This is a genomic window from Sphingopyxis sp. (assembly GCF_036261875.1).
In the GTDB taxonomy this organism is placed as follows: domain Bacteria; phylum Pseudomonadota; class Alphaproteobacteria; order Sphingomonadales; family Sphingomonadaceae; genus Sphingopyxis.
The window spans coordinates 1-105,379 of the sequence record NZ_DATAJZ010000028.1 but is presented as its reverse complement, the minus strand read 5'-3'; the positions used below and the strand labels follow the sequence as shown (position 1 = coordinate 105,379).

90 protein-coding genes and 2 tRNA genes are annotated in these 105,379 nt (G+C 64.5%); 51 read left to right on the top strand and 41 right to left on the bottom strand.

What is annotated here, in order from left to right:
* Window positions 1-332: 332 nt before the first annotated feature.
* From VHO04_RS13670 to VHO04_RS13630, 9 genes are all read right to left on the bottom strand, one after another.
* Window positions 333-1,259: a nucleotidyltransferase gene (locus VHO04_RS13670; protein WP_329628793.1), complete on the bottom strand. Its 927-nt coding sequence runs from the start codon at window positions 1,257-1,259 to the stop codon at window positions 333-335.
* 62 nt (window positions 1,260-1,321) lie between these two features.
* Window positions 1,322-2,263: a DUF2493 domain-containing protein gene (locus tag VHO04_RS13665; RefSeq protein ID WP_329628792.1), complete on the bottom strand. Its 942-nt coding sequence runs from the start codon at window positions 2,261-2,263 to the stop codon at window positions 1,322-1,324.
* Between the two features lie 439 nt (window positions 2,264-2,702).
* The gene (locus VHO04_RS13660) at window positions 2,703-3,749 is read right to left on the bottom strand and encodes a DUF7146 domain-containing protein (protein WP_329628791.1); all 1,047 of its coding nucleotides are present in this window, start codon (window positions 3,747-3,749) and stop codon (window positions 2,703-2,705) included.
* 12 nt (window positions 3,750-3,761) lie between these two features.
* Window positions 3,762-8,111, bottom strand: a complete 4,350-nt coding sequence (locus VHO04_RS13655; protein ID WP_414713117.1) for a strawberry notch-like NTP hydrolase domain-containing protein — start codon at window positions 8,109-8,111, stop codon at window positions 3,762-3,764.
* 94 nt (window positions 8,112-8,205) lie between these two features.
* Window positions 8,206-8,850: an antitoxin of toxin-antitoxin stability system gene (locus VHO04_RS13650; protein ID WP_329628790.1), complete on the bottom strand. Its 645-nt coding sequence runs from the start codon at window positions 8,848-8,850 to the stop codon at window positions 8,206-8,208.
* A 93-nt stretch (window positions 8,851-8,943) separates the two neighbouring features.
* On the bottom strand, window positions 8,944-9,444 hold the full coding sequence (locus tag VHO04_RS13645; RefSeq protein ID WP_329628789.1) for a hypothetical protein: 501 nt from the start codon (window positions 9,442-9,444) through the stop codon (window positions 8,944-8,946).
* Window positions 9,437-9,943, bottom strand: coding sequence for a hypothetical protein (locus VHO04_RS13640; protein ID WP_329628788.1), 507 nt, complete (start codon window positions 9,941-9,943; stop codon window positions 9,437-9,439). The genes VHO04_RS13645 and VHO04_RS13640 overlap by 8 nt, the downstream gene beginning before the upstream one ends.
* A gap of 125 nt (window positions 9,944-10,068) precedes the next feature.
* The gene (locus VHO04_RS13635) at window positions 10,069-12,195 is read right to left on the bottom strand and encodes a ParB/RepB/Spo0J family partition protein (protein ID WP_329628787.1); all 2,127 of its coding nucleotides are present in this window, start codon (window positions 12,193-12,195) and stop codon (window positions 10,069-10,071) included.
* A 123-nt stretch (window positions 12,196-12,318) separates the two neighbouring features.
* Window positions 12,319-12,720, bottom strand: coding sequence for a DUF2958 domain-containing protein (locus VHO04_RS13630; protein ID WP_329628786.1), 402 nt, complete (start codon window positions 12,718-12,720; stop codon window positions 12,319-12,321).
* A gap of 235 nt (window positions 12,721-12,955) precedes the next feature.
* Between VHO04_RS13630 and VHO04_RS13625 the strand changes: the two genes are divergently transcribed.
* From VHO04_RS13625 to VHO04_RS13610, 4 genes are read left to right on the top strand one after another with little or no spacing between them, the layout of a single operon-like run.
* Complete coding sequence (locus VHO04_RS13625; protein WP_329628785.1) at window positions 12,956-13,147, top strand: DUF6771 family protein; 192 nt, start codon at window positions 12,956-12,958, stop codon at window positions 13,145-13,147.
* 1 nt (window position 13,148) lies between these two features.
* A complete protein-coding gene (locus VHO04_RS13620; protein WP_037556209.1) occupies window positions 13,149-13,478 on the top strand; it encodes a hypothetical protein in 330 nt (109 codons plus the stop codon).
* Window positions 13,479-13,489: 11 nt separating this feature from the next.
* The gene (locus VHO04_RS13615; protein WP_329628784.1) at window positions 13,490-14,002 is read left to right on the top strand and encodes a hypothetical protein; all 513 of its coding nucleotides are present in this window, start codon (window positions 13,490-13,492) and stop codon (window positions 14,000-14,002) included.
* Between the two features lie 28 nt (window positions 14,003-14,030).
* Window positions 14,031-14,678 carry an SOS response-associated peptidase gene (locus VHO04_RS13610; RefSeq protein WP_329628783.1) on the top strand — a complete coding sequence of 216 codons (648 nt, stop codon included), beginning with the start codon at window positions 14,031-14,033 and terminating at the stop codon, window positions 14,676-14,678.
* A 22-nt stretch (window positions 14,679-14,700) separates the two neighbouring features.
* On the opposite strand, the gene VHO04_RS13605 is transcribed toward VHO04_RS13610, so the two are convergent.
* A complete protein-coding gene (locus VHO04_RS13605) occupies window positions 14,701-14,826 on the bottom strand; it encodes a hypothetical protein (RefSeq protein WP_257545241.1) in 126 nt (41 codons plus the stop codon).
* Between the two features lie 129 nt (window positions 14,827-14,955).
* On the opposite strand from VHO04_RS13605, the gene VHO04_RS13600 reads away from it, so the two are divergent.
* From VHO04_RS13600 to VHO04_RS13555, 10 genes are all read left to right on the top strand, one after another.
* Entirely contained in the window at window positions 14,956-15,573 is a 618-nt protein-coding gene (locus tag VHO04_RS13600; protein WP_329628782.1) for a type IV toxin-antitoxin system AbiEi family antitoxin domain-containing protein, read from the top strand.
* Window positions 15,491-16,471 carry a nucleotidyl transferase AbiEii/AbiGii toxin family protein gene (locus VHO04_RS13595; RefSeq protein WP_329628781.1) on the top strand — a complete coding sequence of 327 codons (981 nt, stop codon included), beginning with the start codon at window positions 15,491-15,493 and terminating at the stop codon, window positions 16,469-16,471. Before VHO04_RS13600 ends, VHO04_RS13595 begins: the two co-directional genes overlap by 83 nt.
* A 278-nt stretch (window positions 16,472-16,749) precedes the next feature.
* The gene (locus VHO04_RS13590; RefSeq protein WP_329628780.1) at window positions 16,750-17,505 is read left to right on the top strand and encodes a LuxR family transcriptional regulator; all 756 of its coding nucleotides are present in this window, start codon (window positions 16,750-16,752) and stop codon (window positions 17,503-17,505) included.
* 98 nt (window positions 17,506-17,603) lie between these two features.
* Window positions 17,604-18,230 carry an acyl-homoserine-lactone synthase gene (locus tag VHO04_RS13585; protein WP_329628779.1) on the top strand — a complete coding sequence of 209 codons (627 nt, stop codon included), beginning with the start codon at window positions 17,604-17,606 and terminating at the stop codon, window positions 18,228-18,230.
* On the top strand, window positions 18,227-19,105 hold the full coding sequence (locus VHO04_RS13580) for a phytanoyl-CoA dioxygenase family protein (RefSeq protein WP_329628778.1): 879 nt from the start codon (window positions 18,227-18,229) through the stop codon (window positions 19,103-19,105). The genes VHO04_RS13585 and VHO04_RS13580 overlap by 4 nt, the downstream gene beginning before the upstream one ends.
* On the top strand, window positions 19,102-19,713 hold the full coding sequence (locus VHO04_RS13575) for a GntR family transcriptional regulator (protein ID WP_329628777.1): 612 nt from the start codon (window positions 19,102-19,104) through the stop codon (window positions 19,711-19,713). The genes VHO04_RS13580 and VHO04_RS13575 overlap by 4 nt, the downstream gene beginning before the upstream one ends.
* A 234-nt stretch (window positions 19,714-19,947) precedes the next feature.
* The gene (locus tag VHO04_RS13570; RefSeq protein WP_329628776.1) at window positions 19,948-20,577 is read left to right on the top strand and encodes an RNA polymerase sigma factor; all 630 of its coding nucleotides are present in this window, start codon (window positions 19,948-19,950) and stop codon (window positions 20,575-20,577) included.
* Window positions 20,574-21,563 (top strand): FecR family protein, encoded by a 990-nt coding sequence (locus tag VHO04_RS13565; protein ID WP_329628775.1) that lies wholly within the window; start codon window positions 20,574-20,576, stop codon window positions 21,561-21,563. Before VHO04_RS13570 ends, VHO04_RS13565 begins: the two co-directional genes overlap by 4 nt.
* A gap of 94 nt (window positions 21,564-21,657) precedes the next feature.
* Window positions 21,658-24,192: a TonB-dependent receptor gene (locus VHO04_RS13560; RefSeq protein WP_329628774.1), complete on the top strand. Its 2,535-nt coding sequence runs from the start codon at window positions 21,658-21,660 to the stop codon at window positions 24,190-24,192.
* A gap of 11 nt (window positions 24,193-24,203) precedes the next feature.
* Window positions 24,204-26,429 (top strand): prolyl oligopeptidase family serine peptidase, encoded by a 2,226-nt coding sequence (locus tag VHO04_RS13555; RefSeq protein ID WP_329628773.1) that lies wholly within the window; start codon window positions 24,204-24,206, stop codon window positions 26,427-26,429.
* Here the strand turns inward: VHO04_RS13555 and VHO04_RS13550 are convergent.
* The 5 genes from VHO04_RS13550 to VHO04_RS13530 form a co-directional block, all read right to left on the bottom strand.
* Entirely contained in the window at window positions 26,393-26,536 is a 144-nt protein-coding gene (locus VHO04_RS13550; protein ID WP_329628772.1) for a hypothetical protein, read from the bottom strand. The two genes, VHO04_RS13555 and VHO04_RS13550, sit on opposite strands and share 37 nt — an antisense overlap.
* A 75-nt stretch (window positions 26,537-26,611) precedes the next feature.
* Window positions 26,612-28,321 carry an asparagine synthase C-terminal domain-containing protein gene (locus VHO04_RS13545; protein WP_329628771.1) on the bottom strand — a complete coding sequence of 570 codons (1,710 nt, stop codon included), beginning with the start codon at window positions 28,319-28,321 and terminating at the stop codon, window positions 26,612-26,614.
* Window positions 28,321-28,962, bottom strand: coding sequence for a lasso peptide biosynthesis B2 protein (locus tag VHO04_RS13540; RefSeq protein ID WP_329628770.1), 642 nt, complete (start codon window positions 28,960-28,962; stop codon window positions 28,321-28,323). Before VHO04_RS13540 ends, VHO04_RS13545 begins: the two co-directional genes overlap by 1 nt.
* Before the next feature lie 60 nt (window positions 28,963-29,022).
* Window positions 29,023-29,160: a benenodin family lasso peptide gene (locus VHO04_RS13535; protein ID WP_329628769.1), complete on the bottom strand. Its 138-nt coding sequence runs from the start codon at window positions 29,158-29,160 to the stop codon at window positions 29,023-29,025.
* A 576-nt stretch (window positions 29,161-29,736) separates the two neighbouring features.
* Window positions 29,737-29,811, bottom strand: a tRNA-Gly gene (locus VHO04_RS13530).
* 202 nt (window positions 29,812-30,013) lie between these two features.
* Here VHO04_RS13530 and VHO04_RS13525 point away from each other — a divergent pair.
* The gene (locus VHO04_RS13525; RefSeq protein ID WP_329628768.1) at window positions 30,014-30,925 is read left to right on the top strand and encodes a tetratricopeptide repeat protein; all 912 of its coding nucleotides are present in this window, start codon (window positions 30,014-30,016) and stop codon (window positions 30,923-30,925) included.
* Between the two features lie 6 nt (window positions 30,926-30,931).
* Window positions 30,932-31,582: an LON peptidase substrate-binding domain-containing protein gene (locus VHO04_RS13520; protein WP_329628767.1), complete on the top strand. Its 651-nt coding sequence runs from the start codon at window positions 30,932-30,934 to the stop codon at window positions 31,580-31,582.
* A gap of 14 nt (window positions 31,583-31,596) precedes the next feature.
* On the opposite strand, the gene VHO04_RS13515 is transcribed toward VHO04_RS13520, so the two are convergent.
* Both VHO04_RS13515 and VHO04_RS13510 read right to left on the bottom strand, forming a co-directional pair.
* Window positions 31,597-32,304 carry a sigma factor gene (locus VHO04_RS13515; RefSeq protein ID WP_329628766.1) on the bottom strand — a complete coding sequence of 236 codons (708 nt, stop codon included), beginning with the start codon at window positions 32,302-32,304 and terminating at the stop codon, window positions 31,597-31,599.
* 135 nt (window positions 32,305-32,439) lie between these two features.
* The gene (locus VHO04_RS13510) at window positions 32,440-33,684 is read right to left on the bottom strand and encodes a UbiH/UbiF/VisC/COQ6 family ubiquinone biosynthesis hydroxylase (protein WP_329628765.1); all 1,245 of its coding nucleotides are present in this window, start codon (window positions 33,682-33,684) and stop codon (window positions 32,440-32,442) included.
* Between the two features lie 434 nt (window positions 33,685-34,118).
* Between VHO04_RS13510 and VHO04_RS13505 the strand changes: the two genes are divergently transcribed.
* From VHO04_RS13505 to ribA, 4 genes are all read left to right on the top strand, one after another.
* Window positions 34,119-36,431, top strand: a complete 2,313-nt coding sequence (locus VHO04_RS13505; RefSeq protein WP_329628764.1) for an FtsK/SpoIIIE family DNA translocase — start codon at window positions 34,119-34,121, stop codon at window positions 36,429-36,431.
* Between the two features lie 146 nt (window positions 36,432-36,577).
* On the top strand, window positions 36,578-37,180 hold the full coding sequence (locus VHO04_RS13500) for a LolA family protein (protein WP_414713116.1): 603 nt from the start codon (window positions 36,578-36,580) through the stop codon (window positions 37,178-37,180).
* Window positions 37,181-37,467: 287 nt separating this feature from the next.
* Window positions 37,468-38,256: an exodeoxyribonuclease III gene (locus VHO04_RS13495; RefSeq protein WP_329628762.1), complete on the top strand. Its 789-nt coding sequence runs from the start codon at window positions 37,468-37,470 to the stop codon at window positions 38,254-38,256.
* Between the two features lie 17 nt (window positions 38,257-38,273).
* Entirely contained in the window at window positions 38,274-39,320 is a 1,047-nt protein-coding gene (ribA, locus tag VHO04_RS13490; protein WP_329628798.1) for a GTP cyclohydrolase II, read from the top strand.
* A gap of 171 nt (window positions 39,321-39,491) precedes the next feature.
* On the opposite strand, the gene VHO04_RS13485 is transcribed toward ribA, so the two are convergent.
* The 3 genes from VHO04_RS13485 to VHO04_RS13475 are packed head-to-tail and all read right to left on the bottom strand — an operon-like array spanning window position 39,492 to window position 42,011.
* Window positions 39,492-40,298 (bottom strand): LytTR family DNA-binding domain-containing protein, encoded by an 807-nt coding sequence (locus VHO04_RS13485; RefSeq protein ID WP_329628761.1) that lies wholly within the window; start codon window positions 40,296-40,298, stop codon window positions 39,492-39,494.
* Window positions 40,295-41,452, bottom strand: a complete 1,158-nt coding sequence (locus VHO04_RS13480; RefSeq protein WP_414713115.1) for a sensor histidine kinase — start codon at window positions 41,450-41,452, stop codon at window positions 40,295-40,297. Before VHO04_RS13480 ends, VHO04_RS13485 begins: the two co-directional genes overlap by 4 nt.
* A 49-nt stretch (window positions 41,453-41,501) precedes the next feature.
* Complete coding sequence (locus VHO04_RS13475; protein WP_297661479.1) at window positions 41,502-42,011, bottom strand: winged helix-turn-helix transcriptional regulator; 510 nt, start codon at window positions 42,009-42,011, stop codon at window positions 41,502-41,504.
* Window positions 42,012-42,139: 128 nt separating this feature from the next.
* Between VHO04_RS13475 and VHO04_RS13470 the strand changes: the two genes are divergently transcribed.
* The 8 genes from VHO04_RS13470 (at window position 42,140) to VHO04_RS13435 (ending at window position 53,538) form a co-directional block, all read left to right on the top strand.
* Complete coding sequence (locus VHO04_RS13470) at window positions 42,140-42,448, top strand: CC_3452 family protein (protein ID WP_329628760.1); 309 nt, start codon at window positions 42,140-42,142, stop codon at window positions 42,446-42,448.
* A gap of 212 nt (window positions 42,449-42,660) precedes the next feature.
* Window positions 42,661-44,754 (top strand): bifunctional (p)ppGpp synthetase/guanosine-3',5'-bis(diphosphate) 3'-pyrophosphohydrolase, encoded by a 2,094-nt coding sequence (locus VHO04_RS13465; RefSeq protein ID WP_329628759.1) that lies wholly within the window; start codon window positions 42,661-42,663, stop codon window positions 44,752-44,754.
* 581 nt (window positions 44,755-45,335) lie between these two features.
* A complete protein-coding gene (locus VHO04_RS13460; protein ID WP_329628758.1) occupies window positions 45,336-45,878 on the top strand; it encodes an acyl-CoA dehydrogenase family protein in 543 nt (180 codons plus the stop codon).
* Window positions 45,879-46,048: 170 nt separating this feature from the next.
* Window positions 46,049-46,930, top strand: coding sequence for an SDR family NAD(P)-dependent oxidoreductase (locus VHO04_RS13455; RefSeq protein WP_329628757.1), 882 nt, complete (start codon window positions 46,049-46,051; stop codon window positions 46,928-46,930).
* A 21-nt stretch (window positions 46,931-46,951) separates the two neighbouring features.
* Window positions 46,952-48,181 (top strand): cytochrome P450, encoded by a 1,230-nt coding sequence (locus tag VHO04_RS13450; protein WP_329628756.1) that lies wholly within the window; start codon window positions 46,952-46,954, stop codon window positions 48,179-48,181.
* A 29-nt stretch (window positions 48,182-48,210) separates the two neighbouring features.
* Entirely contained in the window at window positions 48,211-50,013 is a 1,803-nt protein-coding gene (locus tag VHO04_RS13445) for an NAD(P)/FAD-dependent oxidoreductase (protein WP_329628755.1), read from the top strand.
* A 79-nt stretch (window positions 50,014-50,092) separates the two neighbouring features.
* Window positions 50,093-50,764, top strand: coding sequence for a helix-turn-helix domain-containing protein (locus tag VHO04_RS13440; protein ID WP_329628754.1), 672 nt, complete (start codon window positions 50,093-50,095; stop codon window positions 50,762-50,764).
* A 407-nt stretch (window positions 50,765-51,171) separates the two neighbouring features.
* Window positions 51,172-53,538, top strand: coding sequence for a TonB-dependent receptor (locus tag VHO04_RS13435; protein ID WP_329628753.1), 2,367 nt, complete (start codon window positions 51,172-51,174; stop codon window positions 53,536-53,538).
* A gap of 110 nt (window positions 53,539-53,648) precedes the next feature.
* Here the strand turns inward: VHO04_RS13435 and VHO04_RS13430 are convergent, their stop codons facing one another.
* Together VHO04_RS13430 and VHO04_RS13425 are read right to left on the bottom strand one after the other, a co-directional pair.
* A complete protein-coding gene (locus VHO04_RS13430) occupies window positions 53,649-54,833 on the bottom strand; it encodes an oxygenase MpaB family protein (RefSeq protein WP_329628752.1) in 1,185 nt (394 codons plus the stop codon).
* Between the two features lie 53 nt (window positions 54,834-54,886).
* Window positions 54,887-55,468, bottom strand: a complete 582-nt coding sequence (locus tag VHO04_RS13425) for a TetR/AcrR family transcriptional regulator (RefSeq protein WP_329628751.1) — start codon at window positions 55,466-55,468, stop codon at window positions 54,887-54,889.
* A gap of 148 nt (window positions 55,469-55,616) precedes the next feature.
* On the opposite strand from VHO04_RS13425, the gene VHO04_RS13420 reads away from it, so the two are divergent.
* The gene (locus tag VHO04_RS13420; RefSeq protein WP_329628750.1) at window positions 55,617-55,835 is read left to right on the top strand and encodes a hypothetical protein; all 219 of its coding nucleotides are present in this window, start codon (window positions 55,617-55,619) and stop codon (window positions 55,833-55,835) included.
* A 757-nt stretch (window positions 55,836-56,592) separates the two neighbouring features.
* Here VHO04_RS13420 and VHO04_RS13415 read toward each other — a convergent pair.
* On the bottom strand, window positions 56,593-56,895 hold the full coding sequence (locus tag VHO04_RS13415) for a hypothetical protein (RefSeq protein WP_329628749.1): 303 nt from the start codon (window positions 56,893-56,895) through the stop codon (window positions 56,593-56,595).
* Between the two features lie 880 nt (window positions 56,896-57,775).
* On the opposite strand from VHO04_RS13415, the gene VHO04_RS13410 reads away from it, so the two are divergent.
* The 3 genes from VHO04_RS13410 (at window position 57,776) to VHO04_RS13400 (ending at window position 60,743) form a co-directional block, all read left to right on the top strand.
* Entirely contained in the window at window positions 57,776-58,342 is a 567-nt protein-coding gene (locus VHO04_RS13410; protein WP_329628748.1) for a hypothetical protein, read from the top strand.
* Window positions 58,343-58,769: 427 nt separating this feature from the next.
* Window positions 58,770-59,030: a hypothetical protein gene (locus VHO04_RS13405; RefSeq protein WP_329628747.1), complete on the top strand. Its 261-nt coding sequence runs from the start codon at window positions 58,770-58,772 to the stop codon at window positions 59,028-59,030.
* Between the two features lie 120 nt (window positions 59,031-59,150).
* Window positions 59,151-60,743 (top strand): FMN-binding glutamate synthase family protein, encoded by a 1,593-nt coding sequence (locus VHO04_RS13400; protein ID WP_329628796.1) that lies wholly within the window; start codon window positions 59,151-59,153, stop codon window positions 60,741-60,743.
* 114 nt (window positions 60,744-60,857) lie between these two features.
* Here VHO04_RS13400 and VHO04_RS13395 read toward each other — a convergent pair whose 3' ends face one another.
* Genes VHO04_RS13395 through VHO04_RS13380 form a run of 4 tightly spaced genes read right to left on the bottom strand, consistent with a single transcriptional unit; the run spans window position 60,858 to window position 64,372 of the window.
* The gene (locus VHO04_RS13395) at window positions 60,858-61,478 is read right to left on the bottom strand and encodes a GNAT family N-acetyltransferase (RefSeq protein WP_329628746.1); all 621 of its coding nucleotides are present in this window, start codon (window positions 61,476-61,478) and stop codon (window positions 60,858-60,860) included.
* A complete protein-coding gene (locus VHO04_RS13390; RefSeq protein WP_329628795.1) occupies window positions 61,475-62,338 on the bottom strand; it encodes a thioesterase family protein in 864 nt (287 codons plus the stop codon). Before VHO04_RS13390 ends, VHO04_RS13395 begins: the two co-directional genes overlap by 4 nt.
* The gene (locus VHO04_RS13385; RefSeq protein WP_329628745.1) at window positions 62,328-63,209 is read right to left on the bottom strand and encodes an alpha/beta hydrolase; all 882 of its coding nucleotides are present in this window, start codon (window positions 63,207-63,209) and stop codon (window positions 62,328-62,330) included. The genes VHO04_RS13390 and VHO04_RS13385 overlap by 11 nt, the downstream gene beginning before the upstream one ends.
* A complete protein-coding gene (locus VHO04_RS13380; RefSeq protein ID WP_329628744.1) occupies window positions 63,206-64,372 on the bottom strand; it encodes an aromatic ring-hydroxylating oxygenase subunit alpha in 1,167 nt (388 codons plus the stop codon). The genes VHO04_RS13385 and VHO04_RS13380 overlap by 4 nt, the downstream gene beginning before the upstream one ends.
* A 65-nt stretch (window positions 64,373-64,437) precedes the next feature.
* On the opposite strand from VHO04_RS13380, the gene VHO04_RS13375 reads away from it, so the two are divergent.
* The 4 genes from VHO04_RS13375 to VHO04_RS13360 all read left to right on the top strand — a co-directional run bounded on the left by VHO04_RS13375 (window position 64,438) and on the right by VHO04_RS13360 (window position 68,307).
* The gene (locus VHO04_RS13375; RefSeq protein WP_329628743.1) at window positions 64,438-65,058 is read left to right on the top strand and encodes a TetR/AcrR family transcriptional regulator; all 621 of its coding nucleotides are present in this window, start codon (window positions 64,438-64,440) and stop codon (window positions 65,056-65,058) included.
* A gap of 680 nt (window positions 65,059-65,738) precedes the next feature.
* Window positions 65,739-66,428 carry a hypothetical protein gene (locus VHO04_RS13370; protein WP_329628742.1) on the top strand — a complete coding sequence of 230 codons (690 nt, stop codon included), beginning with the start codon at window positions 65,739-65,741 and terminating at the stop codon, window positions 66,426-66,428.
* A 29-nt stretch (window positions 66,429-66,457) separates the two neighbouring features.
* Window positions 66,458-67,420 (top strand): TPM domain-containing protein, encoded by a 963-nt coding sequence (locus tag VHO04_RS13365; protein ID WP_329628741.1) that lies wholly within the window; start codon window positions 66,458-66,460, stop codon window positions 67,418-67,420.
* Window positions 67,420-68,307 carry a hypothetical protein gene (locus tag VHO04_RS13360; protein ID WP_329628740.1) on the top strand — a complete coding sequence of 296 codons (888 nt, stop codon included), beginning with the start codon at window positions 67,420-67,422 and terminating at the stop codon, window positions 68,305-68,307. The genes VHO04_RS13365 and VHO04_RS13360 overlap by 1 nt, the downstream gene beginning before the upstream one ends.
* Here VHO04_RS13360 and VHO04_RS13355 read toward each other — a convergent pair.
* Window positions 68,304-69,236, bottom strand: coding sequence for an AraC family transcriptional regulator (locus VHO04_RS13355; RefSeq protein ID WP_329628739.1), 933 nt, complete (start codon window positions 69,234-69,236; stop codon window positions 68,304-68,306). The two genes, VHO04_RS13360 and VHO04_RS13355, sit on opposite strands and share 4 nt — an antisense overlap.
* A gap of 278 nt (window positions 69,237-69,514) precedes the next feature.
* Between VHO04_RS13355 and VHO04_RS13350 the strand changes: the two genes are divergently transcribed.
* Genes VHO04_RS13350 through VHO04_RS13340 form a run of 3 tightly spaced genes read left to right on the top strand, consistent with a single transcriptional unit; the run spans window position 69,515 to window position 71,927 of the window.
* A complete protein-coding gene (locus tag VHO04_RS13350; RefSeq protein WP_329628738.1) occupies window positions 69,515-69,961 on the top strand; it encodes a hypothetical protein in 447 nt (148 codons plus the stop codon).
* Complete coding sequence (locus VHO04_RS13345; RefSeq protein WP_329628737.1) at window positions 69,954-71,243, top strand: lysozyme inhibitor LprI family protein; 1,290 nt, start codon at window positions 69,954-69,956, stop codon at window positions 71,241-71,243. The genes VHO04_RS13350 and VHO04_RS13345 overlap by 8 nt, the downstream gene beginning before the upstream one ends.
* Window positions 71,244-71,246: 3 nt before the next feature.
* Entirely contained in the window at window positions 71,247-71,927 is a 681-nt protein-coding gene (locus VHO04_RS13340) for an SHOCT domain-containing protein (RefSeq protein ID WP_329628736.1), read from the top strand.
* 209 nt (window positions 71,928-72,136) lie between these two features.
* Here the strand turns inward: VHO04_RS13340 and VHO04_RS13335 are convergent, their stop codons facing one another.
* The 5 genes from VHO04_RS13335 to gdhA are packed head-to-tail and all read right to left on the bottom strand — an operon-like array spanning window position 72,137 to window position 83,223.
* Window positions 72,137-76,441, bottom strand: coding sequence for a hypothetical protein (locus VHO04_RS13335; RefSeq protein WP_414713114.1), 4,305 nt, complete (start codon window positions 76,439-76,441; stop codon window positions 72,137-72,139).
* A gap of 3 nt (window positions 76,442-76,444) precedes the next feature.
* Entirely contained in the window at window positions 76,445-78,385 is a 1,941-nt protein-coding gene (locus tag VHO04_RS13330) for a hypothetical protein (RefSeq protein ID WP_329628735.1), read from the bottom strand.
* Window positions 78,386-80,377, bottom strand: a complete 1,992-nt coding sequence (locus VHO04_RS13325) for a heme-binding protein (RefSeq protein WP_329628734.1) — start codon at window positions 80,375-80,377, stop codon at window positions 78,386-78,388.
* A 6-nt stretch (window positions 80,378-80,383) separates the two neighbouring features.
* Window positions 80,384-81,820, bottom strand: coding sequence for a multiheme c-type cytochrome (locus VHO04_RS13320; protein WP_329628733.1), 1,437 nt, complete (start codon window positions 81,818-81,820; stop codon window positions 80,384-80,386).
* Window positions 81,821-81,867: 47 nt separating this feature from the next.
* On the bottom strand, window positions 81,868-83,223 hold the full coding sequence (gene gdhA, locus VHO04_RS13315; protein WP_329628732.1) for an NADP-specific glutamate dehydrogenase: 1,356 nt from the start codon (window positions 83,221-83,223) through the stop codon (window positions 81,868-81,870).
* 170 nt (window positions 83,224-83,393) lie between these two features.
* Here gdhA and VHO04_RS13310 point away from each other — a divergent pair, with 170 nt between their 5' ends.
* The gene (locus VHO04_RS13310) at window positions 83,394-84,332 is read left to right on the top strand and encodes a tetratricopeptide repeat protein (RefSeq protein WP_329628731.1); all 939 of its coding nucleotides are present in this window, start codon (window positions 83,394-83,396) and stop codon (window positions 84,330-84,332) included.
* 181 nt (window positions 84,333-84,513) lie between these two features.
* Here the strand turns inward: VHO04_RS13310 and putA are convergent, their stop codons facing one another.
* Window positions 84,514-87,606, bottom strand: coding sequence for a bifunctional proline dehydrogenase/L-glutamate gamma-semialdehyde dehydrogenase PutA (gene putA / locus VHO04_RS13305; RefSeq protein ID WP_329628730.1), 3,093 nt, complete (start codon window positions 87,604-87,606; stop codon window positions 84,514-84,516).
* Between the two features lie 98 nt (window positions 87,607-87,704).
* On the opposite strand from putA, the gene VHO04_RS13300 reads away from it, so the two are divergent.
* Window positions 87,705-88,175 (top strand): Lrp/AsnC family transcriptional regulator, encoded by a 471-nt coding sequence (locus tag VHO04_RS13300; protein WP_329628729.1) that lies wholly within the window; start codon window positions 87,705-87,707, stop codon window positions 88,173-88,175.
* Window positions 88,176-88,228: 53 nt separating this feature from the next.
* On the opposite strand, the gene VHO04_RS13295 is transcribed toward VHO04_RS13300, so the two are convergent.
* On the bottom strand, window positions 88,229-89,188 hold the full coding sequence (locus tag VHO04_RS13295; RefSeq protein WP_329628728.1) for an acyl-CoA dehydrogenase: 960 nt from the start codon (window positions 89,186-89,188) through the stop codon (window positions 88,229-88,231).
* Entirely contained in the window at window positions 89,188-90,342 is a 1,155-nt protein-coding gene (locus tag VHO04_RS13290; RefSeq protein WP_329628727.1) for an acyl-CoA dehydrogenase family protein, read from the bottom strand. Before VHO04_RS13290 ends, VHO04_RS13295 begins: the two co-directional genes overlap by 1 nt.
* A 134-nt stretch (window positions 90,343-90,476) precedes the next feature.
* On the opposite strand from VHO04_RS13290, the gene VHO04_RS13285 reads away from it, so the two are divergent.
* The 8 genes from VHO04_RS13285 (at window position 90,477) to VHO04_RS13250 (ending at window position 99,289) form a co-directional block, all read left to right on the top strand.
* Window positions 90,477-90,550, top strand: a tRNA-Gly gene (locus VHO04_RS13285).
* A gap of 198 nt (window positions 90,551-90,748) precedes the next feature.
* Window positions 90,749-91,960, top strand: a complete 1,212-nt coding sequence (locus VHO04_RS13280; protein WP_184101204.1) for a tyrosine-type recombinase/integrase — start codon at window positions 90,749-90,751, stop codon at window positions 91,958-91,960.
* 124 nt (window positions 91,961-92,084) lie between these two features.
* A complete protein-coding gene (locus tag VHO04_RS13275; RefSeq protein ID WP_329628726.1) occupies window positions 92,085-92,669 on the top strand; it encodes a sigma-70 family RNA polymerase sigma factor in 585 nt (194 codons plus the stop codon).
* The gene (locus VHO04_RS13270) at window positions 92,662-93,621 is read left to right on the top strand and encodes a FecR family protein (protein WP_329628725.1); all 960 of its coding nucleotides are present in this window, start codon (window positions 92,662-92,664) and stop codon (window positions 93,619-93,621) included. The genes VHO04_RS13275 and VHO04_RS13270 overlap by 8 nt, the downstream gene beginning before the upstream one ends.
* 88 nt (window positions 93,622-93,709) lie before the next feature.
* Window positions 93,710-97,033, top strand: coding sequence for a TonB-dependent receptor domain-containing protein (locus VHO04_RS13265; RefSeq protein ID WP_246427340.1), 3,324 nt, complete (start codon window positions 93,710-93,712; stop codon window positions 97,031-97,033).
* A gap of 194 nt (window positions 97,034-97,227) precedes the next feature.
* Window positions 97,228-98,085, top strand: a complete 858-nt coding sequence (locus VHO04_RS13260) for a metal-dependent hydrolase (RefSeq protein ID WP_184101210.1) — start codon at window positions 97,228-97,230, stop codon at window positions 98,083-98,085.
* 8 nt (window positions 98,086-98,093) lie between these two features.
* Window positions 98,094-98,531, top strand: coding sequence for a DUF2147 domain-containing protein (locus VHO04_RS13255; protein ID WP_184101212.1), 438 nt, complete (start codon window positions 98,094-98,096; stop codon window positions 98,529-98,531).
* The gene (locus VHO04_RS13250; RefSeq protein ID WP_184101213.1) at window positions 98,480-99,289 is read left to right on the top strand and encodes a helix-turn-helix transcriptional regulator; all 810 of its coding nucleotides are present in this window, start codon (window positions 98,480-98,482) and stop codon (window positions 99,287-99,289) included. The genes VHO04_RS13255 and VHO04_RS13250 overlap by 52 nt, the downstream gene beginning before the upstream one ends.
* Window positions 99,290-99,407: 118 nt before the next feature.
* Here the strand turns inward: VHO04_RS13250 and VHO04_RS13245 are convergent, their stop codons facing one another.
* The gene (locus tag VHO04_RS13245; RefSeq protein ID WP_184101215.1) at window positions 99,408-99,647 is read right to left on the bottom strand and encodes a helix-turn-helix domain-containing protein; all 240 of its coding nucleotides are present in this window, start codon (window positions 99,645-99,647) and stop codon (window positions 99,408-99,410) included.
* An 89-nt stretch (window positions 99,648-99,736) separates the two neighbouring features.
* Here VHO04_RS13245 and VHO04_RS13240 point away from each other — a divergent pair, with 89 nt between their 5' ends.
* Window positions 99,737-100,033, top strand: a complete 297-nt coding sequence (locus tag VHO04_RS13240; RefSeq protein WP_184101217.1) for a DUF2285 domain-containing protein — start codon at window positions 99,737-99,739, stop codon at window positions 100,031-100,033.
* Between the two features lie 483 nt (window positions 100,034-100,516).
* Here VHO04_RS13240 and VHO04_RS13235 read toward each other — a convergent pair whose 3' ends face one another.
* The 4 genes from VHO04_RS13235 to VHO04_RS13220 all read right to left on the bottom strand — a co-directional run bounded on the left by VHO04_RS13235 (window position 100,517) and on the right by VHO04_RS13220 (window position 104,280).
* Window positions 100,517-101,878: a deoxyguanosinetriphosphate triphosphohydrolase family protein gene (locus tag VHO04_RS13235; protein ID WP_184101221.1), complete on the bottom strand. Its 1,362-nt coding sequence runs from the start codon at window positions 101,876-101,878 to the stop codon at window positions 100,517-100,519.
* Window positions 101,879-101,898: 20 nt separating this feature from the next.
* A complete protein-coding gene (locus VHO04_RS13230; protein WP_184101223.1) occupies window positions 101,899-102,114 on the bottom strand; it encodes a hypothetical protein in 216 nt (71 codons plus the stop codon).
* A gap of 400 nt (window positions 102,115-102,514) precedes the next feature.
* On the bottom strand, window positions 102,515-103,726 hold the full coding sequence (locus VHO04_RS13225; protein ID WP_246427341.1) for a helix-turn-helix domain-containing protein: 1,212 nt from the start codon (window positions 103,724-103,726) through the stop codon (window positions 102,515-102,517).
* Window positions 103,727-103,803: 77 nt separating this feature from the next.
* On the bottom strand, window positions 103,804-104,280 hold the full coding sequence (locus tag VHO04_RS13220) for a hypothetical protein (protein WP_329628724.1): 477 nt from the start codon (window positions 104,278-104,280) through the stop codon (window positions 103,804-103,806).
* Between the two features lie 27 nt (window positions 104,281-104,307).
* Here VHO04_RS13220 and VHO04_RS13215 point away from each other — a divergent pair, with 27 nt between their 5' ends.
* Window positions 104,308-104,595: a hypothetical protein gene (locus VHO04_RS13215; RefSeq protein ID WP_329628723.1), complete on the top strand. Its 288-nt coding sequence runs from the start codon at window positions 104,308-104,310 to the stop codon at window positions 104,593-104,595.
* Window positions 104,596-105,379 lie beyond the last annotated feature (784 nt).

The following is a 105,379-nucleotide window of genomic DNA, read 5'->3' as shown; positions in this document are numbered from 1 at the left end:
TCAGCTCCGAGCTTTGCCTCCGGCTTCCTCCCCACCTCGCCTCGCGACGACGCAGTTGCCATTGGCTAGCGGTTCCGTTCAGCCGGCCCGCAAAGGACTTGCACCTCCAACATCAACGCCATGCCTGGCACACCAAAAAAGGCGGCCTAAAAGGCCGCCAAAGTTGAATGGAGGAGCCCTCCATTTGGGTCGCGTCGCTCCCAATAAAGGAGTTGATTGCAATAGCCATTGGATTCAGGTTGCCGTAACGGAAAGTCGGGCAGTGATGCCACGAGGCAACACATTGTATCCTCGGAAACTATGTCCAGAAGAAGTGCGCGGCTATTTGGTAATCAATCTGGACGACGATCTGCTTCCAACGCCGCGATCCGTTCAGAGCAAATCGCATGCACGGCCCGACCGAGCTCCTCAACGCGGCACGCGAGCCACATCAAGTCTTCCTCGCTAATCCGATAATGCTTCGAGTAGCGGGCCTTAACATAGGCTTCCTTCAACTTCTCGAAGCGAGACCTATCTGCTTTTATGTCACGGGGCCACGCATCGACCAGACGCATGTCAAGGCGCTCGGCTTGCGTCCGCAAGAAGCCGAGGTTGTGAACATGCGGCGTATAAAAGGTGCAGACCAGAAGCGCGCAGTGGTATAGCGTTTCAGTGGTCTGATGCAGGAGAAATGCGGCTTCCTTGGGAAATGACTGCTCTATCGCATCTCTCGAAAGCTTGGACTTTCGCATGGCCGCCGGAAACCACTCGTCGAAATATTCCCGCGCCATCGCCAACGCCTGCTCGGGCGTCTTCGGCTTCGGCTTGTGCAATTCCTTGTCGTCATATTCGTACAGCGCGGTGCCGTCCTTCGCGACGTCCATGAAGAAATAGCGGCCGTGCGCGAGCCCGTCGTTCACTTCCTGCAGCGTGTGGACGATGAAGTTGACCGGCGTGTGCAGCGTCTTGTCGATCGCAAGCTCGCGGGTCAGCCGATCGTCGAGCTTCGACCAGAAGTCGATCTTGTCGGTAAGGCGCTTGTCGTTGACGATGATCAGGAGATCGAAGTCCGAACGATAGCCCTTGGCGGTGTGCGGCTCATCGACCCAGTCGCCGCGGGCGTAGCTGCCGTAGAGGATGATCTTGTCGATCCGGCCCTTTTTCTTCCAACCCATGGTGCCGAGCGCGATCGCATCCTCGAATTCTTCGAAGATGATCGCCTTCACACGTTCGAGTTCGCGCTGCTTGTTCGCCGGGAGATGATCGAGATCGGTTTTCATTGATTTTCATCCTGTAATCCTGCTCGCCGGATGGCAAGCGCCGTCAGATCCAAATCGGCATCTCAGCCGCCTTCCTTGATGCGGAAATCCCAGACCGGAATGCCGAACGCCCGCGCCTTGTCGACGAGATTGTCCTGGATGCCGGTGCCCGAGAAGACGACCAGACCCGCGGGCATGGCATCGATCAGCCGCTCATTGCGCTTGAACGGCGCCGCTTTCTTGTGGCGATTCCAGTCCGGGCGGAAAGCGACCTGCGGCACCCCGCGCTTGTCGGCCCAGCAGGCCGCAGCGCGCTCAGCACCTGTCGGCGTCGCACCATGCATCAACACCATGTCGGCATGACGGGCATGAACCTTGTCGAGCGCCGACCAGATATGCCGGTGATCGTTGCAGGTCGGTCCGCCGCTGAAGGCGATGCGGGTTCCCTCGGGGATCAGGGCCTTGGCCTTTTCGCGGAGACGCTTGTCCATGAAGTCGCGGCTGTCGATCATCGCCGCGGTCATCGTCTTGTGACGGACGCGCGATCCGGTGCGCGGGGTCCAGGCTTTGCGGGCATGGATGCGGAACTGCTCGGCGGCGCATTCGCGGAAAAATTCCATCGTGTCGCGGCGCTCGATCATCGTGATGCCCTCGGCGATCGCGCGTTCGAGTTCGACCGAACGGATTTCGCTGCCATCCTGCTCGCGCTGGAGTTCGCGCTGCGCCTGTTCGTTGCGGTCGAGTTCGCGCTCGACGCGCTCGCCGGCGCGGTGGAAGATATTGACCATGCCCCAGAGCAGATCTTCGAGATCGGGCTCGATGCGGGTATCGACGAGACAGCCCGCCAATGCGTCGAAGATGTCGGCGACCGCACCGCCAGCGAGCCGGTCGCAAGGGAGCGGCCGTGCGTCGGGTTCGTCCTCATAGGGCCGATGGCCGTAAAGCTGCATTTCCTGGAGCAGGTAAGCGCTGGCGCCGGGCTCATAGGGTTCGCCGCGTTCGGGAAGGTCGGACAGGTCGATCATGTCATTTCTCTTATCTGGGGCCGCGCCTCTCGCGGCCTTCGCGGCGACGCCTCGGCGGCGGCGGGTGCGGGTTCGCACCGCGCGGCACCCCGCGCGGCCGAAGCGCCAGCGAAGGATGGCGGGTTCGCGGCTATTTTGTTTCGCGATGCAAAGGGGCGCCAGCCCCGGCGGAAAAGAGCCGCGAGCAGAGCCATTGCGCGGCCCGCGCACGCTGCCGCAGTCGCCCTCCAGCGAAGGCCGAGGCGCGGCCTCCCGAGAACAGGCTGATCGGGCTTCCCCTTCCCGGACCGGCTTGATCCGATCCCCCGCGGAGAGGCGACACACCGCTGTCCGAAACGGCTATGGGTTTTCGGGCATCTTGAGGACGGTGCGCGCGACTGCGACGTCGCAATTCGCGGCCGCGATGCGGGAGAGGTTGCGCCGCTCGCGCCAGGCACGATCAGGGCGCATCCAGCACCCGCTCGGCATCGAGGACGTGCATCTGCGGGGCGATCAAAGCGGCAAGCTGCGAGTGGCCCATCTGCATCAGATCGCTGTTCAGATCGTCCAGCGCCGGATCGAGCGGCAGGATATCGATCCCCAGCGGGGCGGCACGCTCGGCAAGGGCGGCGAATGCAGCGCGTCCGGCTGCATCCCGTTCGCGGGCAACATAGAGGCGGCGAAGCGGCGCAGGAAATTCGAGCGCCGCGAGATGGGCCGCCGACAGCCCTGCGACGAGTGGAAGTGCCGGGGCGATTTCGCGCAGCGAGAGCATGGTTTCGATGCCCTCGCCAAATGCCATGACCTCACCCGATAGCCCGAAGCGGACGCCATGACCCAATAAATGTCCCATCGCGCGCCGCGGATATTCCACGGGCGCCTTGGTCGATCGGTGCGGATCGAGCCATGTGCGATGAACGCCCGTGAGCGAGCCGCCGAGGTCGGTCACCGCGGCGATCATCGCCGGATAGGCCGGTTTGACCGACGGGCCATCCTCCTCGGACCGGCGATAGTAGCAATGCGGGTGGCATCGCAGCGCGGGCACATCGCCGACGTGCCGAAGCGCACGGCCCGCCAGATAGGTGCGCACGGGTGTCCCAGCGATGGGCTTCGAAGCCGCCCAAAGCCGCGCTGCCGCCTCCGGGCTGCCAGCGGGCGCCCGGCGCGGACGCGGACGCGGCCCCTGCTTGCCCGCGTCGGATGGAGGCAAGCTCAGAAATCGCCGCGCCTCGGCGAGCGTTTCAGCGAGGTTCCTATGCGCGCAGTTGGCGGCGATGATGTCGAGCAGGTCGCCCCGTTCGCCTGTTGCGGCATCGGTCCATTTGCCCGCCGTGCGGCGACCATCGCCGTCGACCAGACGCAGATAAAGACTGCGCCCAGGCGCATTGCCCTTATCGCCGACCATCCAATAATGGCCTTCGCGGCGACCGTTCGAGAGATAGTGGCGGCACACCGCCTCGGCATTTTCACCGAGACGACGCGCAAGTTCACGGACCGGACTTTCCATGGCGGGGCTCCTTCAGGCGGCCTTGCGATCCGCGATCCGCTGGATCGGAAATCGATCCACCAGCCGCGCGAACACGTCGGCGCCAGCAGCCCCTGCCGGCACGTAGAGCTTCAGTTGCCACGAGACGATTTCGGAAATCAAGCCAAATGCCTTCAGCCGGTCAACACCAAGATCGTTGAAGCCGGAAAGCTCGATCCGCCAGTCGTTCATGGCGCGAACGCGGCGCAGCATCTGGCCGTCCGCAAGGTGAAAGACAGCCTCGCCCCTCTGCAGAAGTTGCCACGCTTCGTCTTTTGGGAGGTCGCACGGCGTGTCGCGGATCACCGATGCGACCCAGCCCGGCGAGACCTTGCGCCCGATGATGCGTTCGCCCTCGTCGGTCTGGAGCCGGTAGACGCGTGACGATTCCTTGGGAAGCTGGCGCCAGATCGGCAGCAGCAAGCCCGACACCATGTGCAGGGTCGACGTCTCGTAATCGGGAATGTCCGCCAGTTCGGCCTTCCAGACATCGGCGAACTGATCGCGGTCGGCAGGCTGCCAATGGCTCATGACAAAATCGGCGAGCAGCATGTGGCTGGCCTCGAGGGGCCGATGGAGCCGCACGCGCCGGTGGACTGCGCCGTCGTCATCGATCACGCTGCGCGCCCCGAGCTTCACCGCAGCACGCTGCGAGCGCTGGTTCACAAGAAGTTCGCCGCCGCGCTCGCGGACGAGCGCCAGCGCATCGTCAAGGTCGAGCGGCAGCACCCGCTCCTTGCGCTCGATCGTCAGAAGCTGCGTTGCCGCCCCGGTACCCGGATGGGTGTAGATCGTCTGCCGCGCGTTCACCGCGAAGCTCTCGGCGCACAGGGTTTCGAGGCCGATCTCATAGGTTCCCGCGGCGACCGCCGCCTCGATGCGATGCACGAGCAGACCCTCGAAGGCCTCGAACAGGATGTTCTGGAGGTCGATCGTGAGTGCGAGCATGCGATTGAGGAAGGTGGTGATCGGTGGCAGTTCCTCGCGCAGGCAGCCATCGATATCGAGCAACGACAGCCCCGTCGCGCTTTCGAACGTCAGCAGCGAACAGCCCTCGACCTTGGCATTCACAATCAACAGATAGAGCTGGCGCAGCGCATCGCGGGCATAGAAGGATTCCAGATTATCCTCGGGTCGAAACATATTCTGCCCGCCCGTCTGGCGCTGGCCGCGCGTGATCGCTCCCATCGAATCGAGCCGCCGCGCGATCGTCGAGATGAAGCGCTTCTGCGCCTTGACGTCGGTCGACACCGGACGAAACATCGGCGGCTGCTTCTGGTTCGTCCGATTTGTGCGCCCAAAGCCCTGGATCGCGGCATCGGCCTTCCACCCCGCCTCGAGCAGATAGTGGATGCGCCGCCGCTGGTTCTTCGCGCCGAGATCGGCATGATAGGAGCGGCCCGTTCCCCCGGCGTCCGAGAAGATGAGGATGCGCTTCTCGTCGTCCATGAAGGCGTGGGTCTCGCCGATGTTCGCGCTGCCGGGCCGGTTCTCGACCGCGAAACGCACGTCCCCGCCTTCGCCCGTCCGCGGGACGATGCGGCGCGAGCGCCCCGTCACCTCGGCGACCGTCTCGGTCCCGAAATGCTGGACGATCTGATCGAGCGCACCGGGCACCGGCGGCAACGCGGCGAGCTTCTCGATCATAGCATCGCGGCGCCGGCACGCCTCGCGACTGACGATCATGTTGCCGGTCTCGTCATAGGCGGGCCGCGATGCAAGATTGCCCTCGCCGTCGGTGCAGGGCTCGAACAATTGCACCGGGAAACCGTGCGCGAGATAGTCGAGCACATATTCGCGCGGGGTGATGTCGATCGAGACATCGCCCCAGTCTTCCGCCGGGATCTCGGCGAGCCGTCGCTCCTGCAGCGCCTCGCCAGTCGAGACGATCTGGACGACGGCCGCATGCCCCGCCTCGATATCGCGCGCGATGCTCGCAATGGCGCTCGGGGTCTGCATCGCGGTGATGAGATGGTTGAAGAAGCGCTGCTTGGTGCTCTCGAACGCCGACCGCGCCGCCGATTTTGCCTGCGCATTGAGCGTGCCATGCTCGGCGCTCGTGACCCCCGCCGCCTCCATCGCCGCGGCGAGATTGTTGTGGATGACCTGGAAGGCCGCGGCGTAGCTATCGTAGATACGGCGCTGCTCGTCGGTCAGCTTATGTTCGAGCAGTTCATATTCGACCCCGTCGAACGATAGCGACCGTGACGCGTAGAGGCCGAGCGCCTTGAGGTCGCGCGCAAGCACCTCCATCGCCGCGACACCGCCCTCCTCGATCGCGGCGACGAACTCGCTGCGCGATGCGAACGGAAAATCGCTTCCGCCCCAGAGCCCGAGCCGCTGCGCATAAGCGAGGTTCTGCACCGTCGTCGCGCCGGTCGCGGAGACATAAACAACCCGCGCTTGCGGCAAAGCGTGCTGCAGCCGGAGGCCGGCACGGCCCTGCTGCGACGGCTTCTGGTCGCCGCGCCCGCCCTTGCCACCCGCGGCATTGGCCATCGCGTGCGCCTCGTCGAAGATGATCGCACCGTCGAAGTCGGACCCGAGCCATTCGACGATCTGCTCGATGCGGCTGGCCTTGCCTTCGCGGCCCTGCGAGCGAAGCGTCGCATAAGTGGTAAAGAGAATGCCCTCGGCGAGCCGGACCGGCATGCCCTGGCGGAAGCGCGAGAGCGGCGTGACCAGCAGGCGCTCCTGACCCAGCGCCGACCAGTCGCGCTGCGCATCCTCAAGCAGCTTGTCCGACTTCGAGATCCAAAGCGCCCGGCGGCGGCCTTTCAGCCAGTTGTCGAGGATGATCCCCGCGACCTGGCGGCCCTTGCCCGCGCCGGTGCCGTCGCCGAGGAACCAGCCGCGCCGGAAGCGGACCGCCGCCTCATTGTCGTCGCTCGCTGCGCACACCACGTCCGCGGTTTCATCGACCGTCCAGGCACCCGACAAATGCCCGCTATGCGCCTCGCCGGCGTAAATGACGGACTCCAGCTGGGCATCGGACAATAGACCGTCGGACACGAGATTTTCTGGAAGATGCGGGCGATAGGATGGCCGCGGCGGCGCGACCGACGCCATCGCCGCCGACTGGACCAGCGCGGTCGGATGGGGTGACGCCCCCGCAATGCGCAAGGACTGAAGCCCATAGGGCTCGTAGATCGCCTCGCCGAGCTGGCCGATGGGCGGCGACCACGCGATCGTCTCATAGACCAGCTCGCCCGCCGCGACGCACGCGGATTTCTCTGGTCGCACGGATCCCTTGGCAAGGGGACTGAGAGCAGTCGATGCGCCGCGGAAGAACGGAGTTGCCGCTGGCGCAGGGGCCGGCGGGGCAGGTCGCGGCGGCACATGGCTGGTCACCCAAGCCAGCAGCGTCGCCAGGTCGGGTGCTTCCCCATGGCTCGCTGGCAGCAGGGATGGATCGGCTGCAGGCACCTTGTCGATAACAAGCAGGCGCGTCGCCGTCGTCGTCCCATGCTTGGCATAGACTTTCCCGGCGATCGCGGCCGAAAACAGGATCGTCGCCTGCTCCTGTAATCGGACAAAACCGGCGCGGAAGGCGGCCGCCTCGGGTGCGCAATTCGCCCCGACGATCGCGACCAGCCGACCGCCGTCGCGGAGCCGCGCGAGCGCGGAGGCGATATGGCGAAGTGCGGTGCCTCGCATCGGGCGGTCGACGTGCGCCGTGGCGGAGAAGGGCGGGTTCATGAGGACGACGTCGGGGACGAAAGCGGCGTCGAGACGGTCGTCGATCGACGCGCCGTCATGGCGCGTGATCGGCACGACGGGAAACAGCAGCTCGAGAAGCTCGGCGCGGCCGTCGGCCAACTCGTTGAGCGCGAGCGCGGCCCCGGCAAGTTCGGCATGGATCGCGAGCATGCCGGTCCCGGCCGAGGGTTCGAGCACGCGGTCGCCGGCATGGATCGAGGCCGCGAGCGCCGCGACAAAGGCGAGCGGCAAAGGCGTCGAGAATTGCTGAAGGGACTGGCCTTTCTCCGAGCGGCGCGTCTGGGTGGGAATGCGGGCGGCAAGCCGCTCCCACATCGCAAGCACGCGTTGCGGCGAGCGGTTTTGCGCCGCAAGCGCGCCGCCGTAGCGGCGAAGCAGCAGGATCTGCGCCGCCTCGCACACGTCGTAAGCCGCCTTCCAGTCCCACGCACCGGCAGCATCGCTCGCGCCGAAGGCGCGTGCCATCGCCTCGCGAATCTGGGCCGTGGAAAAGGGGTGGCCCGCCTCGAGCAGGGGCTGAAGCGCCTGAGCGGCATCGAGCAGGCGCCGGGAACCTGGCGCGACCGAGCTGGAACGAGCGGTCGCCGCGGCGCCGCGCGCCGCATCGGGGAAGGTCATATGCATGGCTGAAATCCTTGAGAGAGCGGGGCAGGAATGAACCGCCCGCTGCTCTCTCCAGGATCCGGGGGTTCCCCCTTCCCGGCCCCGCCTCTCCCTCTCAACCGAAGCGAACCCCGTCCTCGGTGAAGCCATATTCGTTGAGACGGATCATCTCGTCGACGGCCTCGTCCGACGTCAGATGCTCATATTCGTTCTCGAGCCGCCCGTAGAGCCAGCGGGCCAGGTCGCGCAGCGCCTCGCTTACATCCTCTTCGGCGTGAGCCGTCATATCGTGGACGACCGGGCTGTCGCGCTCGACCGCAATGTCCATGCTATATTCGTGATAATAGCGACCGCGATGGCCAATGCGCGCCCGGAGCTGATAGAAATTGCGGCGCTGAATCGAGCCAAGGGCATCGGCGATGCGATGAAGTTCGACATCCTTAGGCGCGTAGCGGCGGATCGCCGCCGATGCGCCCTTGGCGTAACTGTAATCGCCTTCGAAACAGGCCCCGTCGCCCTGGCTCCAGAAACCGGAAAACCAGATGCAGGGCTTCCGGCGCGTCCCGCCGCCGAAGAGGCGCAACGAGGTCGTGTCGAGACAGACCCCCAATATGTCGCAGACGCGCTCAAAATCCTCATAGACAAATTCGAACCAGTCATAGTCGAAACCGCCTTCGCGATACCAGGCGCGCGCCTTCTCCTTTGCGGCCTCCGGCAGTTCATTAAGGCAATAAACGGTCGTTTCGATAATCGAGGGCATGGCATCTTCCTCTCGCGTCAAGAGCCAGAAAAGGCGAAAGCCCGGCGCGCGGGGCGGGCTTTCGCAGTCGGTGAACGATGGTCTGGACAGGCGTCAGTCGGGGGCATCGCCCGACAAGCGGGCGATTGCGTCCTCAAGCCATCCGGCCGTCGAGACCGCTTCGATATCGTCCGCCGTGATCAGTGTCGCGGCGCCGCCGAAACCGTCGGGCCGCATTTTCGAGCAGGTCCATGCGGCCTCGACCTCGACATGGTCGAGCGCCGAACGGCGGATGATGTCCTGAAAAATGCCCTCGAAACCGATCACCGACATATCGAGTTCGAGCTCGGCCGCGTCAGGATCGCATGTGCCGATTTCCTTTCGGACGAGATCGGCGACGCTGCTCGCGATGCCATCGCTTTCCTCAAGGAGCCGCCGGACTTCCGCGATCTCGAGGAAAACGAAGTCATTGGGGCCATGGCTGGCGAAGAAATAGATATCCTCGCCAACCTCCTCATGTTCGAACATGTCGCGAAGAACCCGCCATTCTAGTTCGGTCATCGCGGTCCGGGGGATGTCGGGCCGGATCACGGTCTGGGAAAAATAATCAGCCATGGCTCGCCTCCCCCGGTGCGACCGCGCTTTCCGCCGCAGCCGGCACCGGCGGCGGATCGCCCTCCACGACCAGCGGCGGTATCTCGAACTCCGCAGCGTCGAAATAGGCCATCGCGGCTTCGATCGAGCCCAGATCGCTAAGCAGGTTGCGATCGAGCAGCACCCGGTCGCTTTCATCGATCATATAGCTGTCGACCGTACCCGAGCCGCGGTAGACGAGCCGCTCGGGCGACCATTCGCCCGGGTAACTGCCCGACCAGCGAACAAATGGCAGCGCATGCTCAACGCAGAACGCCTCTAGATTGTCGATCTTGCCCCAGGCGCAGCTCTCGTCGAACAGCGCGAGTGGCTCGCCGACGATGCGTTTGGCCGGATCGAACGGCTCGCCGCCCCATTCGGGGGACAGGCCCTCGAAGGCGATGATGTGGAGCAGCTCTGCGAAAACTGCGGCAGAGATTTCGCCGCCGATCTGGATCGATGCGGGAACGCGATCAGCCATGACAGCCTCCGTCGCTCGAACGGCTAATGGGATTTGAATTATTCATGTCAGGTCTCCGGAGAAGGGCTCGGCCCGGCATCGCTGCCGGGTCGGAGCTTCGATTGTCAGTGATGGGCGGAAGCCGATTATTCGGCCGCGACAGGCAGTTCGGCGTCGTTCGCGTCGTCGGGTCCGTCAGCATCTTCGGCAAGGAAGGCAGGCAATTCGGCTCCGGCGGGATCGCCCTCCACGTCACCGGGCTCAGCCTCGTCGAGCCCCGGCGTGCGCATCGGCTCCGGGAGCCATGCCGCGTCTTCGAGAAGCCGCTCCGCCTCGCGCGCCATGTCGGCCTTCTTGAGATGGTCGATCATCTCGGCAAATTGCGGTCCCCGCGCCTCGGCAACATCGGCAAGGATCCGCGGTTTCGTCACCGAGCGGAAATAGCCCTCGACCGTCGGCCGCCAGCCCGCTGCAACGAGATCAAGCCCAACCGCCCGCGCCAGCACATCGCTGTGCGCGATCCGGCGCGCCACGCCGTGCGCCGAGATACGACCATTGTCATATTTGGGAACGATCTCGGCCTGGGCGTTGACGCAGAGCGAGGTGCAATGCGCGAGGAGTTTCGCCTGCTCCTCGCCGTCGAGGGTCAGCAGAAAGTCCCAAAGCTCCTTGTCCGACTGCGGGAGCCGCTCTTTCCAAGCAGACGCGCGCGCGTCGATCGCCTGCGCCGGCGCGCAATCGCGCAGGTTCGTCGGCGCGTTGCTGAAATAGACGCGGTTCGCCGCGATCTCGACGCAACTTTCGCGGGTAGCGGAATAGAAACAGCCGAGAACGAGAGCGTGGAGCACTGCGGCGAAGGCAATCGCCGGATCCTCCGCAAACGCGTTTTGGAGCGCGAGCGTGCGCCATGCGGTGAGATCCGACACGAGGCGATCGGGAAGCGGACGCAGCGCATCGGATTCGTCTTCGCCATCGCTGTCCACAGGCGGTATGACGTGATCGCCATCCCCGCCGCCACGCAGGACGGACCCATCGCCCCCTGCTTCCGTTTCCGGAGCAGCCTCGCCATCGGCCAGTTCCCGCTCCGGCTCGTCCTCAGCCCGCACGAACCCGCGCTCGATCCGCACCGACCCGTCGCGGTCGATCGAGACGAAGGCGCCAGCGCGTCCCATCTCGGCGGGATCGAAGACGAGCGGGCGGTCGACGAGCGCGCCGAGTTCGGCGTCGATCGCATCGATCCGTGCATGCACTTCGGCGGGCACGTCCGGCACCTCGGACCATTGCTCGCAAAGCGCCTCGCTTTCAGCCTCAAGTGCGGCGACGCAGGCTTGATCGCCTTCGGTCATCGGAACCTCTTCGCGGTCGATCGCGCGCAGGCCGCGCGTCGCGTCCCACGGCAGGTCGATCGAGGTGGTCACCCATTTCCAGCCCTCCGCAAGAATGCGTGTCCCTTCGGCCTTCAATCGTTCGTCGACCAACCGGTCGAGCAGCGCCGGATCGGTGAGCCAGCCGCCGCCGTCGGCCTCGAACAGGTCGCGCACCACGCTGCCGCCTGCGGCGACATAGGCGTCGACGCCGACGAACGCCGCGCGCTTGTCGGTGACCCTTACGCTGTCTTCGGTCAGCTTCTGGCGGATGAAGCCGGGGCTCTTGTTGAAGCTGTGATCGAGTTGCGCCCAGACTTCCTCCTGGCGCTGATGATCGTCGGCGACGGTGAAGGCCATCAGCTGGTCGAGCGTCATGCCGTCGTCGGCGTAGATGTCATGGAGCTTCGGTGACACCGCGGCGAGCTTGAGCCGCTGGCGCACGACCGCGGGGGTGGTGAAATGATGCGCCGCGATCGTCTCGACATCGTCGCCCTTGTCGACCATCGCCTGCATCGCGCGAAACTGGTCGAGCGGATGCAGCGCCTCGCGCATGGCATTTTCAGCGTAGCTGTCGTCCTCGGCGAGAATATCGCTGTCCGCCGCGCGCACGACGCAGGGGATCGGCGCATCCTTCGCGAGACGCCTGCGCTTAACCAGCAGTTCGAGCGCGCGATAGCGCCGCCCCCCGGCCGGTATTTCATAGCGGCCGGTTTCCTCTCCCGAGGCGTCGCGTTCGGGCCGGACGTTGAGGCTCTGGAGCAGGGTTCGCCGATCGATATCGTCGGCGAGCGCCTCGACCGACACGCCGGCTTTCACCCGCCGGACATTGGACTGGGAGAGAAACAGCCGGTCGAACGGGATGTCGCGCGACGGGCTGAGGATGAGTTTCGGGGCCTGTTTGGCCATGGGCTTTCTCCATGACGGGCCGCCGCGAGACACTCTCCCGGCTCCTGGACCCGTCACGAAGGCGCCAGCCCCCCTCTTCCTCCCGGGGCGCCGCGTGGCGGTCCCGGCAGGCGGCGAGGCGCGTCAGCCGCGCCCCGAAAGTCGCTCGGCCGCGCGCCGGAGCCTTTGCTCCCCCAACACGATCGATCCCGCACGCCGTGCCGCTTCGGCATAAGCCGATAGCGGGTGGCTTGCCGTGAAATGGAGGTCGCGTTCGATGGTGAGGCCGAAAGGCAGGCGGACGGACTCGAGTTCGGACAGCGCGAAGCTGCCGAGTTCGGGGCAGCCGAAGCCGAGATCGGCGAGGCCGAAGAAAATACCGTCCGCATCGATCTCGGTCGCGAGCCAGGTCGCCGCTCCGATGGGGCTGAACAGGCGGACAACGGGCTCGGGGTCCGGCTCGCGTTCGCCGCGCGAAAGCGCGTCGATCCGGGCGGCCAGATTGGCGCGAAGCTGCGCCTCGAGTTCGGGGGTCAAGAGTTTCATAGCATGCGTCTCCTGGGGCGGCCGGCAGCGAGCCTCTCTCGCCGCGCGCGGTCCGCCGCCCGGGGGGCGGGCCATCTCTTCCTCGGCGGTTTCTGGCGCTGCGGGGGCGGCCGCAGGCCCCGGACCGGGCGGCAATGGGCGGTAGCGCCGGCAGGCGCCCACCGGCCACGCGGGTCGCCCGCGCTGTCCCGGTCACCCACTTGCCAAATTGTTCTCTCTATGTTCTCATTAGGGCATGGACAATATCGATACTGCCCGAGTCGCAGAAACCATCCTTTCCGCTCCCGGCTGGGCGCGCGTCGGCATCACCGCGCCGACCAGCCATATCCGGGTCGAGGCCGCGTTCGAGCTCGCGCGCGCGATCATTGAGAGCGTCCGTGCCGGCGCGGAGCCCGCAAGCCCCGACCAGCTTGGACTCTCCCTGTGACGTGGGCGGCTGGACAAAGGACGGACAGCATCGCGCTACGCATGTCTTCGAGGCCGCGGCCTGGTTTCGGGCGATCAAGCCCGTTTGCCGCTGCGGACATAGCGCGACCTTCAATCCCTATGGGATCTGGTGGCGCTTCGAGTGCAGGATGTGGGACGGCAATCTCGTCAAGGCGTGCCAGAAATTCTGGTGCGTCCGCTGCGGCGCGCGAACGGGCAAGCGCGTCCGCCCGGTGCGGATCGAGCTCGTCGACCCGAGCCCCGATGACATCGCTCTGCCGATGCCCGAAGAACGCGAATGGAAGCGCGCGCTCAGCCGTTTCCGCGCCTGAGGACTGAGTTCATGGATATCGAGACGGACGACGCGCTGGTCGGCATCGGCAAGGTCCACCGCGTGATGCTATGGGACGGCCAGCGCGAACGCGAGAAGGAGATGCTGTGGGGGCTGCCCTCGCGCGATGCTGATATATTCCAGATCCCGCTCCTGAAGTCCGAGACCGCGATCATCGATCGGCCCTGTCTGTTGCTCGCCAATGAGTTCGGCCTCGTGAAGCGCGGCAAGACGATCTACGCCGCGAGCCTCATCAGCGACGAACCTTTCTTCTGCATCGCAGCGGTCTGGCGCCCGGCCCACCGCCTGTGGCCCGAGAGTTTCGCGGCGCTCACCGTCCCGGCCTATGACGATCTGGCGCCGCACAAGGATCGCCACGTCGGCGTGGTCCGCCCCGAGGACTGGTTCGACTGGTTGATGGGGGCGCGGCCGCCGCTGGACATGTTGCGGCCTTTCCCCAAGAATAGCTTCAGCATCATGCCGCCGATCCAGCAGAATTTCGACGAAATGCTCGGCGTGGCCTGACCGAAACCGCCCAAGGGGACTCGCCGCCATGTGCAATCTCGTGACCCTCAAGGCTTCGGTTGCCGAAGTGGCCTCGGCGTTCGGCGCTCGGCGCCCGCTCACCAATGCGCAGCCCGGCGAGGTTTATCCCGGCGGACAAGGATTTGTGGTCCGCGACGATGCGGGCACGCGCGCGCTCCAGCCGATGACCTGGGGTTTTCCGGTGCGGCTCAAGCATATGAAACCGACGAGCAAGCCCAAGCCCGTCAACAATGCCCGCGACGACAAGCTGATGACCTTCTGGCGAACCTGGTTCACCAATCCCGCCCAGCGCTGTCTGATCCCGATCACGGCCTTCGCCGAGGCCGAAGGCGAGAAGGGCAAGATGACGCGAACGTGGCTAAGCGTCGTCGATCAGCCGCTCGCCGCCTGCGCCGGCCTCTGGCGTCCGACCGACGAGTGGGGCGATTGCTATACGATGGTGATGGTCGATGCGACCGAAGAGCTGTTCGACATTCACGACCGGATGCCGGTCATTCTTCACGCCGCCGATCACGACGTCTGGCTGCAAGCATCGGCTGAGGAGGCAATGAAGCTCGTTACCCAATATCCGGCAAGCCGGTTGGAGGTCGAGCGGACCGACGTCCCGTGGTTCAGCCGCAAGCCCCCGAGCGCGGATGCCCCGACGCTCCTTTGAGAAGCTGGGTAGCGGGGCGACGTCACCCGCCGAACAGCGACCGGATCGCGCCGATGAGGCCGGCAATGAAGGAGCCGCCGACGAGAACAGCGGCGAACCAGAATTCGATCGCCAGCGCGCGCGATTTCCATTTCGGTTCCTGATCCATCTGACCGGCATGCCATGACCGGTGAATGTAGGAAATAGTGGAATCGGACCCATCTCCGAACGCCGTAATCATTGCATGACATGTGACAAAACCTATGATACATCGCATTTAAGTTAGAGGTTTTGTCACATGCACACATCGATAACGCAAGGCGAGACGCTTCGAGCGCTCTTTGGCGCGCATCCGATCCTGCGCGCGCGCGAGCTACGCGCCGCAGGCGTGGCACCCGAAACCATCGCTCGCGCGGTCGAGAGTGGCGACATCGACCGTATCGCGCGAGGACTCTATCAGCTTCACGGCGCGCCGATCGACACCGACCAAGGCCTCGCCGAAATTGCCAAGCGCATCCCGAACGGGGTGATCGCCATGGTATCGGCGCTCGCTTTCCACGGGCTCACCGACCAGATGCCGCGGCGGATCTGGGTGGCAATCGGACCCAGCGACTGGGCGCCGGCCATCGCTTATCCGCCCGTCCGGATCGTCCGCCTCGCCGACAAATATCGACGCCAAGGGATCGAGCATCACAAGGTCGCCGGGGTCGATGTTCCCGTCTATTCGATTCCCAAAACGCTGGCCGACCTGTTCCGTAATCCGCGCCTCGTCGATCGCTCGGTTGCGGTCGAGGGTCTGCGCGCAGCGCTCGACCAGCGAAAGACGAGTCCCGGTGAAATCGCCGAGGCCGCGGCAGCGGGCGGAGTATGGAAGCGAATGCAGCCTTATCTCGAGGCGCTCAGCTTCAATGGCTAAGGCGCCCGTCAATCTGGCAGCCTCGGTCAAGGACCGGCTGCTCCAACTGGCGCGCAAGGAGCGTCAGCCCTTCGACGTCCTGCTCGTTCGCTTCGCGCTCGAGCGCCTGCTTTACCGACTGTCACTCTCGCCGCTGCGTGACCAGTTCATTCTCAAAGGCGGTCTTCTCGTCACGCTCTGGCTCGAAGACGATAATCGGGTCACCCGCGACGCCGACTTTCTCGCCTTCGGCGACGCAAGCGCTGCACGGCTGATAGCGGATTTCGGCGCGATCATGAAAATCGAGGCGGCTGACGGGCTGACTTTCGATGTCGACGCACTCACCGCGCGGCCGATCCGCGAGGGAGCCGAATATGGCGGTATGCGACTAGCGACCACCGCCTTTCTCGAGCGAACGCGTATCCCCATCACGATCGACCTCGGCTTCGGCGACGCGCTTTCGGAACCGGCGACACCAACTTCCTTCCCGACGCTGCTGGACTTTCCCGATCCGGAGATCCGCACCTATTCGCCGACAAGCGTCATCGCAGAGAAATTCCAGGCCATGGTAGCGCTCGGGATCGCCAACGGTCGCATGAAAGATTTCTACGACCTCTGGGCGATTCCGCAGGCCTGCACCATCGATCCTAAGGCGCTCGACGCAGCACTTGCGGCGACATTCGATCGGCGCGGCACGCCGATCCCGGCTGGCCGTCCCCCGGGGCTCTCGGCTGCCATGTTCGAAGACAGAGACAAGCGGCGGCAGTGGGACGCCTATGCCGCGAGCCTTGAACTCGAAGGCGTGACATTCGCCGCCGTGATCGACGCGGTCTGGGGTCTTGTCGCGCCGAGCTGCGAACGACTGCTTGCCCATGACGTTTCGATCGCCACCTCGACTCCGGATGCCGCCGGTGCGTGACGCCGGCTCCGCGGCGGTCGGCGTACCAAGGCATTAGGTGTCAATCTGGGTCCGATTGATACACCAAGCCGCTTTATACGGCGATTTCCTGTCGTTACACCGAAGAGGCGATCGGCATTGCGTATAGAGGCTGAGGTATCACCCGCCCGCCGCAGTGCGAGGACCATCGCGCAGCTTGTCCAACTTTATTGTCTCCCGGATAGGAAACGGGAGCGATGAGCCATGGAGCGGACCGCAGGCGGACGGGTCGGGAACGTGCCGGCGGCCGATGAATCGACGTGAAGCATTTTAATCTGACGGAGGAACTCGCACACGACATATCAGGCGCCGACAAGGAAGAGCGGCTCTTTGCCGCCCTGTCGAACGCCGCCGACCGCATGGGATTTGATCTTTTCGCGCTCGCCTTCGATCGCCGCGGCGGCGGCGGCGAGGGTGCATCGATGCTCGTGCATAATTATCCCGACGCCTGGGCGAATGTCTATGTCGGCTTCGATCTCAGCGGCACCGACCCGATCCGGCGCGCCGGCGAAAAATCCATGACGGGTTTCCAATGGCGCAATGTCGATCACTACATCCCGCTTTCACGCGGCGACCGGCAGTTGCTGAAGGTCGCCCGCGAGAGTGGAATCGGCGACGGCTTCACGGTGCCGCGGCACTTGCCTGGCGAAGCGACCGGAAGCTGCTCCTTTGCCGTCGCTCCCAATGCCAGGATCCCGCTCGAGATGCTCCACGCCGCCGAGATCGTCGGTGCCGTGGCGCTCGCCGCGGCGCGGCAGCTCATCGGGAAAAGCACTTATACGCGGCGGGCGGCGCTGACCGAGCGGCAGCGCGAATGCGTGCTCTGGTCGGCCCGCGGCAAGACCGCCGGCGAGACCGCCGGCATCCTCGGCATCAGCGAAGAGACCGTGGTCCGTCATCTCAAGATTGCGCGCGAGCGTTATGCGGTGCCTTGCCGGCAAATGCTGATCCTCTGCGCCCTGTTCGACGGGGTCATCGGCTTTTCGGATGTCTATGATTGGTGGCGCCCGCTCTGACGAGGGGCAGAAAAGCGCACAAAGCTTGCCCAGAAATGGGCATAGCCGCTCTGCGGGATTGATGGTCTGACTCTGGCTCCACAAGCCAAGGATTTTTCATGATCACTCAATCCACGCGGGCGCATGACGCGCCCGGGAACGCAGCGCTGCGCGCCATGTTCGCCGCCCGCAAACAGGTCTTCATCGACAAGCTGCAATGGGATTTGCCCGCCCTCGACGGCCGCTTCGAGCTCGACCAGTTCGATACGCCTGACGCGCGTTATCTCATTCTGCTTGACCCTGATGATCTGCGCCACCGGGCGTCGGCGCGGCTGCTACCGACAATGGGGCCGCACCTGCTCGGCGACATCTATTCGCATCTTTGCACCGGAGGCGCGCCGTCCGGTGAATGCGTATGGGAGATCAGCCGCTTCTGCCTCGACCCCGCACAAACGTCGGCCGAATGCCGCGACGCGCGCAACCAGTTGGTTACGGCGCTCGCAGACTATGCTCTCCACCACGGCATAAGCGAATATGTCGGCGTCGCCGAAGCCGGCTGGTATCACACGATCAGCAAATTCGGCTGGACCTGCCGCACGCTGGGTCCCGTTCAGCGGGATAGCGCGTGCCGAATTCTCGCCCTCAGCATAGCGATCGACGAGGACACACTCCCAGGGTTGCAGCGCACCGGTACCTACGCGCCGCTTGTCCTCAAGTTTGAAGAAGGCGGGGAGGCGGGGCTATGAAAAAGGATCTGACCGAAGCCGATCTTCCTGGCCTGCTCGTCGATGAGCTGCGCCGCAAAGGCTATTGCATCATGCGCAACGAGGCGGTCGGGCGTGTCCATGCGCTCGCGAAGGATCTCGATCCCATCTTTGCTGCGACGCCCTTTTGTGAGGGCAACTTCTATGGTCGCCGCACGAAACGGTTCGGCAGCCTGCTCAAGCGATCGCCGCACATGGCCGCGCTGGTGCTCAACCCGATCATCCTTTCTGCCGTGGAGACCATTCTCGGCACCGGCTGCGACCGAATCCAGCTGAACCTCACACAGGCGATCGAAATCCATCCGGGCGAAGTGCGGCAGTTCCCGCACCGCGACCAGGATATGTGGCGCGGTGCCGACGGCAGCCAGGAATATCTGGTCAACGTCCTCTGGCCGCTGACACCCTTCACGAAAGAGAATGGCGCCACGCGGATTTTTCCGAAGAGCCACGGCGCGAAAGGCATGGCGAAAACTGATCTTGGCCCGCCCATTTTCGCCGAAGGCAAGCCGGGCGCAGCGATCTGCTTTCTGGGATCGACTGCGCACGGGGCGGGCTCGAACCTCAGCCAAGAAGTCCGGCGCGGTGTGCTCGTCAGCTATAGCCTGGGATGGCTGAAGCCCTATGAGAATTTGTGGCTCGCTTACCCGCCCGAGATCGCCAAGACGTTTCCGCCTGAACTCGCCGCGCTCGCCGGTTATGCGCAGCACCGCCCCAATCTCGGCAATTATGAAGGCCAATGCCCCTCGGTACTGCTGAAAGATGACCGGCCAGATCATATCGGCGCAATCGACGAATTGCTTCCCGACCAAGCCGATGCCGTCGCCGAATTCGCCGCTGCCGAAAGGAACGGCCAATGAGTCCGGCGCATGTGTTCGAGCCGACCTATGAGGCGATCAAGCGCCGGCTGATGAGCGGAGAATGGGCGAGCGGCACCAGGATCGAGGCGGCCCGTCTCGCCGACGATCTCGGCGTCAGCGTAACCCCGGTGCGCGATAGCCTTTACAGGCTCAATGGCGAGCGGATGGTCGATTTCATGGCGGGCGAGGGCTTTCACGTCCATCGGCTGAACGAAACCGAGTTTCGCGATCTGCTCGAACTGCACCTCATCCTCTTGCTCGCTGCGCTCGCGACGGCGCCAAAGGGGTCGGCAACGTCGGTCCCCGCTGACCAGCCATATCCCGATCGCGTCGCCGACCTTTTTCTCGCGATCGCCGAACGCTCGTCGAACAGCGAAATTGTCGCGAGCATCGCTGCGATCGGCGACCGGCTTCAGCTATCGCGGCATTTCGACGTAATGATCCTCGGCACTGTCGACGCGGAGTATGAAGCGATCGCGATCGCCTTCGCCGATGCCGAGCCGCAAGCGCAGGTTCGTCACCTCTTGCTCGGCTATCACGAAAGGCGGGCGCACGAAGCCGCCAGCTACGCCCGGACGCTCGCCGGGCATCCGGGTCGAGTGCCATGATGGCTGGCCAAAAATGGGAGTGACCTTTTGCTTGTCAGAACCGCCCGCAATTGACATGATTCGACCGCGCAGGAGCATCGCTGGCAGCTCCTGCGCGGAATATTTCGCCAGGCATCATATGCGCCAGTCCCCACCCGGACCGGCGGCCCAACCGGACCATGGATCGCATAAGCGACCGAACGGCGGCACAGCACTGGGAGACGGGTTTCCGGCGAGCGCCGGTCGCACCCGCTCGTGCCTCCGGGATTATCTGTCGTGTCTTCCTGTACCTGCGGCGACCGTGCCCCGCCGCGTCCCCCCTTCTCGGTATCTTCGGCCTGCCATGTGCATCCGGCCGATCGTCCGCCGCTAGTCGAGCAGCGGCCTGAAGGCGGACACGATCTGGACACGATATATCGGACGCATCGCACGTCGCTCTTCCATTTCCTGCGCCGCAAAGCGGGATCCGAGGAAGCGCCGGATCTGGTGCAGGAAGTCTTCGCACGCGCGGCGGGCAGCGCGCAGCGCCATCAGCTCGTCAATCCGGGCGGGTTTCTTCGCCGCATCGCCCAGAACTTGCTGATCGATCGCGCGCGGCGCCAGAAGTCCGCGCGGGCGACCTTCTTTCCGCTTCGCGAGGAGCGCGACGGCGCGACGCCTGCGGCGCAGGAATGGAACCTCGAAGCCGCGGACTTGCTCCGGCTGTACGAAGCCGCAGTTGACGCCATGCCGCCAAAGACGCGGCGCGTTTTCCTTATGCACCGGGTGGACGAACTCAGTTATCGCGAGATACATGAACTGCTTGGCATCAGCATCGCGACGGTGGAATATCATATGATGAAAGCGCTCGGTCAGATTTCGAAGGTGCTGGACAGCGGCCGATGACCAGCACAAACGGCGGCGACTATCCCGTCAATGAAGTAGCTCAGGCTTGGCTGATCAAGATGCGCGGCGAGGACTCCGGCGCGCTCCGCGGAGAGTTTGAAGCGTGGCTCCTCGCATCAGCCGATCATGGGGAAGCCTATCGCCGCGCCGAACGCCGGATGGCGGCCTTGGCCATTCTCAAGACATCGCAGCGCCACGGAACAAGCCATGCCGAAGCGCGGCGGGGCCGGGTTCGCGGTTGGCTGCCCTGGGGCGCCGCCGCGACGGCAATCGCGCTGCTGATTGTAGCAATCGGGGCTGGAGGCGCCCCCCTTCCCGGCCAGTCCGGCAGCGCGTCCACCGCGCGCGCCGCCGAACCGCTGATTACGCAGCGCGGCGAGATCCGCACGTTCCGGCTTGCCGACGGCTCACGGGCGACGCTTGATACCGACAGCCGACTGGACGTCGCGTTCGGAGACGGCAACCGCAGCGTCCGCTTGGTAAAGGGCAGGGTCCGCCTTTTCATCGCCAAGCAAGCTATACCTCTCCATATCGACGCCGGGCCAGGCGCAGCAACCGCGAACTATGCCGAGATCGATCTGAGCCTCGACGAGGCAGGAACGGTCAGCACGGTTCTCCGGCGCGGTGAAGCCGAACTGCGCTCAGACGCGAGAACCGGCCCGGCGACGGCGTTGTCACATGGCAAGACGCTGACCTATCGGCGCGATGGCAAGCTAGAGATTAACGTGTCCCAGGCACCTGGAATTCCTGCAAACTGGCCTGAGGGCTGGGCCGAATATCGTTCGATAAGGCTGGACCAACTGATCGCCGAGGCCAATCGCTATGCTGTCGTCCCGATCGTGATCGACGATGCGGCGAGCGCAGCGCTTGAGGTTTCCGGCCGTTTCCATCTTAGCGAGACCGACGCCTTTGCCGAACGTGTCTCAATCCTGCTCGGTCTCAAGGTCGAACGCACGGCGGACGCCATTCATCTTCGCCGCCGATAATTTTTCATCGCAAGACTAAGGGGCTCCCCTTCGCCCCGTCAACGCACCCCCACTGGCCGCCTGCCTGAAGCAGGGCCGAGAATATGGGGGAGTGATGATGTTGAAGAAGTCCCGTTCGTTGGTAGCGTTGCTGGTCGGAAGTGCTGCCTGTTTGTCACCAGGGCTTGCGTTGGCCATCCAGCAACAGCGCCAGTCCTACGATATGCCCGCGCAGGATCTCGGGGATGCATTGCGCGGCGCCGCAGAGTTGGCTGATATCGAACTCTATGCCGCCTCGCGCGATCTCGAGGGAAAGACCGCGCCTGCATTGAAGGGCCAGCTGACCCCGCGCGAAGCCATCGCAGCCCTTCTGGAAGGGAGCGGGCTCACGGCTCGGTTCGATAACCGGTCCGTGGTCATTCTGAGCGACACGTCCGTTCCATTCACGCCTCCCATCGAGGCAGACCCCATCATCGTCACCGGCTCGCGCATCGCGGGCGCCCCCGCTGCGGCGCCGGTCATCGAAGTCACGGCCGAGGATATCCGCAACGCCGGGCACGCCGATCTTGGCGAGGTCGCGCGCAGCCTGCCTCAGAATTTCGGAGGCGGTCAGAACCCGGGGATCGGTTCAGGGCAGGGCGTCCAGAATGAAAATGGGAATGTCAACGGAGCCTCGACATTCAACCTGCGCGGCATCGGAGCCAATGCGACGCTGACTTTGCTCAACGGCAACCGCTTTGCCTATAGCGGCACCCAGAGCGTCATCGACGTGAGCGCTATTCCGGCCGCAGCAGTCGAGCGGATCGAAATCGTTACCGACGGCGCCTCCGCTATCTATGGCGCCGATGCGGTGGCGGGCGTGGTGAACATATTGCTGCGCGAGGATTATGACGGGATCACGACGAGCGTGCGGCTAGGCGGCTCGACCGACGGCGGTAATTTTCAGCAGCAATATAATCTGCTTGGCGGTGTGAAATGGGAGGGTGGCGGATTCCTCGCCACCTATGACTATTTCGACAATAGCGCGATTCTGGCCCGAGACCGCAGCTACGCGACGGCGAGCAACCCGGCATCCACGCTCTATCCGCGCCTCAAGCGTCACAGTTTTCTTTTGAGCGGTCACCAGCAATTGTCGCCGGGCATCAAGCTCAAGGCGGACGCACTCTACAAACGAGGAGACATGGGGTCGGTTCGGGGGTTGTTCGTGGATCGTCCGATCACCACGCGCGGGACGATCGTGAACAATGAGTTCGAGACTTTTGGCATCGCTCCGACACTCGAAGCGGACCTCGGCAGCGACTGGAACGCAAGCGTCACGGCCTTCTACGGCACCGACAAGACGCTCGGCGTAACGCAGAACTTTACCAACGGGGTGGCGACGCTTCCGCTCAGAGTTTTCAACAATCGCAGCCTCAGCTTCGAAGCGGGGGTGGAGGGTCCCCTCTTTGCCCTTCCCGCCGGCGACCTCCGGCTCGCGGCGGGCGGCGGCTGGCGCCGGAACCGCCTTGCCGCGACGGTCAATGGCAGAGACTTTTCGGGACGCCGGGACAATCGCTACGCCTATGGCGAGCTGTTCCTGCCCCTGGTGAGCCCCGCCCAAAATCTCCCCGTCGCATATCGTGCATCGCTGACGGCGGCGGTCCGGTGGGAAGATTATTCCGATGCCGGAAGCATCATCGTGCCGAAGCTGGGCTTCGTTTACGCGCCGGTCGCGGAATTCAGCTTGGGGGCATCATGGGGCCGGTCGTTCAAGATGCCGACACTCAACCAGCAATATAGCGGTTACACGCCGGTACTCCTCCCGGTAACCGGATATGGTACGCTGTTCCCGCCGGGTTCGACCTATATCTATCTCGGCGGGCGGAATCCCGACATCGGCCCCGAGCGCTCCGAAAATATGACGCTGAGCGCGACGTTCAGGCCGTCATCACGACTACAGATCGTGACGAGCCTGTTCCGGATCGGATATCGTGATCGGGTCGCGCCGCCTTTTGGCTCACCACTCGGCACGCTGACCAATCCGCTGTTCGCCGACCTCATAGCCTTCAACCCGTCGCCGGCTCTGCAGGCCGCGGCGATCGCGGGAGCAGCTGATCCGCTCGGCAATGGAACGACGGGTTCGTACAATCCGGCAAATGTCATCGCGCTGCTCGACGGGCGCGACCGGAACATCGCTTCGCAGCGCTTCAAAGGCGCCGACCTGTCGCTGCGCTACCGGGCTCCTATCGGTGCAGAGACGCTGACTCTGACGGCCAGCGGAACGTGGCTCGACAGCCGGCAGCAATTGTTGCCTGGCCTCCCGGTTGCCGATCTTGCCGGCACGATCTTCAACGCGCCGCATTTTCGCGCGCGCGGCGGGGCGACCTTCGGCGGCGCGCGCTTTACGCTGGCGTCCTTCCTGAATTTCACGGGCGGCGTAACCGATCGGCGCCGAACGACGCCGGTCAATATTTCGTCGATCGCAACACTCGACCTTTCGGCGCGCATGAAGATTGGCGGCGTCGCCGAAGTCACGGTGAACGCGCTCAACATCTTCAATGCGAAGCCGGAACCGACAGCCGTTGCCTCGCCAAGCGACACGCCCTTCGATTCGACCAACTATTCGGCAGTCGGACGTTTCCTCGGCGTCACGATCAGTCGCGACTGGTGAGGAGCGGGGAAATGAAACCCTTGTTCCGATCCGGCCTCCCGGCCGCGGCGTTCCTTGCCGCCGCGGCGCTCTCTCCTGCCATCGCGGCGGGGGAGAGCAAGGGCAGGCCTTGGACGATCGAAGACATCCTCACCGTTCCCGAAGTGAACGAGATCGCCCTTGCCCACGATGGCAAGCGCGCCATCTACGCGGTGGACATTGCCGATATCGCGGCCGGACGGCCGCGATCGCATGTTCGAACCGTCGATGTGGCGACCGGACGGACGCGCACCATATTGACTGTCGAAGCCGCGAAGTCGCTTCGGCCTATTCCCGGCACGCCCGACTGGAGCGCCCTTCTCGATTTCGGCGACGGTCTGCAACTCTATCGGATGGATAACGAAGGCGCAGTGCGGCCGCTAATCGTCAATCCCTCTCCCGTGCCGGTCGGCAAGGCGGATATGTCCTTCCCGATCGGCGGAGGAATGCGGCCCTCGCGCATCGGTGTTCTCGACTATGACTGGTCGCCCGACGGCAAATGGCTCTGGTACTCATTGATCAAAGCGAAGCCCGGCGCAGGCCGGGTGCGCTTTGACGATGAGGTCAGCGCGCTGCGAAACCGGCGACGCTCGGCGATTGAAGTCGAGGTCGACTATCTTCTGCGCGGACCAGACGGGGCGGCGGTTCGTATTGCGACCCGACCATCGACCGATCGCGTCGCGACCCGCGGCGGCGGTCGCATCGTCTGGCAAAACGACGAGGTCCGGTTCCGGGTCGAAGTGCAGGATGGAACGCTAGGTGGCAAGTTCGAACTGTGGGCGTGGGACCGCACGAAGCAAGCGATCAGCAAACTGGCGAGCCAGCGCGATTTGCTTTCAATGTGGATATTGGTGGGCCCGCATGGCGGCCAGCTTGCCACGACGGGCGTGGACAAGAAACTCGAGCTGGTCGAGACGTCATCGGACGGCCGTCGCCATAGCTATGGACCCGTTGCCTTCGAAATCGGCGATCCCCGCGCGGCAGGCTGGAAAATGAGCGCCGACGGCAGGCGCGTTGTTCTCGGTACGAGAGGGACCGAGGATCTTCGCTATGGCCTCGCGGTCCTTGAACGAAACGCTGTCCGCGTAATCGACACGGGTGCGAGCCTCACGCGTTGCGGATTTGATGGCGCCCTCGCAACGGCCGTCTGCGTGGAGGAAGGAATGACCATTCCTCCGCGCCTCATCCATATTGACTTGCGCACAGGGGCGGCGCGGCGGCTTGATTCGATCTCGTCGAGACATGATGCCATAGAGCCGCTCCGGGTGATTCCGAGAAGCTTCGTCAGCCGCGACGGCTACAGAGCACAAGGTTATGTCGTGCTTCCGCGCGGCTATCGCGAAGGCGAGCGGTATCCGGCGCTGGTCGTGACTCACGGCAGTGACGCCGACGAGCGATTCTCCGAACCGGGCAATCAGTGGAATTACCCCGTGCAGCTGTTTGCCGAGCGCGGCTATGTCGTACTGCTGCTCAATGATCCTTCGCCCCGGCAATCCGATGAACTGATGGATGCCTATCGTGCCTGGATGCGCGGCAAGGGGCCGCCCGACCCCGACACCGTTCGCCAACGCATATGGCTCAACGGCATCCACAGCATCGAGGATGCCGTAAAAGACCTCAGCACAGAGGGGCTGATCGATCCAAATCGTCTTGGCATCGCGGGCTACAGCCGGGGCTCGCAGATGGTCAATGTCGCGATCACAAATTCGCGCCTGTTTCGCGCCGCATCGAGCGGAGACGGCGGGTTCTTGGAACCAAGCGGCTATGCAGGCGCGCGCGCAAGCTACGATCCGGTTTACGGCGGCGGTCCGCTCGGCGACAATATTGACCACTATCGCCGGTTCGCGCCGTCGCTGAACGCCCGTAAGATCTGTGCAGCGGTGTTGCAGCAGGTTGCGTCGGCTTCGCCCTCGCAGATCGAGCTTTTTGAGGCTTTGCGCGACGCGGATGTTCCGACCCAGCTCAGCTATTATCCGGGAACCAGTCCTGCGTCGGACGAGACACATGTCTTCCATATCCCGTCGAACCGGCTGCAGGCGATGCGCGAGAATCTCGCATGGTTTGATTACTGGCTACTAGGCGTGCGGGATCCTGACGCACTATTCGCCGGTCGGGTTGCCAACTGGGATCGCCTGGCGAATGGTCAGCGTGATCGCTGCGTCCTCACGCCACGCCAAAACGCTCAATCATCTTCGCCAATCCCCGCGAAAATCAGATAGCGTGAGCCGGTGTCCTCTTCGACCGGGCCGACCACCTCGACACCGCGCGTCTGCTCGCTAATCGAGCCAAGTAGCACATAATCCAAATCGATATTTTGAACGTCCATTTCCGTATCCTCCAGCTTGTAAATTGGTGAGTTGGCATCCAACGATCGGTCCCGCGCGACTTCGCGAAAATGATTTCAACCTCCGCTCCAGTAGCGCGCCCAATTTTCAGCCGCGCTCAGGGCAAGGATTCGGTCGATGCGCTCGGTTCCGCGCCAGGTCGGATCATCGGGCGCGTCGAGCAGCGAGAGATCGAGAATGCCCGAGGCGGCGAGAACGCCTTCCCGAAGCCGCGCGTGCAAGGTGTCTCGGTGCCGCCGATAGATGGACAGATGAAAATCGCCGGGTCCACCCTTTTGGGTCCGCGCTGAAACGACCGCAGGGAGTAGGGGTTCGAACGCGCTACGGGCGACCGCCCGGTTCAAACCGCCCGCGATCCAGAACCAGCTCGGGATCGCGAAACAGAGTTCGACGATGGGTTGCGACATCAATGGAGCAATATGGGGCGGCATAGTTGCGCGGTCGTAGAGTTCAACGCCCTTCTGGGCTCGCATCAGATAGGCTGCGTGAACGGTTTTTCCGGGCAGAACGTCGTCCGGAGCGGTGAGCCACGGGTGGGTTGCGCCTCGTTTTCTGATACGCCGCGCGAGCTGCCGATTCAGGCCCGAGAAATTATAGCCGGCCGCATGGCGCCCGCGGTTGCGGCGATATCGCGCCCAGCCATATTTCAGAACGGTTCCGGCGTCGGCGCCGGTCAGGACCGAAATGTCCTGCACCGTCGATGCCAGCGATGGCCGTGGTCCTTGCGCCAGCAGCCGGTCGATCAGGGCGATCGTGCTCCGCGTGCCGAAAAAAATTCCATCGCCGCCATTGCCGGTAAAGAAGGCGTCGAACGGTCGGGCGGACAGTAGACGGCGATGAATTTCTTCATTGGTCTGCTTGTAGAGTGGCGCAACCGGCCACGGATGGTGGGGCGCCGCCGATCGCGTAACATCGATATCCGCGAGTTCACGATCCGCCTCGACAAGTTCGATACCGAGATGGTCGCTGAGCGCGCGCGCATAGCGCCGTTCGTCACCATCGAAATCGGAACTGACAAGATTGAGGCAAATAAGGCTGGCGTCCGACTGCGCCGCGGCCGCCGTCACGATCGAGGAATCGAGCCCTCCCGATACCCCGACCAGTATCGCGGGAAAGGCGCCTGCCCATGCCCTGACGCAATCGGTCACCGTCTCTCGAAGCGCGGCGACGGCGTCTTCCAACTCCATGACAGGAGCGCCGGTATGATCCCAAGGTGACCACCATGCCTTGGTCGACGCCTTTCCATGGTCAAATGCAAGGCACTCACCCGCGATCAGTTCTTCGATGTCAGCGAGACATGTCTGCCTTCCGCGCAGATCGCCGCCCGCGAGAGTGAAGGCGAGCTCTACGAAATCGACGGCATCAGCACCGGGCGCGGCAAGATCAGTGACAGACCCGGCGAGAACGATGTCCTCTGCGCGGCGGCGAAAATAGCAAGGAAGCAGCCCCGAGGGATCACGAAACACGCGCACGACATCGTCGGCGTCGACATGCACGATCACATAACCGCCCCAGTATTGGCCGAGCAGTGCGTGAGCACGATCGCTCATGAGGTGATCGGCTTCCTCCTGCCCCAGCGTGACGACAGGCATACTCGGCTTGCCGCGACGGAAGACCCGACCAATGATGACGGTGCGCGGCCCCGCCACGATCAAGGGCTCTTGGGACCAAATCGCGGCACCGGGCAAAACCAGGTCGGGCGGGCGGTCAAGCGACCCGCGGCCACTCGACTTCGTCCCGAGCTCGATATGGTATCCCCCCGCCATCAGACAGCAAAGATCGGCTGATAGTGGAGAACGATATCGAGCGGGTCGGTCAGCACAAGGTTGCCGGCCTGCACCCAACTGTGCGCGGCGAACGGCATGGTAACACCGAATACCAGCGATACTGTCTGACCCTGTCGGGCCATCATGCGTTTCATGGCGATGCCGCGCGGCAGGCACTGGTCGGCTCCCGACACATAGCGCTTCGCGCGTTGGAACGCTCCCGCGACATCCCGGCACGCCTTGTCGCCTGCCAACGGAAGCTCGTGCTGCGCGCAGGAGATATCGCTGAGGATTTGCGCGAGGGGGTGGCGACCGAGGTCGCGCCGCGCGCGCCGCTGCGCAGCCACGCTCGCGATTGTGACGAATATTCCTGCGCCGGCAAGCGGAGTGTCGACAAGGCTGCGAGCGGCGGTCACGGTTGGAACACCGCGCGGTAGCGCGCCCTTCTGGGCCTCACCGGTGAGGCCGAGGCGGTGCAGATGATCTTCGTCAACACGGGTGGGTGAGCCATTCGCGAATCGCTCGAACGCCTCTGCCGACCTATTCGTCAGCAGGAAGTAGCGGTCAGCGAGAAGGTCGAAGAAAATGTAGCTATCGGTGATACGCAGGTAGTGCAGGCCGGGGCGAAGTGGGGGCGACATGGACGTGTCAGGCGAGCCATCGCGAATGGCGTGCCGCGCGGCGGCGGCACGCCATCGCTTTCAGTCGTCAGCCGAGATGCCACCGGCGAACAGATAATGTTCGCCCTGATCCTCGTCGACCGGACCGAGCGGCTCGATGCCGCGGGTTTCGACGCTGATGGCGCCGAGATCGATCAGCTCACTGTTTTGGATCTTCATCGCTTCTTCCTTCCCAATTGCGCGACCGGAATGAGTCGCACTCGGGAAGTTATGCCTCGCCCAAAATGGCGGCCATTTTATAATTCAATTATTATTGGACGAACAACCTTGAAAAAGTGACCGAGCAAAGGAAACGCGCTTCGGGAGCACGCACCACCACCTTTAGCATTTGCCTGGACATACGTAGCGGAGCCCGGTCACTCGCCCTAGTTAAACGGACGGGCGGGCACCTAATTCCGCAAGTGTTTCGCCATAGGCAACCACAACTGGAGCCGGAATTGGATCTAATTGAAATCCATCTTGCTCGACACGGCACCTGCAATGTCATGCTTGGCGACAGAGATTATGGAGCGATGGCGCAAACGAGAGAATGCGAACCCGTGACTTACGCATACTGCGAGCAGCAGGCCATTCAACACCCGCCCGCTTGCGGTGCTGCGCCAACGCCCACCACGACACCCGACAACTCACCGGCGCTTGGAGACACTGTGGAGACAACGCCGCAACTGACAGCACGTGTCTCCGGACAAGACGCGTTGCAATACGCGCCAAAACATTGATATATATTGGAAAAACTGGAGCGGGCGAAGGGATTCGAACCCTCGACCCCAACCTTGGCAAGGTTGTGCTCTACCCCTGAGCTACGCCCGCTCTGGCGGCTGGAAACGGGTGGCTCCCAGCGGGTGAGGCGCGCGATTAGCACCGGCTTTCGGAGTCGGCAAGCCCTGTTTGCGCTTTTTCCGCGAAGGGTTGGCATTGACGCGCCAAATCCCACATAAGCGCGTGAAGAGTCTTTTTCGCCCATGCGGAAGCGCGCTGGGCTCATGCCTATATACTAAGGAGCATCATCACCGTGGCCACGCTCGGTCTGAACCCGCAAGAGAAAGAAGCCGTCGAAGCCTTCCGCCGCGATGTCGTCGATCCGTCGATGAAAAGCCTCGTCATCCTCGATTTCTGGGCCGAATGGTGCGGGCCGTGCAAGCAGCTTGCGCCCGTGCTCGAAAAGGTCGCCGCGGATTATGCCGACAAGGGTGTCGTGCTGGCGAAGGTCGATGTCGATGCGAACGGCTTCATCGCCAGCCAGTTCCAGGTCCAGTCGATTCCGACCGTCTATGCGATCTTTCAAGGCCAACCGGTCGCCAACCTGACCAATGCGCGGACCGAGAGCCAGCTCAAGGCGCTGCTCGATCAGTTGCTCGCGCAGCTTCCGATCGAGAGCGAGGCGAGCGCCCGCGCGGTCGAGATCGCGCCGCTGATCGAGATGGGCGAGGGCGTGCTGGCCGAGGGCGACGGGCCGCGCGCCGCGGGCATTTTTTCGCAGATCGCCCAGATGGCGCCCGACAATGCCGCGGCGCACGGCGGGCTGATCCGCGCGCTGCTGCTGGCGGGCGATGCCGGCGCGGCGCAGGCGGCGCTGGACGCGGTGCCCGCCGAGATCGCGGCCGACCCCGCGATCGCGCAGGCGAAAAGCGCGCTCGCGCTCGCCGCCGACGCGCCCGAAGCGGGCGAGCTTGCGGGGCTGGAGGCCGCAGTCGCGGCGAATCCCGACGACCATCAGGCGCGCTTCGATCTTGCCGCGGCGCAGATCGGCGCCGGGCAGCGCGATGCCGCCGCCGACAATCTGCTCCACATCGTCGCCGCCGATCGCGAATGGAACGACGGCGCCGCGCGCGCCAAGCTGCTGTCGCTGTTCGAAGCCGTGGGCCTCGAAGACCCGTGGGTCGCGGCGCAGCGCCGTCGCCTGTCGCTGATCCTGTTCGGCTGACGCGCCATGGCCGAAGCCGCACCCCTCACCATCCAGCGGATCGCGATCTTTCCGTTGCCCGGCGCGGTGCTGTTTCCGGGACTGCACCTGCCGCTCCACATCTTCGAGCCGCGCTACAAGGCGATGGTGCAGGAGGTGCTCGCGCGCGACCGCCAGATCGGAATGATCCAGCCGCGCCAGATTCCGGGCGAGGAAGCCCGCGAACCTCCCGCGCTTTACGATGTCGGCTGCGTCGGACGCATCGTCGATGTCGAGGCGCTCGACGAAGGGCGCTTCAATCTGGTGCTCGAGGGCGTCGCGCGCTTCCGCGTCCGGCGCGAACTCGACGTCACGACGCCGTTCCGTCAGGTCGAGGCCGAGATCGAGGTCGAGGCCGAAGAGGATGCCGTGCTGTCGAGCATCGAGCGCGCGAGCCTCGAACGCGAGGCGAAGCGTTTCGCGGCGCGGCAGGGTTATGTCGTCGACTGGGATTCGGTCGGCCAGCTCGACGATGCGACCTTGGTCAACGGCATCGCGCAGGTCGCGCCGTTCGACGCGGCGGCGAAGCAGGCGCTGCTTGAGGCGAGCCCGATCGACGCGCGCGCCGAGCTGGTCGTGCAGATGATGCAATTCTTCGGCCGCTTCGACGGCGACGATGGGCGCGCGACGCTACAATAGCCCTTTGTATCGGCTCAATGCGGCTTGGCGCCCACCATGCGGGCCATGTCGGCGAAGGCGCGGCGCACGATATGGCGGTCGGCCTCGCCGAGCCGTTCGATCAGCGCTTTGGTATGGGTGAGCTGGCGGCGAACGAGTGCGCCTTCCGCGTGCGCTTTCGCCGCGACCCGTTCGGGCGCCGCCGCGCCGCGCGGGGTGCGCAGCAGCGCCTTTTCGCGGCGCGCCGCCCAGTCGGCGACGAGCCGGTCGGCGACGAGGCTCGCCAGACCATCGGCGGCGGCCTGCTCGGTCGCCGCTTCGGCGCCGGGGTCGACAAGCCCGTCATCGCCGCCCGCCTCCGCCAGCGCGTCGAGCGACAGCACCGCCCCCGCCGCGCGGCGGCCCGCGCAGCGCTGGTCGCCGTGGAGCCGCAGGCGCAGCGCCTGCAATTCGGCGCGGATCTGCCAATTGACATAGGTGGTGAAGCGCGCCCGCGCGGGATCGTAGCGTTCGGCGGCGCGATGGAGCGCGATCGCGCACGCTTGCGCGGCATCCTCGGCGATATCGGCGAGGCCGTAGGACCGGGTGAAATAGCGGATGCGCGGCGCCGCGAGCGCGAACAGACGCGCGAAGGCACGGTCGACGCGCGCCCGCGCGCGCGGTCCCGGCGCCGCTTCGAGCGCGGTGCGCGCCTGGATCAATGCGGTAACGGCATCTTCGAGGGCATCGCTTTTGGCCGACATGGTCGTTCCCCATCCTGGGCGGGCTTGGCCGCCCGCAGGACAAGGGATAGGCTGCGATGGTTAGCGGGAGCGTGCCGGGCGCCTAAGTATAAACCCATATCCGTCGCCCCTGCGCGGATGGGGCCGACGATCGGGTCAGATTTCGGCGCCCGCCAGCAGGCGCGGCAGGTCGCCCGCCTCGCCGCGCGCTTCGTCCATGAAGAAGCGCTTGAGCACCGGCAGTCGCTGCACGGCGCCGAGCCCGGCGCGACGCACCGCCGACGCGGTCTTGCCCGGAATCCCGAACAGGCGGGTGAGGCCGTCGGTCGCGAGGCTGACCATCAGATTGTCGAGCCCGCGCCAGCGCTGATAGCGCGCGAGCAGCGCCGCGTCGCCGAGGTCGAGCCCGAGCCGTGCGCCCTCGACGAGTACTTCGGTGAGCGCCGCGACGTCGCGCAGGCCGAGGTTGAGTCCTTGTCCCGCGATCGGATGAATGCCGTGCGCGGCGTCTCCGACGAGGACGATGCGGTCGGCGACGATCTTTGCGCTGTGATGGAAACCGAGCGGATAGGTCATGCGCGGTGCGACGAGTTCCATCGCGCCGAGCAGCCCGCCCGCGCGCTTTTCGAGCTCGGCGGTAAAGCCGCGGTCGCCGAGCTTCGCGAAGCCCGGCCCATCCTTTTCGGACACCGTCCACACGAACGCCGAGCGATGCCGCCCCTGCTCGTCGTCGACGAGCGGCAGCAGCGCGAAAGGCCCTGAGGGGAAGAAGATTTCGTGCGCGACATGATCGTGCGGTTTTGTGTGCGCGACGGCGCCGATCATCGCGTGATGATGATAGGACCAGCTCGCGATGCTGAACCCCGCCGCATCGCGCGTCGGCGAGCGCCGCCCCTCGGCGACGATCAGCAGCGGCGCCGCGAGCGTCGTCCCGTCGGCGAGCGTCAGCGTCACGCCATGCGCGCCGACCTCGCGATCCACGACCTTCGCGGGCGCAAAGATTCGCACCAGCGGCGCCTCGGCGATCCCCGCCGCGAGCGCGAGGCGGAGGCGGCGATTCTCGACCATCGTGCCGAGCGCCGGCGCGTCCTCGGCGGTGACGAAATCAAGCTCGCCGCCGCCGCCATTTTCCTTTGGCCCGCCGTCGCTGACCTTGATCGCGCGGATCGGGCAGCCGTGATCGGTGAGCCGGCCGGCGATGCCGATCACCTCGAACATCCGCCACACCGCGCTCGCGATCGCCGAGGCGCGGCCATCGAAGCCCGGCGCGATCGTCGCCACCGGATCGGCGGGATCAACGATCTGACTCGACAGGCCGTGGCGAGCGAGGGCGAGGGCCAGCGCCTGTCCGACGAGGCCGCCACCGGAGATCAGGACATCGCTACGCAGAGGTTCGGTCATGCACCCGCCCTAGCGCGTTTTGGGGCAGGATGAAAAGGACGGCGTTTGACCGAAAGAGAGAGGAACGTCTGAAAACGAGCGGAAGGCGACAAGCGGATCCTCCCCGTGCCGGGGAGGATCGGCACCGTCCGCTCCCCACCCCTAAGCCGACATCGGCTCCAAATAGGCCTTTCCTACATTATCCAGCTGTGTCAGCCTTCATCCGGCTCTTTCATTTGGTGAACAAAAACGGTCGCTAGCCGGCTTGCGGTGCAGCCATCGCGCGGCGCGTCCAGCACGCCGCAAGACCCGAACCGGCGCGCGCATTGGGCTGAACTTTCCTGAACTTCGGAATAATATCGTGCACGCTTGCACGCCTCGCCGAGGGGCTGCTTGACGGCGAGTCCGCCCCGTGTGCATATCGCCGTGGTTAATAGTTGAGGACCGTTTCCAGCATGGCCAGCCGCAAGCCCATCGCCGCAAAGGCTGATTGGCGCACGATTTTCCGCCAGAGCATCGCCCGGTCGCTCGTGATCGCGGCGGCGGCGCTGCTCGCTGCCTTCACCTTGTTCCTGACGCTCGCCTTCGTCACCTACGACAGCACCGACGCGGCGCTCAACACCGCGGCGAACGGCAATGCCGCGAACTGGATGGGCGCCCCCGGCGCCTGGTTCGCCGACCTTGGCCTGTCGATCGGCGGCGCGCCGGTCGTGCTGTTGCTGCCTTTGCTCGGCGTCATGGCGTGGCGGCTGTGGGTTGGGGAACCTCAACCCTATTGGCTCCGCCAGCTCGCCTATTCTTTTATCGGCATCCTGCTCGTCGGACTCGGCGCCGAATTATGGGCGCCCGCCAGCGGCGCGCCGATGCCGGCGGGCTGGGGTGGGATCATCGCGCTGGTCGTCGGCGGCGCGATCACGCCGCTGTTCGCGCTTGCCGGCGAACCCGGCGCGGCGCTCGCGCGCTTCGCGGCGATCGTGGTGCTGGTCCTCCTCGGCCTGTGGCTCGCCTTTCGCGCGCTGCGGCTCGAAAAGGGCTGGGCCTCGCGGCTCAAGCTGCCTGCGGCGGCGAGCAGCCGCGTCGTCGAACCGGCCAAGGCGGCCGAGGCCGGGGCCAAGGCGCCCAATCTGATGGAGCGCGTGATCCGCCCGCGTCCGCGCGCCGAGCCGAGCGACCGCGCGCCGCCCGAGATCGCCGATCCCGTTGAACGCACGGCACCGTCGAAGCCCAAGGCCAAGCCGCAGACCGAGCTGTTCACCAATTACCAGCTTCCCTCGATCGATTTGCTCACCCCGGCGCCCGAGGGGCGGAGCGGCCAGATCGACAAGGCGGCGCTCGAACGCAACGCGCGGCTGCTCGAATCGGTGCTTGAGGATTTCCAGGTCAAGGGCGTCGTCACCGCGGTGCGCCCCGGCCCCGTCGTCACCATGTACGAGCTCGAGCCTGCGCCGGGCACCAAGGCGAGCCGCGTCTCGAACCTCGCCGACGACATTGCGCGCAACATGTCGGCGCTGTCGGCGCGCATCGCGCCGATCCCCGGCCGCACGGTGATCGGCATCGAGCTGCCCAACGCGAACCGCGAGGCGGTGGTGCTGCACGAAATCATCGGCAGCGCGCTGTTCCAGGACCAGAATGGCGCGCTGCCGATCATCCTCGGCAAGAATATCAGTGGCGATGCGATGATCGCCGACCTCGCCCCGATGCCGCACCTGCTGATCGCGGGCACCACCGGATCGGGCAAATCGGTCGGGCTCAACGCGATGATCCTCTCGCTCCTCTATCGCCTCGGCCCCGACCAGGTGAAGATGATCATGATCGATCCGAAGATGCTGGAACTCAGCGTCTATGACGACATTCCGCACCTGCTCGCCCCGGTGGTGACCGAGCCCAAGAAAGCGATCCGCGCGCTCAAATGGGCGGTCGAGCAGATGGAGGACCGCTACCGGATGATGTCGTCGCTGTCGGTGCGCAACCTTGCCTCCTACAACGACAAGGTGCGCGGGGCGCTTGCCAAGGGCAAGTCGCTCGGGCGGCGCGTCCAGACCGGCTACGACCCCGACACCGGCCAGCCGGTCTATGAGGAGGAGGCGCTCGACTATCAGCCGCTGCCGCAGATCGTCGTCGTCGTCGACGAGCTGGCCGACCTGATGATGACCGCGGGCAAGGAGGTCGAATTCCTGATCCAGCGCCTCGCGCAAAAGGCGCGCGCCGCGGGCATCCACCTGATCCTCGCGACGCAGCGGCCGTCGGTCGACGTCATCACCGGCGTCATCAAGGCAAACCTGCCGACGCGCATCAGCTTCAACGTCACCTCGAAGATCGACAGCCGCACGATCCTGGGCGAGGCGGGCGCCGAGCAGCTGCTCGGCAAGGGCGACATGCTCTATGTCCCCGGCGGCAAGCAGATCACCCGCATCCACGGCCCCTTCGTGTCGGACGACGAGGTGCGACAGGTCGCCGAACATTGGAAAGCGCAGGGCCGCCCCGACTATATCGAGAGCGTCACCGAGGATCCCGAAGACGGCGGCTTCGCGATGGAAGGCGCCCCCGCGGGCGGCGACAGCGCCGAGGACCGCATGTATGCCAAGGCCTGCCAGATCGTCGCCGAAAGCCAGAAGGCCTCGACGAGCTGGCTCCAGCGGCAGCTTCGCATCGGCTATAACAGCGCCGCGCGCCTGATCGAGCGGATGGAGGAGGAGGGACTCGTCAGCCCGCCCAACCATGTCGGCCGCCGCGACGTGCTGACCGACCAATATGGCCAGCCGCGATAGGGGGGATTGAAGCATTTCTCAAATCGTCATCCCGGCCTTCGCCGGGATGACGGAGAGATGAAACGGCAGTTCAGGACGAGTTCAATGCCTGACCCTCATGATGCAGCCCCACAAGCAAGACAGAGAGCCAGATGACCTTTCAGAAGATGATCGCCCCTTTCGCCGCCGTCGGCCTTGCGGTCGCCGCGCCCGCCATCGCGCAGTCGGCGAGCGCGCTGGCGTCGGTGCAGGCGCACCTCAAATCGACGAGTTCGATGACCGCCGATTTCGTCCAGACCGACCGCAACGGCCAGCGGCTGACCGGCAAGCTGACGCTGAAGCGCCCCGGCAAGATCCGCTTTCAATATCAGAAGGACGTGCCGCTGCTGATCGTCGGCGACGGCAGCCGCCTGACGATGATCGACTATCAGGTGAAGCAGGTGCAGAGCTGGCCGGTCAGGAATTCGCCGCTCGGCGCGCTGCTCGACCCCGACCGCGACCTGTCGAAATATGCCAAGGTGCTGCCCACCGGCAGCAGCGACGTGCTGAGCGTCGAGGTGAAGGACCCGAAACGCCCCGAATATGGCACGATCACGATGGTCTTCGTCCGCGACGGATCGTCGCCTGCCGGCCTCCGCTTGCGTGGCTGGGTGGCGCTCGATTCGCAGAACAACCGGACGCGCATCGACCTCAGCAACCAGAAGTTCAACGTCGCGGTCGCCGACTCGGCGTTCAAATGGACCGATCCGCGCCCGCGCAAGCGCAAGTGATCGCCGCGGCATCGACGAACGGCCTTCCCTGACCGACGAACGACGGCGGGGCGCGGCCCGTTCAGCTTGGCGACAGGGAAAGGCGGCTATTCCAACCCTCGAAGGCGCCACCACGGCTTCCGGTTTTGGGTTTCCCCCTGTTGCCCCATCCGGATCGCCCGGTGTCTTCATTCAAGAGCGTGACGAACGCTGACCTTGAACCCCCGTTCCACCGCCCCTGGAACGGGGGTTTATGATTCTCGGTGCCGCCATTGCGAACCGCATCCGGCCTCGATAGAGCCGACGGCATGACAAGCATCGCGTCCTGGAACATCAACAGCGTCCGCGCCCGAATCGGCATCGTCGAAAAATTCCTGCGCGAAGAAGCCCCCGACATTCTGTGCCTGCAGGAGACGAAGGTCGAATGCGGCCTGTTCCCCAAGGGCATGTTCGAGCAGCTCGGCTATACCCATATCGTCACCAACGGCCAGCGGATGCACCATGGCGTCGCGATCATCAGCAGGCTGCCGCTAGCCGACGTCCGCAAATATGACTGGCAGGCGAACGGCGAGGCGCGACATATCGGCGTCACGCTGCCGTCGGGGGTCCGGCTCGACAATGTCTATATCCCCGCGGGCGGCGACATAGCGGACCGCACCCTCAACCCCAAATTCGGCCAGAAGCTCGATTTCTTCGGCCGCATGACCGACTGGTCGCGCGCGCTGGTCGATACGCCGACGATCCTGACCGGCGATTTCAACGTCGCCCCGCTCGAAAGCGACGTCTGGAACCACAAGGCGCTGCTCGACGTCGTCAGCCACACGCCGATCGAGGTCGAAACGCTCGCACGATTGCAGGCAGCGTCGGACTGGGTCGACCTCGGCCGCCATTTCGTCGCGGCGCCGACGCCGCTTTATACCTGGTGGAGCTACCGCGCGAAGGATTGGGAAGCGTCGAACCGTGGCCGCCGGCTCGATCATATGTGGGCGACCCCCGACCTGGCCCCGAAAGCGGTTTCGCACCGGGTGGTGCAGCCGGCGCGGAGCTGGGAGCGGCCGTCGGATCATATTCCGCTGGTGACGGAGTTTGCCATTTGAGCGATGCGCCAAAGGATATGGGCGCCCGGAGAGCCGCGCGCGCGATCGACGCGCTGCGCCGGGGGTGGCCGTTCCGGATCGGCGGCGGCGATGGCGCGCTCGACCTGATCGCGGTCGAAAGCGCGCGCGACGCGGCGCTGACGGCGTTCGGCAGCCATGACGTGCTGATCTCGGGCGAGCGCGCGGTGACGCTGAAGCTTACCAACCAGCGCGCCGCCGCAACGCCGGGGCCGGTGCGGCTTTCAAATGCCGCCGATAGTGTCGCGGCAGCACTCGCCATCGCCGATCCGGCGCTCGACCTCGCGCATCCGCTGAAAGGCCCCTTTCGCACCATGCCCACCGGCAGCGATTCGGCGGCCTCGGCGGCGATGACGATGGCGCGGCACGCAGGGCTGCTCCCCGCCTTCTTCGTGCGCGCAGCGTCGGGCGCGACCGAAACCGAAGCCAGCGCCGACGACGTCGTCGCGCTGCTCGACCCGGCGCGGCTCGAAATCGCGGCGCGGGCGCGCCTGCCCGTTGAGGCAAGCGAGAGCGCCGAGATCGTCGCCTTTCGCAGCCCCGAGGAAGCATCGGACCATGTCGCGCTGATCATCGGCAAGCGCGACGGCCAGCCGCCGGTCGTGCGGCTGCACAGCGAATGCCTGACCGGCGACGTGCTCGGCAGCCTCAAATGCGATTGCGGACCGCAGCTCCACGCCGCGCTCCACGCGATGGCCGACGCGCCGTGGGGGGTGCTGCTCTACTTGCGGCAGGAGGGGCGCGGGATCGGGCTGGTCAACAAGCTGCGCGCCTATGCGCTGCAGGATCAGGGGTATGACACGGTCGACGCCAATCTGCGGCTCGGCTTTCCGGTCGAGGCGCGCGATTTCGCGATCGCCGGGCGAATGCTGGACCTGCTGGGCATCCCGCGCATCCGGCTGATGACCAACAATCCCGAAAAGGTCGCGCGGCTGGAGAAGGAAGGCGTCGCGGTGGTCGAACGCATCCCGCTCGCACTGCCGACGAACAAATATAACGAGCAATATCTGGCAACGAAGCGCGACCGGACGGGACACCAGCTCTAAGCTCGCCGCATTTCTTGTTTCGCACGAAGACACAAAGACACGAAGAGGCCAGCGGGGGCCAATAGGCCCCTTTTCTTTCATCGGCGCCGCCAATCGCAATGTGGAGCAGAGGAAAGCCGCTTTGCGGCAAACACGACCTCTTCGTGTCTTTGTGTCTTCGTGCGAAACTTTCTAATGCACGAAGCGCGCGACCACATCCCGATAGCTGCGGCTGACCTTCACCTGCGCGCCCGAGCCGAGGACGAGAAAGCATTCGCCGTTGGTGTGCGGCTTGACCTGCTTGACCTGTGACAGGTTGACGATCGTCGAGCGGTGGACGCGCTGGAAGTTGCGCGGGTCGAGCCGCTTTTCCAGATCCTTCATCGTCTCGCGCAGGATCAGGCTGTTGTCGGCGGTGTAGATGCACATATAGTCGCCCGCGGCGTCGATGCGCTCGATGCTGTCGACATCAACGCGGAAAATCTGGCCGCGATCCTTGATGTTGATCATCTTTTCATAGCGGTCGGCAGCGTGCGCGTCGGGCTGGACCTCGGCATCATAATCGTCGGCCGCCTCGGGCGCGACTTCGGCGAGCACGGTCTTTAACCGCTCGACCTCGGCAACGCCGCGCTTTTCGGCCAGCCGCTGGCGCACGCGGTCGAGCGCGTCGGCGAGCCGTTCGGGCTCGACCGGCTTGACCAGATAGTCGACCGCCTGCGCCTCGAAGGCGCGGATCGCATGGTCCGAATAAGCGGTGACGAAGACGACGAGCGGCGGTTCGACCTCCATCAGCCCCTGGATCACCGAAAAGCCGTCGAAGCCCGGCATCTGGATGTCGAGGAAGACGAGGTCGGGCTTGTGGGTCTTGATCTTTCGGATGGCCTCGCGGCCGTTCTGGGCGGTGTCGACGACTTCGACATCTCCGTGCGCTTCGAGCCGCAGTTGCAGGCCCTGGGTCGCCAATTTTTCATCATCCACCAGGATGGTTCTGATCGTCATGTGCGTTCGGTTCCAATCGTCACTTGTCCGTCGGGCTGGAACGGAATCTCGATAATCACCGTGAAGCCGCCATCGGCGCCCGACTGCACCTCGAACCGTTGCTGGTCGCCATAAGCCTGCGCCAGCCGGTCCCTGATATTGGCTAAACCCACACCGGTTGATTCCGTTGCAACGCCCGTCGTGGGATCGACGGCCCCCTCTGACAATCCCGACCCCGTGTCGGACACGGTAATCCGAACCTTTTCACCGGCAAGCTGAGCCGAGAGCGTGATATCGGCGCCCTCCTCCTGCGGGGTGACAGCATATTTGATCGCATTCTCGATCAGCGGCTGGAGCAGCAGCGACGGCAGCCGCGCGCGCTGCGCAGCGGGATCGATGTTGAAATGCGGGCGCAGCCGGTCCTCGAAGCGCATCTTCTCGATATCGAGGTAGAGCTTCAGCGTCTCGACCTCCTGCGCCAGCGTCACCTGCGCGGTCGGCTCGTTGGCGAGCGTGTAGCGCAGGAAGGCCGACAGGCGCGACAGCATCGCGTTCGCGGGTTCGGACTGTTTGAGCAATACCAGCGTCGAGATGCTGTTCAGCGTGTTGAACAGGAAATGCGGATTGAGCTGATAGCGCAGCATCGCGAGCTGCGCCGAGGCGGCCTGCGCCTCGAGCCGCAGCATCCGGTCGTTCTGCTCCTCGAGCTGGAGGAAATAATTGATCGCGAAATAAAGCGCCGACCAGGCGCCGAGCGAGGTCGCGTCGATATAGATCGCGCCGAGCAGCAGGCTGGTGAAGCCCGCTTCGCTCGCCGGATTCTGGATCTGCGAGACCCACGCGTCGATGAACGCCCAGAGCATCGTCGCCAGCCCCGCGAGGCCGAAGCTGACGCCCCACATCAGGATCGGACGCCGGTTGATCAGCGCGCGATAGCAGACCGACAGGATCAGCGTCAGCGAAAAGCCGGTGATCGCCGAAATCACCTGCGGGATGAGAAAGGTGAAGGATTGTCCGTTGGCGAGTCCCGACACCCCGCGCAGGCCGAGCCATGCGGCCCAGCCCAGGAATTGGAGGTTCCAGAACGCCCGCACCTTGTTGCCGAAAAAGGGGCCGGGCGAGGAAAAGCCGAACAGCGGCATCGACGCCGGCTGCGATGCTGGCTGGCTCGCCATGATCAGCCTCCGGAAAGGGAAATGCGAAGCGTGCGCGCGGCGCCGGGGGTCATTCGGCCGCGACCGGAGCCATCCGTACGCGGGCCTGTCCGAGCGGCTGCAGCTCCGAGCGATGCTTCCACACCAGCTCGCCATAGCCGAGCGGCCGGCCGTCGTGTGCGGTGATCGTCACCGGGCCGATCGGCTGCTCGTCGCTCGTGTCGACGAGCACCGGGGTCGAGGCGACGCCGGCGCCCCATTTTTCGCCCCACTGGCGCAGCGCGATCATCGCGGGCAGCAGTTCGACGCCCTTCTGCGTAAGCTGATAAAGCACCTTGCGGCGATCCTCGGCCATCACCTCGCGCTCCATGATGCCATGGTCGACGAGTTTCGACAGCCGGTTCGACAGGATGTTGCGCGCGATGCTGAGCTCCTGCTGAAACTCCTCGAAATGGTGGACGCCGTTGAAGGCGGCGCGAAGGATCATGAACGACCAGCGCTCGCCCATCGCCTCGAGCGCGAGCGGCAGCGCGCAATTATTGCCGTAAATGTCGTTCAACGGTTCGCGTAATTTTCCCATGAGCCTAGCACTAACGTAAAATCGCCCCCCGCACAAAAAATATATGGCGTCCGTTGCAATTTGCAACTCATGTCCTACATCGCATCGTGCAGCGCTTTGCGCTGCCCAGGAAAACAGGAGGACTCCCCATGTCGAAACTTTCAACAGCGGCGCTTGCGCTGCCCTTTCTCGCCGCCGCTTTCGCGCCGGTTGCCGCCGGCGCAGCCGGCAGCGCCTATTATCGCGCCGAACTCGCCAATCCGGCACCGAAGGCCAAATTCGTGGCGCGCGACGTCGTATGGGCCTGCGACGGCGTCCATTGCGTCGCCGGCCGCGGAACGAGCCGTCCGCTGATCATGTGCGCGAGCCTCGCTCGTGTAGCCGGCGAAGTGAAGAGTTTCACGGTCGACGGCGCGGCGATCACGCCCGAAGACCTCGCGCGCTGCAACGGCAAATAGCCCGTCCGGCCGGGCGCTTCTCCCCTCTATCCCGCCCGGACCATCGGAAGGCCGCCCGCTCCCCGGAGCCGGCGGCCTTTTCAATGCGCGCGCCGTTGCAGGCGGTCACGAACGATGCTTCCGCCAGGCTTTGTCAAAATTGCCGGGGCTCGCGAAGAAGCGACAGCAAATTTCGCATTGCAATTAAGTCCGCATGAACGACATTGATAGCGATGCTGAGGCAATATGAACTGGTCGAGCGCGTGCGCGCTTATGATCCCGACGTCGACGAGGGGCTGCTCAACCGCGCCTATGTCTTCACCGTGCAGAAGCACGGCAGCCAGAAGCGCGCGTCGGGCGACCCCTATTTCAGCCATCCGGTCGAGGTCGCGGGCATTTTGACCGATCTCCACCTCGACAGCGAGACGATCGTCACCGCGCTGCTCCACGACACGCTGGAGGATACGCTGACCACGCCCGAGGAGATCGAGCGATTGTTCGGCAGCGACGTCGGCCGCCTCGTCGACGGCGTCACCAAATTGAGCAAGATCGAGGCGCAGACCGAGAACGAGCGCGCGGCCGAGAATCTGCGGAAATTCCTGCTCGCCATGTCGGGCGACATCCGCGTGCTGCTGGTCAAGCTCGCCGACCGGCTGCACAATATGCGCACGCTCCATTTCATCAAGAATCCCGACAAGCGCCGCCGCATCGCCAAGGAGACGATGGATATCTATGCCCCGCTCGCCGAGCGGATCGGCATGTATGAATATATGCGCGAGATGCAGCTTCTCGCCTTTCGCGAGCTGGAGCCCGAGGCCTATGCGACGATCACCGGCCGCCTCGCCAAGCTGACCGCGGGCGGCAAGGACCAGGTCGCCGCGATCAGCCGCGATTTCAAGGAATTGCTAGCGAAACACGGGATCGAGGCCGAGGTGTCGGGGCGCGAGAAGCATCCCTATTCGATCTGGCGCAAGATGCAGGAGCGCCACGTCAGTTTCGAGCAGGTGACCGACATCATCGCCTTTCGCATCGTTACCCCGACGACCGCCGACTGCTATGCCGCGCTGGGGCTGATCCACGGCAAGTGGAAGATGGTGCCGGGGCGCTTCAAGGATTATATCTCGACCCCCAAGCGCAACGGCTACAAGTCGCTGCACACGACGATCATGCACCAGCAGAATATGCGGATCGAGATCCAGATCCGCAGCCTCGACATGCACCAGCAATCGGAGTTCGGGCTGGCGGCGCACTGGGCCTATAAACAGGGCGGCGCGGCGCCCGACGGACAGGCGGGGTGGATTCGCGATCTGCTCGAAATCCTCGAACAGACGCACGATCCCGACGAGTTCCTCGAAAATACGCGCATCGCGATGTATCAGGACCGCATCTTCGCCTTCACCCCGAAGGGCAGCCTGCACCAGCTTCCCAAGGGCGCGACGCCGGTCGATTTCGCCTATGCCGTCCACACCGGGCTGGGCGACCGCACCGTCGGAGCCAAGGTCAACGGCCGGCTGGTGCCGCTGCGCACCCAGCTCGCGAACGGCGACACGGTCGAGATTCTTTCATCGGACAAGCAGACCCCGCAGCCTGCGTGGCTGGGCTTCGCAGTCACCGGCAAGGCACGCGCCGCGATCCGCCGCCACGTCCGCTCGAAGGAAAAGGTCGAGCTCGCCGCGCTCGGGCGCAAGATGTACGACGAGATCGCCCGCCGCCTTCCCAACAAGGTCGGCGACAAGGCGCGCGCCGCGGCGCTGACCCGGCTGAAGCTCGAGGACGACAGCGCGCTCTATGTCGCGATCGCCAAGCAGCGCGTGTCGGACAATGCGCTGCTCGAGGCGCTGGTCCCCGGCATCACTGCCGACATGAAGAGCAAGCCCGGCAAGCTCGTCCAGGGCGCCGCGGTGTCGATCGCGGGGCTGACGCCGGGGGTCGCCTATCAGCTTGCCGATTGCTGCCACCCGGTACCCGGCGACCGCATCGTCGGCCTGTCGCGCCCCGGCGAGGGGATCGAGGTGCATGTCATCGACTGCCCGAGCCTGGCCGACGGGGTCGATGCCGACTGGATCGACCTCCGCTGGCAGGAGGACAGCGAGGGCGGCAACGCGCGGCTTTGCGTCGTCATCCTCAACGAGCCCGGCACGCTCGCCGAAATGTCGGGCATCCTCGCCGCCAATTCGGCGAACATCACCAATTTGCGGCTGTCGAACCGCGAGGGCGATTTCCACACCTATGACGTCGTCGTCGAGGTGCGCGACGTCCAGCACGTGATGCGCATCCTGTCGGCACTGCGCGCGTCGGACAGCGTGGTGCAGGCGGAGCGGCTGTAGGCGGCCAGCTTTGGGGTGGGGAGCTGCCCCTGCCCACCTTGGTCATTCCCGCGAAAGCGGGAACCCAGAGTGGGGCTAGCCAACGCACGCTCTGGGTTCCCGCTTTCGCGGGCACACCATTGTTATAACTCGCTGGAACTTGCCATTTGAAGCCTTTTCGAAGTCGAAGAACGGCTGATTTGCGCCTCATTCTTGCAATTCCTGACGCTACCGCGAAGGCCTGAAAGCTGCCATTTAGCTAGATGGCCGTTAATCGCCAATGCAAGTCTCTAGCGAAGCCTTCATCTCAGACCCCCTTCAGGTTTGGTCCTGATCCAGGGTTCGAGCAGGGCGCGAACAACAAGCTCCAACTGTCCGGCCTGCGCTTCTGTATCAAACAGACGTAAGATACTGCGCTGCGGGCCGCCTGCTTCTGCAGGCTGAAGCTCTCCGGTTGCTTTGCATGTCTCGGCGAAACCCGCACCACTCGCGGGGGCCGCCGTACTTAGCGCTTCCCAATCCGCCGAGGTTGCGTTCGGGGTCCCGTCCTCAACCATCTGGCGGTCGGGGGACATTGCGAACTGCTGTATCGCGACGTGCGGGTGCCGGTCGCCAACCTGCTGGGCGGCGAAGGGGCGGGTTTTGCTCTGGCGCAGGCCCGCCTCGGGCCGGGCCGAATCCATCATTGCATGCGCACGATCGGCCAGTGCGAACTGGCGCTCGACCTGATGTGCGAACGCGTGCTCGAGCGGCGTGTCCACAATCGATATCTGTCCGACTATGCCAATATCCAGGACTGGATTGCCCTGTCGCGGATCGAGATCGATCAACTCCGACTGCTCGTGCTACGCGCCGCGTCGGTGCTCGACCGCGACGGGAACAAGGCGGCCAAGATCGACGTGTCGGCGATCAAGGTCGCTGCGGCGCGGCTGCAAAGCCGAGTCATCGACCGCGCCGTCCAGGTTTTTGGTGCGATGGGCTTGACCAATGACACGCCGCTGGCGGGCTTCCTCGTCTGGGCGCGCGCGCTGCGTTTCGTCGATGGTCCGGATGAAGTGCATCTGCGGATGATCGCTCGCGACGAGATCGCACGAGTGCGAAAAACCCTTGGTAGCCGTAGCCTCTATTTCACACTCCCGCAATGATCGGTCGAGCCTGACCTGCATTCACCCCGAGAGGGTATCCACGATAATTCGAGATTATGGCGCGCTGAATGGGAGGGGTTGGATTGTCTAAAATAGTCTATATAGACTAATTTAATGTCAGCCCGAGTCGTAATGGCTCGTGGCGTTTGGAGCGAGAGGAGCGGGCATTGATGCAATTACGCGGGAAGGCCGCCTTCATCACGGGCGCGGCAAGCGGTATCGGCCTCGCCATCGCCGAACGATGCGCGGCTGAAGGTATGAAATTGCTGATCGCGGACATTTCCGCCAATGCGCTGGCGGCGGCTGCGGAGACGCTGCGCGGCGCTGGCGCCGAGGTCGCGACCTATCAACTCGATGTTGCTGATCTCGACAATTATCGCGCAGTGGCGGAGGCGGTGATCGCCGGGCATGGCGCGCCGTTCCTGCTGGTAAACAACGCCGGCGTCGCGTGGAAGGCGCCTGCGAGCGCCGCGACGCCGGAGGATTGGCGCTGGACGGTGTCGGTCAACGTCCTTGGCGTCGGCTACGGGCTCAGCCTGTTCGTACCCGCGATGATCGCGAGCGGCGAGCAGGGTTATGTCGTCAACACTGCGTCGGTCACCGGGCTGATCGTCTCGCCCGGGACTTCGGCGGTCTATGCGGCAACCAAGCACGCCGTCCTCGCTATTTCGGAGACGCTCGCGCACGAACTGCGCCCGCACGGCATGCACGCCGCGGTGCTCTGTCCGGGCAGCGTCGCGACCAACATCACCGACGCCGACCGCAACCTGCCAGACTATCTGTCGCGCGAAGCGCTGACGTCGGCGGAGGAAGCCGAGCGCGCCTTCACCCGCCAGTTCGTCGGTAACGGCCTGGCGCCCGCCGCGATCGCCGACCAGCTGTTCGCGGCGCTCGCCGAGCGGCGCTTCTATGTCATCACGCACTCGGAGTATCGCGAAGAAATCGAAACCCGCCACCGCCAGATCGAGGCCGCGATCAGCGGCGAACCGGCGAGCGATGTCGGGTTGCTCGCCATGGCCAAGCAGGTCCTGAATCTGCAGCCGCTCATCTGACTGCAAGAGGGACCAGACCGCATGAACGCACCCGTTTCCGACGACCTGCCGCGCGGCATCGAATTGACCTCGCTGTCTGAAAATTTTCGGGCCAATCCGCGCGCCGTGCTCGATGGCGCGCGCGGGCGCTGCCCCGTCTATCACGACGGCATTTTGCGCGACACTGTCGTGCTGTCGGCTGATATCGGCCGCAAAGTACTAACCGACCGCAGCCTGCCGACGGATCCGCGCAACACGATCGAAACCTCGACGCGCCGACTGCGCGGCGAGGATCTGGAGAAGAATCCGCCGATCATGTTCATGGACGACCCGCTGCACAAGCGCGTGCGCGGGCTGGTCGGCAAAGCGTTCAACAACGAGCGGATCGAACGTCAGCGGCCCCGCATCGGCGATCTGTGCCGCGAACTGGTCGATGCCGCCGCGGGCGGCGTGTTCGATTTCATCGAAACCATCGCGCGGCCGCTGCCGACGATCGCGATCGCCGAGGTGCTGGGGATCGACGCCAGCCATCACGACAATTTTAAACTATGGTCGGACCAGATGGTCGCGGCGAACCTCAACCCGCTGGCGTCACCCGAGGTCAAGCAAGCGGGTTCCGAGGCAGCGGTCAGCCTGTACAATCTGTTCGCCGCCGAGATTGCCGAACGCCGCGAACGCGCCGTCAACGGCGACGACCTGATCAGCGCGATGATCGCGGTCGAGCAGGACGGCGACCGGCTGGCCGATGCCGAAATCATCGAGCTTAGCCAGGTGCTGCTGATCGCGGGCAATCAGACAACCACCGACCTGCTCGGCACGATGCTGCGCAACATCCTGACGACGGGCGATTCCTATGCGCGGCTATGCGCGAACCCGGCGCTCATTCCCAATGCGGTCGATGAGGCGATCCGGTTCGAGCCGCCGATCTTCTCGACCGACCGCGTCGCGCCCGACGATATGGAGCTCGGCGGCACGACCGTTCCCAAGGGGCATCAGATTTCGGTGATGCTGTCCGCGCTCAACCATGACCCGGCACTCAACCCCGACCCCGATCGCTTCGATATCGAGCGCAAGCCGGTCAAGCATTTCTCGTTCGGCGGTGGCCGCCACATCTGCCTCGGTGCGCCGCTTGCGCGGCTCGAGGCCCAGGAACTGCTGAAAGTGCTGGTCGAGCGCTTGCCCACGCTGGCGCCCGACCCCGCGCATGTACCGGTTTATACGATCAATCCGGGCTTTCGCGGGCTCGACGAATTTTGGGTTAAGCAGGGCTGACCGCCGGTCATTGGGTTAAGGAGATGAGCATGTCCATTTCGCAGGCCGCGGCCCCGGCGATCGATCTTGAATCCTTGCGCAAGAAATATCGCGCCGAACGCGACAAGCGTCTGCGTCGGGACGGGATCGGCCAATATATCGAAATCGGAGGCGATTTCCGGCATTTCGCCGACGATCCCTATGTCGAGCAGATCGGGCGCGACCCCGTGGTTCGCCAGTGCGAGGTCGCGATCGTCGGCGCGGGCTTCGGCGGCATCTTGACCGCCGTGAAGCTGAAGGACGCCGGCATCGACGACGTGCTGCTGCTCGAAAAGGGCGGCGGTTTCGGCGGAACCTGGTACTGGAACCGCTATCCAGGCCTGGCCTGCGACATGAAGGCCTATGTCTATCTGCCCTTGCTCGAAGAGACGGGCTATATGCCGCCGCGCAACTATGCCTCCGGACCTGAAATCCGCGCCCATGCCGAGCGAATCGTCGATCATTGGGAACTTCGCGACAAGGCATTGTTCCAGACGCTGGTGACGCGCGCCGAATGGCGGGAGGATCGCTCGGTCTGGCAGGTCGCGACCGATCGCGGCGATGTCATCGAAGCGCGCTATCTGGTGACCGCGAACGGTCCGATGTCGAAACCCAAGCTGCCGGGCATCCCCGGAATCGCAGGCTTCGAGGGGCATATCTTCCACACCAGCCGCTGGGATTATGACTATACCGGCGGCGGTCCCGACGGTGGGCTGACGGGCTTGAAGGACAAGAAGATCGCGATCATCGGCACCGGCGCGACCGGTATCCAGTGCATCCCCTATCTCGCCGAGCATGCCGAACATCTCTATGTCGTCCAGCGTACCCCCTCAGGGGTCGACGTTCGCGAGGAACAGCCGACCGATCCCGAATGGGTCGCCGGGTTAGAGCCCGGCTGGCAGCAGGAGCTGATGAACAATTTCAACGCACTGACCTCGGGCGGCATGGCCGATAAGGATTTGATCGACGACGGCTGGACCTTCCTGTTCACTTCGATTGCCGCCGCCGCCAAGGAGGTCAGGGGTGACGACGCGATCGAACAATTGATGCACGTCGCCGAAGTCGCCGACGCCGAGAAGATGAATGACATTCGCGCGCGGATCAACCGCATCGTCAACGATCCCGCGACTGCCGAGGCGTTGAAGCCCTGGTATCGCCGCTTCTGCAAGCGCCCGGTTTTCCACGACGGCTATCTCGAAACCTTCAACCGCGACAATGTGACGCTCGTCGATACCCGTGGGCAGGGCGTCGATGCGATCACGGCGGCGGGCTTTCGCGTCGGCGACGCCGAATATGAAGCCGATTGCATCATTTTCGCGTCGGGGTTCGAGGTCGGCACCGATTTCATCCGCCGCGCGGGCTATGACATCGTCGGACGCGGAGGGCAGTCGCTCCAGACCGTCTGGGCAAAGGAGTTTGCGACCTTCCACGGTATGCACGTCCACGGCTTTCCCAACCTGTTCATTCATCAGAATGCACAGGGCGCCCTGGCCGCCAATTTCTGCCACAGCCTCGCTGAGGGGGCGAAGGCGATCGCCGCGGTGATCGGACAGGCCCGGGCAACCGGCCGCCCGGTGGTCGAGCCGACGAAGGCGGCGCAGGACGGCTGGGTCAGCCATTGCTGGGAGGTGTCGGGAAATCTGCTGCCCTTTTTCGAGCAATGCACGCCGGGCTATTATAACCTTGAGGGCAAGCTGACCAGGGAAGCGGCGCAGGGTTTCGGCTATGGCGCGGGAGCAGCAATGTTTTTCTTCGTCAAGGATAGCTGGCTGGCTGAGGGGAATTTCGTCGGCCTTGAATTCTCCACGGGCTGACGCGCGGAATAGCGCGATGGACGCGTAACGGTTTTTCTGCATAAGCCGTAATGATGCGAACCAAGGACGAGAAGCGGGCTTGAGCAACGAAAATCCTGCCGGGACCGAAGCGGCGGCGATGACGAGGAAGCCGCGCGGCCAGACCCGGCGCGGCCTCGCGACCCGCGAAATTCTGTTGTCGAGCGCGATCAAGCTTGTCGCACTGCACGGCTATGCCGCGACGACCACGCAGACCGTGCTCGACGACGCAGGGGTCAGCCGCGGATCATTGCTCCACCAGTTCCCGACGCGCGAAGAGTTGATGGTCGCGGCAGCCGAAGAGGCAATGGCGCGCATGCTGGCGGCGGTCGAAAGCGGGCTGCTGCGGCACAGCGACCTGCTGCGCGGCCTCATGGATTTCCCGAACATCATCTGGCGCGTCCAGAATGATATTCCGGCGCGGGCCTTTGCCGAGATCCAACTCGCGAGCCGTTGGGACGCCGGTCTCGGTGTCGGATTGAAGGGCGCGATGTCAACGGTGAACGAACTGACCTCGGACAAGATCCGGGTCGTTGCCGAACAATATGAGATTGCCGACCTCCCCGGCTTTCTGAACGAAGTTTATCTTCTGATCGGTGCGACGCAGGGGCTTGCGATCGGGCGCGACCTGATCGGCGACAAGACGATGGTGACCGCCTCGCTTGCCTTGCTCAAGGACCGATTTGTCGCGTCGCTGCGATCGAGGCTGTCGGCAGCGCCGCAGCCTGCCTAGACCGCCTTTCGCACCGGCGCGACGGTGCATGCGATAAGCCATGCGGCGGCGTCGGTCATTGCGTCAGCCTCTATTTGGTGCGCCGCAGGTGTCCCGACCACGGCCGACACGCGTTCCAGCATGGCGAGGATCGTTCCGGCAGCGGCAAAGGCGTCGATATGAGTGGGAATCCACTCGAGGCTTGCGACATCCGCCGTCTTGGCAGCCAGAATTTCCAGAACGGTTGAACCGCCTTTTCGCGCGCCTGGCGGAACCGTGCTGAAGACACCCGCCGTCCGCCTGTAATGCCCACAGCCCTCGATATTTTAATACAAACGAATCATAAGATACAGTTGTAAAATATTATCGCTCGTGAGATGGTTTGCGCAGAGCGCGAAAGATCGCGCCGCAACCCTAGGGGAGGATATATGAGCAGCTTTGCCAAGTCTTTGTGTCTGAGCGTGTGTTCGTCGATCGCCATCGGCTTTGCCGGCGTGGCTTCGGCGCAGGATTCGGGCGGTTCCGTCGCGGCGAACGAGAGTGAAGGGCTGGGAGACATCATCGTCACTGCACAGCGGCGAAGCGAGAATATCCAGAACGTCCCGATCGCCATCACTGCCGCCGATTCGGATGCGCTGGCGACCGCACGGGTCGAAAATATCGCCAATATCCAGGCGATCAGCCCGAGCATCAGCTTCCGCGTGTCGAATATCTCCTCATCGAGCGCGAACGTCATCATCCGCGGTCTCGGGACCACCGGCAACAGCCGCAGTTTCGAAGGCTCGGTCGGCGTGTTCATCGACGGCGTCTACCGCACGCGAGCGGCGGCCGCGTTGCAGAACTTCCTCGACATCGACAACCTCCAGGTCTTGCGTGGTCCGCAAGGCACCTTGTTCGGGAAGAATACGACGGCGGGTGCGCTGCTGCTGAGTTCGGCAACTCCTGCGCTGGGCGATGCCGAAGGGATGGTGGATCTCGGATACGGCAATTATGATTCGATTCTGGCCCGCGCGGCGGCGAGCGTGCCGCTGGGCGACAGCGCGGCGTTCCGGATCGCCGGCCTCGCATCCTCCCGCGACGGCTTTTATCAGGATGCCGCGACGGGGCGGCCGCTCAACAGCGACCGCACCCAGGCCGTGAAGGCGCAGCTTCGCGTCGATCCCAGTGACGGCATTTCGATCCGCCTGATCGGGGATTATTCGTTGAGCCGCGGCAATTGCTGCTATGCGACCAGCAACTATATCGATGGACCGACGCAGCCGCTGATCAATGCCCTGACCGCCGGACTGGGCCTGGCGCTGCCCTCGACCGACCTCGACGATTTCGAACAGACGCTCAATCATGAGGGGCGGCAGAGAACCGAGGATTATGGGGGCACATTGCTCGCGACGTTCGGACTGGGCACAGGCGAGCTGAAGTCGGTCACCGCGCTGCGCAAGTTCAAGGTGACGCAGAACGACACCGATCCCGATTTCTCGGGTGCCGACATCTTCACGCTCGACGAAAGCTTTTCCAGCCGCTTCTTCTCGCAGGAGCTCACCTACAACGGCAAGATCGAAGCGCTGGGCGCCGACATGGTTCTCGGCGGCTTTTTCTCGGATGAAAAGCTCGCAATGACCCGCGATCTGATCTGGGCTTCGCAGGGGCAGGCGTTCTGGAATGCCGCCTTGGGGGCAAGCGGCGTTCCCGCCAACACCGCGTTTGCGGGTCCGGGCCAGTGGGCGGGTGAAATGATGGGCGGACGCGCCAAATCCTATGCGATGTTCGGGCATCTCGACTTCGCGCTTGGGGACAAGGTCAATCTGATCGCAGGCCTGCGCTATTCGATCGAAAGGAAGCAGGGTTCCTTCGCCAACGACTTCTATCGCTCTGCGGTCAACGATGTGTTCCGCTTGCTCGGCATCCAGCCGGGTCCCGCCTATGACGCATCGACGACCGACAAGGCGCTGAGCGGCACTTTGGGTATCCAGTATCGCCCGACCGACGACGTGATGCTCTATGCGACCTATAATCGCGGGTTCAAGGCGGGCGGCGTCAACATGGATGCCAATGGCGCGGGGACGCTGGTCAACAACGCCGACGCGTTCAATGCCATCCCTGCTCCGCTGCGCGCAGCCTTTTTCCCCGGCGTCACGGCGCAGGCGCCCTTGAGCCCGGTCTACAAGCCCGAAAAGGTCAACGCCTTCGAGGCCGGTGCCAAGGTCGAATATCTTGATCGCCGCGCTCGCACGAACGTCGCTTTCTTCTATTATGACCTGTCGAACATTCAGGTGGCGCAGTTCATCGGTCTTCGCTTTACCGTGCTCAACGCGAAGTCGGCGACCGATTATGGCCTCGAGGTCGAAAATCTGTTCCAGATCACCCCGGCGCTCACCCTCGGGCTGGACGGAACCTGGCTGCCCCACGCCAAATATGGGGTCGATCCCTCGATTGATCCGGCGCTCTCGGGGCAGCGCTTTCGCTATGCGCCGAAGTTCCAGGGCAATGCGACGCTCTCGCTCGACCAGCCGGTGACCGACCGGATGAACCTGACGGCGCGTGTGCAATATCAATATAGCGGCGCCCAGTTCATCAACACCGCCTCGACAACGAAGCGCGGGTCGTCCGGCGTCCTCAATGCCAATCTCGGCGTCAAGCTGCCGGACTCGGGGCTGACGCTGGAGGCGTGGGGTCAGAATCTGACCAACAAGACCTTCGCGACGTTGAGCTTCAACACGCCGCTCCAGACGGGCGACGAAAATGCCTATCTGGCACCACCGCGTACCTATGGCATCCGGTTACGGGCGTCCTTCTGACTCTGAGCCCCCCGCGCGCGCCGCTGCGGCGCGAGAGAGACGGTAGTCGTTCGCGGTAGGATCTCGATCCCGCGGTAAACGGCTACCGTCTTTGCCTAAGCATCGGGACGCTACCGAGGGGCGATTGTCCGGGGCGGCTCGGTCTTCACCGGTTCCCTCAGGGCACGTTCGTAGGTCGTTCGACCAACAAAATCGCGATCGGCTTCGGCGAAGGCAGCCCGCGTTTGCGCGACCGCGCGCCTGCGCTGTTCGGGTGAGCGGTGCAAGCGCCGCCGCGCGAGCCGGTTGATCACGACGATCGCCGGCAGCGCCAGTGCGACCGGCGTCCAGGGAACCCCAAGCTGGTCGGCGAGGGTGTTGCCGTGAAGCCGGCGCAGGATCGCGCGCGCCAGCGCCAGAGACAGCGTGCGCCCGACGCGAAGCCGCGGCGCGAGCAGCGTCGCGACCGCATCGAGCATCGCCCCGGTCAGCCGCCGCGAATGATCGTCGGGCGGCGGCGCCTGGGCGTCGATGGCGGCCAGCAGCCTGGCCCCCGAAGCCTGATCGACGACCGGCTGATAGAGTTCGGACGCGACCCCCAGCAGCGCCGCGATCCTGTGCCACAGCGCGTAGAGATCACGAAGTTCCTCTGCGGTGAACCCGATCCCCAGCCGGTCGAGCGCCGCAAAGGGCACGAAGGTGAAATCGAGCCAGGTCCGGGCCAGCTCCAACTGGTTGATCGGGACGCCCGCCCGGTCGTCCCAGCCGCGCCGCAGCAGGGCGTGGCGCACGCGGGCATGCAGCAGCCGGACCTGAAGATTATGCACATAGCCGGGCGCCCCGACGAGGAGTGCGCCGGGAACGACCGAAGCGGTATTCCACTTGCCGGTTTCCAGCAGCCTGCGTTCGGCCATGCGCGTCAGATTGCCGGTGTCCGCCAGCACCCGCGCGATCGAGGGCGCGCTATAGGTATGGGTGAGCGAGCCCGGCCCCAGCGACAGGGCAATCCACGTCGCGCCGATCGACAGATAGGCCTCCGACCCGCGGCCCATCGCGGCGGTCTCGGTGGCGCTTGCCGCTTCGCAGCTTTCCAGGAAGGCGCGCAGCGCCGGCGGCGGCGCCGCGAGAGTCGAAAGGCCCGCGCTGATCCCCGTTTCCAGATCTTGGCGGGCCGCCGCGTCGCGCGCCGCAAGTTCGTCGATGACAGCGTCCGCCAGCGGATCGCCGATACCGCGCCACCGATCGAGGCTGCCGAATGGCGGCGGATTGTCGAAGGGCTGCATCTCGTCCGCTCCCTTATGAAACAGTTGTTTCATTCAGGTGTTCCGGAGTTTCGGTGCGAGGTCAACCCGCTGTGTCGTTCACGATACTATGCGACCATTAGCGGTTCAGTCATGTTCACGAGCAGCGTCGCGGCTTCGTCGATGTCCGGGTCAAGCCCGTCTTCGATCCATGCGAGGAGAAAGCCTGCGACGGCGCCTGCGACGGCGCCCACGACAAGCGTGGAGCGATGCGGATTCCGTGTTCCGCTTTGTGTCTGCAAGAGGCCGACGATATGCGCGATCTGCTCGCGAAACAGCGCGACGCCATTGGCCCCGGCGGACCCGTCGAGCAGTGCGCGATAAAGCGCCGGATGCGTCGCGATGCGGCGGCACGCAAAAGCCGTGACTTCGGTCAGCAGGGTGCGGGACGGAGCGTTTGTCGCCTTCAGCGACCGAGCCAGAGCGGCCTGCTCTTCCAGGTCGCCGCGCAGGCGATCGATCAGCAGTGCGTTGACGTCCGCAAAATGACGATAGAAGGTGGGACGGCCGACGTCGGCCTCATCGCTGATCTGGCTGATGCTCAATTTGGAAAAGGGCAGACGGTCGATCAATCGGTCGAGGGCGCCATGCAGCGCTGCTCGTGTGCGCCGTTGGCGTCGATCAAAATCCTTCTCCGTGACCAGCGTCATCCTTCATCCTTGTCATCGGCGTTGCGGGCAAGCATGCCGTCACAAGGGTTTAGACGACACGCTGGTTCACGCAAGCGGCGCGTCGGCGTGAAGTGACTGCCGCAACTCGGCCTTCAGTATCTTGCATGACGCGTTGCGAGGGAGCGCGGTGACGAGGACGACCCGCTCGGGGGTCTTCTGCGCCATCTATGGTGAGCACCAGATCCTCGACTTCCCGCGACGCGATATTTTCACCTCCGCGGATGATGATGTCCTTCTTGCCATCCGTGATAGCGAGATAGGCTTCGTCATCAAGCACCCCGATAGCGCCCGTCAGGAACCAGCCGCTCGGCAGGAAGACATCGTCATTGTCTTCGGCCCGCAATAGCTGGCAAAACGTTCGGGTCCGCGGACAGCGACTTCCCCCGCGGTGCCTGCAGGGACGTCGCGGCCGTTGTCATCGACGATGCGAACCTAGGCGCCCGGCGTCGGCCTGCCGTCGGTTGTTCGCCGGCGCTCGAGCGGATCTTCGGGTTCGCACTAGGTTATCGGGGGCATCTCGGTCTATCCATGGCAGCGGCAACAGCGGATACCGGCTGCCTCCGCCTGCGCGATCAGCGCCCTGGGCACCGTCGTGGCGCCAATGACATCATCAAGCGGCTGAGGGCGAACTACCAGAGATATGGGATGGCGCGGCCGGGGAGGAGGCTTCAGTCCGCCGCCATGGGCGAGCGCTTCGAACTTGGGTCCTGCGCTGCATGGACGCAATTGTCATCGCCCTTCCGGACGCCGCACCGTGCCGGATTATGCAATCCGGCACGGTGCGGAGACGATCATCGGGAAGTGAGCATCGCGCCGAACGTTACAAGCGCGAGCAGCCCGACGGGGATGAAGGTCAGGAGCGACGATATATCCTCGGCGCCCGCCGCAAAACGGGCTTCGCTCACAGATATGGTGGGAGCACTGGCGCGCTTGGAGCTTTCGCCGGGGTGGACTGGCTGACGAGCGGCAATGCCGATTTTGGGACGGATGGATGCATTCGGGGTAGGCATAATGGCTTTCTTTCAAGGCGAGGCATTTCGCCAACGGATGAAGGGTCACCGCGACCAGATCGTTCGGGCGACGCGTGGATCACGATCGTGCGATCAGCCGAGGAACCACCACAGCGCGGCGCTCGTCACCATGATCGGGAGGAGAAGGGATAGAGACAGCGTCGCCGCCGGCAGATGGAGCTTTTCGCTATGATCGCGATAAAAGGCAGCCAGCTTGGCTGACAAGCGTTCGTCGGCTGCCATCACCGCCTTGCCGATCGGGGGCAAGGCGGGGAATATTTCGATCAGCCACGCGAGTTCCCGCTCATTGAGCCGGGGATAGCGGGCAAGCAATTTTTCGGCTTCTTGCGTCTTTTGCGACGCTCCTCGGAAACTGGAATATGTTCGGGTTGCCATGACTGGAATCTCCTTTGCGCAGCGACGATGACGGTGCAGTCGTCGCTGTGCGGGTGAAAAGAGGGTTCGCCCCGCATCGGAGGAAATGGGCCGTGGTCCGCGGCGCGGCCGCGATCCATGCTCGGATGCGTGCACCGGACGCAGCCTGGCGCGGCCTGCGTCCGGCTAAACGCCAATCAGCAGGCGCCCCCAATTCCAGAATTTCAGGGAAACAGACATCGCGCCCTCCAGATGGGTCTCGAACACATATTATCAAGTATATGAGTAGATATTTTGGTGCGTGCGATGGGCGGCTGGCGGGCCGAATCGGACCGGCTTTGCAAAAGCGGCCAGGTCGGGCCATCGGAACCTGAGGTGTCGAGGCTCGAACCATCGCACGCGCACGCGTATGGTATGCGCGCTCGGCAATGTTGCTAGGTCCTTGCCCGGCAAAGCGAATAGCGCGCGGATCGGCCCATGTGACGGGAAGGCTAAGAGTTCGCCAAGCGGGCGAGTTGACTTCGCGGCCATAATGGCCATGATCGCCGCCCATGAGTGACACACTTCTCTTGCGATGCTCGGCGCATCATGCAGGTCGGCTGCTCGAAGGTTAGCCGCCCCGTGCCCGCGTCCGGCGGGGGCGGGGCATTGCTTTGACGTAGAGAAGTGAGCGACCCGGTCGGGTCGGAGTGCAATCATGAACAGCAACGATGAGAAGTCGTCCGCGCAAGCGGAGGGCGGTCGCGCGCTTCGGCGAGGCCAGTCCAGCGATGGCAAGATTATTCCGTTTCCTGCCGGAAAGACGCGCCCGAGGCCAGTGCCTTCGGCACCGCCTTCCATGCCTCCCGAGCCGCCGAGCGCCGCTTGATCGTTGTGAAGCGCTTTTTTGAGGATCATGAAAATGATGGCAGCCAGCCAACGCGACGCGCTCTTCACGCGTCTGCTTCGTAGCGCCTCCTTGCGCGCCAATGAAATATTATCGGTACCGGGCGGTGCCGCGCGCGTCGAGGCGATCGCCGACGACGGTTATAGCGAGATCGAGCGGCTGGCGCGCTCGCCGCTTGCTGACGACCAGCTCCTCGCGGTCGCCTTGCGCCTCAATGCGTCTGGTCGTGGCGCCGGGCAGCCCATCATCGCGCGCCTGGCGCAATATTTTCACTTTCCTGCGCCCTCGATCAAAGTCGAGGCGATGCGGCGATCCATATGGTCGGAGCAGGAGAGTGCGGGACTGCCGCTTGCGGCAGCGCGGCGCGAGGTCGCGCGGGTCGAAAGCCGCATGAGCAGCACCGCGCGCGAACGCTATTTGGAGCTCAGGGCCCATGCCTCGCTCTATTCGGACCTCTGGTGCGATCCCCGGACGGGCGCGGGGGTAGAAGCCCGTCGGCTTATGCTGGCGATGGTAACGGCCTTCTCAGCCCGATCGAATGCGCTTCGCGGTGCCGCGCGGGTTTGCGAGCCCGCGCTATGAGAGACGTCGCACCGCCCGATACCGATGCGCCTCTGCAACTCGGCTGCAGAGCACAAGCGATCTATGTCATGGCCTTCGTCCTCCTCTTTATTGCGACATGCTGGCTGATCGGTTCGGCCGTTGCTTCCCCGCGATAGATAGCGAGAGATAAAGTGGCACAAGCGGCCGCCGCTCCATCGATTATTTTTGTCCTCGTCGTGGTGGGGATTTATTGCCTGCTCTTCGCCTTTACGCGTCGACGCCGGATCGGCTGGGTGATGGGCGCGATCATCTGTTTCTCGTGCGCTCTCGCTCTTTTCTGGACGAGCGGACCCGCAAGGCGAGATGGGCCGAAGGGTCTCCAGACCCGGTTGCAAGCGCCGCAGCGTGTGATGGGAGCTTGCGGATGACGGTCCCGCCCCGCCGCTCTTCGCGGAACGCAGTCCCCATGTTCCGTGAGGTCGAAGCCTTGCTTGCCCGCTATCCCGACCTGGATGGCGATGAACGTGCCCGCCTCCTCTCGATGTTTCGGTCGCTATCGCTGCTCGACAAGGCGGTCATGATGGCCGACGCGCAACTGTCGGAGAAGCTCGACGACTTCTATCGCGACCACCGCCATGACCTGTCGACACCCTATGCGCCCATCGGCTGGTTTCTGGCCGCTGCGATCGTGATCGGGTTGATCTTTTCGAACAGCCTGTCCCCCTGATCGGGACGTCGCGTCGAAATCAGAGCCTCATTCGGGATCGCGGTGTCGGTATCCCGAACCGTTTCTTCCCCTCGATATCGTCCGCTCCCCGCGTGGACATCCCTGGAGCCCGTCTTGTTGATTAACCGATATTCGCCGCTGCTGGCCGCGGCCAGCGTGACCATCGCGTTCAGCCTGCTCCTGCCGAGCGTCTGGGCGATTCCTCCCGCTATCCTTGCCGGCGTTCTGACGCTCGTCGGTCTCGCCGATCTTGCACAGCCAGATCATTCGGTGCGGCGGAATTATCCGCTCGTCGGCCGCCTTCGCTGGCTGTTCGAAAGCCTTCGGCCCGCCATCCGCCAATATCTGCTCGAAGGAGAGCAGGAGATGACGCCCTTCTCGCGCAGCCAGCGTTCGCTCGTCTATGCGCGCGCCAAGAATGAGATCAGCGACCGGCCATTCGGGACTCTCGTCGATGTCTATCGCAACGGTTACGAGTTCATCGCCCATTCGACACGGCCCGTTCCCGTGGCAGATCCCGCGACCTTTCGCGTTCCCATCGGCGGAGCGGACTGCACGCAACCCTATTCGGCATCGATCTTCAATATCTCGGCGATGAGTTTCGGCGCGCTCAGCGCCAATGCCATCCGGGCCCTCAACAAGGGGGCAAAGCTCGGCGGCTTCGCGCATGATACGGGCGAAGGCTCGATCAGTCCCTATCACCGCGAACATGGCGGCGACCTTATCTGGGAGATCGGAAGCGGATATTTCGGGTGCCGGACGGACGAAGGACGTTTCGATCCCGTCCGGTTCGCCGAGCAAGCGGCGGACCCGCAGGTCCGCATGATCGAAATCAAAATCAGCCAGGGCGCAAAGCCGGGGATGGGCGGCATCCTGCCGGCGGCGAAGATCACCGCCGAGATATCCGCGACGCGCGGTATCCCGCGCGGGCGCGACTGTATCTCGCCCGCGCGTCATAGCGCCTTTTCAACACCCCTCGAACTCATGCAGTTCGTCGCGGACCTGCGCCGCCTGTCGGGTGGTAAACCGGTGGGGTTCAAGCTGTGCATCGGGCAGCCATGGGAATTCATGGGCATGGTCAAGGCGATGCTCGAAACCGATATATTGCCCGACTATATCGTCGTCGATGGCGGCGAGGGCGGCACCGGCGCTGCCCCGGTCGAGTTTACCGATCATCTCGGTATGCCGATGCGCGAGAGCCTGCTCTTCGTCCACAACAGTCTTGTCGGCGCCGGGCTGCGCCACAGGATCAAGATCGGCGCGGCAGGCAAGATCATCAGTGCCTTTGACATTGCCACGGCCATGGCGCTGGGCGCCGACTGGACCAACGCCGGTCGCGGTTTCATGTTCGCGATCGGCTGCATCCAGTCGCTTGCGTGCCATACGAACCGCTGTCCTGTCGGCGTCGCCACGCAGGATCCGGCGCGGCAGCGCGCCTTGGTCGTCGGTGACAAGGCCGATCGCGTCTATCACTATCATCGCAATACGCTGCTCGGTCTGTCCGAAATGATCGCCGCTGCGGGCCTCGAACATCCCGGTCAACTGAGTCCGCATCATCTGGTTCGGCGCGTCAGCCTCACCGAAATCCGGCTCTTTTCGCAGCTCCATATCTTTCTCGAAGAAGGCGAACTGCTCACCGATGGGTCGGAGCGCGACTTCTACAGTGCGGCCTGGCGCTTGGCGCGTGCCGACAGCTTCGAACTCCTGGTGTGAAGTCCCAAACAATGGTGTCGAGCTGAATGGGATGTCGGGTTCATATCGGCCCCCAATACCATACTTCCGGATATCCTGCGGCACCATGAGGCTTGGCGTGCCGGCCCCGGGCCTTCAATCACGGCCGGGCAGCAAGGCCCGCCATTCGTCGCGGGCGAGTTCCCAATAGTCGGAGATGCGGACTGATCCGTCGAGCCGGACACTCTGCCGTTCGCCCTTCGCCTTGAAACCGGCGGCCTCGATGACGCGCGCGGATCGCACATTATCCTGCGCGGCGGTCAGGCCGATCAGGCGAACGCCGAGATGCTCGAACATCCATCCGAAGCTGCGCGCAGCGCCTGCTTTGCCCCGGCCTCCGCCCTGCACATCGGCCCGGCTCGCGCCGGCGAGTTCGGCCGCCGATCGCTCGGGCCAGATGGTGAAATAGGAATAGCCCGACACCTTGCTCTGCTCGTCGAGCGTCACGGCCAATATCGCTTCGCCGCGCGCCTGCCGCTCGCGGGCTTCCGAAATCCAGTTCGCGATAACGTCGGGAGTGAAAGGCCGGGGCAGATCGTAGATCGGGTCGGATACGGCGGGGTCGGCGAGCAGCGCGATCAACCCCGCGATATGATCGGGGCCCGCGATGCGATGCGCCGGGCTGAGGAGCGACAGATCGGCCGTGCGAACGGCGGTGCGAATCGCCGCCGCTTCTTGTGCGGTCACCTCCAGCTTCGTGGTTGGCGGGGCGCTCATTGCGCTAATGCGCTTTCTTTGGTCCTGGAAGCCGGCGCGCGTTCGCGCAGCACCAAAGTTTGGGTGGCAAGACCGATCGGACCCCGTTCGTCGTAAAGCCGGGTCAGTGCGGTGCCGACCCCGCCAGCATGGACCTGCGTCTCGGACAGCAGCCCGATCCATTCGCCCTCGGCGGGACGATGCAGGTGCAGGCTGAGGTCGGCGTTGGCGAACAGATAGTTTTCGGCCGACAACACCCAACTCACGCCGCTGCCGAAGTCGGCGGCCGCCGCAGCGCGCATCGTGGGCGACGTCGGTTGGTCCTGTATCAGCGGGACGGTCAGGCGGAACCACGTCGCGGCGGGGCCGGGCCGCGTCGAATCGCCCTGCGCCATGCGGTGTTCCATCGCGCTGTGGTAGAAGGAGGTGCTCGTCGGCATGCCCGGAATGGAAAGCGGCTCTCGGCATTCGGACGGCGGCGGAAGCAGCCGCGCAGGCGACCAGCCCGGCACGTCCGGCGGCAAGTTGAGCGGCTGGCCGCGGACAAGAAGCGCATGGGCGCGGGCGACCAGCGTCTCACCCGCGAACAGGTCGATCGTGATGCGCGTCGTGGAGCGGCCCGGATGAAGATCCTGATGTGTCGTCAATGGCGCGACCGGCACCGGCTTGATCAATTCGATGCTCAGGCGCGCGAGCTGCCATTCGGGATCCGCCAAGGCGCTTTCGGCGAGATACGCAAATAATGCGCCAGGGGCTCCGCCATGCTGCGCGCGCGCGTCCCATGGACCGCTCGACAGGATGCTGGGATGCCAGATATCGCCTTGCCGGGTGAATACGGCGCCGAGCTGACCGGGCGATGCGGGGGTCGGATTATGAGGCATGATGTTCCTTGTGCAGCGTTTGCCTGGAAAAGGCGGTAATGGCATCGTTGAAGATGTCGTTGCGATCGCCCGCGACCATATGACCCGCGCCAGCGATATCGGCGACCTCGAGCCAGGGGAGCTGCCGGCGAAATGCCGCGATGCTGGCATCGCTCACGACATCGCTCGACAGGCCGCGGACGAGCAGGACGGGAAGGTCGGGAAGGGTGGTCAGCGTTTCGGCGGCCTCCGGCATCGTGCTGAGCGAGTGCGAACGGGGCCTCTCCAGCATCCGCGGATCCCAATGCCAATAGAGCCGCCCGTCGTCGCGGCGGCGGAGATTCTTCATCAGGCCGCTGGTATCGCGCGCGGCAGTCCGGCGCGGATTATAGGCATCGACGGCAGCGGCGGCTTCCTCCACCGAGGCGAATCCTTGGTGGTGGCTGTGCATGAAGGAAAGGACGCGCTCGATACCGCGTGGCTCGGGTTCGGGGACGATATCGACCAGCACCAGCCCGGCGGGCCGCAAGCCTTCGTGGATTGCCTGGATCGCGGTGGCACCAACGAGCGAGGCGCCGACAAGGATGAACGGGACGTGCAGCAGGCTCGACACCGCCTTCAGATCATTGGCCCGATCGCGGAGAGAATAGGCGCCATCGGGCGACCAGTCGCTGTCGCCATGCCCGCGTGCGTCGAAGTTCAGGGTCTGCAAGCCTTCGGCGCGCAGGCGCGCCACCGCGCGGCTCCAGCTATGCCGTGTTTGACCCCCGCCGTGGAGCAGGATCACCGCCGGGGCGTTTGCCGGGCCGCCATGATCGGCGACGAGATCGAGGCCATCGGGCGAGCGGATGATGCGTTGTTGCGGCGGCGGCATATGCGGGACGTCGGTCATGCAGGCTTCCTTGCGGCGGCGGCGTCGAGATGGTCGGTCACCGTCCGGTTGAACCGATCGAGCGCGCCCTCGAACCGCCCGAAGAGGAAATGCTCGTTCGCGCCCGACGAGAGCCCGGCGTGAATGCCCTCGCCGATCCTTATGTCTTCCTCGAGCGTCATCATGGTGATGGCGTGGTTGCGTCGCCAATAATCGTCGCTCTTCCCTTCGGCCAGCGCGCCACCGGTTGGCGCGAGCGTCGCCAGGCGAAGACCGGTGCGACCAGGGCCAAGCGGTTCCTGCCTGATCCAGACCACATGATCTTGCTGAACGAGCAGCTGGGTCGTCGGAAACAGCGTGTAGACGAGGTTGGCATGGTCGCGCATCCGCCAGCCGTCGCGTGTGGCTTCGGGGAGCGCGGCCATGCCGGTGCGCGGGAGGACCGAGCGCAGATGCGGTCCCAGCGCACGATAGCTCGAGAGATTGTCCTCGAAATAGGGGGCAATGGTGTCGCGATGCGCGACGCGGAAATGATAGGATTCGATTCCGCCTTCGATCAGCAGCTTCCAGTTGGCGTCACAGTCCATGCGATCCTCGGCCGCGATCGTCATTGCCGCCATCTCCAGCGCGTCGAGTTCGTCGGCGAGCGGCGCGAAATAGCCATCGAAGTCGAAGGTGCCCCCGGGACCACCGACCACCCAGATAAAACCGAAGGCCTCTTTCACGGGCAGCGGCTTCAGGCTGATCCCCGCCTTGTCGATCCCGCTAAAGCCGCTCTCGAAATGGGGCGCGGCGACCAGCGGCCCCGAATTGGCATAGGTCCAGCCATGGTAAGGGCAGGTGAAGCGATGCGCGCAGCCGGATACTGCTTCGACCAGTCGCGCGCCGCGGTGGCGGCAGACGTTGAGGAAGGCATGCACGATACCCTGCCTGTCGCGCGTCAGCAGGACGGGAAGGCCGTGGACATCGCAGCGAAGAAAGGAGCCGGTGCTGGCAAGTTCGCTGACATGCGCGGCGGCTTGGGGCAGGCGGCGCAGGATCGCTTCGCGTTCGCGGGCGAACCGTGTTTCGCTGAGATAGGTTTCGATCGGACTCCGGGCGACGACCTCGTCAAGGAAGAAGCTTTGGGACGCGGCGAGCCGTCTCAGTTCGTCGATGAGTTCAAGTTCGACCTTGCGGTCCATGCGAATCCCCTTACCGATTGGTAGGGACGTTGACTTACCGATCGGTAGGCGTCAAGCCATGGCGCATGGCGACCGCGTTCAAACCCTCCGCCTCCACGCGCGACCGGATGATCGAGAAGGCGCGCGCGCTCTTCGCCGAGCGCGGCTTTTACGGGGTCAGTATCGCCCAGATTGCGGCGGAACTCGGCCTGACGAAGCAGGCGCTGCTCCATCATTTCGGTACCAAGGAGCGGCTCTATGGGCTGGTGCTGGAACAGATTGCGGGCGCATTGGCCGATCTGAAGGCGGAGTTGGAACCCGGCACGGACCCGGCGCAACGGCTGCAGGACTGGTTCGTCGCCATGATTTCTGACACACCGCTCCGGATCGAGCGGTCGCGGCTGCTGATGCGCGAAATCCTCGACAACCAGGTCCGGGCCGAACGCGCCGGATCCTGGTATCTCAAGCCGTTCCTTGACGAGCTTGTCGGAATGCTTCGTGACGTCCCGGGTTGGTCGGGCGCGACGGACGCCCAGTTGCGCGCCACCATCGTCCAGCTTCTCGGCGCGGTTAATTATCATGCGGTCTCCGGCCCGACCTTCCGCGGCATCTTTGGCACGGAGGCCGCGCAGGCCATGAACGACATATTCGCGGCGCAGTTGCGGCATATGGTCCGCGTTGTGTTGGAGGCGGGGCCAGGGGCGTAGTGGTCAACAGTCACCGCGACACGGCATCCTCGATACCGTGTCGCAGCAATAGTTCCAAAACCGGACGGTTGCATTGACGCCATAGGTTCGGGGTTCGTTCGCGCTGAATCCCGCGATGCGTACAACCTCGCAGGAGGTCGAGCAGCTGATCATACTCCAGCTGCCTTCGGCGCGCGCGGCGGTCCGATATTGCGCCGGATCGATGAGGACCACGGTGCGCATATTGCAATGGATGCTCGACGCCGACTGGACGAGCTTCGGCGAACTTCTCAATTGCGCCCGTTTGCAGTCATTCCGGCGTTGATTTCGATCGCCTGAAGGCTGCTGCGCGGCCCTCTTGATTGTTCGTCGCGCCTGTCGCGAGATGGCTTCCGTGCGTTTCCTCGGAACCGTCGGCGCGGGCGCGACCAGACACGCTACATCAGCCGTCGTTGGCGCCTTGTCATCACTAACCAGCAATTCGAGCACGGTATCGGACACTGTCCGGACATCGGCCCGCGACATGCTGATCCGCACACCACCATGCCCGATGCAGGTGTACCGGCACGACCTGTCCCCCCGCAAGGCGGTGGCCGCGAGTGCCGTAAAATCCCATCCCGGTTCCGCATGGTCCACGACAGCGGACGATCCCGCGCCCATGGTCGGCAGACGCGAGGACGGATTTTACCGGAGGGATCGAGATGCAGGGCAAGCCATACCGAACGACGACGTGGCGGAACGCGGCGCTGGGGATCGCAGTCTGCGCGGGCCTGATCCTCTCCGGCTGCGGCGGTGCGGGCGACGTCCAACTGCCCGCCGACCGGACGGAAAGCGCGGGGCTCTGCTATGGCGCCACCCTGGCCCTCGTGCAGGAAAAGGTCGGGAAGGGCTCCGTCCCGCTCGACGATGCGAGCCATGCGCTGCATTTTGCGCTGCTCGCCGGGACAGACGGCGACCTCGACGACCCGGCCAAGGTCGTCGCCAGGATCGAGAGCATCGGTACGCAGGACAAGGGTTTGCAGGACAAGTTCGTCGCTGACAAGAAGGCCGCAAGCTACACCGCCCCCTGCGCGAAAGCGTTCCCGGAAACGCAGGCAGGCGCGTTCAAGGGTCTTCCGCCCGACACCCGCGACACGCGCACCCAATGCTATGTGCTGTCGACCGTGCTGCTTCAGATCTTCGCGCAAAGCGAGATCGCGCCCGATCCCCGCGCCGCGACCTGGGTCAAGCTCAACGGCCAGCTCGAGCAATTGTCGAACAATGAAGTCTATCCGGCGGAGGATGACAATCATATCGGCGAAATCGCGATGCGCGCGCTGGCCCAAGCGGTGCGGTGGGGGCCGCCGGTCGACGCGATGGCGGCGTGCGGCGAGCGTTACCTGAAGGACTGACCGCGACGCCGAAGGGGGCACACGGCGATATGGGCTACACCACCGTCTATGACATCGCGAACGATAGCGTCGACTGGCAGTTTCCGCTGATCGGGCTGGCGCTGATCCTCGTCGGCGCGGTGATGAAATGGGGGTTCGGGAAAGCGGGCTGGAACAGCTATCCGATCATGGTGATCGGCTTCTTCACAGTCCTCGCGTCGGGCGCGGTGCCGTTGTGGGACTACCGCGGCGTCACGCAGGCGGTGGCGAACGGAGAGGCCCGGCAGGTCGAAGGGCCGATCCATGATTGGCGCCTGGTGCGCGCACGCGGCAAGCGCAAGAGCACGGGCGCCACCTTTTACGCGCATAACGAGCGTTTCGCGGTCGGCAATGTCGCATTCGACATCAATTGGGGGGCGCTGGAAGCGGGCTTCGCCAATCGCGGCAGCACCGAGGAGAAACCGGCGGTCCGGCTGGCGAACGGTATGCCTGCGCGCATCCGGTATGTGCCGATCGACGGCCCCGGCAAGCCGCCGCGCATCGTCCGTATCGACCTCGGCGCCAGCAGCCCCGCCGACGCCGTGCGGCAAGGCGAAGGCGGCATCGCCTTCCGCATCGTGCAGGGGCGCATCGCCGACGAAGCGAATATCCTGCCCGCCGACAGCAAGGCGCGGCTCGATGCCGTATTGACGGCCTTCGACCAGCGAAGCGGACATCCGCTGGTCGTCGTCACCACGCCCGCGATCGGCGGGATCGACATTGCCCGCTTTGCCGCGACGATCGCCGACCGCCGCGGCATGGCGGACAGCGGCATCCTGTTGCTCGTTGCGCCGAACGAACGGCAGGCGCGGATCATGGTCGGGCGCGACCTGGCGGACCGCCTGCCCGATACCGCCGCGCAGACGATCATGGACAGCGTGATCCTGCCCCGCTTCCGGCGCGGCGACATCCCCGGCGGAATCGAGGCGGGCGCGGTCGCCATCACCGGCCGGGCGACCGGCGGCGGGATGTGATGAACCGGCTGCTGAACCCGCCGGTGGTCGTCGCCGCGCTGGTGTTGCTGCTCGCGGGCGCGGGAGCGCTCGGCTGGCTGTGGCTGCGCGACGGCCGGGTGACGCCGGCCACGATCGTCATCCTGTTCGTGCCGATCGCGCTGTTGATCGCGGGCACGGCCGCGTGGGGAGCCGACCGCTCGCAGATCGGCATCACCGCCTGGGCGCTCACCATGTTCGGGACGCTCGTCCCGGCCATTTACGTGATGCGGAGCGGCCCCGATAGTTGGCTCGCGCAATGGCATTTCATGGCGGCCTTCGGCGTCGCCTACTTCGCGATCATGGTCGTTTCCATGCTGTGGCTCGCCGCGTGGACGGCGTGGGTGGCGCCTGCGCCCGGCGCCATGCCATTGCCCGAGCATCGCCTGAAGCGGCGGATCGAATCGCTGGCGAACGCCGGGCTGGACCTCCGCGTCGAGCGCCCCGCGGACCGGCCGGAGCAGTTGCTGGTGACGCGCGCCTTTCGCGGTGGCAAGCGGACGATCGGGGTGCGGCTGACCTTCGTCTCCGCCGGTCATTGCGTGCGGGCGCGCGAGGTGTCGCTGGTCCGCGGCGACAAGCCGATGAACGCCGGCGAAGCGCGGATGAGCAGCGGCCTGCGCCCGCGCGATGGCACCCACCCCGATGCCGATACGATCTATGACGCCAGCCTAACGCTGACGCCTCCGCGCGAATCCATTCGACGCGGGCTCGGCTTGCACGTCACCGACGATCGCGTCGAGATCGCGGGAGATACGGAGGCGGCGGCGAACCCCGCCAATCTGGCGCATGTGCTGACCGAACTGGTCCACCAGTCGGGATGGGGATGGCAAGGCGTGTTTGCCGATTGGCAGAAGAGCTGTCGCTAAACGCCCGCGCCGCGCAAATCCGATGGCGTCATGCCGAAGCGGCGGCGGAAGGTGCGGTTGAAGTAGGACAGGTCACCGAAACCGCAGGCATAGGCGATCGTCGCGATCGTTCGCGTGGTCTGTCCTGGATGCAGCAACAGCCGATGGGCGCGATCGAGCCGTTCGCCCAGAACATAGGCCGAAAAGCTGCTCCCCTCATCCTGGAACAGGCGGCGGATGTAGCGCGGGCTGATGCCGCAATATCGTGCCACCCGTTCGGCGCCCAGCTGCGGATCGCTGAGCTCGCGGGCGATCGCAGCCTTGATCGCGCGGAGTCGTGCCGCTTTCACGCCCGGTTGCTCGGGCGGCGTTGGGCCGTCCGCTGCGGCGACGGCGGCGATCAGGTCGCGGATATGCCCGGCGACGAGCGGAGCCGCCGCACCCGCAGTTGCCCCGGCGCGCAGCCGCAGCATATCGACATAGGCGTGGAGCAGGCCCAGCAGGTCGCTCTGCCGGGGCAGCACGCGCATCGCCAGATCGTCCGCTCCCGAATAGCGCGCGCGCAGGTCGTCGAGCGCGATGGCGATATTTGTGAAGCGACTCTGGTTCCGGCATTCGATGGTGCTGACCTCGCCGCCGCGCACGAAGATCGAGTCTCCCGGCGTCAGAATATGCTCGCGCCCGTTCTGACGAACTTCGAGCGGAGCATCGGCGGTGATCAGATAGAGCATCTCCACCGGATCGGCGGCGATCAGGCTGCGCGTCCGCGCGACCCGCACCGGCGAAGCGGAGACGGAGGCATAGGCGGCGCCGGGCAACGCGCATAATGTTCCTTCGGCATGAAAGGATATGTCCCTGGCCGGCTCGATCTCGAGCCGCACCATCGTTTGTCCGAACACCTCGCGCCACATCGGCAGCCGCTCGCGCAGCGGAACCGATGCGGTGGACAATCGTCTCGACAGGCTCGCCGAGCTCAAACCTCATCCCCCCGTTTACCGGCAGCCAGCTAGCCGCCATCGACAGGTCATCCTATCCGCCGAGTGCCGTCTGGTCCACCTCGCGTTCCGCCGGGTCCGAGACGGGCGCCAGCGGACATGGCATCTGCTCCTGATCGCGGGAACGAAGGGGGCGTCAATAGCGACCGTTGGCGCATCTGTGGACGATTTCAGGGGCAAGGTGATCCCAAAGGCTCTCTTGCCGCTGCCCCGACTCCCCGCCGGGCCTGCCCATGCTCCCTCTGCATGGGCAGGCCCTCGGTTCGATCGAGCAGGAACGGGAAATGCGATCATCAGAAGGCCATAAGATGCCTCTTCTCCTGGTCGCGCTTGCCCTGGCCGCGACTGCTGCGCTAGGTCGCGCGCTGGAACGTGATCCGCATCACGCTGGCGTCGATGCAGCCGACCTCAAGGTGACGGTGACGAACAAATCCCGCCGCCGCATCGAACAGATCGCGCTGCGCGAGCCGGATGATATCGAACTCGATTCCGACGCCTTCGGCTATGACGGGCTGGCGCCGGGGCGGCAGCGCACCTTCACCATTCCCGGCGGGACCGCCGTCTGCACCTGGGAAATCTCCGTCCTGTTCGCGGAAAAGGAGGAGGATTGCTGTAGTGACCCGCATCCAATCGGCCAGCAGAACCTGTGCGATGATCCGCGTATATTCGTCCGTGATTAAACGCGCGCGCATCGGTGGGCTGTTGTTTTTCGCCGGCCTTGCCCTGAGCGGGGCAGGCGCCGTTTCCTCGACCGCGCAGCCCGCGCCGTCCGCCACCGTTCCGGCGAGCTTCGATTGCACCAGGGCGACGCGTGCGGCTGACCGCTTCATCTGCGCAAACGCCGCCTTGCGCTGGCAGGACTTGGCGCTGTCGCGCAGCTATCGCGCCGTGCTGGGCAGGCTGACCGGCCCGGCGCGCGCGGCGTTGGTGGCCGAGCAGCGCGACTGGGTGGGCGACCGCGACCGCCGCTGTGCCGCCGATCGCAGCTTCGCCGAGTTGAACGATCCCGCGTCGTGGGTCCACGATCAGGCCTATGACTGCATGATGATCGTCTATCTGGGGCGGCGCCAAACGCTCGGCGACCGCGCCGCCGCGCCGGTCGCAACGCGGGTGATCGGCGAGATCGACCTTACCCCCATTGCCCGTGCGCGGCCCAAACTGGTGAAAAAGGGGCAGGTGCGGGTCGCGGGGATGCGGCTGTCGCCCGATGGCAGCCATGTCGCCATTCTGCTGCCGAGCCGGGAACTCGACGGTCCCGATCAGTTGTGGCTCTATCGCGTTGCAGACCGCAAGCTGATCGCCGTGACGCCGCGCCCCGACATGCGCGCGGAGCATCCTGCCGATGCCGTTGCTCTGATTACCAGCTTCGCCTGGCGGGATGGCACATTGTTCGCCGTCGCTTCGCTATGGGGCGACGGCAGCGAGGGCGAGGGCGGCCCACAGGCCTATTACGCCGCGACGGTCGCTGGCAGCCGCCGCCTCCCCGATCGGCCGCTCGAGGTGCAGGATCAGTGGGAATCGGTGACGGGCGGGCTGGTCTATCACGAGGACGAATTTTCCGACGACGTCGATGCCGTCCAGTCGCTGCGCGGCAATGCAGGCTGGCTGGTGTGGACGGCGGATCGCGGCCACGGCACGCTCGACCTTCATATTCGTACGCGCAAACCGCTCGGCACACCCTATCTGGTGGCGTGGGGCGGGTGGGAACTGGCCTCCTTCCTGTTCGACGACGCACGCTCGCGCCTGACCTATCCCGCCGGCGTCGGCATCGTGCGTTTCGACATGGCGACCCGCGCCGAGCGCCGCATCGCGGGCACCTGGCGCGGCGACCTGCCCTATGCCGTGTCCGCCGATCAGGGCACGCTGCTGTGGGCGACGCGCAACAATTGCGGCGAGGAGCATGAGGCCGACCCGAACGCCCCCGAACGCTTCTGCATCGCCGCGATGACGGGCGGCAGGTAAGCGATGAGCGATTCAGCCATATTCACCGTGGGCATGATGCTGTTGGGACCGGTCATCATCCTGATTCTGGGCCTGATCGGGCGCACGGCCGTGCGCGGCATCGCAAGGGGCGGTGCATCGGCCGCCACCGCGCGGTGGGGATGCGGGTTGACCGGCCTGACGGCGATCTGCGGCTTTTGCGGCGTGATGGTGGCGTCCGTCGGCGGAGCCCTTCATCCGCCGCTGGTGACGGTCGCCGCGCCCTATGTCTGCGACGGCACGGTCGAGACGCATTCGCAGAACTACAGCTACAAGCCGGGGCAAAGCGGCGTTGCGCGCACGATCCTCTGCGTCGACGCAGATGGCACCAGCCGCGACATCAGCTTGCGCGTGATCGGCGCGGCGACCGTCTATTACACGCTGATCTTTCTCGCCGCCGGGCTGGTGCTGATCTTTCTGGTTCGGCTGTTGAAGCCGCGCCGATCCGCCGAGGCCAAAGCGGATATCGTCGCGGAACTCGGCAAGAGGATGGCCGAGCGGCTGCGCACCGACGCCGATATCATGCGCCGTCCCGCCGCGCCGCCGGACGCGGGCGGGGGCAGCGTCGACGACCGGCTGCGCCACCTGCAATCGCTGCGCGACGAGGGCCTGATTTCCGAAGATGAATATCAGGCCAAGCGCGCCGAGATATTGGGGGGCCTGTGAAGATGCGGCGCGGAGTCCGCCTTGGCCTTGCGCTCCCGCTCGTGACGGTCAGCGGCTCTAACAATGGTGTGCCCTCCTTCGCGGGAATGACAAAGTTAGGAGATGCCGAGCGTCCGCAATCGGTCGGTTGCAGCCCTTCGTCATCCCGGATCAAGTCCGGGATGACGATGGAAGGTAGGTCGACTTCAGGCCGTTAGCTGCCCTCGCCTTCAGTTCGGATAAGCCAGCGGCGGGCGCCATGCGCTCTGGTCGACCGCGTCGCTGACCTTGTAGACCAGCCCTTTGCTGTTCAGGAAGAATTTCTCCATCTCGCTGCGCGTGAAGGGGCGCGAGCCGACGCGCCCGAAGATCGCGATCTGGCCGCCGGTCTCGTCGACCGCGCGGTCGCGATCGAGGCCCTTCGACAGCGCGAGCGCCGGCGATGGGGTCTTCGCCCAGGCGATCAGCTCGGGCGTCGGTTTCGGCGAGAAGCCGTAGAGGCCCGGATTGTCGGGGCTGGTCAGTTGCAGCACCTTGATGCCGTTCCGTCCGTCGGCGACATAGGCGAAGAGCGAGGCGTTGGTCGATCCGACGATCACATCCTCGGCATCGTTCATCGCGCCGTCGAAGGTCAGCCCCGGCCAGACGATCGGCGCCGCGGGGCGCGTCACGTCGACGATGACGAGCCCGTCCTGCTTCGCCGCGATATACATATAGGTGCGCGCGACATAGATTTTCCGCGCATCGGCGAGCCGCACCGTCCCGCTCGGCACCGGAACCGGCCGGTCCATATGGGTGATGTCGAACAAGCTGACGCCCTCGGCATCGGTGACCCAGAGGTAACGGAACTGCACCGCGCTGGCGCGCGCATCGGTCAGCGGCAGTTGCGCCGTGACTTTCGGCTCCAGCGGAGTCGACAAGTCGACGACAACGAGCCCGGCGTCGGTGGTGATATAGGCATAATTGCCCGCGAGCGTGACGTGCCGCGCCCCGGCAAGCACATTGTCGGGGTTCCAGGTCAGTGCCCGCGTCAGCCGGTTGTTGCGGAATTCGCCGTCGGCCATGGTGTCGATGTCGACGAGGATCAGCCCTTCGACGCTGTCGGTGATCACCGCGTAGCGATAGAGCGGGTGCAGCGCCTGTTCGTGGTTCTCGGGGAAATTCTTTCGGATATTGTCGTTGCGTTCCATGCTGATCGGCTGGTTGGTGCCGATCGCCATGCAGGTCGCGTTGGTGGTCTTGACGTGCGTATCGTGGCCGAGCGGCGAGAAGGGGGCGCGGACGATGCGTTCGGAGAAGCCCTTGTTGCCAACCGAGGCGACGTCATAGACGCGGAAACCGCCCTTGCCTTCCGCCACGAACATATATTCGCCGCGCTGCTGGAGGCAGTTCACCCGGCCGCTCGTCCCCTGGACGATGTTGCGGAATTCCTCGAGCGACTTGCTTTCGCCCGACCCTTTCTTGTCGAACGTCTTGCCGCGCACCCAATTCTTGAGCTCGCGCCCGTTCTGGTTGACGTGCAGGCTCCAATAGTCGGGATAGGCATATTTCTGCAGATAGCTGCCGATCACCGCCTGCGGCTCTTCCCATTCGGTGACGCGAGTCGCCTGGAAGCTGTCCTCCTGCCCCGACCAGACGTTGAGGCCGACGAAATTGACGAAATTGGTGCCCATCAGCATCAGCTGCGACATGATCGCATTATTGTCGTCGGCCGCCGACAGATGGCAATCGGTGCACTGCTTAGTTTCCTGGCGGCGCACCGTGTGCGGGAAATGCGGCGCGAACGCCTGGCTCGAGAAGCCCGCGGCCGAGATCGGCGGCTGCTGCACATAGATGCGTTCGCGGTTGATGTTCGTCGACGACAAGATCAGCGCCGAGGATGATCGGACCGGGGTGATGATGCCGCGCGGACTGCCGTCGGCGTCGGGTTCGCCGGGCTTGGTGAGCATGTGCCGGCCGAGCTGGAACATCTCGTCGCGCGCGACCTGCGGATTATAGGTCGCGAAATTGCGCGACTCCTCGCCCTCGAAATGATGCGCCTTGGTCTTCCAGTTCGCCTCGATCGGCAAATGGCAGCCACCACAGCTGGTCGTCCACGACAGGTGGCAGGTGAAGCAGGTCATGCGGTCGTCGCCGTGCGCGCGATCCTCCTTCGCCACGCCAGGCCCCCAGGCGAAGCTACCGTCCTCGGCACCCGACCGCGACATCAGCTTGGCGCGCGCCGCCTTGGCGTTGAAATGCGGCCCCGGCGTCACCGACTGCTTGACGAGACTGATCTGCCATTCGAGCTTCGGGTCGACGATCGATCGCTGGATCAGCCCGGTGACCTCGCCATCGTCATTATACTGGAATTCGAAGCGCCGCCGGCCGTCCATGTTGCGCAGCAGCGCCAGATTGGTGCCCTGCGGCCGTGCCGCGACGTTCGAGGTGAGCAGGTTCGGATAGGCGTCGGCGGTGCCGTGGCAGTCCTTGCAACTGATCTCGATCGCGTTCGCGACCTCGCCCTGGATATAGCCATTGCCGTGCGCGTCCTGCGCGAAGTGGCAGTCGGCGCACTGCATCCCCTTTTCGGCATGAATGTCCATCATATGGACGCTCTTGCCGGGGTTGAGGCCGGGGGGCACGAACTTGCCCTCGACCCCCGGCTTGCCGGGATCGGCGCTCGACAGACAGAGCTCGCGTTCCTTGGTATCGTTATAATGGTCGCAGCTCTTGCGCCACTTCTCGGGGTCCTTGGGATCGACGATATGCTGGGTGTCGGTGCCGTAGGTCGACATATTGCCGTCGGCGTCGAGCAGATTGCCGTTCCGATCGCGCTTGAAGATGCCGCGAAAGTTCCAGCCGTGGCCGTGATAGTCGGCGAACTGGGTATTCTGATTGGTGTCGTTGATGTCGTAGACGTCGCGCAGGAACTCAACGTTCGACCACAGGCCGCGCGGATTCGCGCCCTCGGGATTGCGTTCGAGCGCCTGGTGAACCTCGGCCGCGGTCGGATAATGCTGCTGCTTGTAGGTCTTCTGATACTCCTCGTCGCTCATCCCCGGCGGGCGCGGCGCGGTGTTGTTCGGCCCCGGCCACATCTGCGGCGCGTCGGATTCATAGTCCCACATCGTGTAGCCGAGGTAGGAATTCAGGAAGATGTTCGGCTGGTGCATGTGGCAGGTCATGCACTGCGAGGTCGGGATCGCGCGGGTGAAGGCGTGGCCGATCGGATGCCCCGATTCGAGCCTTTCCTTGACTGGTTTCACCTGCGGTCCGGCCGCCGCCGCGGCGGGATCGACGAGCGCGCCATGCTCGCTGGCATCGGGCGCGTGGCTTCCGGCGTCGCCATGGCTGCCGCCGTGCCCGTCCGCATCGGGCTTCCACTTGCGCTCCGCAATCGTCGGGTCGACCGTCGCGGTCTCGCCGTCGCGGCCATATTGCGCATAGATCAGGCTGTGCCGCGGCTCGCGGTCGTTGGCGTAGATGACATGGCACCCGGCGCAGCCCGAATGGCGATAGTCGCCCGGCTGGTCGTTGGTGCCCATGAACCACATATAGGGGTCGTTGAGGCGGGTCTTGTGGAGGTTGAGGATCGCGATCGCGACGCGCAGCCCGGTGCCGGGGCCGCGGTTCGACTGTTTGAGGTCGGGGCGTCCCGGCTCCTCGAGCCGCTGGATGCTGCCGGTCGGATTGGGCAGGCCGATTTCGGAGAATTGGGTGCCGATGTTGCGCCCGCCGCGCTCGAAGACGCGGAAGACGTCGCTGGGCGGGGTGACGTTCCAGCGCGGCAGCGGATAGACTTTGGCGAGCGCGCCGCGCTTCTTTTCGGCATCGGTCAATATCTTGTCGAACCCGAAGGCCGGATCGCACGCCTGCTTATATTGTTCGGCAGTCAGCCGCGACGAGGGCGAGAGCAGGCACGCGGCCTTGCCGTCGCGCGTATAGGCCTCGCCGAAGATCGAATTCTTGAACGGGACGATGCCGTTGTTATAGGCACCGCCCGCCCAGAACATCGCCGCGGTCGACATCAGCGAGCGCTCGGCCGCCTCGATCACCTCAAGGTGGCAGGACCCGCACGCCTCGCGCGCGACGCGATAGTCGCTCGGGTTGACGAAGCGGATGAACTCGGGGGCTTCCTTGTTGAGCAAGGTATAGCTTCGCTTGGGGTTCGCCGGGCTGTCGCCCCACGCGCCGGGCAAGGTCGGCTGCGGGTGCGCGATCTTTTTCGCGGCGAGATTATAGGGACTGTCGTAACCGAGTTCGGGCTTGCCGAACGCGGCGGGCGAGGTCGAATCGCCGCCGTGGCAATCGGTGCAACCGAGCCGCACCGCCGGGGACTTGTGCATCGTCGGCAGGTCGGTGCGGACGTGGCAGCTATAGCAGCCCTCCGACTTCGTCTGCATGTCCGCCTCGCTCTGCTCCTTGGGCGCGGGCGGGGTGAAGCGATAGGTCACCTGGACCGGCTTTTCCTCTTCGGAGGCGCGGACGCCCTGCGCGCCGAACGCCGCCATCATCAGCACGAAGGCAAGAAAGGCGAAGAGCTTGCGCGCCATGGTCTAAAAACTCACGATCAGGTTGGCGAGGATCGAGACATAGGCCTTGTCGCGTTCCTTGTTGTCGAACAGATCCTTGAACCCCTTACCGGGCAGGAGGACGGCCGCGCTGAGGCGGCCGACGATATTCTGCGTCGCCTTCGGTCGCCAGATGCTGGCGATCGAGAGGTCCCAGCCGATATCCTTGGGAATCGAGCCCTCGACGCGCAGATTCTGCAGCACTTTCGTATTGTCGAACCAGAGGTGGTTGGCGTTGACGCTGACGCGCATCTGCGGCGACAGGTCGAAATCGCCGCCCGCTCCAACGAAGACGGTGCCGGGGTTGTTGAAGTTCGACTGCCCCTCTTCCTTCGACGAACGCAGCGAGTTCAATATGCCGTTGCGGCCGTTGATCGAGATGACGCGTCCGCCGCCCGCGAAGGGGATGGTCTGCCTGATCCAGTAGCTGGTGTCGGCACCGCCGAAGATCGGATTTTCGAAGATCGCGTCGAAGCCGCCCTCGGTGTTGTTGTAGGGATCGCGGTCGCCGCTGGCGTAAAGCCCCGAAAGGCGGAAGCGCATCCAGTCGTGGTCGTAGCTGAGTTCGGCGGCGGCGAAGCCCGCGCGGATCTTGGCCGGCTTGTCGGTGAAGAAGCTGTTCCGGTCCTCGCCCAGCGCGGCGTAGAGACTGGCGGTGACGTTGATCCGCCCGATCCGCCCGTCGGCGCTGTAGCCGAGATAGGTCACGTCATATTCGCGCCCGCGCAGCGTCCCCAGCAAGGCCGGCCGCACCGGAAAGCCGTTGTGGTCGATCTGCACGTCATTCTTTTCGCGGTTCATATTGTAGGTCACGCTGACCTGGCTGGTCAGCCCGACGAACGGGAAATCCTGGCGATAGAGATTGGCGGTGAAGATGAAATCGTCGCGCGGCGTCTGGGTGATGTCGTTGAGGCCGCTGTTGGTGTCCTTTTCCAGCCGCCAGAAGGCCGCGACATTATATTGGAAGCGGTTGTTGTCGCGGTTGCCGAACAGGCGGACGCCGAGCTGGCTGTCGTTGAACAGGAAGCCGCGGAAATCGCTCTGGAACGGCTGGATGCCGATGCGGATCGAGTGGAAATCGTAGCGGTCGCTGTCGTTGCCGAGATGCTTGTCGATGAAGGCTTCCTGCACCCCGATGAAATGATCGAAGCGATGGCTCTTCTTCGAGGGACGCACGTCGAGGACGCGCCGTTCGGGCACGTCGACATAATTGGCGTTATAGGCAAGCGTCAGGCGATATTCGACATCGGGCGGCTTGTAGGCGGTGTTGCCCTTGATCAGCGCGACCCCGCCGATGAACGTCTGCGACAGCACGAAGCTGCGATTCTTGCCGAAGACGTCGATGCTGCCCGGCCGTGACGTCGTCTGGACGCCGACCGGAATCGGGAAGGTGCGCGGTTCGAACACCGTGTCCGAGATCGCGTTGAGAACGAAGAACCAGTCGTCGCCGTTGATCGGCAGCCATTTGACCTTGCTGCGGTCGATCGGCCGATCGCCCTTCAGCGTATTCTGGTGATAGGGGTCGAACCAGCGTTCCTTGACGACCCCCAGGCTTTCGATCAGGCGCCAACGGTCGGGGATCGGAAGCTGGTCCTCGATTCCCGGAAATGCCTGCGGCGGCGGTGGACGCAGCGCGCCAACATTGTCCTGCGTCAACTGGTCGGGAAGGTCGGGGGTATAGCCGGGACGGCGACGGCCCTCGATGATCTGGGTGACGAGATCGTCGTTGACCATCAGCTGCCAGTCGACCGGAGGCGGGGGCGGGGTCAGCTCCTCGGCCGGCGGCTGGTCGGCGGGCGAAGTCGCGGCGCCTTGGTCGGTCGCAGGCGGATCGGCGGCGGGCGGCGACGGCGGCACATCGGCCGCGGGCGCGCCTTGCGCCGCGAGCGTCGCGATAATCGGCCAAAGGCTGACTTCGATGCTCATCTACAGCCCGTCGCAGACATTTTGCTTCGACGTGTCGAGGAACGGCGCGAAGGGGCAGTTGACATAGCGCAGGCGCACCTTGCTATTGTCCGCCAGCGTCACGACCACCGTATCGGTGCGGATATCCTTCGGCGCATTGCCGATAGCGCCGGGGCCACTGAAACGCGCGCCGCCGTTGTTCGCGCCGAGGAAGCTGATCATGTCGTCCTGATCAATGCCGTCGCCCGACACGCCGATCCCGCCGACAAGCTTGTCGCCGCGATAGATGGGCACCGATCCGGGAAAGATCTGGATGCCGTTCTGCAGCCGGTTCTGCCCCGGCGCGACGTCGGGCAGGGTCGTGCAGCGCGCCGGCGTGTCGGCGTTCTTGTTTTGCAAGAAGCCGACATGCTGGCCGATATTGCCGATGATCAGCGCCGATTGCAGCCCGGTCGAAAAGGGATTGAACTGCGCGATCGGGCGCGAGAAGGGGCCGTTCGGCCGCCCGACCTCGCCATCAGGGAAATAGGGCCGCGACAGATTGCCGCCCGCGCGGTCGGGAAAGGCGAGCGTGCCGGTCAGCACCGTCTGGTCGTTCAGGAAACTGCGCACTGCGGTAACGAACTGCCGGATGTCGGCGCTCGCATTGGCGCTGAGTTCCGCCCCCGCCTGCGCGTTCGAGAAGAAGGCCGCCGTGCGCGCCTTCTGCAAGGACACGTCGGAGCCGAAGATCGGCGCGTCGGGGGCGCGGACGATGCCGAGCGGCGCGCCGAAGGTGTCGACGACGCTGATCGTCACCTGCGCGCGACTGTCGAGCGGCTTGCGGATCTGCGCGCGCGCGCGGCTCATCACCGTGAAGGCTTCCTCGAGCAGCGCGCGCACCTCGGCGGCGGTGAGCGGGGCGCTGTTCGCCGCGCCATCGGTGCCGGCGCGGATCGGGTAGCGGTTCGCGCCGCTGCCGTCGGTGAAGATGAACGCGTCGCGGTTCGAAAATTCGGCGGTGGTCGAGGCGCGGACGCCCGACGCCTCGCTGCCGTAGGTGGCCCCCGCGACGATCGCGGCATTGGCATAGCCGGGGACCGCGACGAGACTGCCCGCGGCGCCGTTCAGCGATGCAAAGCTCGCGCCGCCGCCCGATTTCAGCCCCGCGGCGGTCGCGTCGGAAAAGCGCAGGCTGGTGCCGTCGACGCTGATCTTGTCGGCGGTGATCGCCGCCGGCGCCTCGAACCCGCGCGTGCCGGCGAGCGCAATAAATTCCTCGGCATCGTCATCGACGTCGAGGATATTGGTGTCGAGGCCATAGACCCCGTCGCCCATCACGCCGACCGCGCCGACGAGGACGCCATTCTTGTAGAGCGGCAGCCCGCCGGGATCGGCGGCGAGGCCGAGCGGCGAGCGTTTCGGCCCGATCATCGCCGCCGCGCCCGCCGCGCCGAAGCGCGACGAGAAGTCGCTGCACGGAAGCTGGCTGAACTGCACCCCGAACAGGGGCCCGCTTTCGAGGCCAACGGTGGTCGGCGCGGGCGGGAAATGCTGCTGCACGATCTGGCTCGCGGTGCGGGTCGAAAAGGCGTTGCCGCCGCTCGATAGGTAAGCGCCGGTGATCGCCTTGGCGATCGCGCCGCCCTCGGCGGGGAACGTGACGTTCTGCGCGTCCATATTGACGCCGTTCGGCGCCGCCGCGGTCGTCGCGGTCGCGCGCGCGCCGGCCATGCGGAAAACGGCAAGGACGTTGCCGACGCGATCGGTTACCGCGATCACCGACGGCAGACCGCGCGCCTGCGCTTCCGAAATCGCGTTGGCGAGTACCGTCTGCACCTCGGCGACGCTCAGCGATTCGGCGGCGGGCGGCGTATAGAGCCCGCCGGTTGGCGTTGGGGTGGGGGTCGGCGTAGGGGTAGGCGTGGGCGTCGGCGTGCTACCGCCCCCGCCTCCACCACCGCATGAGGCGAGGAGCAGCGAGCCGATCGCGGCAAAGGCCGCCGAACGGAAGAGATGGGATTTGCTGTGCATATCGCTTTACCGCAGCGCCCGGATCGCGCTGACCGCGCTGCCGAACGAGGTCTGGAAATCGGTGGGCTTATAGGCGTTGGGGTCCTTGACCGACGTATAGGCGCGGTCGATGTCGGCGCGGATTCCGGCGGCGGCGCCGACGGTGACGCGGCCCGACGAGACCATCGCATTGAGCAGGGTGTCGATCCCCATCACCGCCTGCTGCGACCCCGCATAGTCGGTGAAGCGGTCGGCGGTCGCCTTTGCCGCGATCGCATCGACCAGCGTGAAGGCATCGGCGCCCGAAAAGCCGCGCGCGGCGAAGGCGCTCTTGAGCGCCGACACCGTCTGGCCGAGCTGGGCGGCGGCGGCCACCGCGCTGGCGCGGTCGACGGTCATCGCCTTGTGGAACGCCGCGGTGCGCGCCGCAAGCTGTTCGGCAAGCGCCGGCGCGGCGACGCGCGCGGCGGCGGCCAGCATGATCAGATTCTCGTCATTATAGGGCGGCATCCCTTCGGGGATTGCGGCGCGCCCCGGATTATCGACGCTCGTCTTCACCGGCTTCGCCTGGTCATAGATGCGGCGATGGCAACTGTGGCAGTCGAGGAAATAAAATTCGGGAAACATCCCCTCGGTCCCGCGCCGCGACTGGAAGAGCGACAGGCTGCGTTCGAGCGCGGTCGCCTGGCCCACCGCCCACATCTGGACATGGTCGGTGCGCGCGCCGCTCGCGCCGAATTTGCGCCAGCCATAATCACTGTCTTCGTGGTGATGCGCCTGGAGCGAAGAGAAGAGATCGAGCTCGAACGAGATGCGCGGGTGCCCCGCCGCCATGATGCGGTGCGTCACGAACTGCCCCTCGCCCGCCGCGCCGAAGTGGCAATCGACGCAGACGCCCGCGCGCACCACCGGGTCCTCGAGCTTGCGAAGCCCAGCGCGCAGGTTGGCGAGATGCTTTTCGCGCATCTCGCGGTCGGGATCGGCGGTGGCGGCGATCCCGGCATAATGGCTCGCGATCCAGCCGCCGGCTGGGCCGTGGCACGATTCGCAGCCGACGCCGTCCTCGGCCGGCACCGCGCGCGCCGTCCCCGCGGTGCTGTGGCAGCCGAGGCACATCGGCGCCCTTGCCGGATCGCCGATGCCGAGATTGCGCGCGATGAACTGGCTGCGGCTGCCCTGAAGCACCGCCCAGGCGCGGCTATGCGCGCCGCCGGGGGTGGAAGGTTCCTGCCATTTCATCAGCTCGTCCTGGCGGACGACGGTGCCGTCGCCCTCCATCCGGCCGTGGCAGGTCGATCCGGCGCAGGACGCGACCCCGACATAGCGCGCGCCGCCCTCGCCCTGCGAGCGCGCGGGCGGGGCCGAAAGCAGCGCCGCGACGACCAGCGCGAGCAAAAGAAGCGCGAGCGCGCCCATGGCCGCCCATGGTCGCTCGCCGCGCCTCGCTATCGCGTCGGTCGTCATGCCCTGTGTCCCCTTTCCCGTCTGACGCCTTTGCGCCTAGACCGTCGTCATACAACCCCGAAAGCGAGCATCGCGTCGGCAACCTTCTTGAAACCGGCGATATTCGCGCCCTTCACATAATCGATATAACCGTCGCCGCGATCGCCATAGGTCAGGCAGCTCTTGTGGATGCCGTCCATGATGTCCTTGAGCATCTGCTGGAGTTCGCCCTCGCTCCACGCGCGGCGGCCGCTGTTCTGGCTCATTTCAAGGCCCGACACCGCGACGCCGCCGGCATTGGCGGCCTTGCCCGGCGCGAACATGATCTTCGCGTCGCGGAAGTGATGCGCACCTTCGAGGTTGGTCGGCATGTTGGCGCCCTCGCTGACCGCGATGCAGCCGTTCTTGACGAGTTCCCTGGCATCATCGCCGAGCAGTTCGTTCTGCGTCGCGCAGGGCAGCGCGACGTCGCACGGCACGCCCCACGGCGTCTTGCCGGCAGTGAAGCTCGCGCCCTTATACTCGGCGCAATAATCCTCGATGCGGCCGCGGCGGTGCGTCTTGTGCGCCTTCACCCAGTCGATCTTGTCCTGGGTGATGCCGTCGGGATCGTGGATGAAGCCCCCCGAATCGGACAGGGTCAGCACCTTGCCGCCAAGCTGGACGATCTTTTCGGCGGCGTGGGTCGCGACATTGCCCGAGCCCGAGATGACCGCGCTCTTGCCGACGAGATCCTGCCCCTTTGCCGCGAGCATGTTGGCGAGGAAATAGACCGCGCCATAACCCGTCGCCTCGGTGCGGATCAGCGAGCCGCCCCATTCGAGGCCCTTGCCGGTCAGCACCCCGGTAAATTCGTTGGTGATGCGCTTATACTGGCCGAACATATAACCGATCTCGCGCCCGCCGACACCGATGTCGCCGGCCGGCACGTCGATGTCGGCGCCGATGTGGCGATAAAGCTCGGTCATGAAGCTCTGGCAGAAGCGCATGATTTCGCGCACGCTCTTGCCCTTGGGGTTGAAGTTCGATCCGCCCTTGCCGCCGCCCATCGGCAGGCCGGTGAGCGCATTCTTGAACGTCTGTTCGAACGCCAGGAATTTGAGGACGCTTTCGGTCACCGACGGGTGAAAGCGGATGCCGCCCTTATAGGGGCCGATGGCATTGTTGTTCTGAACGCGCCAGCCGCGCTGGACGCGGATATTGCCGTTGTCATCCTCCCAGCAGACGCGGAAGGAGACGACCCGGTCGGGTTCGGCGATGCGCCGCAATATCTGCTGCGCGTGATATTCTTCCTTGTCGGCGATGAAATCGAAAATGTCCTCGGACACCTCCTGAACCGCCTGAACGAACTCGGGTTGCCCCGGGTTGCGCCGCTTCACGCCTTCCATGAACGTCGAAAAGTCGACATGATCCGAAACTGCCATGCACCCCTCCCCCTATTGCCTGGGAAAATCGGCGCGACCCCACTGACGATTTTATCGTTGACCGACCTCGCGGGTGAAAGGCTACACCATCGCGAAGCAAAGGCAAGATGCGAGCGCAGGGCGGCGGTGTTTTTCAGCGCGCCGCCGGGCGGACAAGGACGGGGACAAAGATGAACGAGAGCAAGAAGATGGCGGGGGGGCTCGGCGGGGTCAACCGGGCGATATTGGTCGCCGCCTTTCTGTTATTGGCGGGGGCGGTGGGCTATGCGATCTGGCGCGATTCCGCCGCTTCCACGCCATCGGCGCCCGTTGCCGCCGCCGCGTCCCCCGACGACCAGCTCGCCGCGCTCGAGGCGCGGACGGTGCGCGAACCGGACAGCGCCGCGGCGTGGACCGCGCTCGGCGCGGCGCGGTTCGACATGAGCGATTATCCCGGCGCCGCCGCCGCTTACGAGAAGGCAACGGCGCTTTCGCCCGAGTCGGCGGGGCTGTGGTCGGCGCTCGGCGAAGCGCGCGTGATGGCGAGCGAACGCGATCCGATGCCCGCCGCGGCTTCGCAAGCCTTTAACAAAGCCATCGCGCTCGACGCCAAGGACCCGCGCGCGCGCTATTTCCTCGCGGTCAAGAAGGACATCGGCGGCGACCACAAGGGCGCGATCGAGGACTGGTTCGCGCTGCTCGCCGACACGCCGCAGGGCGCGCCGTGGGAAGCGGACCTGCGCCGCACGATCGAACAGGTCGCGGCGATCCACAAGATCGACGTCGGCGCGCGGCTGATGAACACGCAGGCACGGCCGCTGAAGCCCGAGGAGATGCCGGTCGCGGCGCGCGCGATCCCGGGGCCGAGCCGCGCCGACATGGAAGCCGCCTCGCAGCTTCCCAAGGGACAGCAGGACGCGATGATCGAGGGCATGGTGAGCGGACTGGAGGCCAAGCTGAAGGCCGATCCGGCAAACGTCGATCGCTGGATCATGCTGATGCGCAGCCGGATGACGCTGGGCGAGACGGCGAAGGCCGCGCAGGCGCTGAAGGATGCCACCGCGGCCAATCCGGGCGCGGCGGGGCGGCTGAAAGCGCAGGCGCAGATGCTGGGAGTGCCGGGCGCGTGATTGTCGTTGGCGAATAGCTTCAAAACGGTTATAATCGCGGCGCTGCTGGGGGAACCATAATAAGAGGTCGCCGCGGCATATAAGCCGCGAGACGCTTCGGGCGTATCGCCTGGGACAGCCGTCCACTCTGTATCGGGCCTCGTGGTCTTATAATCCTGCCGGTCCACCGGAGGATTTCACCTTATCCCGCCATCAACGCCGCATTGCCCCCCGCGGCGGTGATGTCGGTCGAGATCGACTTTTCCTCGGCGAAGCGGTGGAGATAGTGCGGGCCGCCCGCCTTTGGTCCCGTCCCCGACAGGCCGCGCCCGCCGAACGGCTGCGACCCGACGATCGCGCCGATCTGGTTGCGGTTGACATAGACGTTGCCGACCTCGGCCCGCGCGGCGATGTGCGCCGCGACCCCGTCGATGCGGGTGTGAACGCCGAGCGTCAGGCCATAGCCCGAAGCATTGATCGCATCGATCAGCGCGTCGAGTTCGCCGCCCTTCCACGTCGCGACATGCAGGACCGGGCCGAAGATTTCGCGCTTCAAATCGGTGACATGGTCGAGGCGGATCATCACCGGCGGCACGAAATGGCCGCTCGCGGGAAGATTCGTGCGCACCGCTTCGGCGATCACCCGGCCCGCCCCGCGCGCCTCGGCGACATAGGCGGCGATATTGGCCTGCGCTTCCTCGTCGATGATCGGGCCGACATCGGTGGCGAGGATCGACGGGTCGCCGACGTTGAGCTCGGCCATCGCGCCCGCGACCATCTCGATCATCGTCTCCGCGACATCCTCCTGCACGCAGAGCAGGCGTAGCGCCGAACAGCGCTGGCCCGCCGACTGGAAGGCCGAAGCGACCGCATCGCGCGCGACCTGTTCGGGAAGCGCGGTCGAATCGACGATCATCGCGTTGGCGCCTCCGGTCTCGGCGATCAGCGTCGCGATCGGGCCGTCGCGCCCGGCGAGGCTGCGGTTGATCGCGCGCGCGACCTCGGTCGAGCCGGTGAAGGCGACGCCGATGATGGCGTCATGGCTCGTCAGCGCCGCGCCGACGGTCTCGCCGCGGCCGGGGAGATAGTGGAGGACATCACCCGGCACCCCCGCTTCGAGCAGCAGTTCGATCGCGGCGTGCGCGATGAGCGGGGTCTGCTCGGCGGGCTTGGCGAGCACCGCATTGCCCGCCGCAAGCGCCGCCGACACCTGGCCGAGGAAGATGGCGAGCGGGAAGTTCCACGGGCTGATGGCGACGAAGACGCCCTTGCCTTCGAGGATCAGTTCGTTGCGCTCGCCGGTCGGGCCGGGGAGCGCGATGGGGTAAGTGAAGTCGGCGCGCGCCTGCGCGGCGTAATAGCGCAGGAAGTCGGTCGCCTCGCGCACCTCGGCGATGGCGTCGACGAGCGTCTTGCCCGCCTCGTCGATCGCGAGGCCGAGGAAGAAGGCGTCGCGCTCCTCGATCAGGTCGGCGGCGCGTTCGAGCCGCTCGGCGCGGAAGGCGCCCCCGGCGAGGCTCCAGTTATTCTGCGCCTTGCGCGCCGCTGCAACGGCCGCGTCGACCGCCTTGGCATCGGCTTCCACCACCTGTCCGACGATCGCGCCGGTCGCGGGATTGCGAACCGGCTCGGCCTGGCCATCGTGCCGCACACCGCCAACGATCGGCGCCGCGATGAGGTCGCTGCGCTTTGCCTTGGCAATCGCAGCGGCAAGCGCTTCGGGCACGCCCGGATCGCCGAGGTCGTAGCCGCGCGAATTGCGCCGCGCGGGGTCGAAGAGCTGAAGTCCGGTCGGAATCCTGGACGGCGTGCTCGCGATGCTGCGCGGATCGACCGCCAGTTCCTCCGCGGTGACGTCGGGGTCGGAAAATTGGTGGACGAAGCTGCTGTTCGCGCCGTTTTCGAGCAGGCGGCGGACGAGATAGGCGAGCAGGTCGCGGTGCGTGCCGACCGGGGCGTAGACGCGCACCGGGCGCGGCGGCGGCGCCAGCGCGACGATTGCGTCGTGCGCGCCCTCACCCATGCCGTGGAGCCGCTGCAGCTCGTAATCGGCGCCCGCGAACAGTTCGGCGACGAAGGCGAGCGTCATCGCATTGTGGCTGGCGAAGGCCGGGAAGATGCAGTCCTGCGCCTCGCGCAATATCTGCGCGCACTGCATGTAATTGAGATCGGTATGGTTCTTCGCGGTGAACACCGGAAAGTCGCCGAGGCCGAGCGTTTGCGCGCGCTTGATTTCGGTATCCCAATAGGCCCCCTTGACGAGCCGCATCGACAGCTTGACGCCACGCTGGCGCGCGCGCGCGGCAACCCAGCGGATCACTTCCGGCGCGCGCTTCTGATAGGCCTGGATGACGATGCCGAGCCCGGTCCAGCCGTCGGCGATCCCGGCGTCGATCAGTGCGGCATAGACGTCCATATGCGGTTCGAGCCGGTCGCTCTCCTCCGCATCGATCATCAACGGGATGTTGACGTCGCGCGCGGCGCGGGCGAGCTCGATCACGCGCGGGATCAGTTCGTCGCGGACGCGCTGTCCTTGCAGATATTCGTAGCGCGGATGCAGCGCCGACAGCTTGATCGAGATGCCGTGGTTGGCGAAGGGATCGCCCGCCTTCGCCTTGCGCCCGATGCGCGCGATCGCATTCGCATAGCTGTCGTAGTAACGCGCCGCGTCCGCGGCGGTGCGCGCCGCCTCGCCGAGCATGTCGAAGCTCGCGAGTTCGCTCTTGTCCTTGTCGGCGCGCTTGACCGCGGCGTCGATGGTCTCGCCCATCACGAATTGCTGGCCGAGCATCTTCATCGCCGCGAGCGCCGCCTGGCGGATCACCGGCTCGCCCGAACGGCGGATCATCGCCTTGAGCAGGGTCAGCGGGTTCGCCTTGCTGCCGAGCGCATCGAGCATCAGCGTCGCCGACCCCAGCGACAGTCCGCGCGCCGAGAGCGCGACGATCAGCGGGCTGTCCTCATCCTCGCCTTCCTTCCAGTGGCGCCCGGCGATCTTGTCGCGGATCAGCGCGTTGGCAGTCGCGCTGTCGGGGACGCGGAGCAGCGCCTCGGCAAGGCACATCAGCACGACGCCCTCCTCGGTCGACAGGCGGTAGCGGTTCATCAGCTGCGCGACGAGCGTCTCACGGTCGCCCTCAGCCTTCGCCTTCCGGATCAGCGCGAGCCCGCGCTCGGTCGTCGCGACGACGGTAGCGGGCGATCGGGCAAGGTCGGCGCGCAGACCGGCGACGATGTCGGTTTCGGAACGGCGGGCGAGGGCGCGAAGCGCGGCGCGGTCGGTGGGCTGGGTCATGCTGCCGCCATAGCATATCCCGATCGGTCGATCCGACTTCATATAGGCTTTCAAATTTATGCTTTGACCAAATTTCTTGCCCATCTTAGTCTGATGATATGAAAATTGACCGATCCATAGTCGAACTGGACGAGTTCGATCGCAAGATAGTGAGCATATTGGGGCGCGACGGGCGGATCACCTACACCGACCTCGCGCAGCGTGTGGGATTGTCGAAGACGCCGTGCCAGCAGCGGGTCAAAAGGCTGGTCGCGAGCGGGCTGATCACCGGCTTTCGCGCGATCGTCGATCCGGCGAAGGTAGGCCTCGACCATGTCGCCTTCGCCGAGGTGAAATTGTCCGACACACGCGAGGAGGCGCTGCGGCAATTCAACACCGCGGTGCGCCGGATTCCCGAGGTCGAGGAATGCCACATGATCGCGAGCAGCTTCGACTATCTGCTCAAGGTGCGCACCCCCGACATCCGCCGCTATCGCATTGTGCTCGGCGAGAAGATATCGAGCCTGCCGCATGTCGCGAGCACCTCGACCTTCGTCGCGATGGAAACGATCCTGGAATCGGCGCGATAGAGCCGATCTCGTCGTTCTTTTCCTCGTCATTCCCGCGGAGGCGGGAATGACGATCAGGAATCTTGGAAAAACATCTCCCGCACATAATCGACCGACCCGCGCGCATCGGCAAGGCGCGCCGCGCCTAACAGACGGTTCCAATAACTTTCCGAGCCGTCGGCCAATCGTCCTTCGTGGAGGCGGCGGGTGAAAAGCTGGAGGTCATATTCCTCGCTGATCCCGATCGCGCCATGGACCGCGTGCGCGGTGGCGGCGATCCGCGCCGCAGCGGCGCTGGTCACCGATTTGGCGGTCGCGGCGGCGGCAAGGCTTGGCGGGAAAGCGCCCGCGCAGCCGAGCTGCGCCGCGATGCGGCACGCGACCATATCCTCGGCCATCACTGCCATCTGCTGCTGAAGCGCCTGCTGCTTGCCGATCGGCTTGCCGAACTGGACGCGCTCGCCGGCATAGGCAGCGGTCATCGCCGTGAGCCGGTCGGCGGCCCCCGCGATCAGCGCGGCGCGAAGGATTGCGGCGAGCGCCCGCAGCCCGCCCGCGGGAGCGGCGCCGACGCTGGCCGCCGGAACCGCATCCCAGCGCATCCGCGCGGCGAGGCTGCCCGGCACGCCCGTCGGCTCGCCCGCTGCCTCAACCAGATGAAGCCTATCGTCGATGTCGAGCAGGACATGGCGCGCGACGCGGCCGAAGGGCACGACGACCCCGATCCCCGGCTTCGCGGTCGCGAGCGCGATCGGGCCGTCGGGAGCGTCGGCGAGCAACGCGCGCGCGAGCATCGTCTCGCCGACCGGGAGCGGCACGGCGTGGCGGCCGAGCGCCTGCCACAGCGCGCCGACCTCGGCGAGCGGCAGGCCCGCGCCACCGCGCTCCTCGGGAACCAGCGCATCGAGGAAGCCCGATTCGGCGAGGCCGTCCCACAGCGCGTCGGCGCTGCCGCCCGCCTCGACCGCGCGCACCGCCGCGGGCGGCGACAGGCTTTCCAGCATCCGTTCGAAAGGTTCGAGAAATTCGCTCATTATCGTAGCCCCATCCCGCGCGCGATGATGCCGCGCAATATCTCGCGCGTCCCGCCGCGCAGCGAAAAGCTCGGCGCGACATGGGTGACGTAGAGCAGGGCGCGATAGAGCTCCGCATCGACCGCCTCATCGGGATGCGCGGCCAGATCGTCGCCGATGGCCGCCGGCAGTTGCTGCTCGAACGCGGTGCCGAGGTCCTTGACCAGCGACGCCTCGGTTACCGGGCTTTCGCCCGCCGCGAGCCGCGCGGTGCAGGCGATCGACATCGCGCGCAGCACGCCGAGCCGCGCGGTGAAATCGCCGACGAGCGCCAGCGTCGCGGGATCGTCGCGGCGGCCCGTGCGCTGCAAATGCGCGATCCACGCGTCGAGCAGCACGACGCTCGAATAGATGCGCTCGGGCCCGCTGCGCTCGAAGGCGAGTTCGGCGGTGACCTGTTTCCATCCCTCGCCTTCTTCGCCGATCAGCGCGTCGGCGGGCAGATCGACATCCTCGAAAAAGACTTCGGCGAAATGTTCGTCGCCGGCGAGATCGCGGATCGGGCGGATGGTGACGCCGGGGGCCTTGAGGTCGATGATGAGCTGCGACAGCCCGGCGTGGCGGTCGTCGGGGCTGCCCGAGGTGCGGAGCAGCGCGATCATATAATCGCAGTGCGGCGCGCCCGAGGTCCAGATCTTCTGCCCGTTGACGCGCCAGCCGGTTTCGGTGCGCGCCGCGCGGGTGCGCACGCTGGCAAGGTCGGAGCCCGACCCCGGCTCGCTCATTCCGATGCAGAAGAAGATTTCGCCCTTTGCAATACGGGGCAGATAGGATTCGCGCTGTGCTTCGCTGCCGAAATTGAGGATCAGCGGCGCGCTCTGTCGGTCGGCAATCCAGTGCGCCGCGACGGGCGCCCCGACGCCAAGCAATTCCTCGACGACGACGAAGCGCGCGAACGGCCCGCGCTCGTGCCCGCCATAGCGCTTGGGGAGCGTGAGGCCGAGAAAGCCCGCTTCGCCGAGGCGACGGCTGAAGGCAGGATCATAGCCCTGCCACGAGCGGACGCGACGATCGGCCCCGGCCGCCGATGCGGCTTCGGCCGCGAGCGCGCGAATCGCCGGCCGGATCGCTTCGTCGGCGTCCGGCAGGCTGGCGAGGCTGAGCGTATCGAACACCGGCTTCTCTCTCCCTATACCTTGTCTCCCTTGCCGCTATTGCGCCGGGCGCGCCGCGACAAGCTGCTTTTTGTGCGAGCGGCACGGCGAAGGATTGACCGGCGGCGCCTGAAACGGCAAAGGCCGGACAGCGCGCGGGTGTAGCTCAATGGTAGAGCAGAAGCTTCCCAAGCTTACGACGAGGGTTCGATTCCCTTCACCCGCTCCATGACCTCATCCGACATTGTCCGAGTTTGCCTTTGAAAGCCGCAGAAAACTGCGGTATATTGCCTTTCGTTCTCCGACGATGTCCAGCACGATCCGACAGCATCCGAGCGTGTTTGGGGGCCATTTTGCCGATTCTAGCGTCGGGCTTCAATTCGAGTAGCCCCCAGCATGGGGGCCACTCGGTGGAAAGGCTTGAACCATGCCGCTTTCAGATGTCGCGATCCGCAACGCCAAGCCCCGAGAAAAATCCTATAAAATGGGCGACTCGCTCGGCCTCTTCCTGCTGGTTCAGCCGAGCGGCGGAAAGCTTTGGCGGTTCAAATATCGGGTCCTCCGACGCGAGAAGAAGCTGGCTCTGGGCACCTATCCCGACATCAGCTTGAGCGAAGCGCGCCGCCGCCGCGATGAAGCGCGCCAGATGGTTGCCCACGGCCGGGACCCCGCCCGCGAAAAGCAACTCGAAAAGCACCGCGCGTTCATGGAGGCAGCGAACACCTTCGCCGCCATTGCCGACGAATATTGCCGCAAGCGTCGCCGCGACGGCGCGCGCGCCTGGGCGCCGGCCACCGCGAAACGAAGCGAGTATCTGCTTTCGCAAATCAGCATTGCCATCGGCCGCCTCCCCGTCACCGAAATCGGCCCCGCCGATGTCCTCGCCGCCATTCGCAAGATCGAGGCCAAGGGCAATTACGAAAGCGCGCGCCGGACGCTGCAGCTCGCCAGCGGCGTGTTCCGCTACGCAGTCGCCACCGTCCGATTGAATTCGGACCCGACGCGCGATTTGCGGGGCGCGCTCATCGTGCCGAAAGTGACGCACTATGGCGCGGTCATCGATCCCAAGGAGGTCGGCGAACTCCTGCTCGCGATCGACGACTATGAGGGACATGTCGTAACCAAGCTCGCCTTGCGGATCGCCCCGCATGTTTTCGTTCGGCCCGGCGAACTGCGGCACGCCGAATGGGGCGAAATCGACCTCGAAGCTGCACTATGGACGATCCCGGCGGAGAAGACGAAGATGCGGAAACCCCATCACGTCCCCCTGTCGCATCAGGTGATCGAGTTGTTCCGGTCGCTGCAAATGTTCTCGGGCAATAGCGGCTATGCCTTCCCGTCGATCCGCAGCCGCAAGCGCCCGATGTCGGACAATACGCTCAACGCCGCGCTGCGCCGGCTCGGCTATGCGAGCGATGAAATGACGGGGCATGGCTTCCGGGCGATGGCGAGCACCTTGCTCAACGAATCCGGGCTATGGTCGCCCGACGCGATCGAACGCGCGCTGGCGCACGGCGACACCGACCGGGTCCGCGCCGCCTATCACCGCGGCACGCATTGGAAGGAGCGCGTGAAGATGGCACAATGGTGGAGCGACCACCTCGACGAGCTGCGCGCGCAGGGAAAGAAGCCCCGTTAGCGGGATTTTTCAAAAACTTTCGCCCGGCAATCGGAAAAGTCGCCGCGGTGCATCCTACTAATTAGCCGAGGCGAGAAAGAGACGGGACAGCCAAGGCGAAAATCGGGAGAGGAGGAGTATCGGCTTGGGGCAAAGCCGTGCCGAGATTATCGCGTGGGTGGCCGGCAACGTGATTCCGCACGAGGCCGCGCTGCGCGCGCGTCTGCGGCGCATGGCGGTTGCGGGTGAGGAAATCGACGACATCGTGCAGGAAACCTATTTGAACATCGCCCGGCTGAAGAGCGTCGCGCATATTCGCGACGGGCGCGGCTATCTGTTCACGGCCGCGCGGATGGTGATGCTCCAGCGCATTCGCCGCAATCGGATCGTGCGGATCGATCATCTGACGGACGCGCAGGCGCTGGCGCTCGAAGACGACGCTCCCGGCCCGGAGCGGCACGTCGCCGCGCGGCGCGAGCTGGCGCGCGTGCGGCGCATGATCGAGGATTTGCCGCCGCGCTGCCGCGAGATATTCGAGCTGCGCCGCGTCGAGGGCGTCTCGCAGCGCGAGATCGCCGAACGGCTCGACCTGCCCGAACATACCATCGAGCAACAGGCCATTCGCGGCCTCAAGCTCATCCTCAAGGCGATCACGAACGAAGATCGCGAAAGCGCCGACCCTTCGGAAACGCGCCACACGGCGGTCAAAGGCACGTCGGGCAATGGATGACGATGGCGCGGCGCGCTGGGCCATCCGCCGCGATGCAGGCCCGCTCTCCCCCGGCGAACAGCGGGAGTTCGACACCTGGCTCGCCGCCGACGAACGGCGGGAAGGCTCGCTGCTGCGCGCCGAGGCGGCGTTGGTCTATATCGACCGCGGCCCCGCGCTGATCGATGCGGAGAGCATCCCCGCCGCACCGGAAGAGGAAACCCCGGCGCCAGCGCGGACCACCCGGCGCCGCTTCCTTGCCGGCGGCGCCATCGCTGGCACGGCGATCGCGGCGGGCATCGCGGGCGTTTTGTTGATGCCGTCGGGCCAGCAATTTTCGACGACGATCGGCGAGGTGCGGCGGCTGCCACTGGCCGACGGTTCGATCGCCACGGTCAACACCGCCAGCCGCATCGCGGTCGCGCTCGAACCCGAGCGGCGCCATATCACCCTGGAGGAAGGCGAAGCCTGGTTTCAGGTCGCACACGACGCGCACCGCCCCTTCGTGGTCGATATCGGCAACGTCCGCGTCCGCGCCGTCGGCACCGCCTTTTCGGTCCGGCGCAATCCCGAAGGCGTCGACGTCCTCGTGACCGAAGGCGTGGTCGAGACTTGGATAGAGGGCCACGAAGCGACCCGCACCCGCATCGCGCGAGGGGAGCGCAGTTTCGTCGCGACGGGCACGCGGGCCATCGTGGCGGTGAAGGCCGCAGACGAGATCGAGCGCGCCCTGGCCTGGCGCGGCGGCGGGCTCGCCCTCAACGGCGAACCCCTGTCCTATGCCGTGGCGGAGTTGAATCGCTATAATCACCGCAAGCTGGTGGTGGAGGACCCGGTTCTCGCCCGGATGCCGATCGTTGGCTATTTCCGCACCAGCGAACCCGGTGATTTCGCCCGCGCGGTCGCGCCTCTGATCGGCGCGCGCGTGGAAATGCGGTCGGGTGACATGCACCTCGTTGCGATCGGCTCCTGATTTTTTCGGCCCAAGCATCGGAAACGCGGCGGCGCTGCATCCTACCTTATGAAGGCGCGCAACGCGCCTCTTATATGGGAGGGACAAGATGCGGGGAATTTTCGAGTTCAACGGCGCGCGCACGATGGCGAACGCGGGGGCGAGCGTGGCTGCGATCGTCGCGGTGGCGATTGCCAGCCCGGCGATGGCGCAGGAACGCGATTTCAACGTGCCGGCGCAGGACGCCGCGCGCGCCATTCCCGAATTCGCCCGGCAGGCCGGCATACAAATCGTCGCCAGCGGCGTCACGACGCGCGGCAAGACGACCAACGCAGTCCGCGGCAGCATGAGCGTCAGCGAAGGGTTGCGCGTGCTTCTGGCCGGAACCGGCCTCGTCGCCCGGGGCGACCCGGCCAACTCGGCCGTCATAACCGTCGTCGCGGCGTCGGAGGGCCAATCGGCGGCGTCCCAGCAAGGCGACTACGTCGCCAACGAAATCGTCGTCACCGCACAGAAGCGGGTGGAGTCGATTCAGGATGTGCCGATCGCGATCACGGCCCTGTCCCAGAAGAATCTGGAAGAGCAGAAGATCGAGAGCGGCGCCGACATCATGCGCGCGGTGCCGAACCTGACGTTCAGCAAGTCGAACTTCACCGGCTACAATATCTCGATTCGCGGCATCGGAACCAAGGCTATTTCAGCGACGAGCGACCCCGGTGTCGCGGTCAGCTTCAACAATGTCGGCATCATTCACAACCGCTTCTTCGAGCAGGAGTTCTTCGACATGGAGCGGCTGGAGGTGCTGCGCGGGCCGCAGGGCACCCTCTACGGACGTAATGCGACCGGCGGGGTCATCAACCTCATCACCGCCAAGCCGAAGCTGAACAAGTTCGAGGGCAGCATCAAGGGCGAGGTCGGCAATTACGACAGCCGCCGTATGGTCGGGATGCTGAACATCCCGATCGTGCCCGATTCCTTCGGCCTTCGCATCGCCGGGTCGATGACCGACCGCGACGGCTATGATTATAACTCCGTCACCAAGAACCGCGTCAATGGCCGCGACCTTTATTCGCTGCGCGCAACGCTCGGCTTTGAGAATGACTGGCTGCGCGGCAATTTTATCTGGGAGCGCTTTCGCGAGGACGACAATCGCTCGCGCACCGGCAAGCAGCTTTGTCACAGGGACGATAGTCCCGAAACGATCGGATCGACTTCGGTCATTGGTTCGGACAATGGCGTCGAGCGATGGCACGGCGCTCGCGCGGCACTGTTTAGTACGGGCTGCAAAGCGGGCAGCCTTTATGATGACAATGCCTTCGGGACACCTAATGGCTTGGCGCTTGCCTATGTCAGCGGCGTGAACGTCGCCAACTCAATCTTTGTCCAAGGTTATGAAAATCTGGGCGATCGCACAGGGGCCACCCTGTTGAATCTGAAGGATCCTTATGGCGGGATGATGCAGTCGCGCGATCTGCGGGAAATCGCGTCGTTCCAGGACCCTATATATAGGGCGAAATCGGATCTGCTCGAACTCAATTTGGACGCCGACCTGACTGATGGTATTACTCTTTCGTCGCAGACGGCCTGGAACTGGGACGGCGTATACAGTTTCCAGGATTATAACCGCTACAACACGCTACCGATCTTCAACGATACGTCGGGTTGGTTGGAGAATCCGCTGACCGGCGGCCCGAGTCCGATGCGGAGTCTCGCGCCCGGCGGGATTTTCTGCGACCCACAGATCGGTTGCTCCGACACTCTTGGCGTTTTCGATATTTCCTCGGCCGATTCAAAGCAGTTTGCTCAGGAAGTCCGGCTGCAATCCAGCTTTTCAGGCCCGTTCAATTTCAGCATTGGCGGAAACTATACGAAGTTCCGCACGCAGAATGACTATTATGTCATGAGCAATCTTCTGACCGCGTTGGCCCGAATGGCACCGCTTAATAACACCGCGACCATTGGAGAATGCGGAGTCATTCCAGCGGTTGCGGTCGATGGTTTGGATTATTGTCCCTATATTGACCCCAATCCGGTCGAAAGCATTGATGGAGAGGGGCACAATTATTTCCGCAGTTCGAATCCTTATAAGTTGGAAAGCTGGGCCGCATTCGGCGAGGCCTATTACAACATCAATCCCGACCTGAAGCTGACGGCGGGCTTACGCTATACCCGAGACCGCAAGACCTTCACGCCGGTACCGAGTCAGCTCCTTTTGGCACCGACCCTGTTTGCGGGGGGCACGGTCGGGCGCGGTTATCCGGCCGAACCCGATATCAAATTGAACTGGGGTGAGTTCACCGGCCGCGCCGGTATCGACTGGCAGCCCGATCTCGGTTTCACAGACCAGACGCTCGTCTATGCCTTCTATAGCCGGGGTTACAAGGCTGGCGGCATGAACCCGCCGACCCCCGGCTTCGCCACGGTGCAGCAATGGATCGACGCCGGCATCTTGCCCGAGGCGATAGCAAATCTATATGAGCAGTTGGGGGCGCTTCCGGTCCTTGAACTGACGGCTGTGAATTACGGCCCAACCTTCGAACCGGAATTCGTCAATGCTTTCGAGATCGGCACCAAGAATGTGCTGATGGGCGGGCGGCTCACGTTGAACGCCGCTGCCTTTTTCTACGACTATAAAAATTACCAAGTGTCGCAGATTCGCGACCGCACAGCGATCAACGAGAATTTCGACGCCAAGGTTTGGGGCGCCGAACTGTCGGCGCAGTTCGAACCAGTCGATCGTCTGCGCATCAACGCCAATATCGGCTGGCTAGGCTCGCGCATCGGCAAAGGGGAGCAATCCATCGACCCGATGAATCGCACGCTCGGCAATCCCAATTACACAGTCATCAAACCGTGGGTGCAGATGCCGTCCAATTGTGTCGTTCCCACCCAATTCGCAGAATCCTGGCTGCAAACGAACAGCGAAGTCCAGCAATATTGGAAGATGTGCGGTGGTTACGGCAGCATCCTTGCCTTGGGAGGACGGACGCTACCGGACCCGGCGACCGGCCTACCTTTCGACTTCGCCAACTATCCGGAATTGAACGGCGGCGCGGGTCTCTACACCGAGCTTGGCGGCAAGGAGTTGCCCAATTCACCGCATTGGACCGTCAACCTCGGCGCTGAATATACGATCCCGTTCGGCACCGACTGGAGCGCGACGATCCGCGGCGACGGTTATTGGCAGGGCAAGAGCTGGGCGCGGGTTTACAACCTCAACCCCTACGACCGCCTGCGCGACTGGACCAACTTCAACATCTCGCTCCGTGTCGATGGTCCCGATGACCTGTCGATCGAGGCCTATGTGAAGAATGTCTTCAACTCGACCCCGATCACGGATGCCTTCCTGAACAGCGATGACTCGGGCCTGACGACCAACGTCTTCACCCTCGATCCGCGCATCATCGGGTTCAGCATCGCGAAGAAATTCTAGGTCCTCTCTCCACTGGGGGAACAACCTCGGGTCGATGCCAAGCTTGCTCCCGGGTGCAAGCATCGGCCCGGTTTTTTGAGACCAGAAACCGTGCGTTCTCTCGCGCTCCCTCCCCTGAGGGATAACTCGGCCGCCGTCCGGTCCTTCCCGGCACCGTGCGGCGGCCTATTTGCGCGGCAACAAAGGAGCCAATCATGACTCTCCAGACCGAACATCCGGCAGGCCTGGCTATCGAAAGGCGTAATTGGAAATTCGGTCGCGGCGCGACCGCGCGCCGCTGGTGGCATGGCGGGGATGCTGGACGGACCGCCTTCTATAACGCGCTGTCCTCGACCTTCCCGGTCGGCGAGAAATTCTTCATGTCGGCGGTGCGCCATTATCGCGACGAAGCGCCCGAGGCGCTGCGCGAGCAGATCGACGATTTCATCTTCCAGGAATCGACCCACTCGCGCGAGCATGTCTTCTTCAATCGGCAGGCGCGCGATGCGGGTTATGACCTCACGTCATCCGAGGACCGCGCGGCACGGACGATCGCATGGGCGAAACGGCGCCCGCCGATCATGCAACTCGCGGGAACCTGCGCTCTTGAGCATTTCACCGCGACCCTCGCCAATGCGATCCTCACGGACCCCATGCACCTCGCGGGTGCCGACGCCGAAGCGCAGCGCATGTGGCGCTGGCACGCGATCGAGGAGATCGAGCATAAGGCCGTGGCCTTCGACACCTTACTACTCGCGATGCGGGACAGGCCCCGCTTCCGGCGCTGGACACTGCGGTTCTTCACCATGCTCGCGGCGGGCGTGCGCTTCCACTATGTCGTCTTTCGCAACACCGCCGATCTGTTGCGGCAAGATGGAAAGAATGACCTGCGGGCGTGGCGACGGCTTCTCGCTTATCTATACGGCAAGCCCGGCCTGATGCGGCTCCTGCTGCGCGACACGTTCACTTACTTCCGCCCGAGCTTCCATCCATGGCAGCATGACGACCGCGCTCTCGCGGCCCACGCCCTCGCAACCCTCTCGCCGCCGCTCGCCGCGCCGATGCCCAAGTGATCGGCCGCATGAAGAAGATTTTGCTCGCAACGACATTGATTGTGGCCGCTGGAGGGGGAGCGGCTGCCGCATCGCAGGGGAGCGGCGGCGCCATCACCGGTCTGTGGTCGACCGGCAGCCAAGGGGGACGGGTCGAGCTTTATCGCTGCGGCACCGCCATCTGCGGCAAGGTGGACGACGCCGCTCCCCTGCGTGCCAATCCCAACCAACGCGACGTGAAGAACCCGGACCCGGCTTTGCGCGACCGTCGGCTGAAAGGTCTAGTCGTGCTGCGCGGTTTCAAGGGCGGTCCGCGCGAGTGGAAGGGCGGCCCGGTTTATGACCCGGAGACGGGTGACGGCGCGGCGAAGGGCTATCTGACCCTACGCGCCGATGGAAAGCTGGAGGTGAAGGGTTGCAAGGCGGCAATATTCTGCCGGACGAAGGTGTGGACGCGCGTGCGCTGAGCCTCGTCGCGGCGTTCCTCGCCGAAATCCAGCAGGTGACCGACCTCACCGGCGTTGAACGGCTGCTCGAAGCCGCGGCGCGGGAATTGGGCTTCCACCACTATGCGATGATCCATCACGACGATCACCGCAAGGGATCGGCCAGCCTCATCAACATAAACAACTATCCGCCCGACTATGCTGCGGAATATTTCGGCGGCCTCTATCACCGCGATGACCCGGTCGTTCACGCCTGCATCGCGGCTAACGCGTGTTTCACCTGGTCCGAGATCGCCGACCTGATCGACCTCGATCCACGTCACCACAGTTTCCTCGAACGCGGCGCACGGCATGGCGTCGCTGACGGCATCACGGTCCCCGCCTTCGTGCTGGGTGAGCGTAGCGGCTCCTGCAATTTCTGTTCGCCGCGCACGCCTGGCCTCGCGCAGCGCCACCTTGCCACCGTCCAGATCGTCGGCAGCTTCGCTTTCCAGAAAGCCCGCCGCATCGTCGGCGGCCGCCGTTTGCGCCAGGTCCGTGTGGGCCGGCTACGGCGGCGCTGGCTCGATTGCATCGTCCTCGCAGGACAAGGCAAGAGCAACACAGACATCGCAACGATCCTCGACCTGAGTCCAGCGACGGTGAAAACCTACATCGAAGCGGCTTGCGCCCGCTACGAGGTCCATAACCGGACCCAACTCGTCATAGCCGCCGTTCTCGACGGAGAGATCGGCATCCACGAAATCGCAACACGTCAACATCGCCACCTGGCGACCTAGAAATTCCCTCTGCGATGTGAAACGCCCGTTCGCGAATCTGCGGCCGGCACCGGCTTGCCACCGCCCCTGCCTTTTGGGGGCGGGCGGCGGCCTTCCGAATTGGTGTTGGTAATGGGGGCTATCGGTCGGCGAATATGGATGCCAGCAACGCGCTGGCATCTAGCTTCAGCGCATCGGCAATCTCGCAAAACTCGACGACATCGATGCGCCGCTCGCCGACCTCATATTTCGCGACGAAGGATTGCGGACGACCCAATTTCTCAGCCAACTGCGCCTGCGTCAGTCCCGCCGCCTTGCGCGCAGCGGCAAGGCCGGATTGGAGCTGGCGATGTTTGGGAGTACGAAGCGATCGAGCCATGCAAAAAAACCGACAAAAGGAGGCTTTTCCTTGCGTCGGTTTTGGGATTATCCCATATTGGGATTGAGGAATTGCCGGGAGCGATGGATATGACTGTGACGCCGCCGCCACGCCCCGAAAACCTCGACTTCTTGGACACCATCATACCCTATGATCGAGCCAACATCCTGACCTATGCGCGTGTCCTCGATGTCGTCGAGGAGCGCGCCATCATCGACGGCCGCGATTGGCGAGAGGCAAGCATCATCATCCTGGGATGCGACCCTGATCGGGACGAACCCGCCGCCCGCCGCTGCTGGGACGCCCACGTCGCGCGGGCACGATGGATCATCGGCGAGGGATTGCCGCTGTTCCTCGCGGGCGACGGGAGACGGCGCGGGCGTTGAACTGGAAGGCGCGGCGGTTAAGTCGGGTTCGCACCCGAATGCCGCCATTGAGGCTGACGCGCTGGTTTCCCGAAAGCGGTCATTAGTTAGAGACAGCACGATGCGTCGGCTTCGACGTTCGTTTTCCCGGTATCTTCCCACCCTTCACAGACATCGTCGCTCCGCATTTTGCTGGGCGCGGTCAAGCGCTGGTATTTTTTCGCGGCTCGTCGAGATAACGACGTCCACCTCGCCAAGGTTACCTACGCCATATTTACCGACGGCACCGGGATCCGGCGGGAACGCATCAAAGGTGGTCTGTCGCTGCTGGCCGCGAACGCGATGGTGCATGTTGGGGGTATTCCCAGCAGAGGCACAGCGAGTATGGAGTGGCGAATGCTTATCGTTTGCCCCAGATCGCCCCCTCCCGGCACATGGGCCGCGTCGGACAAGGCATGTCAATTTTCGACGATTTCGATTTCGTGGAGGCGCCGGACCTCTAAGTCAGCGCACGATCGGGTCGAGTACCAAGCCGCTCTCCGTGCCCATCAGTCGATGATGGAGCTGATAGGCTTCATTTTCTGTTAGCGAGGCGACGCAATCAGCTGCCAGTCGGGCGCCTTTTTCATCGCTATTATCTTCCCAGATATACCGCAGCCGCGCGGGGAGCAGGGCGAGGTTGCCCGCCTTCCCCTCCGACAGAAAGATCTTGAAGAGCTCGCGGACGATTTTCTTTTGTCCATACTGCTGAGCATGCAGCGCGGGCAGTCCGATCACATAATAGCGGGCGAAATACTTAAGCAGCCGGACCTCGTCGGCCGCGTCGTCATGGATCACGACCGCCGCCGCTCCGAGATCGCCGGCGAGCGACACGGCACGCACATAGTTTCCGATCAGCTGCGAGGTGAAGTTACGAAGCTGCCGACGTTGCTCGCGGGCGCCGTTGTAAACTTCCTTGGTGACCGTCGGAAACATGACGAGCTTGCGAATGATGCGTTCCAGCGCCGCCTTCATTCGGCGCGGCCCATCCGCGGGGTAGCTCGGATCCTTCTTCCACGATTTGACGACGCCGTTGATGATCGTGTCCCGAGAATCCTCGGAAATGATTTCGCTCCACGGGATGATGCCGACGCGGTGGAAATCTTCCAGGTCGTGCACCGAATAGGCGATGTCGTCCGCCCAATCCATCAGCTCCGCCTCGGCGGTTTTGAACTCTCCCGAACAATGCTCACGCGCCCATTTGAAGTCAGCCTCCTCCGAGGCGTACGCTGACCATTTAGAGCGCTTCTTGTCGACGGATTGGTCGCGAAGCCAAGGATATTTCAGCGTTGCCGCGAGCGTCGCGCGCGTGAGATCAAGCCCGGGGTTGTCCTTGCTGTAACGTACCGCCAACTTCGTGAGGATACGGAAGGTTTGCGCGTTGCCCTCATAGCCGTCTGGCGCCGCGTCCTTTTTATTACCTTCCACGATTGTGGGGTCGCAAACGAGGCGATCGAGTTCCGTCTCCGCCGCGTGTCCAAAGGGCGGATGACCAAGGTCATGGGCCAGACACGCCGCTTCCACCACCTCCGGGTGCAGGCCGTGCAGTTTAGCGGCTTCAGGCTGCTCACTTAGGCGGTGCTCCGCCAAGCGGCGCCCGATCTGCGCCACTTTATATGTGTGTTGTTGTCGCGTGTGGAAGATATCCAGTTCGCCGGCGCGCACGATCTGCGTGATTCCCGCGAGACGATGAAACGCTGAACAATAGAGAATCCGATCCCGGTCGCGCGCGAACTCATTCCGCTGGTCGAGACCAGAGGCGGTTGCGTCGCTATAGCATCGGCTTTTACGGGCCGTCTCTAACGACGACTCTTCTTCACCCGCCACTCAAATCCCCCCAGGACGCGTCAGGCTGCGTTAGCGAATTCTCGCTTTACCGCAACCACCATGCCATCGCTGGCGAGGGAGATTTTGCCGCGCTCGATAGCGCGCTGAAGAGCCTCGATAATGGCGCTCATCGGGTACTCGGCGCCCAGCAGCGTGTTGATCAGTTGCTGCGGGTCAATGCCATTTTCGCCAATCGCGGCCAAGATTTCCGTGTCTTGCGGATCCTTATCTGCCATGGTTAGCCTCCGTGTTACGGTCCCCCTCTCGCGCAAATTCGTCATTAAGTAATGAACGCATGACGGCGCGAGGCGCGTCGATTTTTACCGTCGCAAGGGCACAACTCACCTGAAAACGCGCGTCTGTCAAATCGCGCGCTCAGCGAGCTTTTCCGAAATATGCGAAAAAAGACGTTCTGAGCGTCGCTAAATAGCGCCAAATTTTCGGGCTAGGTTGGCGCCAAAAATAATTTTTTGCCGTTGTGGAGTTCATTTCCGGGCGCGTACGCGCGAGATTTGATGCCACGGTCCCCGTTTTTCAAATTGGCGCAAATTTTTTGGTCATAAAGAATCAAAAAATCGCGTTGCCGAAAAATGGCCCCTCGAAGCGACGAAAAAGTTGGACCACTTCTTATCTGCATCAGCGATGATGGCGGTTAGGAAAAGCGATAATTTGACCTTCACCTCGCGGCGAAACTTCACTGTCCGGCGAAGCGACCTTCAGCGTTACGACCTCCGCCGCATCGCGATCAAACCATCCCGGCGACAAGCCGCAAAGCAGCTCAACATCGGCTGCCGAGATCGTGAACTCGGTCGCTAGCAGGTCTGCTTTGCTGCGAACGCCGTTATCGACGATGAGGTTAAGGCTGTCACGCAGAGCGCGAGGTTGCTGGACAGGCCAGTGCTGATCCAGCGGCTCGCCCTTCGACCAGCCTTTCGCCGAATAGAGTTTGTACAGCTGTCGCGACAAATCTTCGGGCATGATGTCGAGATCTGAAAGGCGTTTGATCTGCGCCTTGATCGATACCCGCCACCTTTCCTTGAGACTGGCCAATACAGCAAGCGAGCAGCGCCGGACCTCATGGGGATAGCTTGTCGAAGGCATAAGAAAGGCGCTGCCGAGCCGAAATGCCTGCCGCTCGATTACGCGAAGATTCGCTTCGAACTCCTCCTCCGGCACCGCTCTATGGAGGATGGCATGCGCTAGCTCGTGAGCTGCGTCCATCTGCCTGCGAGGGAAGGACATCTTGTCGGTCGCAAGAAGTACATGCGGCCGGCCATCGATGGGGGACCAGCTGCAAAGACCATCAAGCTTGGTCGTGTTCATTGGTATCGTCGCAACGACGATGCCGATGCGCTCCATCAAGGTGACCATATCGCCGCTCGGTCCTTCGCCGAGGTTCCAGTGCTTGCGAAGGTCGAGGGCGATCTGTTCGATGTCAGCGTCGCGAAGCTGGGTATAGTCGGCACCCGCCAAAACATCGGGGATGTCGACTTCCGGCAGGTCGACATAGTGGCTGATAATATAGCTGGCCTCGTGCAGCCACTGCATCTGGGCCTTCTGATACGCGAGGTCGCGCACAAGGGTGCTCGACAGCGAACGCAAGAAAGTCGGCCGGTCACTCTCGTAAGTCTCGCGCAGGAAATATTCCGGACGGACCTGCATCTCGCCAGCCAGTTGGAGAAGCGCGGTCGGGTCTGGGGTCTGGTCTGAATCCTCATCTTCCCATCGCGATACCGTGCTGGCGCTCGACTTGAGCCGCCGTGCCAACGCAGCGCGAGACGGGATACGCCGCGCATGACGAATCTCGGTCAGCCGTGCCGGGATGAACCCTGGAGTACCAATTCTCATGGCCGGAGTCCTTGCGGCTTCGCACCCTTTGAGGGGTGCGAAGCGGAGAAAAATCAGCGTTTGTCGGTGCGACCGACTTATTCGTTCGAGCCGTCCCCGGCGTCGCTATCCGGACGATTCTCCGGAAGCAAGAACAGCTTGCGAGTCTTGCGGAGTTTGACCTCGGCACCGCGGGCGTCGGAACCATCGGGGCCATCCGGAGCGTCGCTGTCTTCGCCGTAGCCGCGCAGGAAGTCTTCGAGCGACTCGTAGAAGATGAAGTCCTTGTAGTCGGCGCCGATGACGCCGACCGCGATTTCCTCGATCATGCCGGCTTTGTTGCGATCGCGAGCGGTGAGAAAGAGAACGAAGATATCGTTCGCGCGCAGGCTCTTCGGATCGTCGAACATGCTCGGCTGAAAAGGCCAGTTCAACGAAACGCCGGCAGCACGCGACATATTCTTCGCGGGCATCTTGCGCCGCTCGGGCATCGCCGCGAAACCGAGGATGACCCCGACCGCCGGCCCCTGGAAGCGGGCGAAGGGCTGATAAACGCGTAAGTCGGTGCCGGGCATGATGCCATCTTCGACGAGGTGACCGCCATGGAGCTGGACGACCTCTTCGTAGCCCTGCTCCTGCAGGCGGAAGCGGATCTGACCTTCGACCTCGCGGCTGCGCTTGGCATTCAGCGGGATGTTCGTCTTTACGACATCGTGCGCCTTGAAAGCCTCGGCGCGGTGGCGGTCTTCAAGGTCGATCCACAGTTCCTTCGGAACGGTGTCGAGAATGGTACGGCGAATATCCATGGAGCAGTGTCCCCGTTAGCAACAAGGGATTGTTGTCACGAATCTGTGCGTATTGCAAGTGTCCTTTGCAAAAATCGTGTGTGAAGACGCACGCGATCATGGAATCGAGCGCAATGCAAAGGCGTGCGCAGTGCCAGCTATCTTGGATGCGCACCCGAACGGAGGCCGTTCGCAACCGGCCATTTTGCCTGATAGCGGCAGGCAGTCCGTGTAAGCGATTCGTGCGGTCGAGGGAGGTTTTTGACAAAATGGACGCGGATTCCAGGGTCTATCGGTAAGGCAAGATATAAAGCTATGGCACCGTCCGCCTGCGCGGACAGAGCTAAGTCATTGTCTGCACATCCTTTTTACGTAAATGGAAACAGTGCCGTCTTGCCGGAGACAGTGCCAACAGGCCGGAAAGTGGCGGATTTCTCGCATATTCGGCGGCACCGATTTTCATGTTTTGTGGTCGAGCGCATGGTTGGTTTTCCTCTCCTGCCAAAGGTGTTGATCATGCCCAGCGAAGATGATTTTAGGCCAGAGCTTGGCCGCCTTGGCGACCGAGGCAGTAGTGCGCGTTCGCGGAAGCTCTCCCCGCGAACGAGAGACACGACAGAGAGCGAGCGGGAGGACTCATTCTCCCCGGCTCAAGAAATTTTGGGCGAGTTGCCCGTCGAGCCGATATGCGTTCGTATTCCAGTAGCGGTCAAGCTGACTGGGATCAGTCGATCGACACTCTATGAACTGGTCGCGTCCGTCAAGGTGGTGTAATTTCGGCTGTGGCCGTGGGCCATCGTCAGGCGGCTTTGGCGGTGATGTGTAGGGGCTGATTTTCCTCCTCGATCATGGGTTGGTTGAGTTCGGCCATGCCTTCGATCTGCATGTA

Coding starts and splice junctions, on each gene's coding strand:
- VHO04_RS13670 (WP_329628793.1), bottom strand. CDS start 1,259: ATGAAAACCGATCTCGATCATCTCCCGGCGAACAAGCAGCGCGAACTC.
- VHO04_RS13665 (WP_329628792.1), bottom strand. CDS start 2,263: ATGATCGACCTGTCCGACCTTCCCGAACGCGGCGAACCCTATGAGCCC.
- VHO04_RS13660 (WP_329628791.1), bottom strand. CDS start 3,749: ATGGAAAGTCCGGTCCGTGAACTTGCGCGTCGTCTCGGTGAAAATGCC.
- VHO04_RS13655 (WP_414713117.1), bottom strand. CDS start 8,111: ATGCATATGACCTTCCCCGATGCGGCGCGCGGCGCCGCGGCGACCGCT.
- VHO04_RS13650 (WP_329628790.1), bottom strand. CDS start 8,850: ATGCCCTCGATTATCGAAACGACCGTTTATTGCCTTAATGAACTGCCG.
- VHO04_RS13645 (WP_329628789.1), bottom strand. CDS start 9,444: ATGGCTGATTATTTTTCCCAGACCGTGATCCGGCCCGACATCCCCCGG.
- VHO04_RS13640 (WP_329628788.1), bottom strand. CDS start 9,943: ATGGCTGATCGCGTTCCCGCATCGATCCAGATCGGCGGCGAAATCTCT.
- VHO04_RS13635 (WP_329628787.1), bottom strand. CDS start 12,195: ATGGCCAAACAGGCCCCGAAACTCATCCTCAGCCCGTCGCGCGACATC.
- VHO04_RS13630 (WP_329628786.1), bottom strand. CDS start 12,720: ATGAAACTCTTGACCCCCGAACTCGAGGCGCAGCTTCGCGCCAATCTG.
- VHO04_RS13625 (WP_329628785.1), top strand. CDS start 12,956: ATGGACAATATCGATACTGCCCGAGTCGCAGAAACCATCCTTTCCGCT.
- VHO04_RS13615 (WP_329628784.1), top strand. CDS start 13,490: ATGGATATCGAGACGGACGACGCGCTGGTCGGCATCGGCAAGGTCCAC.
- VHO04_RS13610 (WP_329628783.1), top strand. CDS start 14,031: ATGTGCAATCTCGTGACCCTCAAGGCTTCGGTTGCCGAAGTGGCCTCG.
- VHO04_RS13605 (WP_257545241.1), bottom strand. CDS start 14,826: ATGGATCAGGAACCGAAATGGAAATCGCGCGCGCTGGCGATCGAATTC.
- VHO04_RS13600 (WP_329628782.1), top strand. CDS start 14,956: ATGCACACATCGATAACGCAAGGCGAGACGCTTCGAGCGCTCTTTGGC.
- VHO04_RS13585 (WP_329628779.1), top strand. CDS start 17,604: ATGATCACTCAATCCACGCGGGCGCATGACGCGCCCGGGAACGCAGCG.
- VHO04_RS13580 (WP_329628778.1), top strand. CDS start 18,227: ATGAAAAAGGATCTGACCGAAGCCGATCTTCCTGGCCTGCTCGTCGAT.
- VHO04_RS13575 (WP_329628777.1), top strand. CDS start 19,102: ATGAGTCCGGCGCATGTGTTCGAGCCGACCTATGAGGCGATCAAGCGC.
- VHO04_RS13565 (WP_329628775.1), top strand. CDS start 20,574: ATGACCAGCACAAACGGCGGCGACTATCCCGTCAATGAAGTAGCTCAG.
- VHO04_RS13560 (WP_329628774.1), top strand. CDS start 21,658: ATGATGTTGAAGAAGTCCCGTTCGTTGGTAGCGTTGCTGGTCGGAAGT.
- VHO04_RS13555 (WP_329628773.1), top strand. CDS start 24,204: ATGAAACCCTTGTTCCGATCCGGCCTCCCGGCCGCGGCGTTCCTTGCC.
- VHO04_RS13550 (WP_329628772.1), bottom strand. CDS start 26,536: ATGGACGTTCAAAATATCGATTTGGATTATGTGCTACTTGGCTCGATT.
- VHO04_RS13545 (WP_329628771.1), bottom strand. CDS start 28,321: ATGGCGGGGGGATACCATATCGAGCTCGGGACGAAGTCGAGTGGCCGC.
- VHO04_RS13540 (WP_329628770.1), bottom strand. CDS start 28,962: ATGTCGCCCCCACTTCGCCCCGGCCTGCACTACCTGCGTATCACCGAT.
- VHO04_RS13535 (WP_329628769.1), bottom strand. CDS start 29,160: ATGAAGATCCAAAACAGTGAGCTGATCGATCTCGGCGCCATCAGCGTC.
- VHO04_RS13520 (WP_329628767.1), top strand. CDS start 30,932: ATGGCCGAAGCCGCACCCCTCACCATCCAGCGGATCGCGATCTTTCCG.
- VHO04_RS13515 (WP_329628766.1), bottom strand. CDS start 32,304: ATGTCGGCCAAAAGCGATGCCCTCGAAGATGCCGTTACCGCATTGATC.
- VHO04_RS13510 (WP_329628765.1), bottom strand. CDS start 33,684: ATGACCGAACCTCTGCGTAGCGATGTCCTGATCTCCGGTGGCGGCCTC.
- VHO04_RS13505 (WP_329628764.1), top strand. CDS start 34,119: ATGGCCAGCCGCAAGCCCATCGCCGCAAAGGCTGATTGGCGCACGATT.
- VHO04_RS13500 (WP_414713116.1), top strand. CDS start 36,578: ATGATCGCCCCTTTCGCCGCCGTCGGCCTTGCGGTCGCCGCGCCCGCC.
- VHO04_RS13495 (WP_329628762.1), top strand. CDS start 37,468: ATGACAAGCATCGCGTCCTGGAACATCAACAGCGTCCGCGCCCGAATC.
- ribA (WP_329628798.1), top strand. CDS start 38,274: ATGGGCGCCCGGAGAGCCGCGCGCGCGATCGACGCGCTGCGCCGGGGG.
- VHO04_RS13485 (WP_329628761.1), bottom strand. CDS start 40,298: ATGACGATCAGAACCATCCTGGTGGATGATGAAAAATTGGCGACCCAG.
- VHO04_RS13480 (WP_414713115.1), bottom strand. CDS start 41,452: ATGGCGAGCCAGCCAGCATCGCAGCCGGCGTCGATGCCGCTGTTCGGC.
- VHO04_RS13475 (WP_297661479.1), bottom strand. CDS start 42,011: ATGGGAAAATTACGCGAACCGTTGAACGACATTTACGGCAATAATTGC.
- VHO04_RS13470 (WP_329628760.1), top strand. CDS start 42,140: ATGTCGAAACTTTCAACAGCGGCGCTTGCGCTGCCCTTTCTCGCCGCC.
- VHO04_RS13465 (WP_329628759.1), top strand. CDS start 42,661: ATGCTGAGGCAATATGAACTGGTCGAGCGCGTGCGCGCTTATGATCCC.
- VHO04_RS13455 (WP_329628757.1), top strand. CDS start 46,049: ATGCAATTACGCGGGAAGGCCGCCTTCATCACGGGCGCGGCAAGCGGT.
- VHO04_RS13450 (WP_329628756.1), top strand. CDS start 46,952: ATGAACGCACCCGTTTCCGACGACCTGCCGCGCGGCATCGAATTGACC.
- VHO04_RS13445 (WP_329628755.1), top strand. CDS start 48,211: ATGTCCATTTCGCAGGCCGCGGCCCCGGCGATCGATCTTGAATCCTTG.
- VHO04_RS13435 (WP_329628753.1), top strand. CDS start 51,172: ATGAGCAGCTTTGCCAAGTCTTTGTGTCTGAGCGTGTGTTCGTCGATC.
- VHO04_RS13430 (WP_329628752.1), bottom strand. CDS start 54,833: ATGAAACAACTGTTTCATAAGGGAGCGGACGAGATGCAGCCCTTCGAC.
- VHO04_RS13425 (WP_329628751.1), bottom strand. CDS start 55,468: ATGACGCTGGTCACGGAGAAGGATTTTGATCGACGCCAACGGCGCACA.
- VHO04_RS13415 (WP_329628749.1), bottom strand. CDS start 56,895: ATGGCAACCCGAACATATTCCAGTTTCCGAGGAGCGTCGCAAAAGACG.
- VHO04_RS13410 (WP_329628748.1), top strand. CDS start 57,776: ATGATGGCAGCCAGCCAACGCGACGCGCTCTTCACGCGTCTGCTTCGT.
- VHO04_RS13405 (WP_329628747.1), top strand. CDS start 58,770: ATGTTCCGTGAGGTCGAAGCCTTGCTTGCCCGCTATCCCGACCTGGAT.
- VHO04_RS13395 (WP_329628746.1), bottom strand. CDS start 61,478: ATGAGCGCCCCGCCAACCACGAAGCTGGAGGTGACCGCACAAGAAGCG.
- VHO04_RS13390 (WP_329628795.1), bottom strand. CDS start 62,338: ATGCCTCATAATCCGACCCCCGCATCGCCCGGTCAGCTCGGCGCCGTA.
- VHO04_RS13385 (WP_329628745.1), bottom strand. CDS start 63,209: ATGACCGACGTCCCGCATATGCCGCCGCCGCAACAACGCATCATCCGC.
- VHO04_RS13380 (WP_329628744.1), bottom strand. CDS start 64,372: ATGGACCGCAAGGTCGAACTTGAACTCATCGACGAACTGAGACGGCTC.
- VHO04_RS13375 (WP_329628743.1), top strand. CDS start 64,438: ATGGCGACCGCGTTCAAACCCTCCGCCTCCACGCGCGACCGGATGATC.
- VHO04_RS13370 (WP_329628742.1), top strand. CDS start 65,739: ATGCAGGGCAAGCCATACCGAACGACGACGTGGCGGAACGCGGCGCTG.
- VHO04_RS13365 (WP_329628741.1), top strand. CDS start 66,458: ATGGGCTACACCACCGTCTATGACATCGCGAACGATAGCGTCGACTGG.
- VHO04_RS13360 (WP_329628740.1), top strand. CDS start 67,420: ATGAACCGGCTGCTGAACCCGCCGGTGGTCGTCGCCGCGCTGGTGTTG.
- VHO04_RS13350 (WP_329628738.1), top strand. CDS start 69,515: ATGCTCCCTCTGCATGGGCAGGCCCTCGGTTCGATCGAGCAGGAACGG.
- VHO04_RS13340 (WP_329628736.1), top strand. CDS start 71,247: ATGAGCGATTCAGCCATATTCACCGTGGGCATGATGCTGTTGGGACCG.
- VHO04_RS13335 (WP_414713114.1), bottom strand. CDS start 76,441: ATGGCGCGCAAGCTCTTCGCCTTTCTTGCCTTCGTGCTGATGATGGCG.
- VHO04_RS13330 (WP_329628735.1), bottom strand. CDS start 78,385: ATGAGCATCGAAGTCAGCCTTTGGCCGATTATCGCGACGCTCGCGGCG.
- VHO04_RS13325 (WP_329628734.1), bottom strand. CDS start 80,377: ATGCACAGCAAATCCCATCTCTTCCGTTCGGCGGCCTTTGCCGCGATC.
- VHO04_RS13320 (WP_329628733.1), bottom strand. CDS start 81,820: ATGACGACCGACGCGATAGCGAGGCGCGGCGAGCGACCATGGGCGGCC.
- gdhA (WP_329628732.1), bottom strand. CDS start 83,223: ATGGCAGTTTCGGATCATGTCGACTTTTCGACGTTCATGGAAGGCGTG.
- VHO04_RS13310 (WP_329628731.1), top strand. CDS start 83,394: ATGAACGAGAGCAAGAAGATGGCGGGGGGGCTCGGCGGGGTCAACCGG.
- putA (WP_329628730.1), bottom strand. CDS start 87,606: ATGACCCAGCCCACCGACCGCGCCGCGCTTCGCGCCCTCGCCCGCCGT.
- VHO04_RS13300 (WP_329628729.1), top strand. CDS start 87,705: ATGAAAATTGACCGATCCATAGTCGAACTGGACGAGTTCGATCGCAAG.
- VHO04_RS13295 (WP_329628728.1), bottom strand. CDS start 89,188: ATGAGCGAATTTCTCGAACCTTTCGAACGGATGCTGGAAAGCCTGTCG.
- VHO04_RS13280 (WP_184101204.1), top strand. CDS start 90,749: ATGCCGCTTTCAGATGTCGCGATCCGCAACGCCAAGCCCCGAGAAAAA.
- VHO04_RS13270 (WP_329628725.1), top strand. CDS start 92,662: ATGGATGACGATGGCGCGGCGCGCTGGGCCATCCGCCGCGATGCAGGC.
- VHO04_RS13265 (WP_246427340.1), top strand. CDS start 93,710: ATGCGGGGAATTTTCGAGTTCAACGGCGCGCGCACGATGGCGAACGCG.
- VHO04_RS13260 (WP_184101210.1), top strand. CDS start 97,228: ATGACTCTCCAGACCGAACATCCGGCAGGCCTGGCTATCGAAAGGCGT.
- VHO04_RS13255 (WP_184101212.1), top strand. CDS start 98,094: ATGAAGAAGATTTTGCTCGCAACGACATTGATTGTGGCCGCTGGAGGG.
- VHO04_RS13245 (WP_184101215.1), bottom strand. CDS start 99,647: ATGGCTCGATCGCTTCGTACTCCCAAACATCGCCAGCTCCAATCCGGC.
- VHO04_RS13240 (WP_184101217.1), top strand. CDS start 99,737: ATGACTGTGACGCCGCCGCCACGCCCCGAAAACCTCGACTTCTTGGAC.
- VHO04_RS13230 (WP_184101223.1), bottom strand. CDS start 102,114: ATGGCAGATAAGGATCCGCAAGACACGGAAATCTTGGCCGCGATTGGC.
- VHO04_RS13225 (WP_246427341.1), bottom strand. CDS start 103,726: ATGAGAATTGGTACTCCAGGGTTCATCCCGGCACGGCTGACCGAGATT.
- VHO04_RS13220 (WP_329628724.1), bottom strand. CDS start 104,280: ATGCCCGGCACCGACTTACGCGTTTATCAGCCCTTCGCCCGCTTCCAG.
- VHO04_RS13215 (WP_329628723.1), top strand. CDS start 104,308: ATGGAGCTGGACGACCTCTTCGTAGCCCTGCTCCTGCAGGCGGAAGCG.